The sequence below is a fragment of the Albidovulum marisflavi genome (assembly GCF_025751435.1).
Lineage (GTDB): Bacteria > Pseudomonadota > Alphaproteobacteria > Rhodobacterales > Rhodobacteraceae > Albidovulum > Albidovulum marisflavi.
Window position 1 is genome coordinate 223,060 of the sequence record NZ_JAOWKY010000002.1, and the last position, 115,343, is coordinate 338,402.

The following is a 115,343-nucleotide window of genomic DNA, read 5'->3' on the forward strand; positions in this document are numbered from 1 at the left end:
GAACCACACCCGCGATCCCCGGCAGGGTCAGCGTCGCCCCCATCGTCGACAGGATGGCGAACAGCATCGAGATGTTCAGCCCCAGAGCGACCGTGGCGAAGACGCCGAACAGCCCGTAGGACGCGATCATGAAGAAGACGACCGCGGCCGTGCCGATGATCGCTGCCACGCGGCCGGCGTCGATGCTGTCTTGCCCAAGCTCTGGCCCGACGGTGCGCTCCTCAAGGAATTCCATCTTGGCCGGCAGCGCACCCGCGCGCAGAAGCACGGCAAGATTGTTGGTTTCCTCGGGCGTGAACGTGCCGGTGATGATGCCCGATCCGCCGCCGATATGCGTCCGAATCTGGGGGGCCGAAATCACCTTGCCATCCAGCACGATGGCGAACAGTTCGCCGACATGTGCGGCCGTGTAGTCGCCGAACTTGCGCGCGCCCGAGGTGTTGAAGCGGAAGGCCACGGCAGGGCGTCCGTTCTGATCGAAGTCCGGGCGTGCATCCACCAGTTCCTCGCCGGTGACAACGGGCAACTCGTCGAGGATGTAGTACACGCCCTCTTCCTCGGCAGAGGGATAGTTCACGTTGCCGATGCCCGCGGGTTCGTCCTGGTTCGCGGTGCGGCGGATCACCTGGTTGAAGGTCAGCTGCGCCGTGGTGCCGATCAGCTCCTTCAGTTCCGCCGCCGAACCGATGCCCGGCACCTCGATAAGGATGCGGTCCTGGCCCTGCCGCTGGATCGTTGGTTCGCGCGTGCCTGCCGCGTCGATGCGGCGGCGCACGATTTCCAGCGACTGCTGCATGGTCCGGTCGTCGGTAGCGACGCGTTCGGCCTCGGACAGGGTGATGACGATCTGGTTGCCCTCGGTGCGGATGTCGAGGTCGTTCTGCCCCACTCCGGTCAGGGTCACGACGGGGCTGGCAAAGCCGCGCACGACCTCGACCGCGCTTTCCATCGCATCGGGATTGTCGATTTCGACGCGCAGCTCGTCCTGGGCGCCCTTTATGCGGCGCACGGCGACCTTGGCCTCGCTCACCAGGGCGCGGCGGACCTCGGGCCACATCGCGTCCATGCGCTGTTTGTAGACTTCGGCGACCTGCACCTCCGCCAGAAGATGCGCCCCCCCCCTCAGGTCCAGGCCCAGGTTGACGATGTTCGAAGGCAACCAGGACGGCCATCGGGCCATCGCGGCGGTCTGCTCCTCGGTCTCGACACCCGTTCGCTCGATTGCGGCGACAGCGTCATTGTGCCGCTCGACCCGGTCGTAGAACAGGTTCGGCGCAGCGCCGATCACGCCCAGGGCGCACAGCCCAAGGATGACGATGCGCTTCCAAAGGGGGATCTGAAGCATTTGCGATCAGTTCGTGTTTGCAGCCGGTTCGGTCTTGGACACGACCTGGGCGATGGTGGCGCGCACGACGCGGACCTTCACGCCGTCCGCGATTTCGACCTCGATCTCGCCGTCGCCGTCTTTGACTTTAGAGATCTTGCCGATGATTCCGCCCTGCGTGATCACTTGGTCGCCCCGACGCAGCGCCTCGACCATGGCGCGATGCTCTTTCATCTTCTTCTGCTGCGGACGGATCAGGAAGAAATACATGATCCCGAACAAGAGAAGCAGGAAGGGAAGTTGCGACAGCAGCGCACCTGCACCGGCGTTTTCGCCGGCAGCCTGGGCATAGGCGGGGGAAATGAGCATGAGGCGTCCTCTCGTCAGATCGGGCGCACCCGCCCGTTTGGTCGCGCAGGAACCTATAGTCGCCATCGGGGCTTTGCAAGGCGCACCGGTGCCCTGGCATGGCTCGGACGCCTCAGAGCATGCCGGCCACCGCACATGGCACCGGTCCGGCGTCGGCTTCAGACGGTCCGATCGACCACGACCTCGCCCGAACGCGGGTCGGTTTCACCCAATCCGTCGCCCAGATTCTCCAGGTCGCCGCGGAACGAATCCAGTATCTCGACCATCTGCGGACGAGCGGCGGCAAGGGCGTCCATATCGTCCCATTCGCCCACGATGACATATTCACGCTCGCCGGTCTTGACGACACGGAGCGAGCGCATCCCAGACCATTGCCTGATGTCACGGCTCTTGTGCAGTTCGACGAAGTCGGATTCCCGCCCAGGCTTCACACGCATCCTGACGACGTTCATCGCTGTCATGACCTTTCCTCCCACCGCAATGGGCCGCTGGCGCCACCTGCGCCGCACCCACTGCCAGTCTATCACAACACGGCCACGAGGTGCCTGCAAATGCACGCCAACACGGGCGGCGCCGACGCCGCCCGGACGTCCGACCGCCCCTACCTGGCGCTGCAGCGTCCTTTGATGATGAAGATACCATTCCTTTCGGGGAAATCATCCCACGGGTTCTGACGGACGGCGCGCGTTCTCACCCGAGCCTCACCGTTGGATCGTTTGATCTCCCAGATGATCTTGGCATCGCCCGACACCGGCGCGGGCATGCGATCCTGCATTTCAATCCTGAAGACGTTGCCATCAAAGGTCAGCCCACCTGAAACACCCGTTTCCTTGAGCTGCGCAACAAGGCCGTCCAGGATCAGGGTCGACGTCCGCGGCACGACGGACTCGGCCAGAGCCCTTTTTCCGTCACCACGATAGTCCGCGAACTGACACTCCAGCACCTCTGCCTGGGCAGCCGCACCCGACACACAGAACAACGCAGCCGCGATGACAACCCCACGAATAGATGGCATCATTGGTTTCCTTCTTCAAAAACAATCGTTAACCCCACCTTCCAGATATTTTGCCGCGCAGGGGTGCGCAAGCGGGAACGCGCCGGAACGCCTATGCCCGAACGCGCGCCTCGCAGAATGTTCGCTGGGCCACCGCGTCCTGCTCAGCGAATGCGCGGCATAGGCTGCGTTCCCTTCCACAATGGCCGCTGATATGGCATAGGCAGCCGATATCCAGTCCAGAGGCCCATCATGCACGACATCCGCGCCATCCGCGATAATCCCGCCGCTTTCGACGCCGCGCTTGCGCGCCGGGGGCTTTCGGGGATGTCGTCCGAGATCCTCGCCATCGACGAGGCGCGCCGGGCCAGGATCCTGGCTGCCGAGACGGCGCAGGCTGCGCAGAACGCCGCCTCGAAAGAGGTGGGCGCAGCCAAGGCGAAAGGCGACGAGGCCGAGTTTGAGCGGCTCCGCGCGCTGGTCGCTGAAAAGAAGGCAGAAATTGCCAAGCTGAACGCCGAGGCCGTGGAAGAGGACGCGCGGCTGCGCGACATCCTCATGGGCATTCCCAACCTGCCACATGATGACGTGCCGATGGGGGCGGACGAAAACGACAACGTGGAAATCCGCCGCTGGGGCACGCCCCGTAGCTTCGACTTCAAGCCAGTCGAGCATTACGATATCGCGGGCGTGAAGCCGGGGATGGATTTCGAGACTGCCGCGAAGCTCTCGGGAGCACGCTTCGTCCTGCTGCGCGGCGGGATTGCACGCATCCACCGCGCGCTGGCACAGTTCATGCTGGACCTGCACACGACCGAACACGGCCTGACCGAGACGATGACCCCCGTTCTGGTCAAGGACGACGCGATGTACGGCACGAACCAGCTGCCGAAATTCGCCGAGGACAGCTACCAGACGACGAACGGTTGGTGGCTGATCCCGACGTCCGAGGTCACGCTGACCAACACCGTCGCCGGCGACATCGTCGATGAGGCCGCGCTGCCGATCCGCATGACCGCGCATACCCAGTGCTTCCGTTCCGAAGCCGGCAGCGCGGGCAAGGACACCTCGGGCATGCTGCGTCAGCACCAGTTCGAAAAGGTCGAAATGGTGTCGATCACGACGCCCGAAAGTTCTCTGGCGGAACACGACCGCATGACGTCTTGCGCGCAGGCCGTGCTGGAGCGTCTGGGCCTGCCCTACCGCACGGTCGTCCTGTGCACGGGCGACATGGGCTTTGGCGCGCGCAAGACGCACGACATCGAGGCCTGGCTGCCGGGGCAGAACAAGTATCGCGAAATTTCTTCGGTCTCGGTCTGCGGCGACTTCCAGGCGCGGCGGATGAACGCGCGCTACCGCCCCGCGGGCGGCGGCAAGCCGGACTTCGTCCACACGCTGAACGGGTCGGGCCTGGCCGTCGGCCGCTGCCTGATCGCGGTGCTGGAAAATGGCCAGCAGGCGGACGGGTCGGTCACGATGCCCGACGCTCTCGTGCCCTATCTGGGCGGCAAGACCCGCCTGACCGCGGAAGGCAAACTTGCCTGACGAGAAAGGCCGCGGGGGGGAACCCTCGCGGCCTTCTCGGTATAGTTCAGCAATTCCGCATCAGGCCTTGCGGCCCGTTGCGCCCTTTTCGACGTGCTTCCTGAGCCGCGACGGGATGGACTTCTTCTTGTCCTTGTAGGGGTTCTTGGCCCCCTGGTCGCGGAAGATCAGCCGGATCGGCGTGCCCGGCATGTCGAAGCTGTCACGCAGCCCGTTGATCAGGTAGCGTCCGTAGCTTTCCGGGATCTGGTCGGCATGGGTGCACATGACGACGAATGCCGGCGGTCGGGTCTTGACCTGGGTCATGTAGCGCAGGCGGATGCGGCGTCCGCCCGGCGCGGGTGGCGGGTGCGCCTCGGTCATCGCGCCCAGCCAATGGTTCAGCTTGGCGGTCGTGACGCGGCGATTCCAGACGTCATAGGCCTTCAGGATCGCATTGTGCAGCCGGTCCAGCCCCTTGCCGGTCTTGGCGGACACCGTGACAAGCGGCGCGCCCTTCAGCTGCGGCAGAAGCCGCTCGAACGCCTCGCGCAGTTCCTTGAGCTTTTCCGCCTTGTCCTCCTCAAGGTCCCACTTGTTCGCGGCGACCACCACGGCACGACCCTCGGTTTCGGCAAAATCGGCGATCCGCAGGTCCTGCTGTTCAAAGGGAATGTCGACGTCCAGAAGAACCACGACAACCTCGGCGAACCGGACCGCGCGAAGTCCGTCGGCGACCGACAGTTTTTCAAGCTTGTCAGTGACTTTCGCGCGCTTTCTCATGCCGGCGGTGTCAAAGATCCGCATCGGCGTGCCCATGAATTCCGCACTGACCGAGATCGCGTCGCGGGTGATCCCCGCCTCCGGCCCCGTTAGCAGGCGGTCCTCGCCGATGATCTTGTTGATCAGCGTCGACTTGCCCGCGTTCGGCCGCCCGATCACGGCGATCTGAAGCGGTTTTTCCTTGGTGGGCTTGCGCGGCCCCTCGTCCTCGCCCTCGTCATCGCTGACGTCGACGTCGGTCTCCGGCACCTGCAGCTTGTTGCGTGCGGCGAAGTGATCGGCCAGCGGCTCAAGCACGCGGTAAAGGTCATCCAACCCCTCGCCATGTTCGGCCGAAATGCGAAGCGGCTCGCCCAGCCCCAGGGCGTAGGCCTCAAGCGCACCGGACTCACCCGCGCGGCCCTCGGCCTTGTTGGCGGCAAGGATGACATGGGCGTTTTTGCGGCGCAGGATCTCGGCGAAGATCTGGTCGGTCGGCGTGATGCCCGCGCGGGCATCGACGACGAACAGGCAGACATCGGCCATTTCGACCGCGCGCTCGGTCAGCCGCCGCATGCGGCCCTGGAGGCTGTCGTCCTTCGCGTCCTCGAGACCCGCCGTGTCGATGGCAATGAACCGCAGGGGGCCCAGGCGCGCATCGCCCTCGCGCAGGTCGCGCGTCACGCCTGGCTGATCATCGACCAGCGCCAGCCGCTTGCCGACCAGACGATTGAACAGCGTCGACTTGCCGACATTGGGGCGGCCGACGATGGCAAGGGTGAAACTCATGTGCTTGGTCCTGCGAAAGGGGGCAAGCCGCCCCCTTACACGGGTTTTGCCCTATCGGAAAGCCAGAAGCTTGCCGTTCTTCGAGACGACGTACAGCGTTCCGCCCGCCACAACCGGGGCCGAGGCCGCGCCCGCAGGCAGCGGGACCTGCTGCACGATGGCGCCGGATGCGGGATCGAACGCCTTCAGGCTTTCATCGCTGGACGCGACCCACAGCCGCCCGCCGGCCAGAACCGGACCGTAATGGGCGTAAATGGACTTGCGCCGCTTGTCCTTCGCCTTGGTGAAGTAGGGCATGTCCACGCGCCAGACGGATTCACCCGTGGCGGCATCAAGCCGCACCAGTTGCGCCTCGTCGTTGACAAGGAAGATCGCTCCGCCCGCAACGGTGAAAAGACCGGCGGCGCCATCATCAGCGGTCCAACCCTGCTGGCCGGTTTCCGCGCTGAAGGACGCGAGCCTGCCCGACGCGGAGCCCGCGTAGACGCTGGATCCGTCGATGATCGGATCGCCGGTAAGGTCGGTGATCGAGGCATAGGCCCGGCCCAGCCTGCGGCCCGCAACCTGCCCCGCCCAAAGCCCGGTGCCCGAGGATTTCTCGACCGCGATCAGCTGGCCGCTTGCGAACGGGAATATGACCAGACGCCCGTCGAACGCCGGCGACGACACGCCGACCACGCCCGACTGACTTGCCACGGCGGGAATCTGCCAGGCGATCCGGCCGTTGGTGGCTGAAATCGCCGTCGCGGACCCGTCGCGCGTCGCGACATAGACCAGACCGTCGGAAACCGACGGGCCACCGGACGCGATGCCGTCCAGCCGCTGGCGCCAGATCACAGCGCCGGTTTGGGCGTCCATCGCTATGACTTCTCCGAATCCGGTGGTCGCGTAGACGCGGCCCCCGTCCGCGGCAAGCCCCCCACCAGAGGCGTCGCCACCGCTGTCCGTCGCTGGTGTCAGGTCCGTTTGCCAGAGCGGTGCGCCATTGGTGCCCGTCGCCGCGACAGTGGCCTCGGCGTCAAGCGTGAAGACACGTCCGCCGGCAACGACGGGCGACGCTGTAATACGGTTCTTGCGGCTATCGCCCGCGCCGATCGACGCGCTCCAGACCAGCGAGGGCGCCGCAGAAAATGCGGCGTGGGGCGCCTTGTGGGTGCCGCCACCTCCGCGCTGCGGCCAATCGGCGTTCGCAACCGCTGCCGGAAGCGAGATCGGAACCGCCACGGGCGAAACCGCCGCGGGCCCAGAAGCGTTCGAGGCCGCCGACATGCGCAGGGTCGCCTCGCCCTCGGGCAGGCTTGCGTCGCGCGGCATCACCCGATCGCCCGGCAGAATCAGCTCTCCGTCCGAGCAGCCCACCAGAAGCGCCAGAACCGCCACTGTGCAAAACCCATGGGTAATCTTCACGGTTCCTGCCCTTTCCTGTTTCCCTTCCGCGCCTTGCGGCTTGGTCACTGTCCCGCGGGCTCGCCCCCAAGCACCACGATCATCTGAAGAACGCGCTGCCGAAGCCCAGCGGTCACGCCGGCCTCTTGCGCAAGTTGCTGAAACAGCGCCAGCGCGTCTTCGGTCTTGCCTTCGGCGACAAGCGCGAGCCCTTGCTGTTCCATCGCGAGCGGACGGTAGGGCGCGCCCGGCATCGCCAGCGCCGCCAGCTTCTGGTCGCGTTCGTCAGCGGCCATCGACGGGCCCTTCAGGATCAGCAGCTTCAACTGCGCGAGCTGACGATAGGATTCCGGCGCGCTCGCATCCCCGGCAACGCCTTCCAGCGCGGCTTCCGCCGCAGCCAGGTTGCCCTGGGTCTGCGCCTCTTCCGCGGCAAGGAAGGCCAGAAGCGCGCCCTGCCCCGGCTGGTCGGCGGGGATGGTTGCCAGCGTTTCGGCCCGCGCGGCAGGATCGTCCTGGTCCAGCGCCGCCAGAATCGCATCGCCGAAGGCTTCTGCCTCGGCCTTGGCCTGCGCCTTCTGCCACTCGTTCCAGGCCGCGCCGCCTACGATCAGCACGACGGCCAGGATCCCGATCCAGCCATATTTGCGAAGCAGCGCGAAAAGCCGGTCGCGACGCACCTCTTCGGCGACTTCCTCGATGAAGCTGTCGGTTTCGCTCACGCCCGTCTCCGCCGTTTCGCGCCCTTCCACGGGCGTCGTTCGCCGACCGTCTTACACGCAAGCGCTTGGGCTTGCCAAGTGTTCCCCAAGGGCGGGGCTCTTGCATCGCCAATCGGCCCGGCGTAATTTGAACCGATTGGTTCAGATATGTCCTGACGGCTTTGCCAATTGGCCCGACAGGCTTATGTTAAGCCGAAAATGCGGCGTCCCTGCCGCCAGAGGTCGAAATGCGCATTTTTCCGGTCATCACGGCCGTGCTGGTCAGTGTCACCCTTTATTTCCTGATCTTCGAGAGAGACCAACTGTTCGGCATTGCCGGGCGAGAGGTGGTCGAAACCGACGCGCCCGAGGTGGCCGAGATGCCCGAGGCCGAAACCGCTGCGGGGGCGGTATCCGTCGTCGCGATTCATTCCAAGGCAGAGCCGATCGATACCGGCGTGCTGTTGCGCGGCCAGACAGAAGCCTCGCGCCAGGTCGAGGTCAGGGCAGAAACTTCCGGAACGGTGGTTTCCACCCCCTTGCGCCGCGGGGCCCTGGTCGAGGGGGGCGAACCGCTTTGCGAAATCGACGCGGGCACGCGCCCCGCCGCGCTGTCCGAGGCCGAGGCGCGGCTGGCAGAGGCCGAGATCAGCGCGAACGCGGCCGCCAAGCTGCAGGCCGGCGGCTACGCCTCGGAAACGGCGGCGGCAGGGGCCGCGGCGGGGCTTCAGGCCGCACAGGCCGGGGTTGAAGCCGCGCGCAAGGAGATCGAGCGCACCAAGATGAAGGCGCCCTTCGCAGGCGTTCTGGAGACGGATGCCGCGGAAACCGGTTCGCTGCTGTCGACGGGCGGGCTCTGCGCGACGATCATCGCGCTTGATCCGATCAAGCTGGTCGGATTCGTGCCGGAAACCGAGGTCGACGAGGTAAGCGTGGGCGCGCTGGCGGGCGCGCGCCTCGTGTCTGGTCACGAGGTTCGGGGGCAGGTCACGTTCCTGTCGCGCTCGGCCGATCCCGACACGCGGACATTCCGCGTCGAGATCGAGGTGCCGAACGCGGACCTTGCGATCCGCGACGGACAAACGGTCGAGGTGCTGATCGCCGCTGACGGAACCGAGGCACACCTTGTGCCTGCCTCCGCCCTGACGCTGGACGACACGGGTCGGCTGGGCCTGCGCACCGTGGACGAGGCATCGAAGGCCGCCTTCGTGCCGGTCGAGGTCGTCCGTGACACCGCCCGGGGGGTCTATGTCTCGGGCCTGCCCGATGCCGTCGACGTTATCGTCCTCGGACAGGAATACGTCACCGATGGCGTGGCCGTCGTTCCGACCTTCCGTGAGGTTGCGGGATGACCGGCATCGTCGAATGGGCCGCCGCGCGGGCAAGGATGGTCCTTGCCTTCATCGCCATGTCGATCCTGGCGGGGCTGGTCGCCTATATCGGCTTGCCCAAGGAGGGCGAGCCGGACATCGAGATCCCCGCGCTGTTCATCTCTGTCCCCTTCCCCGGCATTTCTGCGGCGGACAGCGAAAAGCTGCTGGTCAAGGTCATGGAGACCGAGCTGGCCGATATCGACGGGCTGAAGAAGATCACCGGCACCGCCGCCGAAGGCTACGGCGGCGTCGCGCTGGAGTTCGATTTCGGCTGGGACAAGACCAAGACCATCGCCGATGTGCGCGATGCGATGAACACCGCCGAGGCCAAATTCCCCGACGGCGCGGACAAGTACACGCTGAACGAGATCAACTTTTCCCAGTTTCCGATCATCATCGTGAACCTGTCGGGCAAGGTGCCCGAGCGCACGCTGCTGAGGCTGGCCAAGGATCTTCAGGACCGGCTGGAAACGCTGGAGCCCGTGCTTGAGGCGGGGCTTGCCGGCCAGCGCGACGAGATGCTTGAGGTCGTCATCGACCCCCTGCGGCTGGAAGCCTACAACGTCACGGCGGGGGAACTGATCTCGGTCGTGCGCAACAACAACCAGCTGATCGCGGCAGGTGAGGTGGACAGCGCCACCGGCACCTTCGCGGTCAAGATCCCCTCGTCCTTCGAGACGCCGCAGGATGTCTATGACCTGCCGGTCAAGAAGAATGGCGACCGTGTGGTGACGCTGGGCGAGCTGGCGGACATTCGACTGACCTTCGAGGACCGCACCGGCACCGCACGCTTCAACGGGGAACTGACGCTGGCGCTGCAGGTCGTCAAGCGCAAGGGCTACAACGTCATCGACACGGCGAACCTCGTGCGCGAAACCGTCGAAAAGGCGCGCGAAGGCTGGCCACCGGAACTGCGCGCGGCGGTCAACCTGGGCACGTCGCTGGATCAGTCCGTCACCGTGGGCGCGATGGTCAGCCAGCTGGAAGGTTCGGTGCTCACCGCGATCGCGCTGGTGATGATCGTCGTGCTGGCGACGCTCGGGTCACGCTCGGCGCTACTGGTGGGCTTCTCAATCCCAACCTCTTTCCTGCTGACCTTCGCGTTGCTGGCCGTCTTCGGCATTTCCATTTCCAACATCGTGATGTTCGGCCTGATCCTGGCCGTCGGCATGCTGGTCGACGGCGCCATCATCATCGTCGAATATGCCGACAAGCGCATAACCGAAGGCCAGGGACCGATGCGCGCCTATACCGAGGCCGCGCAGCGGATGTTCTGGCCGGTGGTCTCGTCGACCGCGACGACGCTTTGCGCCTTTCTTCCCATGCTGTTCTGGCCCGGCATTCCGGGTGAATTCATGGGGATGCTTCCAGTCACGCTGATCTTCGTCTTGTCGGCCTCGCTGGTGGTGGCGCTGATCTACCTGCCTGTGATGGGCGGCGTCGCGGGCCGCATGACGCGCAAGTTCGAACATGCCGCCGCCCTGCTGAAGCCCTTGCCCTGGGGGGTTCGGGCGCTTCTGGTCATCCCCGCGATGATCACGATCTTCGTCGGCGCGATGATGACGCTCAACCCGGGCTACCTGACCGGTGAGCGGATTGCCGATCCAAGCCCGATGCAGGCAATTCCGGGTGCGCTGGTCTTCGTATTGGGCTCGATCCTGGGCTCGATCACGCTTGAGGCCGCGCGCCGTCCCGCACGGCGAAAACCCATTCGCGCGGGCTACCGCCGATCGCTTTTCGGGCGCGTGATCCATGTCATCGCCGGCAACCCGATCATGCCGGTCGTGACCATCGGGGCGGTCGCGTTTCTGGTGATCTCGGTCTTCAGCTACTACGGCCAACACGCCAAGGGCGTCGATTTCTTCGTGGACAGCGAAACCGAGCAGGCGATCATCTACCTGCGCGCCCGCGGCAACCTTTCGCTTGAGGAAAAGGACGCGATCCTGCGCGAAGCCGAGGCCATCGTGCTTGAGACCCCCGGCATCCATTCGGTCTTCGCCTTCGCGGGATCTGGGGGCATCAACCAGAACAACGGCGGAGCGCAGGCGCCGCTGGACACCGTGGCGCAGATCCAGGTCGAAATGCAACGTTGGGAGACGCGCAAGAACATTGCGGAACTTGACGGCGATCTCGTCCTTGAAAGGCTCGTCGCGCGACTTGAGCAGATACCAGGAATCCGCATCGAGTCCCTCAGCCAGTCGCGGGGCCCGTCGTCGGGCAAGCCCCTGCACCTGCGCCTGACGGGTGACGATTTCACCGCGCTGGAAACCGCGGTCGAAACGGTCGAAGCCAAGTTCGCGAGCCTGGACGGCGTGACCGCGATCGAGGATACGCGCCCCCTGCCCGGCATCGACTGGCAGATCGACGTCGACGTCGAACAGGCAGGCCGCTACGGCGCGGATGTCGCGACGGTCGGCGGGATGGTCCAGCTTGTCACCCGGGGCATCCTTCTGGACACGATGCGCGTCGATACCTCGGACGAAGAGATCGAGATCCGGGTGCGCCTGCCCGAGGAGGACAGGTTCCTGAGCACGCTCGACACGATGAAGGTCCGCACGTCGCAGGGTCTGGTTCCTCTGGCGAACTTCATCACCCGCCATCCCGTGCCCAAGCTGGGTCGCATCGACCGGTTCGGGCAGGAACGTTACTTCGACGTCAAGGCGGACGTGAAGCCGGGGCTGACCAACGACGAGGGCCAGCCCATCAACGCGAACGAGCGCATCGCCCTGGTCACCAGGTGGCTTGAGGAAGAGCGCCCCCTGCCCACCGGCGTCGACTGGCAATGGACCGGCGACCAGGAGGAACAGGCCGAAAGCCAGGCTTTCCTGATGCAGGCCTTCGCCGGTTCGCTCGGGCTCATGTTCGTGATCCTGCTGGCGCAGTTCAACTCGTTCTACAACACCGCACTGGTGCTTATCGCGGTGGTGCTGTCGACCACGGGCGTGCTGATCGGGATGCTGGTCATGGATCAGAGCTTTTCCATCATCATGACCGGAACCGGGATCGTGGCACTGGCCGGGATCGTGGTGAACAACAACATCGTCCTGATCGACACCTATCAGGAGTTCAGCCAGTACATGCCGCGGATCGAGGCGATCACCCGCACCGCCGAGGCGCGCATTCGCCCCGTCCTGCTGACCACGATCACGACGATGGCCGGCCTTGCTCCCATGATGTTCGGCCTGAGCCTGGATTTCTTCGGGGGTGGCTATTCGGTCGACAGCCCCACCGCGCTGTGGTGGAAGCAGCTGGCAACCGCGGTGGTGTTCGGTCTGGGCCTTGCGACCCTGCTGACGCTGGTGCTTACGCCATCTCTTCTGGCGCTCAGGGTCTGGATCGAAACCGGTGCGTTCCGTTCGGCCCGGCGGCTCAAGGCGCTGTCGATGGGTGCCGGCAGCCAGACCGCACGCGACATCGCGCTGGCCAGCGCCGCGCGCAGGGTCGGCAGTCAGGAGATCATCTGGGACGAGGACCCGGCCGGCGAACAGAAGACGCAGGAAGGCGAAGGCACCGAAAGCGCCTCCCCGCTCAAGGCGGCGGAATAGCCGCCCGCGCTTCCGTCAGACCTTGGGCGCGAACCGGTAGTTGCGGTCGGCCGGAAGATCGCCGCCTTCTTCTGCCGCAGTCCCGCCCGAAGCTGCGGCCTCCTCCAGATTGACGAGCCGAGGTCCGCGCGGGGTGTCTTCCTCGGCCGACTGGCGCGCCCACATCGCGGCATAGCGCCCGCCCAGCGCCAGCAGTTGCTCGTGCCGGCCCTCCTCCACGATCTCGCCCTTGTCCAGCACGACGATCCGGTCCGCGTCGGCGATGGTGGAGAGGCGGTGCGCGATGGTCAGGACGGTGCGGCCCTGCCCCATTTCCTTGAGGCTTTCCTGGATGTCGCGCTCGGTCTGGGTGTCCAGCGCCGATGTCGCCTCGTCCAGAAGCAGGATCGGCGGGTTCTTGAGGATCGTGCGCGCGATGCCGACCCTCTGTTTTTCGCCGCCTGACAGCTTCAGCCCGCGTTCGCCCACCTTCGTCTCGTACCCTTCGGGGAGGGTCATGATGAAGTCGTGGATTTTCGCGGCCTTCGCCGCTGCGATCAGCTCTTCCCTCGGGGCGTCGGGGCGACCGTAGGCGATGTTGTAGTGGATCGTGTCGTTGAACAGCACCGTGTCCTGAGGCACGACCCCGATCAGGCTGTGAACGCTGTCCTGCGTCACGTCACGCACGTCCTGACCGTCGATCCGAAGCGCGCCGCCGGTCACGTCGTAGAAGCGAAACAAAAGGCGGCCGATCGTCGACTTGCCCGAGCCGGAGGGGCCGACGATCGCCACCGTTTCCCCCGCGCCGACCTTCAGGCTGATCCCTTTCAGGATCGGCCGGGCCGGATCGTAGGCGAAGGACACGTCGTCCAGCTCGACCTTGCCGCCGTTGACCTTCAGGTCGGGTGCGCCCGGCTTGTCCACGATCTCGGCCGGTTGGCCCAGAAGTTCGAACATCTCGCCCATGTCCACGAGCGCCTGGCGAATCTCGCGGTAAACAGTGCCGAGGAAGTTCAGGGGCATCGTGATCTGGATCATGTAGGCGTTGACCATGACGAAATCGCCGACGGTCAGCACTCCCTGCTGGACGCCGAATGCGGCCATCACCATCACGATCACCAGACCCGTGGTGATGATCAGCGACTGGCCGAAGTTCAGCATCGACAGCGATTGCCCCGTCTTGATCGCTGCCTGTTCGTAGCCTGCCATGGCTGCGTCATAGCGGTTCGCCTCGCGCGTTTCGGCGCCGAAATACTTGACGGTTTCGAAGTTCAAGAGACTGTCTATCGCCTTCTGGTTGGCATCGGTGTCCTGTTCGTTCATCTGGCGCCGGATCCGCACCCGCCATTCCGTGACCTTGAAGGTGTAGGTGACGTAAAGACCGATCGTGACCATCACGACGACCGCATAGCGCCAGTCGAAGACCACCGCGAAGATCACCGTCACAAGCGACAGTTCCAGTATCAGCGGCCCGACCGACAAGAGCATGAAGCGCAGAAGGAAATCCACGCCCTTGACCCCGCGCTCGATGATCCGCGACAGGCCGCCGGTCTTGCGGGTGATGTGGTAGCGCATGGACAGGCGATGGATGTGGCTGAAGGTTTCCAGCGCAAGCTTTCTGAGCGCACGCTGCCCCACGCGGACGAAGATCGCGTCGCGCAATTCGTTGAACCCGACCGCGCTCAGCCGGGCGATTCCGTAGGCGACCGTCAGACCCACAGCGCCGATGGCCAGCAGCCAGGCCTCGCCGCGGGTTTCCCCGCCAAGAACGTCGACTGCCGCCTTGTAGAAGAATGGGGTCGAGACGGAAATGAACCGCGCCACCAGAAGGGCGAACAGCGACAGCACCACCCGGCGCTTAACCCACCCCTCGCCCTTCGGCCAAAGATATGGCGCCACCCGCCGCAGGGTCATCAGGTTGCTGCGCCGTTCCGTCCTGCGTTCGCTCATGGTGGTTCACCGCCAGTTTCGCACGCCGCTTGATCGCAGCGCGCGCTTCGCCTATCAAGGATATATCGCTTTAACAATTCATGAGTAATTGAAGGGTGGAACAAAGTCGAGTCCTTGCCGCACTATCCGCGCTGGCCAATGAAACCCGGCTGGAACTGGTGCGCCGCCTGATCCAGCAGGGGCCCGAAGGCATGGCCGCGGGGGATATCGCGCGCGACTTGGACGTTTCGGCATCGCGCCTGTCGTTCCACCTGTCGCAACTTGAACAGGCGGGGCTGATCACCGGCCGCAAGGCATCGCGCAACGTGTTCTACTCCGTCGATGCCGTCGGCATCGGGCGTGTCATCGGCTACCTTCTGAACGACTGCTGCCGCTCGCACCCGGAAGTCTGCGCCTGTTGCACACCGCGCCACGCCGCAAGTCCCCCTGAACAAGACGGGGAGTGAAGCCGCAGAAGCGGCCCCTCAAAAACATCGGGTGTCAGTTGCCTTCGTCAGGCACGGTGAAGATCTGGCCGGGATAGATCAGGTCCGGGTCGCGGATCTGGTCCTTGTTGGCCTCGTACACGCGGACGTATAGCAGCCCGTTGCCGTAGTTTTCCGTCGCGATGCCCCACAGGGTGAAGCCGGGTTGCACCGTCACGATCCGCGCGCCCGTCACCTTGCCCGGTGCGTCGGGCGTGGCCGCCTGAACCTCGGCAGCTTGCGCTGCCGGGTCGGTTGAACCAGCTGCGGCCTCTACAGTTTCCGACTGAACCGGCTCGGCAGCGGTGCCCACGGATGCGGTGACGTCCACGGCTTCGGTCGGTTCCGCTGCATTTTCCGTGGCGGTCCCGGCTTCGGACGCCGTGCTTTCCGCGCCCGAGCTGGCCAAGGCCGCCGCAACGGTTTCAGGCGCTTCGCGCTGGAACGGCGTTTCGACCCGCGACATGACCTTGCCGCTTGCGTCGATCTGGTCGGCGCGCAGACGATAGAGCGCCGCCGCGATCCCGACCAGCCCCACGCTCCAGGATCCGCCTGGCGCCACCTCTGTGATCGCCACGGGCTTGTTGTCCAGGTAAAGCCGCACGAAGTTCCCCGGCGTTCCGCGCCCGGCGATGACGACGTTGCCCTGGATGTCGTAGCTGATCGTGTCGATCGCGACCCAGACGCTCGGCGCGGGTTCCTCAAGCTTGCGGACACCGTCTTCGCCGACGACGATCACATCGGCTGTGGCCGCCGGCTCTGCGGGTTCCTCGGCCGGCTCGTCGGAAACGGCAACTGTCGCATCGACCTCGGCGGGTTGGGCGCCCGTCGCCGCTTCGGTCGCGGTTTGCGGCGCGGCGATCGGGGCGACGATCACGCTTTCCTTGCTTTCCTGGGTCCCGCCCTCTGGCAGGCTCATGGTCAGCGTCAGCACACGGGGATTGTCGGAAGGGTCAAGCGTGAACAGTTCCGCGAACCTTCCGTTGCTGTCGGCGATCGCCCGCGCGACCTCGGCGGAGTCAGCGCGGATCGTCACCTCGGAGCGCGGCGCAGCCCGCCCCGCAACAAGGGCAAGACCGTCCGCGGCGACGCGCACCGTGTCAAAGGCCGGTGCGGGCGGCTCTGCCGGAAGCTCGCGCGCGGCCTCGGCCTCCGGGGCGGTCTGTTCCGGCTCCGCTTCCACGGATGCGGCCACCTCTTCCGCCGGTTCGACCGTCTCGGCAACCTGCTCGACCGGTTCGGGTTGCTGACGCAACCCAAAGAACCAGATCAGCACCAGGGCCGCCACTACGCCGGCCGCCGCCGCCGCCCAGAGCGCACGGCCACCAGACGAAGCGCCCTTGCTTTCTTCGCTCATGTGTTTCCTATCCCCTTCGCCGACTTCCCTCGCGCGGCGCTTGAGCGACCTTAGCAACGCCGCTATCACCGGTCAAAAGAACCTTGAGGGCCTGCCACCATGACCGCTTCGATGAAATCCGTCTGTGTCTATTGCGGCTCACGCCACGGCGGCAGGACCACCTATGCCGAAGCCGCGCGTAAAACAGGCGAGATGCTGGCCCGCAAAGGCTGGCGTCTGGTGTATGGCGCCGGCGACGTCGGCTTGATGGGGGAAGTCGCGCGCGCCACGCAGGCGGCCGGGGGCCAGACCTTCGGCGTCATTCCGGAACACCTTTTTCAGCGCGAGGTCGGCAAGCGCGACCTGACGGCCTTCGTCGTCACCGAGACGATGCACGAGCGCAAGAAGGTGATGTTCATGAACTCGGACGCGATCGTGGTCCTTCCCGGCGGCGGCGGATCGCTGGACGAGTTCTTCGAGGTGCTGACCTGGCGTCAGCTGGGGCTGCACGCCAAGCCTATTCTTGTCCTCAATACCGAGGGTTACTGGGATCCGCTGATCGCCATGATCGACCGGATCGTGGACGAGGGCTTCGCCGATCCTTCCCTGAGGGATTTCGTCCAGATTGCCCCCGATGTGACTGCGCTTGCCGAAGCACTTTCCGGGGCGCTTGACCAATAGGCCCGGATACGACGTTCAGGTCATGCCCGCGCGGCCCGGCCATTTGAGGCCCGACAGCGAAAAGATCGCGACCGCGGTCCAGATCAGCGCGAACGCGGCAAGATGCCAGCCCGTGAAGGGCTCCTGGAAGACGACCGTCGCGCAAAGGAATTGCAGCGTCGGGTTGAGGTATTGGGTCAGGCCGAACGCGGCCATGGAAACCTGTCTTGAGGCATAGGAAAACAGCATCAGCGGCACCGCCGTTATCACGCCGCTGAAGACAAGCATGACAGAGGTCTGGGCGCTGTCGCCAAAGTGTCCCGTTTGCGTCCAGGTGACGTGCCAAAGCCAGAACAGCGCCAGCGGGGCAAGCATCAGTGTCTCGACCGTGATCGAAACGACCGGACCGGCGCCAAGGCGCTTCTTGATCGCCGCGTAGATGGCAAAGGTGCCGCCAAGGAAAAGCGCGATCCAGGGCGCGGCCCCCAACCCCCAGGTCAGCAGGATCACCGCGGCGGCCGCAAGCGCCACGGCCGCGCCCTTGGCGCGGGCGAAGGGTTCGCCGAAAAGCATCACCCCCAGCAGAACCGCGATCAGCGGAAAGATGTAGTAGCCAAGGCTGGCCTCGACCGTGCGCCCGGCCTGAATGGCCGAAATGTAGCCGAACCAGTTGATGCCGATCATGAAGGCCGCCAGTGCAAGCAGCCAGCGGCCGGGGCCGGCCAGAAGCCCGCGCACCTCGCCCAGACGCCCCTTGAAACCAAGCCATGCCGAGAACAGCGCCAAGGACCACAGCGCGCGATGGGTCAGCACCTCCAGCGGCGGAACATGTGACAGCGCCTTGTAATAAATGGGGGAAAGCCCCCACACCGTGCAGGCTGCGATCAGCGCGGCGATTCCGCGAAACTCGGCCGTCATTGCAGCTCCACCAGCGTGATTTCAGGGACGACGCCAAAGCGAACGGGTAGGATCGAACAGCCGATCCCCCCGGTGACGATCAGGTCGCGGCCATCCTCCTGGACATGGCCGTAAGCATTGCGGTTGCCAAAGCGAGATGGAACAACTGGCGACCAGCCCATAAGCCGGACCTGGCCACCATGCGTATGCCCCGACAATGTCAGGGACACGCGCTTGGGCACCTGCGGAAAGATATCGGGCTCATGCGCCAGCAGGATGATGGGTGCCTTTCCGTTGACCTGTTCAAGCGTGCCCTGCAAATCGTCGACGCCCTTCCAGCCGCCATCCCTTGCAAGGGCCAACTGGTCACCCAAGCCCGCCAGCCAAAACGCCTGCGCGCCTTCGCCGATCCGGATTGCACGGTTTTCAAGCACCGGGATGCTGGCCTGTTCCAGCGCAAGTTGAACACGGGTGGGACCCGCGCCGCGTGACTGTGCGTCCCGGTCGTGCCACCAGTCATTGTTGCCAAGGATCGCGTATACGCCCAGCGGCGCCCGAAGCCTTGCAAGCACGGGCGCGGCATCCTCGGGCAGGATCACCTCTTGCACGAAGCGATGTCCCGCCTCGAGGTCACCAAGAAAGACGGTCAGATCGGCCCCCAACGCGTTGGTTCGCGCCACGACCCTTTCAAGCCGGTCAAGCGTGACCCAGGGGCCGCCGACATGCAGATCACCGATCACCGCTATCTTCAGCGGTCCAGCCGCCCAACCGTGGGGCTTGATGATCCAGCGCTTCACGCGCAGGCGCAGCGCCGGTTCCACGAAGAACGCATAGGCGGACGTGAAAAGACCTGCCAGGATCATCCCCAGCAGGCCCTTCAAGATACCACGGCGGGTGATCACCCGGCCGCCCCGGTCACAGGCGCGAAGCGACGTTTTCCCAGTTCACGAGCTTGTCGAGGAAGTTCGTGAGATAGGCCGGACGCTTGTTGCGGAAGTCGATGTAGTAGGAATGTTCCCACACGTCGCACCCAAGCAGCGCGGTTTGATTGAAGCACAGCGGATTGACGCCGTTTTCGGTCTTGGTGACGGCAAGGCTGCCATCCGCGTTCTTGACCAGCCAGCACCAGCCCGATCCGAACTGGCCCGCGCCGGCGGCAGAGAAGTCGTCCTTGAACTTCTGCACGGAACCGAAGGAGTCCGTGATCGCCTTTTCCAGTTCGCCCGGCATCTTCTTGTTTTCGCCCGGCCCCATCATTTCCCAGAACTGCATGTGGTTCCAGTGCTGGCTGGCGTTGTTGAAGATGCCGTTCTGCGCGACGGCGCCGCCCTGGTACGTGCCGCGGACGATGTCTTCCAGCGACTTGCCTTCCCACTCGGTCCCGGAGACCAGTTTGCTGCCGTTGTCGACATAGGCCTTGTGGTGCAGGTCGTGGTGATATTCTAGCGTCTCCTTCGACATGCCAAGCGACGCAAGCGCGTCGTGCGCATAGGGAAGGTCGGGAAGGGTGAAGGACATGATCGTACTCCTTTCGCGCGGAAACTGTTGCCCACCTTATAAGCGCGCTCGGGGCGCGAAGGTCAAGGTCAGGACTGCGACGGAATTCAGGCGCAGGCGTCTCTGATCGCACGCATTGCGCCCAGCGCATCGGCCGTGAACGCGGGAATCAGGTAGTCCGGCCAAGTCGACAGCTTGACCGCCACGAAATCCGCCTTGCGGTCGACATAGATCATCTGACCGAAGATGCCGCGCGCGCACAGATCGCCGCGATCGACGTCCATGACCCACCACTTCCGCCGGTACGCACCGTTCGGCGCAAGGTCGCGATATTCGCCCGTGAACTTCTCTGGCTCGGCGCGCGCGATGTCGTCGATCCAGGCCTCGGGCACAATCTGCTGCCCATCCCAACGCCCCCCCGAAGCGACCATCAGACCGAAGCGCGCGTAATCGCGCAAGGTGGCGTTGAACCCGCCATCCGCCAGCGCCGTGCCGGACCGGTCGACGGTGAAGGCCGCGTCACGCTCGGCGCCGATCTTGGTCCAGATCCGATCGCTGAGAAGTTCGGCAAGGCGCATGCCCGAGGCGCGCTCCAATACCCACGCCAGCACATCGGTTTCGATCGAGCGATAGTCGAAAAGCGCGCCATGCGGCCTTGCCTGACGCAGGCCAAGGATCTGTTCCCGAACCGTCGTCGGCCCTGAGTAATGGGGTGGGGCGGGTTTCCAGCCGGCCGCCACGTCCAGATGCCCCATGTCCGAAGCGGTGTCGGCATAATCCTCGACGAACCGGACCCCGGACTGCATGTCCAGCACATGACCAAGCGTCGCTCCTTGGTAGCCCGACTGCGCCAGTTCCGGCACATAGTCCGTGACAGGGGCTTCCGTGTCGATCAGCCCCTCGCCCCAAAGGACGCCGGCGAGCGTTCCGGTGATCGACTTCGCAACCGACTGCGACAGATGCAGCGTATTGGGCGTCATGTCGTTGAAATAGTGTTCGGTCACGATTCTGCCGCGCGAAAACGCGATGAAGCCGTCGGTGTATGTTTCGGCCAGCATCTGATCGACCGTCTTGCGGGTGCCGTCCGCGGCGTCGAAGGCCAGGTCGGCCATATCCCGTTCCGCGCGCGGCAAGGGCCTGCTTTTCGCCGGGTTCGCGCGCACCTCGACCGTGGGGACGAAGCTTCGGACGTTCAGAAACGTATAGCGGTTGAAGGGCGCCAGATCCCAGTTCCAGGGCGTGGGGCATTTTTCCGGCGCCGGAGGAAACCCCTGCATTATCCCAAGCTCCCGCGCCGTGCGTGGAACGGGGTTGCTATCTTTGCGGCCGCGACTGGGCATGACACGCTCCACCAGGAACAAGCCGGGGGCGGACCCGCCCCCGGCGTCCGAACGGCATCACTGTTTGATGCGCGTCCAGATCTTGTTGTACATGTCCACGACTTCCTGCGGACAGGGCTGCACGAAGTCGGGCGTCGGAGCATCGGCCGGCATGACGATTTCGGGCGCGTCAAGCATCTCGGCGTCCATGTAGGCCTCGGACCCCATGATCCCATTCGCATAGCGCGCGAAGTTCGAGATCAGGGCCGCGTTTTCCGGCGCCATGATATAGTTCATGAACAGCTTAGCGTTTTCCATGTTCGGCGCATCTGCCAGGACGGCGACGTTATCCATCCAGCCAGTGAAGCCTTCCTTCGGATAGGCGTACTGCAGCGAGGGCCGGTCGGCCCGCGCCCGCATCGCCGCGCCGTTCCAGTTCTGCGACAGGTCCACGTCCCTCGAAGTCAGCTTCTCGATCGTGGCATAGTCCATCGTGCGCCAGTGCTGCTTCGCGTTCAGCAGAAGGTCGGTCACCTCGCGCAGTTCGTCTGGATTGCCGTTGCAGCGCGAATACCCCAGGTAGCGGAGCCCGGCGTTGATGACGTCGTTCATGTCGTTGAGCATGTTGATCCGGCCCTTCAGCTCTTCCGGGGGATCGAACATGAGGGCCAGCGTGTTGATGTCACCCTTGTAGACCTCTGTGTCGACCGTAAACGCGGTCGTACCCCACTGCCACGGCACCGAATAGTTGCGGCCCGGATCCCACCAGACGTCCACCCACTTGGGATCGACGTTCTTGAAGTTCTCCATCTCGTTGGGCTTGACTTCGGCCAGAAGGCCCTGCTCGATCATGATCTTGATCATGTAGTCGCCAGGCACCACGATGTCGTAGCCGGTGTTCCCTTCCTGCACCTTGGCCAGCATGATCTCGTTTGAATCGTAATCGTCCAGCGTGACCTCGACCCCGTATTCTTTCGAGAAATTCTCGATCAGCTCGGGACTGGTGTAGTTGCCCCAGTTGTAGATGTTCAGTTTGCCTTCGGCGAAGGCCGCAAGGGGAAGCATCCCCAGCGCCGTCGCCGCCATCAGGACGCGCTTGCCGTTTTTCACGTTCGTACCTCCTTGTTGCGCCCAAGCGGGCGGTTTTACGCCTTCTTCCGTCCGATCAGGAAGAAGGACGACACAAGCAGCACCGAGACGCCCAGAAGGACGGTGGAAACTGCATTGATCTCGGGTGTGATTCCGCGGCGGATCTGGCCGAAGATGTAGATCGGCAACGTGGTTTCGCCGGGGCCGGAAATCATCAGCGTGATGATGACGTCATCAAGCGAGACGACGAAGGCCAGCATTGCCCCCGCAAGGATGCCGGGCGCCATCAGCGGCAGCGTTACCCTGCGGAATATGCGGAACGGCGTCGCGTAAAGATCGGCCGCCGCCTGTTCCAGCGTCAGGTTCATATCCTCGAGCCGCGCGCGGATGGGCATGTAGGCGAAGGGAATGCAGAAGACCGTGTGCGCCAGGATCAGGTAGCCGATGCCGGTCAGCCCGGTGATCTGCTTGACCAGTGCAAAGAAACTAAGCGTCACCACGGCGGTCACGATCTCGGGAACCATCAGCGGTTGGTTGATGATGCCGAAGGCGACCCCCTGCCCCCTGAATGGCGCCGTGCGCGTGGTTGCGAGGGCGGCCATGGTGGCAAAGGTCGTGGCGACCAGCGTGGCCGATGTCGCCACCTTCAGCGACACGATCGCCGCATTGCGGATGCCTTCGTTCTGGAACGCGGCGACGTACCAGTCGAAGCTGAATTCGGTCCACCGCACGACCGAGCGGTTGGCATTGAACGAAAACGCGATCAGCACGAGGATCGGCGCGTAAAGGAAGACCACGCAGCCCCAAGCGATCTGGGTGAACCCCGGTTGGCTTTTCAGGTCGAAGGGGCGTCCCTTGCGCTTAGCCATGGCTCATCTGCCTTCCACTGCGCCGCATCACCACGAACAGCATCAGGACGACCATGGCCATCAGGATCAGCGCAGCCGCCGAACCGAAGGGCCAGTTACGCGCCGTGCCGAACTGCAAGGCGATCATGTTCCCGATCATCAGCTTCTTGCCCCCGCCCAGAAGCTCTGGCGTGATGTAGGCGCCAAGGCCGGGAATGAAGACCAGGATGCAACCCGCAATGATGCCCGGCCGCGTCGCCGGTATGACGACCCGGCGCAGCACCCGCCAGCGCGTCGCGTAGAGGTCGTAGGCCGCCTCGACCAGCCGAAAGTCGAGCTTTTCGAGCGAGGCGTAGACCGGCAGCACCATGAAAGGCAGGAAGCTGTAGATGAGACCCAGGAACACAGCGAAATCGGTGTAAAGGATGCCGACGGGCTGATTGACGACACCCACGCCCATCAGCAGCGCATTCACCAGTCCTTCGTCCCGGATGATGAGCAGCATCGCATAGGTGCGTATCAGCAGGTTCGTCCAGAATGGCAGCGTGATCAGGAACAGCCAGAGGTTGCGGCTCTCGCGCGGGCGGGTGGCGATGAAATAGGCCGTCGGGTAACCGACGATCAGCGTCCCGACCGTCGCGACCAGCGCAAGGAAAATCGAACGGGCGAAGATGATGACGTAGGATGGGTTGAAGGTCAGGATCGTCTCGTCGAAAAGGTCGCGGTCGAACAGGAACTGTTCATAGGCACCGGTTGAGAACGACCATGTGACGCCGCCATAGGTGCCCGGCTCAAGGAAGGAATAGATCATGGTCAGCGCCAGCGGCAGAAGGCCGACGCAGCCGATCAGACCGACTGCGGGCGCCAGCAGAAGCCAGCGGTTGCGAAAGGCTTCGCGTTCCCTCTGGCGTATGGCCGCGCGAAGGGCCGCGTCGGCTTCGGCGGGCGTGGCGATTTCCTGGCGGACGCTCATCACGCTACTCCGCAAGGACCGAAAGATCGGTCACGTGCAGGTCCAGCCCGACGCGGTCGCCCAAGGCAACCTTGGGCGCGGTCGCCCGCGCGACGATGTCGGCACCCAGCCCCACATCGACATGCACGTTCGTCCCCGAGCCGAAGTAGACCAGGTTCGTGACCGTGCCCGACAGCGGCACGTCATCATCATCGGCGTGACGCAGGCCCACCTTTTCGGGGCGGATCGCAAGCGTCACCGGCCCCTCGACCGGCCGCGACGCACGCGCCGTCAGAACCTGTCCGCCCGGCAGCCGGATCTGAGCCGTCTTTTCGCCAGCCACCACGACCTGACCCTCGATGAAGTTGATGTCGCCGATGAAGTCCGCCACGAAGCGCGCGGCAGGCGCGTTGTAGATCTCGGACGGCGACCCGATCTGCAGGATGTTTCCCTTCGCCATGACCGCGATGCGGTCGGACATGGTCAGCGCCTCTTCCTGGTCGTGCGTGACGAAGATGAAGGTGATGCCGGTTTCATGCTGGATACGCTTCAGTTCGACCTGCATTTCCTTGCGCAGCTTGAGGTCGAGCGCGGAAAGCGGTTCGTCCAGCAGCAGCACCTTGGGCTGCGGAGCCAGGGCGCGCGCCAGCGCGACGCGCTGTTGCTGACCGCCCGAAAGCTGATCGGTGCGCCGGCCGGCCAGTTCGCTCATCTTGACCAGCGCCAGCATCCGCTCGACCGTCGAGGCGATCTCTGCCTTGGGCTTGTTCAGCATTTCCAGGCCGAAGCTGATGTTTTCGGCCACTGTCATGTGCGGAAACAGCGCGTAGTTCTGGAAAACCGTGTTCACGGGACGGCGATAGGGCGGCAGATGGCCGATCTCCTGCCCGTCCAGAAGGATCTCTCCCGACGTCGGAAGTTCGAATCCGGCGATCAGCCGCAGCAGCGTGGTCTTGCCGCAACCCGAAGGTCCGAGAAGGGTAAAGAACTCGCCCTTTCGGATTGTCGCGTTCACGCCGCCTAGCGCAAGAAACCGGCGCTCTCCGGTGCCGAAGGCCTTGGTGACGTTTACGATTTCGATCAGGCCGTCGTCCGAGCTCAAGTCCCGTCCTCCGTTTGTCCGTCTTCGTACAAGCAAGTGTGGTGCGCGGTGGCGCGCGACTTGCCTTGGCACCAGAGTGCGGGGCGAGCGAACGGCTGTAAATATCCCTCTTGGGATATGTGTTGCGGGGGTGGGACCGAAAAACGGGATCGCTCAGGATTTGGTCATTTCAGACAGGAGCAGGTTGAAAAGCTCACCCTGCGAGGAAATGCCAAGCTTGCGGTAGATGTTCTTGCGATGCAGCTTGACGGTGCCCCCCGAGATGGCGATCAGCCGCGCGATCGCCTCGGTCGAGTGCCCCTTCAGGATCAGGGCCGCGATCTGGCTTTCACGGGGCGACAGGCAGGCGCCCGCGCCCTGGGTCAGAACCTCTTCGATGTTGACGGCAAGCGATCCCGCCTCGCCGGGTTCGTAGCGGTCGAAGTGGCGACGACAAAGCGCCGAAAGCACCGGGAGCACGCGTTTGAGCGCACGCACGTCGATCGCCGTGAACTCCCGCTCCGCGCCCATGGGACCGATCGAGAAGAACAGCGTCTTGCCGTTGGCCAGGGCGACGAAGATGCCGATCTCGTCCTTCAGCCGGATATGGCTGTAGTAGCTTTGGTAATAGGTCGAGTTGCGGAAGCGGTCCGGCGCGACATCGCGCATGCGGGCGACCGCGTCCCCACGGCCGCTCAGGAAATATTCCCTGAACGGGTCCAGCAGGTAGGCGCCATCCAGGTAGCGGTCGATCACGATCGCCCGACGCTCGGCGCGGACATTGTCATAGACGTGAACGGGGCGCTTGGCGTTTTCGAAGATCAGCGCAAGGCATCCGTGGAACGGCGCGGTCAGCCGCAGATAGTCGAGCGTCGCCGGCACGAACTCGGCACGACCAACCGCGTCGATCGCCATGGCCAGCGCCTCTTCCGAGGAGACGGCCGGAAAGGATGCTGGTACGTGCACGCGCCGCCGCTCCCGGGATTACATGTCCCGATCATAGCCGCCAGCCGCCCGCAGGCAACAGCCCGCAGGCGGAAATTCCGCACGCCTAGCGCAGCTTGAGCGTGGCGAGCCCGATGAGCGCGAGGATCAGAGAAATGATCCAGAAGCGGATCACGATCTGCGGCTCGGCCCATCCCTTCTTTTCGAAATGGTGGTGAATCGGCGCCATCAGGAACACGCGCTTGCCGGTGCGCTTGAAGTAGACGACCTGGATGATCACGCTAAGCGCCTCGACCACGAACAGACCGCCGACGATGGCCAGCACGATTTCGTGCTTGGTCACGACGGCGATCGCCCCAAGCGCGCCGCCCAGCGCGAGCGAACCGGTATCGCCCATGAAAACCGCCGCGGGCGGCGCATTGTACCAAAGGAAACCAAGCCCGCCCCCGATCAGGGCCGCACAGAAGATCAGGATCTCGCCGGTGCCGGGAACATAGTGAACCTCAAGGTACTGGGTGAAGTCGACCCGGCCCACGGCGTAGGCGATCACGCCCAGCGTGGCTGCGGCGATCATCACCGGCATCACCGCCAGACCGTCCAGACCGTCGGTCAGGTTCACGGCGTTCGCGGCCCCCACGATCACGATCATCGCGAAGGGCACGAAGACGATGCCGAGATTGATCAGCAGGTTCTTGAAGAACGGAACCGCCAGCTGGTTCGTCAGCTCGGCAGGATGCAGCCAGGACGCGGCCGCGCCGGCAAGCGCCGCGATCGCCAGCCCGATCATGAAGCGCACGCGCGATGACACGCCCTTGGTGTTCTGTTTCGTCACCTTGGCGTAGTCGTCGGCAAAGCCGATCAGACCGAAAGCATAGGTCACGAACAGCACGATCCACACATAGGCGTTGTCGAGCCGGGCCCACAGAAGGGTCGCCACCAGGATCGCCGACAGAATCAGCAAGCCCCCCATGGTCGGCGTTCCGGCCTTGGCGAAGTGGGTCTGCGGTCCGTCGTTGCGGATCGGCTGGCCCTTCTTCTGCTTGCGCCTGAGCAGGTTGATCAGCGGCTTGCCGAACAGGAAGCCGAACAGCAGCGCCGTGAAGAAGGCGCCGCCCGCCCGGAACGTGATGTAGCGGAAGAGGTTGAAAACATCCCCGCCATCCGAGAGGCGCTCAAGCCAATAAAGCATCTAGTCGGTTCCCCGCGTTTCGTAGGCGACCGGTTGCCCGAGTTTCCTCAGGCCGTCAACAACCATGCTGACTTTCGACCCTTTCGATCCCTTGACCAGAACCACATCGCCCGCATCCACGATCTGATGCGAACGCTGCGCCAGTTCAGCCGCCGTTTCGTGCCATTCGCCGCGCTTCGTCGCCGGAAGCGCGGTCCAAAGATGGCGCATGCGCGGTCCGACGCAGTGAATCAGGTGAAGGCCCGCGATCATGGGGTGGCGAGCCAGGTCGGCGTGCAGCGCCGCCTCGGTCGGCCCGAGTTCAAGCATGTCGCCCAGTATGGCGATGCGCCGTCCCTCGTATCGCCGGCCCACGCCATCGCGGGGCAGAGACGCGCCCAGCACATCCAGCGCCGCCGCCATGGAGGCGGGATTGGCGTTGAAGGCGTCGTCGATAAGGTCGAAGGACAGCGTTTCGTCCACGATGTCCAGCTGGATGCGTTCGCGCGTCCCGCGCCCCGCGGGCGGAGCCCACAGGCCAAGATCGCAGGCAGCGATCGCCGGATCGGCGCCAAGCGCGGCTGCGGCGGCCAGCACGCCAAGCGCGTTGGCGGCAAAGTGCCGGCCCGCCGTCCGAAGCTTGAACAGCACCACCTGCCCGGTGTGTTCGGCCTTCACGACGGTTGCATCCTGCGACAGCGTAACGGACACAAGGCGCCAATCGTCATCCGCTTCGGCACCGAAACGGATCGTCCGCGCCGCGATCGCGGCGGCATCGGCAAGGATCGGCGTCACGGAAAGCCCCGAGGGGATGACCGCGATGCCACCGCGCTCAAGTCCTTCGAAGATCGCGGCTTTTTCCCGCGCGATCCCCTCGACGCCATCTTCAAAGGCTTCTAGGTGCACGGGCGCGACCGTCGTGATCATCGCTACGTGCGGTCGCGCGATACGCGACAGCGGCGCAATCTCGCCCGGGTGGTTCATGCCGATCTCGATCACGGCGAAATCGGCGTCTCGGGGCAGGCGCGCAAGCGTCAGCGGCACCCCCCAGTGATTGTTGTAGCTCGCTTCCGCGGCGTGGACCTTGCCCTGCGCGGCAAGCACCGCGCGCAGCATTTCCTTGGTCGAGGTCTTTCCGACCGAGCCCGTGACCGCGACGACCCGCGCGGAGGATCTGGCCCGGCCCGCGCGGCCAAGCGCTTCGAGCGCCTCCAGAACGTCGGGCACGATCAGCAGCGGCGCGTCGTCGTCACACCCCTCGGGGATGCGGGATACGAAGGCCGCCGCCGCCCCCTTCTTCAAGGCGTCGGCGACAAAGTCATGCCCGTCGCGAACGTCCTTCAAGGCGACGAAAAGATCGCCCGGCTGCAGGGTACGCGTGTCGATCGAGACGCCCGTCGCGGCGAAATCGCGTGTTGCACGGCCGCCGGTCGCGGCCTCTGCCTCTGACGCTGTCCAGATAGGTTCCATCAGATTTTCCCGTCCAGCGCCGCGACCGCCACGCTTGCCTGTTCGGCGTCATCGAAGGGGTAGATGTCGTTGCCGATGATCTGCCCGGTTTCGTGCCCCTTGCCCGCAATCAGAAGCGCATCGCCCGGATGCAGCGCGTCCACGCCGCGCAGGATCGCCTCGGCCCGGTCCGCGACCTCGGTCGCCTCGGGGCAGCCTGCCATGACCTCGGAGCGGATCGCCGCCGGATCCTCGCTGCGGGGGTTGTCGTCCGTCACGATCACAACGTCGGCGAATTGCGCCGCCGCCTGTCCCATCAGCGGGCGCTTCAGCCGGTCGCGGTCCCCGCCCGCCCCGAAGACGCAGACGATGCGCCCCAAGACATGGGGCCGAAGCGATTGCAGCGCCGAGGCCAGCGCGCCAGGCTTGTGCGAATAGTCGACGAACACCGTCGCCCCGTTTTCGCGCTTGGCGGCCAATTCCATCCGCCCGCGCACCGTCGTCAGGTCATGCAGCGTTTTGAAGACGGCTTCGGGTTCTTCGCCGCCAGCGATGGCAAGCCCCGCGGCGGCCAGCACGTTTTCGGCCTGAAAGCCGCCGATCAGAGCCAGACGCACCAGATGGGGCGCACCCTTCCAAGTGAACCGCAGGTCCTGGCCCGTGGCGTCGAAGCGCTGCGAGGCGATGCAAAGATCCGCGACCGGGGTCCGCCCGACCGTGATCAGGTCAAGCCCGCGACCGCCGGCGATCTTGGCGACCTCGCGCCCGCGGGCATCGTCTATGTTGATCACGGCGGTCGCGTCATCGGGCAGCACCCGGTTGAACAGCCCCGCCTTGGCCGCGAAATACTCCTCGAAGGTCGCGTGATAATCCAGGTGGTCCTGGCTGAAGTTCGTGAAGGCCCCCGCCTTCAGGTTCACCCCGTCAAGCCGCCCCTGATCCAGCCCATGCGAAGACGCCTCCATCGCCGTGTGGGTTATGCCGGCGTCGACCATGTCCGCCAGGACGCGGTGAAGCGTGATCGGCTCGGGCGTGGTGTGTGCCAGGGGCGCCGTGTAGTCGCCCAGAACCCCCATCGTTCCCAGGTTCGCCGCCGACAGCCCAAGCGCCTGCCAGATCTGTCGCGTGAAGGTCGCAACCGAGGTCTTCCCCGAAGTGCCCGTCACCGCCACGACGGTTTCGGGCTGACGCCCAAACCACAGCGCCGCGGCGAAGGCCAGGGCATGGCGCGGGTCCTCGGTCAGGACGACGGCCGCGGTCGACCCTGCAAGTTCCGCCGCCGCGATCTCGGCCCCCTTGCGGTCGGTCAGGATCGCGCCCGCGCCCATTCTCAGAGCATACTGGATGAATTCGCCGCCATGCACCCGGCTTCCGGGCAGGGCCGCGAACAGGTAGCCGGGCTTGACAACCCGGCTGTCGACCGCAAGTCCCGTTACCCGCGCCTCGCGCCCGGCTTGCGCTGTCAGCCCAAGTTCCGCCAGCGATTTCGTCGCGCTCGTCATCGTCGAGGGCCCCCGCACCCGGTTCAGTTGCTGACGAGTGTTACTCCGCTCTCGGGGGAAGGTTCAACCTCGGGTCTGAGCCCCATGAGCGGCGCGACGCGCCGAATGATTTCCGCCGCGACAGGCACTGCGGTCCAGCCGGCGGTGCGCCGGGGCTCGGAGCCCGAGGTTTCAACCGGTTCGTCCAGGGAAACCACCAGCACGTATTGCGGATCATGCGCGGGGAAGACCGAGGCGAAGGTGGCCATCACCTTGTCCTTGTAGTAGCCGCCCCCGTTCGGCAGCGGCTTGTCCGCCGTCCCGGTCTTACCGCCCACGGCGTAGCCCGGCACCTCGGCGAAGGTGGCGGTTCCGCGTACGACCACTGCGCGCAGCATTCCGCGGATCTCGGTCGAGGTTTGTTCGGACACGATGCGCGCACCGGTCTTGGGCGCCTTGGCGCGCAACAGCGTGGGCGTCACCCGCGTCCCGCCATTGACCATGCCGGCATAGGCCGCCGCGAGATGCAGGGGGCTTGCCGATAGGCCGTGACCGTAGGAAACCGTCATCGTCGTGATCTCGGGCCATTTCTTGGGCACGATTGGCCGCGCCGAGGCCGCCTCGGCCAGTTCCACGGCCGTCGGCTCGAAGAAGCCCAGGGACTTCAGGAACTCCTGCTGGCGCTCGGCGCCGATCTGCTGGGCAATATGCGCGGTGCCGATGTTCGAAGACTTGATGATCACGTCGCGGACCGTCAGCGATGGCCCGTAATTGTGGAAATCGCGGATCCGGAACTTGCCCCAGACCATCGGGCTTTGCGTTTCCACCCTGGTTTCCGGATTGACGAGCCCGATATCCAGCGCCTGTCCAACCGCGAATATCTTGAAGGTGGAGCCAAGTTCGTAGACGCCCTGGACCGAACGATTGAACAGCGGGCTGTCGCCTGCGTCACCCTTCGTCAGCGGTGCGGGCCGGTCGTTGGGGTCGAAATCGGGAAGCGAGGCGAGCGAGATGATCTCGCCCGTGTCGACCTTCATCAGGACCGCCGCGGCGCCCTTGGCGTTCATCAGCTTCATGCCGCCGTCCAGAACCTCTTCCACCGTCGACTGCACGGTCAGGTCCAGCGACAGCTCCAGCGGCGCGCCGCCATTGGCCGGGTCGCGCAGCCAACCGTCGAAGGTGCGCTCCACCCCGGCCGTTCCGATGACCTCGGCCGAAGCCACGCCTTCGCGCCCGAAGCTCGCGCCGCCCAGGACATGGGCCGCGATGGAGCCGTTCGGATAAAGTCGCATCTCGCGGGGCCCGAACAGAAGGCCGGGGTCGCCGATCTCATGCACCAACTGCATCTGTTCGGGCGATATCTTCTTCTTGATCCACAGGAACTTGCGCGATCCCGTGAAGTCCTTGACCAGCTTCTGCTCGTCCAGGTCGGGGAAGATCATCGCCAGCCCCTTGGCCGCGCGCGCGGGGTCGACCATCAGCTGAGGCTGGGCATAGAGCGCGTGGGTCACAAGGTTCGTTGCAAGGACCCTGCCGCGCCGGTCCACGATGTCGGCCCGCTGCGCCAGGATCGAGGCGCCAGAGGCGACCGCCTGAGGTTCCTCCGGCTCGGTTGTCGCCAGGACCCCCATGCGGATCCCCACCACGCAGAACACGGCAAAGAACGCGGCACCCAGAAGAAGAAGCCGGCCTTCGGCTCGCGCGCGGGCCTTGTCGCGCATGGCCTCGTGCCGTTCGCGGACGTTCGCGCGCTCGATGTCATCGGGGTTCTCGCCCTTGGCGCGGGCCGAAAGGATGCGGGCAAGCGGGCGAAGCGGCGTCCGGATCATTCGCTGCCCCCCGTGATCGCGATGGCGTCCACTGCCTCGCTCACCGGCAGAAGGCTCAGACCGGGGTAGGAAACCTCGCGCACGTCGCCGAACTGTCGCGGCTCCATCGGCAGAAGGCCCAAGCGCGCAAAGTTGATGTCAGCCAGGACTCTGAGGCGGTCAGGCCTGTTCAGATACGCCCATTCCGCCTTCAGGACGCCAACACGTTCGCGCAGGTCCGCGATCTCGGACTGAAGCTTTCGCGCCTCAGCCAGTTCGGCCTGGGTCCGGTAGTTTTCCCGGTAAGCCCAGAAGGCGAGTCCCATCACGGCGAAGGCGGTCAGAACGTAAAGCAGGCTGCGCATGATCAAAGCCCCATCAGCGCGGGTTTCGGAAGGCCAAGCGCAGAGCGGTCGGCGGGTTCGGCGGGAGCGTCGGTGCGGATGCCGACGCGCAAAAGCGCGGATCGGGCGCGCGGGTTTTCGGCCAGCTCCTGCTCATCCGGCCCGATGGCGCGCCGCGTGAGCAGCGTGAAGGCCGGGGCGCGGGCTTCGCGGGCGGGTGCGTAGCGGCTGCCCTGCCCCTCGCCGCCCGAGCGCTGCTGGAAAAAGCGCTTCACGATGCGGTCCTCAAGCGAGTGAAAGCTGACGACGGCCAGCTTTCCGCCGGGCTTCAGCGCACGCTCTGCCGCTTCCAGCCCCTTGACGAGCTGCCCGAACTCGTCGTTCACGGCGATCCGCAGTGCCTGGAAGCTGCGGGTTGCGGGATGGCTTTGGCCGGGCTTCGGACGCGGAAGGCAACGTTCGATCACGGCCACAAGCTCAAGCGTCCGGGAAAAGGGACGCGCGGCCGCGATCGCCCTTGCGATCCGGCGCGATGCGCGTTCTTCGCCGTAGTGATAAAGGATGTCGGCGATCTCCGCCTCGGTCGCGGTGTTGACCAGGTCCGCGGCGGTCGGTCCGCTGTCAGCCATCCGCATGTCCAGGGGGCCGTCCTTCTGGAACGAGAACCCGCGCTCTGCCTGATCAAGCTGCATCGAGGAGACGCCCAGATCCAGCACGACACCATCGACAGGCACGCCCGCAAGGTCGTCCAGGTCGGAGAACGTACCCTCGACCAGCGTCAGGCGGTCCCCGAACGCGCCCGCCCAAGGCTTGGAAAGTTCGAAAACGCTGGGATCGCGGTCGATGCCGATGACCTTTTCCGCACCGGCCGCCAGCAGGCCCCGCGCATAACCGCCTGCGCCGAAGGTGCCGTCAACCCAAACCCCAAAGACAGGAGCGACCGCCTTTAGCAGCGGCCGCAGCAGAACGGGTTTGTGGGGGGCATCACCTGGAGAAGGAGCATTGGCCATGCGTCACGCCTTCTGCGGCAGGGGCGGGAGAAGACTTCTGGGGTCGAAGTCCTCGGGATACTGGTCGGAAAGCTGCTGGCTGCGGCGCGCGGCTTTTTCCTCGTAGGCGGCGGGGCTCCAGATGCGGAAATAGTCGCCCGCAGAGATGAAGAAGGCTTCCCCCTGCAGGCCCACCTTTTCGCGCAGCTTCTGCGGAATTGTCAGGCGGCCATCGTCGTCGATCTGGGTTTCCAGCGACTGACCGTACATCCGCTCTTCGACCAACAGGCGTTCGGTTGATCCGCGCTGCATCAGCGCGATCTGTTCGTCCATCTCGTGCACGGCTTCCATGGAGAAGACTTCAAGCCAGTTCTGGCTGTCGGGGCCGTAGACGATGACGATGTTGGGGCGCAGGCCCTCTTTCCAATCGGGATCGGATGCCTCGATGACGCGGCGGAAGGGGGCGGGAATGGAAACGCGACCCTTCGCGTCCACCTTGAACGTATCCGACCCTCTGAACCTGCGTGCCACCGGCCCGCGCTCCTGCTACTACCCCTCCCCCAGATATCGTCGCCAGCAAGCGGACCAGTTCCGGTCCCCTGGAACGACAACGGCGGATCGGGCTGCTGCCACTGCCCGATCCGCCGCCCTCGTTCCCACTACTGGGTTGTCCGACTGCCCTGCCACCTGGGGGATGTCTGCTCGCATGAGCGCCGGATCTCGTCGTTCGATGAAGCGGGTGCCTGTATGAAACCTGACTTCTGCCGTTTGGGTCTTTTCGCCCTTAGAGCCCGTCTTCATCCGTAAACAAGGGATGCCATGGGAATTCATGGGAAGCAAGAGAAATCTGGCCCTGAGAACCAAGGAAACACGCGTGGAAAGCGCGGATAAATAGCAGAGGCAGCCGCTTTGAACGCCACCCTCTGGCATAAATTGGGGTAGGAACATTTCACAGCACAACATATGGAACAACGAGAGCATCAGATTACTCCCATTAAATCCCAAAAATTTTCTGGATCAGTTCGACAGGGCCCGAAAATCGGCAGCCGGATATCGATATTCTGCCTAGGATTTCGCCGTCCGTATGTGATTCGCCAACGCATCCGACACAGGACGGGCGTTATTCCCATAAGATCCCATTCGCGCTGCAGCGTTCCCGTGATTTCCCGGATCAGGCCATTCCACCCGCGATCAAGCGGCGCGCAAGCTGGGCGTAGGCGTCGGCAACCGGCCCCTCACCCGCAGCGATGGGCGTGCCCGCGTCGCCCGCAAGGCGAATGTCGAGGTTCAACGGTATTTCTCCCAGGAACGGCACGCCCAGCTTGGCCGCCTCTGCCGCGACGCCGCCGTGACCGAACAGGTGCGCCTCGTGCCCACAGTTGGGGCAGACGTAGGTAGACATGTTCTCGACCAGCCCCAGGATCGGGGTCTTGAGCTTGCCGAACATGTCGATCGCGCGGCGCGCATCCAGAAGCGCCACGTCCTGCGGCGTGGACACGACGATGGCGCCGGTCAGGTGCGTGCGCTGGCACAGTGTAAGCTGCACATCCCCGGTTCCAGGCGGCAGATCGACGATCAGCACGTCAAGTTCGCCCCAGGCCACCTGCCCCAGCATCTGCTGCAGCGCCCCCATGAGCATCGGGCCGCGCCACACGACGGCCTCATCCTCTTTCAGCATCAGCCCGATCGACATCATCGTGACGCCATGCGCCGTCAGCGGGATGATCGTCTTCCCATCGGGCGAGGCGGGCCGCTTGGAAACGCCCATCATCCGAGGCTGCGACGGGCCGTAGATGTCGGCGTCCAGAAGCCCCACCTTGCGCCCCTGCCGCGCAAGCGCGACGGCCAGGTTAGACGAAAGCGTGGACTTGCCGACCCCACCCTTTCCCGAGGCGATCGCGATGATCCGGTTTATGCCCGCCACCGGCTGCGGACCGGCCTGCGGCGTGGGATGGCCGCCGATCTTGAGCGATGGCGCCGGCGCAGCAGCCTTCGGCGCGGGCCCGTGTGCGGTCAGGACAACCGACACCGAGGCCACGCCGGGAAGCGCGCGAACGGCGGCCTCGGCGGCCTGGCGAACGGGCTCCATGCGACGGGCCGCTTCCGGATCGGGCGCCTCCAGCACGAAGCGCACCTTGTCGCCCTCAACCGCCAGCGCCCTGACCAGGTCACGGGTCACGACGTCGCCGCCTTCGGGCAGTGTCACGCGACCAAGGGCTTTGAGAACGGCGTCACGTGTCAGGCTCATCGCAGGCTCCTTCGCTTTCGCGACACAGTTGTGACGGATAATCGGCAAGGGCAAGGGGCGTCGTCCGCGGCATGCTGGAAAATCACTCAGAAACAAGGCAAACGCCCGATAATACGTCAGAATACGTTATGCAATTGCTGCATGGCGGCATTGATGCGAAGCGGTATTGTGCACCTGCAGCATTGAACGCATGTTAGCCCCAACAGCGCCAATGACGGCGCCAGACGACCGGCGCCCAGGACGGCGCCTAAGAAGACGAACAGGTGAACAAATGGCAAATGTATCGGCGCTCAGCGGAATGGAGCTCGGCCTGACGGACCGGATCGGCGCGTTCCTTCGCAACCTGCAAGACGCCCGCGGCCGCCACAAGGTCTACCGCCAGACTGTCAAGGAACTGAGCGCACTGACCGAACGCGAACTTCTCGACCTGGGCATCAGCCCCTCGATGATCACATCGATCGCGATGGAGGCCGCTTACGGCAAGTAAGGAACTCTCCGGACCAATCCTCCTCCCTGGTCCGGGAACAGCGGCGGCATCAACCTCCTCCCTGATGCTGCCGCAAGATACGCGGACCCCCTTCCTCCTCCCTGGGGGTTTCGCGACGAAGCGCGGCGGTGGCAACCTCCTCCCTGCCACCGCCGCGACTTCCACCCGGCACATGGCCGGACAAATTCAGGGCCGATGGGCCCGAAAGAATGCGATCGCTCCCTCCTCCTCCCTGGAGCGACGCTGTGAAGACGGTGGCAGCCCTACCTCCTCCCAGGGTTGCCACCGGACCTTCACCCGATAACGAGGGCCCCCTCCTCCTCCCTGGGGCTCGCGTCATGACGGCGGCCCCTCCTCCTCCCTGGGGCCGCCGTTTTTTTTCGTCCAGATCTTTCAGGCTGCGCCCGGATACCGGCGGCAAGCCGTCATCCGCGGGGCGCTTCGCGCGCGCCGTTCACCGGGGCGTGGCGCCAGGCGTTCCTGCGTGGCGCAACAACTGGCGGGATCAGAAGGGAACGTCGTCAGCAGTTTCGGCGGCGACGACGAAGCTGGACACCACGTGCTTCACGCCCGCCTTGTCGAAGGCGATTTCCAGCTTGTCGCCCTCGGTCGCCTCGACCGTGCCGTAGCCGAACTTCTTGTGAAATACGCGGTCACCCTCGGTGAAGGCGGACACGGCTTCAAGGTCGATGATCTGGTTTCGGGAGTCGCGCGGCTGCGAGATGCTGCGATGCCCGGCGCGATCCTGCATCCGCTTCCAGCCGGGGGAGTTGTAGACATCGGCGCGCGTCGCCCGGTCTTCCATGGCGCTTTCCCCCGCGCGCGGCGCCGCCGCCCCGAATCCGCCTCCGTATAGGCCCGGCGGGGTCAGCACCTCGACGTGACTGGCGGGAAGTTCGTCGATGAAGCGCGAAGGAAGCTGGCTTTGCCATTGACCGTAGACGCGGCGATTGCCCGCGAAGGAAATAGTGCAAAGTTCCTCGGCCCGCGTGATGCCGACGTAGGCCAGGCGGCGTTCTTCCTCCAGCCCCCTCAGGCCGCTTTCGTCCATGCTGCGCTGGCTGGGGAAAAGCCCGTCTTCCCACCCCGGCAGGAAGACGACCGGGAACTCCAGCCCCTTGGCGGCGTGAAGCGTCATGATGGTGATCTTGTCCTCGGCATCCTCGCTGTCATTGTCCATGATCAGCGAGACATGTTCGAGGAAACCTTGCAGGTTCTCGAAACTCTCCAGAGCCTTGACGAGTTCCTTGAGGTTTTCCAGCCGGCCGGGCGCCTCGGGCGTCTTGTCGTTCTGCCACATCTCGGTGTAGCCGGATTCGTCCAGGATCGTTTCGGCCAGCCGAATGTGATCATAGCCCGGCGCCGCCGTCTCCTTGTGCCAGCGGTCGATCTGCTCAACCAGCAGCCGCAGCTGCGCGCCGCCCTTGCCGCCGATCTGGCCCGAGGCCACGACGTAGCGCGCGCCTTCCAGAAGGCTCACGCCGTCTTCACGCGCCTGCCGCTGGATCACCTGCTGGGCCTTGTCGCCCAGGCCGCGTTTGGGGGTGTTCACGATCCGCTCGAACGCAAGATCGTCGGCAGGCGACACGGCAAGCCGGAAATAGGCCATTGCGTCGCGAATCTCGAGCCGTTCATAGAACCGCGGGCCGCCCACGACACGGTAGGGAAGGCCGATGGTCAGGAAGCGGTCCTCGAACGCGCGCATCTGGTGGGAGGCACGCACGAGGATCGCTTGCTGCGTCAGGCGGAACGGGCCCAGCCCGCGGGTGCCGCGCTGCAGCGCCTCGGCCTCTTCGCCGATCCAGCGCGCTTCTTCGTCGCCGTCCCAGTGACCGATCAACCGGACCTTTTCACCGCCCTCTGCCTCGGTCCAAAGCGTCTTGCCAAGCCGTCCGGCGTTGGCTGCGATCAGACCCGAGGCAGCGGCAAGGATGTGTTCGCCCGAGCGGTAGTTCTGTTCCAGCCGAATGACCTTGGCGCCGGGAAAGTCCTTTTCGAACCGCAGGATGTTGCCGACCTCGGCGCCGCGCCAGCCGTAGATCGACTGGTCGTCATCGCCGACGCAGCAGATGTTTTTGTGCTTCGCGGCCAAAAGGCGCAGCCAAAGATACTGGGCGACGTTGGTGTCCTGGTATTCGTCCACCAGGATGTAGCGGAACCAGCGCTGGTATTGTTCCAGCACATCCGGGTGCTTCTGGAAGATCGTCACGACGTGAAGAAGCAGGTCGCCGAAGTCGCAGGCGTTCAGCGTCAGCAGACGCGCCTGGTAGGCTGCATAAAGTTCGGTCCCCATGTGGTTGAAGGCCGAGGCTTCCGCGGACGGCACCTGTTCGGGGCCCCACGCTCGGTTCTTCCAGTGATCGATCAGCCCCGCCAACTGCCGGGCGGGCCAACGTTTTTCGTCGATGTTCGCCGCCGCGATCACCTGCTTGAGCAGACGGATCTGGTCGTCGGTGTCGAGGATGGTGAAGTTCGACTTGAGGCCCACCAGTTCGGCATGGCGGCGCAGGATCTTGACGCTGATCGAATGGAAGGTGCCCATCCAGGGCATCCCCTCGACCGTTCCGCCAGTCAGTCTGCCCACGCGTTCCTTCATTTCCCGCGCGGCCTTGTTGGTGAAGGTGACCGCCAGGATCTCGTTCGGGCGGGCCAGCCCGCGGGCCAAAAGGTGCGCGATCCGCGCCGTCAGCGCCCGCGTCTTTCCCGTCCCTGCCCCCGCCAGCATCAGGACAGGACCGTCCAGCGCCTCGACCGCCTCGCGTTGCGCGGGGTTAAGCCCTTCCAGATAAGGCGCGGGCCGCGCGGCCATGGCGCGTGCGGACAGGGATAGGCCTTCGAAGGCGTCGAATTCGTCGGAACTGCTCATGGGGGCAATCTAACCGGCGCCGTCGGGAAATTAAAGATACGTTCACATTCCGTTCCCCTTTCCGGCACTGGACATTTCGCGGCCTTTGGCGATGGATTGCGCCATGGACCTTCACCAGCGCTATCCTGCGATCTCGGACCTGAAAGCGCGCGCGCAGGCGCGCATCCCGCATTTCGTCTGGGAATATCTTGACAGCGCCACGGGAACCGAGGCGACGCAGCGGCGCAACCGTGCCGAGATGGACAAGATTCTGTTCCGCCCCTCGATCCTTCACGGAGAGTTGTCGCCGGACCTGACGACCAGGCTCTTCGGGCACGATTTCCCCCTGCCCTTCGGCATCGCGCCGGTGGGCATGTCCGGGCTGATCTGGCCCGACGCCGAGCGCCGGCTGGCACGGTCGGCGGCGCAAACCAACCTGCCCTATTGCCTGTCCACCGTGGCGAGCTGCACGCCGGAACATGTTGCGCCCGTCCTGGGCGCTCACGGATGGTTCCAGCTTTACCCACCGCGCGACCCGGAAATCCGCGCCGACATCCTGAAGCGCGCGCGGGCCGCCGGTTTCTCGGCGCTGATCCTGACTGCCGACGTGCCGGTCGCCAGCCGACGCGAGCGCCAGACCCGCTCTGGCCTGACGCAGCCGCCCCGCCTGACGCCACGGCTGTTCGCGCAGGTCGCGATGCGCCCGGCCTGGGCGTTCGGCACGCTTGGAACCGGAATGCCCCGGATGCGGCTGATGGACGGCTACGCGGAAAACCGGGTCAGCCTCTCATCGACCGCCCATATCGGCTACCTGCTGCGCACTTCGCCCGACTGGGACTACCTGCGCGCCCTGCGCGATGCCTGGGACGGGCCGCTGATAGTCAAGGGAGTGCTGAACCCCGACGATGCCGCCCGCCTGCAGGATGAAGGCGTGGATGCGGTCTGGGTGTCGAACCACGCCGGCCGACAGTTCGACGCCGCGCCCTCGACGATCGAGGCCCTGCCAGATATCCGCGCGGCCACCACGCTGCCGGTCATCTTCGACGGCGGCATCGAGGGCGGCCTCGACATCCTGCGGGCGCTGGCCGCGGGCGCGGACTTTGTAATGCTGGGACGCGCCTGGCACTACGCGCTTGGGGCGTTGGGAGACCGGGGACCCGCGCACCTGGCCGACCTTCTGGCAAGGGACATGACGGCGAACATGGGGCAGCTTGGCGCGCGGCGCATTTCGGACCTTCCGGGACGCCTGCTTCGCGGCTGAGGTCGCGTTTCGCACGCTTTGCTTCGCTTGCGCGTCAGAGTGCGCGGCCACGGGGGATATGCAGAACGAAATGTTACCGAATTCTGACGGTTTGACGATTCCGGGTCTTGCGCCGCACTGCGGCAAGCCTAAAGTCCGCGCCGTCGTTTGGGAGGACCGCCTATGACCGAGTTCAAAAAGATCCTTGTCGCCAACCGGGGCGAAATCGCGATCCGCGTGATGCGGGCAGCGACAGAACTGGGCAAGAAGACCGTGGCGGTCTATGCGGAGGAGGACAAGCTGTCGCTTCACCGCTTCAAGGCGGACGAGGCCTACCGCATCGGCGCGGGGCTGGGGCCTGTCGCAGCCTACCTGTCGATCCCGGAAATCATCCGCGTCGCCAAGGAATGCGGCGCCGACGCGATCCACCCGGGCTACGGGCTTCTGTCGGAAAACCCCGACTTCGTGGAAGCCTGCGCGGCGAACGGCATCACCTTCATCGGCCCCAAGGCCGAAACCATGCGCGCCCTTGGCGACAAGGCCAGCGCGCGGCGCGTGGCTGTCGCCGCGGGCGTTCCGGTGATCCCCGCGACCGAAGTGCTGGGCGACGACTTCGACGCGATCAAGAAGGAAGCGGCCGAGATCGGCTATCCCCTGATGCTCAAGGCAAGCTGGGGCGGTGGCGGTCGCGGCATGCGCCCGATCAACGGCCCCGACGAGGTAATCGAAAAGGTCCGCGAGGGCCGGCGCGAGGCCGAGGCCGCCTTTGGCAACGGCGAGGGTTATCTGGAAAAGATGATCACCCGCGCCCGCCACGTCGAGGTGCAGATTCTGGGCGACAGCCACGGCAATATCTTCCATCTCTTCGAACGCGACTGCACCGTTCAGCGCCGCAACCAGAAGGTCGTCGAACGCGCGCCCGCCCCCTACCTGAGCGAGGCGCAGCGCGCCGAGATCTGCGAGCTTGGCCGCCGGATCTGCGCCCATGTGAACTACGAATGCGCGGGCACCGTAGAATTCCTGATGGATATGGAGTCGGGCAAGTTCTACTTCATCGAGGTGAACCCCCGCGTCCAGGTCGAACACACCGTCACCGAAGAGGTGACCGGCATCGACATCGTCCAGGCGCAGATCAAGATCGCCGAGGGCAAGACGCTTGCCGAGGCGACGGGCGTTTCCCGGCAGGAGGATATCGTGCTGAAGGGCCACGCGCTTCAGTGCCGCGTGACGACCGAGGATCCCCAGAACAACTTCATCCCGGATTACGGCCGCATCACCGCCTACCGTTCCGCGACCGGCATGGGCATCCGCCTTGACGGCGGCACGGCCTATGCAGGCGGCGTCATCACGCGCTACTACGACTCCCTTCTGGTGAAGGTCACCGCTTGGGCGCCGACACCGGAACAGGCAATCGCCCGCATGGACCGCGCGCTGCGCGAATTCCGGATCCGCGGCGTCTCCACGAACATCGCCTTCGTCGAGAACCTGCTCAAGCACCCGACCTTCCTCGACAACACCTACACGACGAAGTTCATCGACACGACGCCCGAACTGTTCCAGTTCAAGAAGCGCCGTGACCGCGCGACCAAGATCCTGACCTACATCGCCGACATCACGGTGAACGGGCACCCCGAAACCGCCGGACGCCCGAAGCCCCCGGCCGAAGCGCGCGGACCGAAGGTCCCCGTGCTGAGGGCCGAGCCCGCCAAGGGTACGCGCAACCTGCTTGAGGAAAAGGGCCCGCAGGCCGTGGCCGACTGGATGGCCAGCCAGAAGAAGCTTCTGCTGACCGACACGACCATGCGCGACGGGCACCAGAGCCTTCTGGCAACGCGCATGCGCTCGATCGACATGATCAAGATCGCGCCGACCTATGCCGCGAACCTGCCCGAGCTGTTCAGCGTCGAGTGCTGGGGCGGCGCGACGTTCGACGTCGCCTACCGCTTCCTTCAGGAATGTCCCTGGCAGCGCCTGCGCGACCTGCGCAAGGCCATGCCGAACCTGATGACGCAGATGCTGCTGCGCGCCTCGAACGGCGTGGGCTACACCAACTATCCCGACAACGTGGTGCAGGAATTCGTCCGACAAGCGGCCACGACCGGCATCGACGTGTTCCGCGTCTTCGACAGCCTGAACTGGGTCGAGAACATGCGCGTCGCGATGGATGCGGTGATCGAGAACAACAAGGTTTGCGAAGCCGCCATCTGCTACACAGGCGACATCCTGAACCCGGACCGGGCCAAGTATGACCTGAACTACTATGTCGACATGGGCAAGGCCTTGCGCGACGCGGGCGCACATGTGCTTGGGCTCAAGGACATGGCGGGGCTTCTGAAGCCCGCCGCAGCGCGCGTCCTGTTCAAAGCGCTGAAGGAAGAGGTTGGCCTTCCGATCCACTTCCACACGCACGACACCTCGGGCATCGCGGGCGCCACGATCCTGGCTGCAGCCGACGCGGGCGTAGCCGCCGTCGACGCAGCGATGGACGCCTTCTCGGGCGGGACATCGCAGCCCTGCCTCGGCTCCATCGTCGAGGCGATGGCCCACACCGACCGCGACACCGGGATCGACATTTCCGCGATCCGCGAGATTTCGAACTACTGGGAAGCGGTTCGCCACCAGTACCGCGCCTTCGAATCCGGGCTGGAGGCGCCCGCGTCCGAGGTCTACCTGCACGAAATGCCGGGCGGTCAGTTCACCAACCTCAAGGCGCAGGCACGGTCGCTGGGCCTTGAAGAACGCTGGCACGAGGTCGCACAGGCCTATGCCGACGCGAACCAGATGTTCGGCGATATCGTGAAGGTCACGCCCTCGTCGAAGGTCGTGGGCGACATGGCGCTGATGATGGTCGCGCAGAACCTCACCCGCAAACAGGTCGAGGATCCCGCGGTCGACGTGGCCTTCCCCGACTCGGTCGTCGACATGATGCGCGGCAACCTGGGCCAGCCGCCGGGCGGCTTCCCCGATGGCATTGTCAGGAAGGTGCTCAAGGGCGAGACACCCAACACCGAGCGTCCGGGCAAGCACCTGCCGCCCGTCGACCTTGAGGCGGTCCGCCGCAGCGTGTCGAAAGAGCTGCTGGGCTTCGCCGTCGATGACGAGGATCTGAACGGCTACCTGATGTATCCCAAGGTCTTCCTGGACTACATGGGACGCCATCGCCTCTACGGACCCGTCCGGACGCTGCCGACGCGCACATTCTTCTATGGCATGCAGCCGGGCGAAGAGATCACCGCCGAGATCGACCCCGGCAAGACACTGGAGATCCGGCTTCAGACCGTTGGCGACACCGACGCGCAGGGGGAGGTCAAGGTGTTCTTCGAACTCAACGGCCAGCCCCGCGTGATCCGGGTTCCGAACCGGCTGGTCAAGTCGAAGACCGTCGCGAAGCCCAAGGCACAGGACGGCAACGCCAACCACATCGGTGCGCCGATGCCCGGCTCGGTCGCCTCTGTCGCCGTCACCGCGGGCCAGAAGGTCAACGCAGGCGACCTGCTGCTTACGATCGAGGCGATGAAGATGGAAACCGGTATCCACGCGGAACGCGCCGCGACCGTCAAGGCCGTGCTGGTGCAGGCCGGCAGCCAGATCGAAGCCAAGGACCTGCTTATCGAGCTGGAGTGAGGCCGCCCGCGCACCCGGCGGCGCCCCGTTGGCAGGCGTTTCCAGTAGCACAAGACGAAGGGGCGGACGATGGTCCGCCCCTTCTGCCTTTCCGGGGCCCGCGCGAAAATTTATCGCCCTTCCCTTCGTTTTCCCCCTTGCACGCCCCCCCCGAAGTTTATAAATCGCCCTCCACGGAGTGCGGGCGTAGCTCAGGGGTAGAGCATAACCTTGCCAAGGTTAGGGTCGTGAGTTCGAATCTCATCGCCCGCTCCAAACAAACAAGGCACCTTCGGGTGCCTTTTTGTTTTTCGGGACAAGACCATGAAAAAACGCGCGAATTCGCCTTGCGCTCAGCTGGCGGCGGCGCTATCAGATCGTCACGGAGCGCGGGCGTAGCTCAGGGGTAGAGCATAACCTTGCCAAGGTTAGGGTCGTGAGTTCGAATCTCATCGCCCGCTCCAAATCTTCCCAAATATGAAGATCCGACGATCCGGAAGGACACTGACCCGAGCGGTGTCGTCATTTCTCAATTGTGTCTTTTTAATGTCTTCGCGACAGATTGTTGCCGTATGGATCGGCATTATTCGTCGCTTTCGCCTTATTCTTGACATTGTTGGTGCGTTCAGGCGTCCTCATGTTGGTGCATAGCTGCACAAACTAGCGGCTATGCTGCGGAGTTTGTGAGTATGAGTGCAGTTGTAAGAGCCAAAACCGCTGTCCTTCGGCCACTCCTGGTCGCGATCATGGCGACTTCCATGGTCTCTGGCGCGCAGGCATCGCTTCCGGATCAGACCGTCACCGACCAGGGACTTCAGCTGCTGTGCCAGGGCGCAGCCCTTTCCTCGGCAGAGATCGACGCGCTCAGAAAGTCCGCGATATTTGCGGATGTCATTGAATTCACTTTGGAATACTGCCCCGAGGTTGCCGCCCTCCTGACGGACGGAGCAACCTCGGTCCTACCCGGCAGCGCGCCCGCAGCTGCAGGAAAGTAAGGTGGGCGCGACGCGCCGAGATGCCGGAACGAAGGATAGAGACGAGAGAGGATACCCTAATGGTCACTTTTTGGACACAATTTAGACGTATTCTTGACACGACCCCGCTTGTCCGGGGCAGACTGAACGAAGTTACGGGCCGTGCAACGGGCACAGCCCGATGGTGTGGGGAGTAATGTGATGACTATCAGGACCGGAACCATGCTGTTCACGGCACTGGTTCTTTCGACGGCCACTTCGGCCTCGCTTTACGCGACGAGCAGCTCCGCTGCGATACGCAATATCTCGATGTCCAAAGATTTCTTGTATGAACTTTGCGCGCGGACGGAATTCAGACGCAGCGAACTGACGCAAATCCAGAGAAGCGAGTATTTCGCGGACCTTCTTGAATACACGCTTGAGAACTGCCCGGCGGTGGCGGCTGTCCTGACCAACGGGGCAACAGCGGCGATCACGCCGACGACGACTGACGGCGATGGAACGCCACCATCGCCCGCCCCCGATCCCGATCCGGGCACCGATCCTGATCCGGGAACAGATCCCGATCCGGGCACCGATCCCGATCCGGGAACCGATCCTGATCCCGGAACGGATCCCGACCCGGGAACCGATCCTGAAGATCCGGGCAAGGATAACAACGGCCTTGGCAATGGCGACGAGGGCGGCTGCAAGGGTGGCGGCTGCGAAGATGCCGGCAATCCTGGCCATAACCGCTAACGGCTGATCTGCGGTTCGTCAGCAAGGGGAACCCGGTGCAATTGTTGCCGGGTTTCCTTTGCTGGCATCTCAGGTGCTCTGACGCTCGAACATGCCGCCGGCGAACACTGCCTGCCAGCGCGAGGGCGCGTTGGGATCCTGCATCCGCAGGAAGGTGTATCCGGTGTCCTTCCATCCGCTGATGCGATTGCGCAGGTTGTCCAGGACGAAATCCCCCGCGTCGGTCCGCAAGACCAGCACCGCGTGAAGCTCTTTCTTCCGGTTCAGCGCCGTGGCGATCAGAAGCCGCGCCGGGGACACCCCCGCCTCGATCAGGGCCATCTTCTTGGCCAGCGCGAAATCTTCGCAGTCACCGCCACGTGCCGCGGTCGGCAGCGCCCAGAACTCTTCCGTTCCATACTGACGGCGATCCGTGACCTGGCGATAGCGGCGATTGACCTTGGTGTTGACGTCTTGCGCAAGCGCCAGAAGCGTCTTGGCGCTCATCCGATCGTCGCGGCCAGTGGCGCAAGCCCACTGATAGCGGTCGCAGACATCACCAAATCCCGTGGGTGCTGAAATGGCCTTGCGCGCGCTCAGAACTCCGTTTTCCGCCGCCACCGCCGGCATCGCACCTTGTACGCCGATGGCGCACGCCAAAGCCGCGGCAACGGCCAGCCTTGCAGCCGCGCGACCCGCTGGCGCGCGCGCATGTTCGGTCCCGTTTCTGGAAAGACGCATCCGCATCGGCAGCCTCATCTTTTGTCCCCACGAAAGAGGAAGCCTCTGGTGCGTGGCGAAAATTGGTCCGCAAGGTGTCTTTTCTGCGAATGACGAACAGTTGCGGGCTTGGATTTCCGATTTGGAAACGCTGGTCAGGTATGAAGCGGCCTAACCAACGCTTGGCGCGGAGGGAAGTCCTGCCTATAAGGCGCGCAAGATCACGAGCGGGGGATCGCCATGCGTAAGGCCAAGATCACGCGGAATACTGCCGAAACGGAAATCAGCGTGTCGCTGAACCTCGACGGGACGGGTGAGTATTCGAATGAAACCGGCGTCGGTTTCTTTGACCACATGCTGGACCAGCTTTCGCGCCATTCGCTTATCGACCTTTCAGTGCGCGCCAAGGGCGACCTGCACATCGACGACCACCACACTGTCGAGGACACCGGCATCGCCATCGGGCAGGCTCTGGCGAAGGCGCTTGGCGACAAGCGTGGCATCCGCCGCTACGGCCATTTCGCGCTGGCCATGGACGACGCGAAGGTCGACTGCGCGCTTGACCTGTCGGGACGGCCCTACCTGGTGTGGAACCTCGAGATGCCGACGGCCAAGATCGGCACCTTCGACACCGAACTGGTGCGCGAGTTCTTTCAGGCGCTGTCGACCCATGGCGGCATCACGCTGAACGTAGACAAGATCCACGGCCTTAACAGCCACCACATCGCGGAAGCGGCCTTCAAGGCGGTCGCGCGGGCGTTGCGGATGGCGGTCGAACCCGACCCCCGCATGGGCGGCGCGCTTCCCTCCACCAAAGGTGCGCTGTGAGCCTGACGGTCCTTGTCGACTACGATAGCGGAAACCTTCATTCCGCCGAAAAGGCGTTTCAGCGGATGGCCGCGGAAACCGGCGCCGGCGCTGTGATCGTATCATCGCGCCCCGAGGACGTGGCCCGCGCCGACCGGATCGTTCTGCCTGGCGATGGCGCCTTTCCGTCCTGCCGGGAGGCGCTGACCCGCTTCACCGGCCTGTTTGAAGCGATCGAGGACGCGGTCACCCGTAACGGCCGCCCCTTCCTGGGTATCTGCATCGGCATGCAGATGCTGGCGACCTGGGGGCGGGAATACCGAGATACCCGAGGCTTCGGCTGGATACCGGGCGAGGTCGTCCGGATCACGCCCTCGGACCCAGCCATGAAGGTGCCGCACATGGGTTGGAACGATCTGGTGATAGATCACCCGCACCCGGTGCTTGAAGGGATCGCGACGGGCCAGCACGCTTACTTCGTCCACTCCTACCACTTCAAGGTGGACGACACTGCGCACCGCCTTGCGCATGTCGATTACGGCGGCGACATCACCGCCATCGTCGGGCGCGACAACATGGTCGGCGCGCAATTCCACCCGGAAAAAAGCCAGGCCGTCGGGCTGAAGCTTATCGCCAACTTCCTGAACTGGCGGCCCTAAGCTGCGGCTTGGACTGCGGGCGAGCTGCGGCGGTCAAGCGCCTCTTTCCATCGACCTCCCCCTGTGGCATGAGCCCGCCAAGACCTGACGGAGAAAGCCATGATCCTGTATCCCGCCATCGACCTGAAAGACGGCCAATGCGTGCGGCTTCTGCACGGAGAAATGGACAAGGCCACCGTCTTTGGCGACGATCCCGCCGCGCAGGCCGCGAAGTTCCAGGAGGCCGGCTGCGAGTGGATCCACCTGGTCGACCTGAACGGCGCATTCGCCGGTCAGCCCGTCAACGCCGCGGCGGTCGAGGCTATTCTTTCGCGCGTGACCGTTCCCTGCCAGTTGGGCGGCGGCATCCGGGACATGGCGACGATCTCGACCTGGCTCGAGAAAGGGCTGGCGCGCGTGATCCTTGGAACCGTCGCGGTTGAAAACCCGGACCTAGTGCGCGAAGCGGCGCGTGCCTTCCCGGGCAAGATCGCGGTCGGCATCGACGCGCGCGGCGGCCGCGTGGCGACAAAGGGCTGGGCCGAAGAGACCAACGTTCTGGTCACCGACCTTGCGAGAAGCTTTGAGGACGCGGGCGTGGCCGCGATCATCTACACCGACATCATGCGCGACGGCGCAATGAAGGGTCCCAACATCGCGGCGACCGAGGCGCTGGCCCGCGCCGTCACGATCCCCGTCATCGCCTCGGGCGGCGTGTCGTCTCTGGATGACCTGATTGCGCTGCGCGACACGGGCGTCATCGCTGGGGCGATATCGGGACGAGCGCTTTATGACGGCGCGATCGATCTGGGACAGGCGATCGCGGCGTTGCGCTAACCCAAGGCCCCTGTCTTCCAAAGCCTGACCTTGATCCCGCCGTGCGGGATCTCTGGCCCCGGCGCGACGAAGGGTAGCCCCGTCGCCTTGGCCAGCCCCGCGTCCGATGTGACAAGCCCCACGCGCCAGCCAGCGAACCGCTCTTTAAGGACGCTTCCAAGGGCTGCGTAAAGCCCGAAAAGCAGGTTCCGGTTGCCGCCGATCCGCGCCCCATAGGGCGGGTTGACCATCACGAGGCCGGGTGGGCCATCGGGACGAACCAGATCGCTGACGGGATGGCAGGCGAAGGTGCAGAATTCAGCCACCCCTGCCCTTTCGGCATTGTCCTTCGACATGCGCACCGCGCCCGCGTCGCGGTCCGACCCATGGAAACGCACGGCGGGCCGTTTCGGCCCTGTCGCCGCCTTCATGGTAGCCCAGGCGCCCGCATCGAAGCCCTCGAAACCCTCGAACGCGAAGGCGCGGCTTCGCCCCGGCATCAGGCCCGCCGCGATCTCTGCTGCCTCGATCACGAAGGTGCCCGATCCGCACATCGGATCAAGGACCGGCTCCGCCCCCATATAGCCGCAGTCGCGCAGGAACATCGCCGCCATGGTTTCACGCAGCGGCGCCTTGTTCACGGCCACCTTGTGTCCGCGTCGGTGCAGAGGCTCGCCCGAGGTGTCCAGCGAAAAGGTCACCAGGTCATCCTCGATCCGTGCCATGATCCGGATCGCCGCCTCGCCGTCCTCGGCCTCGCGCGCGCCCACCGACTCAAAGATCGCCCGCACGATCCGCTGGGTCGCAGCCCCTGCGTGGTAGATCTTGGAGCGGCGGCAGGTTGCCTCGACCTTTACCGGCAGATCTGGGCGCAGGAAATTCGCCCACGGAAACCGCCGCGCGCGCTTGTCAAGCTGCGCCAGGTGAAACGCCCGGAACCCGCCGATACGCACCAGCACGCGGCTTGCACCGCGAAGGGTCAGGTTGGCGCGCCAGACCTCGGACCAGCCGCCGCGGCAGGTCACGCCACCGGGGCTTTCCTCGATGCCTGAAAAGCCCGCCTCGCGCGCCTCCGAGGCCAGAAGCGGCTCAAAACCCGGCAGGGCGGCAAGGAAGATCTCGTAAGGGGCGTTCGCAGGTTCCATACGCCGGCCATAGCGTGATTTCCCGGCAGGCGCGAGGGGGCGAAGACTTGGCGCGACCCGCGATCCGGTCTAGACACGGCAGCGAAAGGACCGCCCATGCTGAAAACCCGCATCATCCCCTGCCTTGACGTGGCTGATGGCCGCGTGGTCAAGGGCGTAAACTTCGTCGACCTGATCGACGCGGGCGACCCGGTCGAGGCGGCGAAGGCCTATGACGCGGCGGGCGCGGACGAACTTTGCTTTCTGGACATCCACGCGACGCATGAAAACCGCGGCACGATGTTCGACCTTGTCACCCGCACGGCCGAACAATGCTACATCCCCCTGACCGTGGGTGGCGGCGTGCGCAGCCACGAGGACGTGCGCGCACTGCTTCTGGCCGGGGCAGACAAGGTCAGCTTCAACTCCGCCGCCGTCGCGGACCCCGACGTCGTGGCCGAGGCCGCGGACCGCTTCGGGTCGCAGTGCATCGTCGTGGCGATCGACGCCAAGACCGTCGAACCCGGACGTTGGGAAATCTTCACCCACGGCGGACGCAAATCCACCGGCATCGACGCGGTCGAGTTCGCGCGAACGGTCGCGGCCAAGGGGGCGGGGGAAATCCTGCTGACCTCGATGGATCGCGACGGCACGCGCGCGGGCTTCAACCTGCCCCTGACCCGCGCCATCGCCGATTCGGTCGACCTGCCGGTGATCGCCTCGGGCGGCGTCGGAACGCTTGATCACCTGGTCGAAGGCGTGACCGAGGGCCATGCCTCGGCCGTCCTCGCCGCATCCATCTTCCACTTCGGCACCCACACCATCCGCGAGGCCAAGGAACACATGGCCCGCGCCGGCATCCCGATGAGGCTGGAATGACACCGCTAGATCGCCTTGCTACCACCATCGCCGCCCGAAAGGGCGCCGATCCCGAAAGCTCCTGGACCGCCAAGCTTCTGGCCAAGGGGCCCGAGAAATGCGCCGAGAAATTCGGCGAAGAGGCAGTCGAAGCCATCATCGAGGCGGTCAAGGGCGACCGCGCGCGCCTGACGGCTGAGGCGGCGGATGTCCTTTACCATCTCCTCGTCATGCTCGCCGCACGCGATGTCACGCTTCAGGACGTCGAGGCGGAACTGGCGCGGCGCGAAGGCACATCTGGCATTGCGGAAAAGGCCTCGCGCGGCTGACTGTGCCGCTCACGGGGGCCATGTCTCCTTGGTCAGCGATCCTATCAGAGCTTTGACGAAATCACCCCGGTCGCGAAACCACCCTTGCGGAGTTCCCCGAACAGTCGCTGATATTCGATCTTGGGGCAACGGTTCTGAATTACGCGAATGCCACGCGCCTCGGCCATGGCGGCGGCCTCGGGGTTTTCCACGCCGATCTGCATCCAGATGACCTTCAGGTGCGGCAGGGTGTACAGGGCTTCCTCGACGATCGCGGGCACGGCGTCCGACCGCCGAAAGATGTCGACCATATCGACCCGGGCCACCTTGGGGATCGAGCTCAGGTCGGCGCGAATCGTTTCGCCCAGCACGGTTTCCCCGTCATGGCCGGGATTGACGGGAATCACCCGGTATCCCCGCAACCCAAGATAGCGCGCGACGAAGTACGACGGCCGCACCGGGTTCGGAGAAAAGCCCACGACCGCAACGGTTCGCACCATTTTCAGCGTCTGGGAAAGAAAGGCGTCGGAATAATCTGGCATAACGTACCCCTGCCAGAAAAAGGCGCCCGATCCAAGGGGCCGGGCGCCAGTCGCGGAACGAGGGACAGTGAACTGAAGCTCGGCAGTTCCGGTGCCGTGCCTCTGTAGATCTATATTGGCATGTTGAAGGCTTTATGAAAGCCCCATCGCCATAATGTGATCGTCAGCGTCCGATCACGGCCGGCCAATGGGAATCGGCATGCGCGATATTTGCCTCCAGATCCTCGCGCCACAGCGACAGCGCCTCGAGGCTGCGGTTGAGGTAAAGCTTCCCGTCGAGCACCATGAAAGCCCAAGGCATCGAAGACGCGATTCCACCCTTTGAGACCGCGTAGGCGCAGTAGCCCCCGTACTGGGGCGCGAAGGCTGCCGGGTTCATCTCGAACTCCATCAGCGCTTCGGCGGACGCAAAGCGCCACATGGCGCCATGCCACATGATTTCGAACTCTTCAGATCCCAGAACCGGCCGGCCCTCGGAAAAATAGGCGACAACATCGTAACCGCCCAGGGCAATGCCGTCGGGTGCGAAGATCACCGGTTCCTGCGCCAGGGCGGGCCGCAAGATCGTGCCGGCGACCGGAATGGTGACGGCGGCCGCCAAGAGGGCGCGACGGCTGAAGCGCATCTATCTCTCCGTAGTGATTGGGCCCCGACGGATCAGGGTTGTCGCGTCACAAGATGCCACTGCGCGAACGCCTTGAAAACCACGCTCCCGAAACCGTGAAGGCCGGTGCGCGTTCGTTACCGATTGCGTGCGGCGTAAAGGGATATCGCCGCAGCGTTCGAAACATTGAGCGACCCGAACCCGCCCGCGAAGGGGATCTTGACCAGCGCGTCGCAGGTTTCGCGCGTCTTGTCCCGAAGACCCGGCCCCTCTGCGCCCAGGACCAGGCCGACCGGCTTGCCCTCCAGATCGGATAAGGCCCCGGCCAGCGTGGTCTCTGCCTCACCGTCCAACCCCAGAAGGACATAGCCCATGTCCTTCAAGGCCACCATCGCATCGGCCAGGTTGGCCACGCGCACATAGGGCTGACGCTCAAGCGCGCCGCTTGCCGTCTTGGCAAGGGCCCCGGTCTCCGGCGCGGAATGGCGGTGCGGGGCGATGACCGCACGCGCGCCGAAGACCTCGGCCGAACGAAGAATGGCGCCGACGTTGTGCGGGTCCGTCACACGGTCCAGAAGCACCACCAGCGGTGCGTCACGGCCTGGCGCGCAGATGTCGGCAACCTTGCCCCAATCCAGCGGCCGAACCTCAAGCGCGGCGCCCTGGTGCACGCTTTCCGCGTCGATGGGAACATGGCTGTCGAAGCTGCGGGCATCGACGATCTCTGGCGCCAGGCCCGAAGCCGCCACGGCATCGCCCAGTCGGTCGGCGGCATTCTTGGTCAGCACCAGGCGAAGCTTGTCGCGCATCGGGTTGCCCAGAGCGTCGCGCACCGCGTGCAGGCCGAAAAGCCAGACCGTCTCGGCGGCGGAGGCCCGGCGAGAGCGTTCCTTCTCGATCACCCACTTGGGTTTCTTGGTCTTCTGTCCGGCCATGTCGGTCCCCTTTCGACCCGCTCTGACATGCCCCGCAACGGGTGGCAAGCCTTTGCACGCGCAAGCCCCATTTTGCAGTTGACGCCCAGCGGACGGGGCGGTATCCACCGCCTCGCGTCGGGTCAAGCATCCGGCTGCGGGCGACGAGCTGCAAGGTGCGGCAGCGGACTGTAACTCCGCCGGGGAGACCCACGCCTGGTTCGATTCCAGGGTCGCCCACCATATCTTCCACGATCAGCAACTTTGTACGCGACAGGATCGCCCGACGAACGAGCGTGTGCGCTCGCACACTTGCGGTTGCGGTCTTCGGGCGATGAGCAGCTGCCTAAGCCTCCCGCAACCGCGCGGTCAAAGTCCGAACGCATGAGTCCGCGAATTCCGCGGCCGCGGTCCGCCCGAAGCGGTTCTGGCTGGTCTCGATGTAATCGCTCACCCCCGCCTCCGCTTGCCCCCCCTCTGCCCCGCCCGCCCGGCGGTCGAACGGCCGGAGGATTTGACGGCGGCCTCCACCGCCTCGTCCACGGCGGACTGGCGGGCGAGAGGATCATCGGCGACGGCAAGCTCGACGGCCTCAAGCCGCTTGATCTCGTCACGCAGCCTCGCGGCCTCTTCGAACTCCAGGTTCTCGGCGGCCTTGCGCATCTGCAGGCGCAGCGCGTCCAGATGGGCGGCAAGGTTCGCACCCGCCATCGGCCGCTCCACCTTGGCCGTCACGCGGGACTGGTCGGTGTCGCCCTTGTAGAGCCCCGCCAGGATATCCTCGACGTTCTTCTTCACCGTCGCCGGCGTGATCCCGTGTTCAAGGTTGTAGGCGATCTGCTTTTCCCGCCGCCGATTGGTTTCGGCAAGGGCACGCTCCATGCTGCCTGTGATGCGGTCGGCATACATGATGACGCGGCCATCGGCGTTGCGCGCTGCCCGCCCGATCGTCTGGATCAAAGAGGTCTCCGAACGCAGGAACCCCTCCTTGTCCGCGTCCAGAATTGCGACCAGGCCGCACTCGGGAATATCCAACCCCTCGCGAAGCAGGTTGATGCCCACCAGCACATCGAAGGCGCCAAGGCGCAAATCGCGCAGGATCTCGATCCGTTCGATCGTGTCGATGTCGGAATGCATGTAGCGGACCCGGATGCCCTGCTCGTGCATGTATTCCGTCAGATCCTCGGCCATGCGCTTGGTCAGGGTGGTTACAAGGGTCCGATAGCCCTTGGCGGCGACCTTGCGCACTTCGTCCAGAAGGTCGTCCACCTGGGTTTCGACGGGCCGGATCTCGACCTCAGGGTCCAGCAGGCCGGTGGGTCGGATCACCTGTTCGGTGAAGACGCCGCCCGCCTGCTCAAGTTCCCACGCCGCCGGGGTGGCGGAAACGAAGACCGATTGCGGGCGCATCGCGTCCCATTCCTCGAACTTCAGCGGGCGGTTGTCCATGCAGGACGGCAGCCGGAATCCGTGTTCTGCCAGCGTGTACTTGCGGCGGTAGTCGCCCCGGTACATGCCCCCGATCTGCGGGACGGAAACGTGGCTTTCGTCGGCGAAGACGATCGCGTGATCTGGGATGAATTCGAAGAGCGTGGGCGGCGGCTCGCCCGGTGCGCGGCCAGTCAGGTAGCGCGAATAGTTCTCGATCCCGTTGCAGACACCCGTGGCCTCCAGCATCTCGAGGTCGAAGTTGCAGCGTTGCTCAAGCCGTTGTGCCTCAAGCAGTTTCCCTTCCTCGGTCAGCTGCTTCAGCCGCAGGGTCAGTTCCTTGCGAATGCCGATGATCGCCTGCTGCAGCGTGGGTCGCGGGGTCACGTAGTGGCTGTTCGCATAGATGCGGATCTTGTCGAAGCTGTCGGTCTTCGATCCCGTCAGGGGATCGAATTCGGTGATCGCCTCAAGTTCCTCTCCGAAGAAGGAAAAGCGCCAGGCGCGGTCCTCAAGGTGCGCGGGCCACAGGTCCACGGTATCGCCCTTCACGCGGAAGGCGCCCCGCTGGAAGGCCGCGTCCAGACGGCGGTATTGCTGCGCCACCAATTCGGCCAGGAACTTGCGCTGGTCATAGATGCCGCCCACCGCCAGATCCTGCGTCATCGCGGAATAGGTTTCGACCGAACCGATGCCGTAGATGCAGGACACCGAGGCGACGATGATCACGTCGTCCCGCTCCAGCAGCGCCCGAGTGGCCGAGTGGCGCATCCGGTCGATCTGTTCGTTGATCTGGCTTTCCTTCTCGATATAGGTGTCGGTCCGGGGCACATAGGCTTCGGGCTGATAGTAGTCATAGTAACTGACGAAATATTCGACCGCGTTGTCGGGAAAGAAGCCCTTGAACTCGCCGTAAAGTTGGGCCGCCAGCGTCTTGTTGGGGGCAAGGATGATCGCCGGACGTTGGGTTTCCTCGATCACCTTGGCCATCGTGAAGGTCTTGCCGGTACCGGTCGCGCCCAGCAGCACCTGGTCGCGTTCGCCTGAGGTTACGCCTGCGGAGAGTTCCGCGATCGCCGTCGGCTGGTCGCCCGCGGGGGCGAAGTCGGTCTTCATCACGAACCGCCGCCCACCTTCCAGTTTCGGCCGTGTCAGGACCTCGGGTCGGTGCATCGGCATGTTGGTGTTGTTGTGCGGCATGGTCGATTCCCTTCGCGGTCCGACAAAGTTGATCACTTTTTGTTCCGGTTCAAGATGAAGCCCGCGCCGATATCGGTCTCGCAATCACGAACGAACGCGACACGAGGCAAAAGCGCCGCCTGTCCCCCTTGCCTTCGGCGGCAGGTTTCAGGATAAGGAACCTATACCTCGGAGGTCCAAATGCGCGCGCGTATCTATCAGCCGGCCCGCAATGCCATGCAGTCCGGCACGGCGAAAACCAAGGTCTGGATTCTTGAGTTCCCGCAGTCGGAATCGCGCGAGATCGATCCACTGATGGGCTGGACCGGCTCCTCGGACACGCAGGCGCAGGTTCGGCTCCGCTTCGACAGCCGCGAGGCCGCTGAAGCCTATGCGCGCGACAAGGGGATCGACTACACGGTCATCGCGCCGCACAAGCGCGCGCCGAACATCCGCGTGCGTGGCTACGGTGAAAACTTCGCCACCGACCGCAAGAGCGCCTGGACTCACTGACACCCGGCTGGCCGCCGACTTCCCTTATCTCAGCCTTGCGGCGCACTCGCGAATCCCGCGCCACGCAGACGTGTTCGAAGCTCCTGCATCCGATTGTCGGCCAGAGGCAAGCGCTCCGCGTCCAGGATCGTGATCCACGGTAGCGCCTCATGACACGCATCGGCTGCGGCGCGGGCATGCTCGGTTCGGCCCAGCGCCATGTTGCTGGCCGCAAGCACCAGATAGGCGAAATGCCAGCGTGGCATGCGATGGATCGCGTGAGAGGCCCATTCGATCGCCCGGTCGTGGCAGCCGTCGATGTAGTACGCCAGCGAGAGCCCTGAAAAGCAGAAGAAAATGCTTGGGTCCCGCGGGTTCATCTCCATGGCGGTCATGAGGTGCGAAATGGCATCCTCGACCCGTCCCGTAATCACGAGAGCGGTGCCAAGACCGCAGCAGGCGGCCGAGCAGTTCGGGTTAAGCTCAACAGCAGTTTCCAGCGCCGCGATCCCTTCCCCTGGCCGGCGCAGACCCAGGCAGCTGATCCCCAGCGCCCACTGCGCGTATTCGTTGCAGGGGTCCAGCCTCGTGGCGCAACGCGCAAGGGTGTGGGCGGCCTCCATCGCAGGACCTGGGTTCGCCACGAAGCCAAGCAGCGCTGCATGGTGATGGATCAACGACAGCACCATGTTCGCTTCGGCGCTGTCAGGATCCATCGCAAGCGCCCTTTTCAGCAGGATCCTGGCGGATGCGTAGGACTCGGGTGTGAAGTCGTAGAGCAGACGCCAGGACCGCATGGTCAGCTCCCAAACAGTCAGGTCCGGACGGGATTGGCGTTCGACCGGCTCTTCGATCGTGCGGCGCTGGACGGCGGTCTGGATCGATGCAACCACCTGCCGCGTGATCAGGTCCCGCAACTCGAACAGGTCGCGTGTTTGGCCTTGGTACCGGTCGCACCAGACATAGCCGCCGGTCAAACCGTCAATCAACTCTGCGGTGATCCGCACCCGGTCGTCGGCGCGGCACAAGGTGCCTTGCAGGACGAAACGCACGCCAAGCTCTGCCGAGACGCGACGCACGTCAACGCTCTGGCCCTTGTAGGTGTAGGCCGTGTGACGGGCGATGATGAACAGCCAAGGCGAGCGGGACAACGCGGTCACGATGTCCGCAGCGATCCCGTCCGAAAGTATGTCCTGACTGGGGTCGCCCGTCATGTTCTCAAACGGCAGGACAGCGATCGACGGCTTTCCGGATAGCAAGGGCGTGAGGTTTCCCGAACCGCGCTCCGCTTTTGTTTCGATCAGATTGCGCAGCTCCAGCTTGGTCGACACGCCAAGCTTGCGATAGATCCGTGCAAGGTGGGTTCGCACCGTGGAGGGCGCGATGTTCAGCCTTTCCGAGATCATCTGATAGGTATCGCCCTGCGCATAGGCGCGGGCGACCTCGACCTCTCTGGCGCTGAGCAATTTCTCGGGCGACACGATGGCACCGCCGTTTTGGTCGCTAAGGGTCAATCTTGAGCCAGCCTCGGCGTCCTGGCAACCCCTCGCATACCGCAAATGCTTTAGGCAAATACTGCATCATGGCCCTGCAGATTACAGCATCTGCCCGATATGACCAAAGACGCGCCGGGCGCATCCTGTTTCCGTTCGCAAGGGAGGACAGACAGATGACCATCGAAAAGACAGCGCGCGACTTTTTCGAGGCCTGCGAAACGGGCAAGGGTTGGGATGCATGCAAGTCGTATTGCCACGACGACGCGGGCTTTGACTGTCAGGCGGATGCCCTGGCCGACACCAAGACCTTGGCGGGCTATACCGAATGGACGAAGGGGATTCTGGGACCGATACCCGATGGGCACTATGAGCTTACCGCCTTCGCAACCGATGCAGATCGCGGCACCGTCGTCGCCACGGCGGTGTTTCATGGCAAGCAGACCGGACCGGGTGGCCCAGATGTCCCGACAGGCCGGACTGTCGCATCGGACTACGCCTATGTCATCAACTTCGATGGCGACCGGATCCGGCACATGACCAAGATATGGAACGATGCCCAAGCGCTGCGCCAGCTTGGCTGGGCGTGACCGGCCATACATCGCCGCGCCGCGCATCGGCGCCCCCGAAAACTGAGGCTCCGCACCCGCGACCAGAGAAACCGTCGCGCATTGGCGGGCAGCGGAGGTCGGCCGCCGCGGGCCGTGGCCACAAGATGATTGCAGCAGGATCCTGAACGCATGTATCCACTTGACCACGCGCGGCAAATCCGCACTCGCCCCGCTGGTCGAAGGAGTTGACAATGCCTGCCATCCGCCGCGAGAGTCCGCTTACCCCCGACCTTTCGCTTCTGATGGAACGCCACTCCACGGCAATGCATGCGGAGACTCCGCCAGAAAGCATCCACATGCTTGATGCATCCGCCCTTGCCGTGCCGGGGATCGATTTCTTCGTGATGCGAGAATCCGACGGTCGCGCGGTGGGAATGGGCGCGCTCAAGCGGATCTCGGATGATCACGCCGAAATCAAATCCATGCACATTCTTGCAGAGGAACGCGGACGGGGCTTGGCGCAGGCGATGCTGGACCATCTGCGGACCGAGGCGCGCGCGGCAGGATACGGGCGCCTGAGTCTTGAGACCGGGTCGCAACCGGGTTTTGCACCGGCGCGCTCTCTTTACGCGCGTGCGGGCTTTTCGGAATGCGCCCCGTTCGAGGGGTATCTCGATGACCCAAGCAGCGTCTTCATGACGCTTCGACTTGCGTGACGCCGCGGTCTGGCGCAAAAGGGGGCCACGGTCCCGTAGCTCAGTTGGATAGAGCAGCTGCCTTCTAAGCAGTAGGTCGGGGGTTCGAATCCTCCCGGGATCGCCAATCTGCTTGGCACAAAGGTTCGATAACCGACGGCGCAGCGACCGCGGCGCCCGATTGCGCGGCATGGTTGCGAATCTGGAGCGCTCCACAAGCTATGGTAGCCACGCAAGAAGTGACGGTCATTCCCGTTTCGGCAAAACTTTGCCCAGCTTGCAAGCTCAAAGTTCGCTAAATATTCTGATTGAGCGACATTCCGATCAACTCAAAAGCATTGTCCAGCGAATTGCCGCCAAAGGTCATTTTTCAGACAAAATATTGCCTCGGAAAAGCTCGTCGGTCGGATATTTTGTATCTATCAGATCCGTACCGACACCGCGCGCAGGCAAGGCGCGCCAAACGAGCAAGGAACCGAGTGATGGGAAAGTTTGAAAAGACAAATGGGTCGAGCCTGGCCGCACTGCTGTCGTGCTGCGCGCTGGCCGTGGTCTTGGCGGCGGCTCCGAGCTTCGTGCCGTTCGCGGGCGATGGCTGGGATGGTGCGGCACACGCCAAATCGGACAACGCCGGCGGCAATGGCGGCAACAACGGGAACGGCGGCAACAAGGGCAACTCCGGCAACAAAGGCAACAACGGCAAGTCCGCGTCCTCCAAGGGCAAGGCTGCGGCTGTCGCCTCGGTTGAGACGGAGACGGCCACCCTTCCTGCGTACAAGAAGGGCAAGTGGAACGCGATGAACGCCAACCCGCAGGCTCTGGCAGCTCATGTCGCCAACGGCAACTTCAACGGGACGATCGGCGCGCTGGCTCAGGCCAATCTCGCCGCCAAGGCGGCAAGCGGCGCGGAGCTGACGCCCGAGGAAATGGCGGCGCTCGCCGGCTTCGTGGACACCAGCGACATCATGGCGGATCCCGAAGCCGTAGCCGCTGCTCTGAACGAAGGAACCGATCCGGGTGTGGACCCGCAGTGGGGCGTCGACGAAAATGGTGTAGTGTCCTGTAACGCCAACTGCGACGGGATCGAGCAGTCGACCATCGACGAAAAGCAGGCCGAGGCCGATGGCATTGCCGAGGATCTTGAGGCCGAGGCGATCGAGGCAGCCTACGATCAATTCCTTGAGGACTCGAAGCAGCGCATCATCAACGAGTCGAACAAGGCGCTGTCCGAAGCCGAGCAAGAGCAGCTTTTCGATGAGATGGGCGACAAATGGGGCCTGGACCTGACGCCCGAGGAAGAAGCCGCGGCCGTTGAAGGCGAAGAAGTCCCCGCCGAGGAAGTGCTTCCGGTCGAAGGATAATTCGGCCGATATCGACCGGATCCGGAACGGGCGGCCACTGGCCGCCCGCTTCATTTTGCGATGGGCCGCATCCGTTCGGCGGGCAGGCGGATCGGAAACCGGTCACGAATGCGCGCATCCAGTTCTGGTCCGATCGCGTCTGGAAAGTGATCCGACAGCAGCGAAGCCGCTGCGGCCCTTGCACGTTCCTCCATCGTCGCGGCGCCTTCGCCGGCCCATACCTGGGCCGGCGCGCGGTCCGCCATCTGCGGATAGACAAACTCTGTCTCCATGCTTTTCAGCGTGTCCGCAGCACCAAGGAAGTGCCCCTCCCCCAGCACCGCCGCCCGGATTGTCTCGACCGAAAGCGTCTCTTCATTGACTTCGATCCCGCGTATGACCCGCTGCGCCATGCCCAGCATGTCATTGTCGATGACAAGGGATTCATAGGACACGCCCATCAGGCTTGCCATCATGCCCGCCGACTCCAGCACGCGGTTGGCGCCTGCAAGGCCGGCGACAACGGCAGTGATGCCCTTTTCGTAGCCCATTTGCGCATCGGGCATCTTGGCGTCCGTCATCGACGCGGCAACCGTGGTCGGCAGATCATAGAAGCGTCCGATCTGGGCGATGGCCGCCATCGAAACGGCCACTTCGGCAGCGCCACCGGAAAAGGCGCCGCTGCGCAGGTCAACCGCGAAAGGCCAAGCTGCGAAGGACATGGGACAACCGGGATTGACCATGTTGACGACCGAAAGGCAGGCAAGCGTTTCCGCCACAACCTGCGCCAGCGTACCCGCCAGATAGGCCGGCGCAGTCGCCCCGGCCTGCGGCGCCACGGCGATGTCGTTGACAAGCCCCAGCCGACTGGTCGCCACCAGCACATCCAGATTTTCCGGCGCGAACCTGAGGGGCGAAACGATCGGACAGCCTCCGAAGGACACAAAAGGCCGATCGCGGAACCTCTTCTCTGATCCGGCGACCATCGCATAAAGTTCCATCGCGGCGGGCAAAGACGCGACGGTGTTGAACGTATGCTCAACCGGCTTCGTCGTTCCGGACAGGACGGCATAGACGACGTTGATGTCGTGCTCAAACAGGTCTTCGATCTCGGTCGGCACGACCATCTGACCGTACTGGTGAATGTTGGGCAGGGCGTCGGTCACGCGGGCGGTGTCGTAAACGTCCTGAAGGGTCGAGGGACGATATCGCCGCGCCCCGAAATCCAGGACCGAAACCGCCTCGCCCGAAGTTGCGTAGTGTACGCGACCACCGCCGACATTCAGATCGGCGTGGGCAGGATCGCGACTGTAGATCATGTACTCTCTGGCAGCCTTCGTCAGAAGATCCTCGACCAGCGCGGACGGGAAGACGAGCCGTCCGTGAGCGTTCAGGTGGCAACCCTTCGCTGTCGCGATCTCGATCACCTCGGGTGTTGCCTGCCCGATGCCGACGCTGCCCAGAAGCTCAAGCGCGGCTCGGTGGATCGAAAGCAGGTCCGATGGGGACAGCGGATTGTATTGCCCGCCCTCGATCCCGGCCCAGACGGGCTTGCGATCCGGCTCGGGGGCAGCCGCCCGAAGGGCAAGCCTCGCCGCCCGCCCGCCTGCGCGTGTGCGTGCCCCTCGTCTTTCCCTCTCGCCAGTCGGATTCTCGAACATCGGCATTCTCCGGTCCGCAGATCCGGCAAGGCTAGAAATAACTGAGCGCTGAGTCAATTTTTTTTGAGCATACACTCAAATATATTGACCGCACCAACAATCGGCGGATACTGCGCGCATGATGGACACGGACACACCGCTTTCCCCAACCAGCCGCCGGATGCAGGCGCGCATCATCGAAGCGGTGATCGACACCGTGGCCGAACACGGAATCTCTGCGACCACGCTTGCCCTGGTCGCGCAGACGGCAGGCGTGTCGCAGGGGGTGCTTGTTTTTCATTTCCGCTCGAAGGAAGGGCTTCTGACCGCGACGCTGCGCCGACAGAATGCCGAATACCGGGACCTCTGGCTGCAAGCGCAGACAAAGGCCGATCCCCTGGACCGCGTTCTGGCCTTGCTTCGGGCGGACTACAGCCCAGAAATCTGTACCCGGCGCACGCTCGCGCTTTGGTTTGCGTTCTGGGGCGAAGCTGCCGCCAGGCCGGTCTATCGCGACCTGTGCGAAGCGGCAGAACGCGACCGGGCTCAGGCGATGGAGCAAGCCGCGCACGATCTGGTCGCCATTTACGGCGGGCCGGACGCCGGCCTTCTGGCGCGCGCAGTCGATTCCATGACCGACGGCCTGTGGCTGCAGATGCATCTTCATGGTGCGCGGATGCCCCGCAAGCGGGCGTTGGAACAGGCGCTGGCCCATCTGCGGCTGCTGATGCCGCACCTGGCCGACCGCATTTGACCCCTACCCGGTTCTGCGTGCCTGTTCCCGCGCCAGCATCAGGATGCGTTCGGCCGCAAGCTCGACACCCGACTGCGCCTGCATCCAGGCCGCGTTCGAGGCCAATCGATCCCGCATCGCGGCATCGTTCAACAACTCCTCGATGGCTCCGATCAAGGCATCCTCGGTCCAGTTCGCGCGCTCAAGGCGGCCTCCGGTGCCTGTTTCGACGGCCCGCACCGCGTTGTCATGGCCGTCCCAGCAATAGGGCATGATCAGCGATGGCACGCCGTGAAACAGCGCCTCACAGAAGCTGTTGTTGCCGCCGTGATGGATGAAGAGATCGGCCATCGCAACGACCGAAGGCTGCGGATACCAGCTGTCCAGATGCACATTGTCCGGCACCGCGCGGTATAGGCTGCGAAGCGCGCCGACATTGACCAGGAAACGCGCGGGGACCTTGGCGAAGGCGGCGATCATCCGCTCCATCAGCGCGACATCCATCGCGCCAAGACTGCCGAACGAGACGTAGATCAGCGGCCCCTCTCCTTTGGGGAAATCCGGCATGTCGAACGGCCCCTCTTTCCGCACCGCGCCCTCGAGCATTACGAAACGATCGGGATCAAGCGGACTGACACGTTCATGGCGCAGGATCGCTGGCGCCAACATCAGGTTGAGATACGGCGAAGGCTCAAGAAATTCCCCTTCCGGCAACGGGGCAAGGCCAGCCTCCAGGCGGAACCGGTTGTAGCGGCCCTGAACAGGACCCACGGACTTCATGTAGCGCGCCTTGAAGGCCGCCCAGCCGGCAGTGTCGTCAGAGGCGAGACCGGAACAATAGGGCGGCACCGCCTTGTCCGCGATTTCCGTTTCGGCACAGGATACCACCCGCACCCATGGGCAGCCCGCCCGCGCGACGGCCGGGAACATGACGACATTGTCCAGGACGACGGCGTCGGGGCGCATGCGCGCCAGCAGGGCCGCAAGCGGCGCTTCGGCACGGATCGCGGTGTCGACTATCGCCTCCCAAGTGGGCGCGACATAAGTCTCGATCTGGTCGATCGGGGAGAGATTGAAGTGCGGCAGGTGGCGGCGGATGAACTCTTGCCAGTAGTCCGCCGAGGGCTGCGCCCCGACCGCGGGCAGGTGGTGCTCCTGAAAACCGTAATCAGCGAATATGCCGGTGAACCCCGGATGGCAGATGAACACCGGCCGCGCGCCGCGTGCCCTGAGCGCCCGCGCGATGCCCACGCAGTTCAACGCGGCGCCGAAGCTCGCCTCGGGGAAGAAGGCGATGACGGGGGCGTCAGCCATCCCCACCGCCCCGGAAGGTCAGCCCGAACAGCGGGGGCGCGCCACGGTTCGCGGCCTGCGGCCGCTGGCTGCGCGAGAGACGCAGGTGAACCCGCAAGAGATCGGCCGCCACGTCAAAGCGCCCCGCCTCGAGTTGATCCAATATGCTTAGATGCTCTTGCATCGCCTGCCTGAGCCGCACCACGTTCGCGCGGGCGGTTGCGCCCGGAAGCTCTCGCAGGCGCAGGTGCTGCGTCAGCGCCTCGGCCACGAAACGGTTGGCGGCTCCACGCGCGATCAGCCCGTGAAACTCGGCATCAAGCGCCTGAAAGCCGCGCGGGTCGAGCCGGTCGTCAGGCTCAGCCAGGAACGCGACCATCGCCCGGCGCAGGGCGGCGGCGCGGTCCGGGTCCAGCTTGAAGCCGGGGGCGGAAAGCGCCTCGGGTTCAAGCATCAGGCGGAATTCAAAGCTGTCGGCCTGCGATTCGGGCGCGTCGGGAAGCGGCGCGAAGACCCAAGACTGTCCCGGTGCGCGGCTCAGAAGCCCATCTTCGGCGAGCCGCGCCACGGCCTTGGCCACAGCTGAACGCGCCGCGCCGTAGCGGCGGATCAACCCTCCGACCGTGACCGTTTCGTCCAGCCGGCGCGCCGCGCGGTCACGCAGGATGCGCCCCGCCAGTTCCGTTTCAACCGCATTCGGCAGTTGGCCCGCCAACACCGAGGCGGGCGAGAAATCCGACGCAAGCCGATAGCCGGTTGACGTCTCATGCCGCGCAAGCCCTTGATCCACCAACAGATCCAGCGCCGCGCGCACAGGCGTGCGCGACACGTTGCAGGCGCTGGCCAGCACTTGCTCGGGCAGATGCGCACCGGGCCCCAGCCCACGTGAGCGGACGTGTTCAAGGATCTGTTGCGCAAGCTCAAGATGGCTGGCGCGGGGCTTGGTCTTGCGGTCCGGGCTGGCGGATCTGTCCATTTCGCTCCTGCACCGTCACGGTTGCCGTTGTCGCGCGGCAAGGTTTCTGTTGACGTATTTTTTCGCGCAATAATACTCTTTGGTCAAGAAACGCGCCGCTTCATTTAGAAATGACGGGCGGAATAAAGGAAAAAAGACCAACTCAAAAGTCCAGCCAGAGAGGAACAGCCATGACCCGACCCTTCTTGCCCTTGCGGACATTGATCGCCGGCGCCGCGCTTTCGCTGCCCGCCGCCCCCGCGCTGGCCGATCTCGTGATTTCGAACTGGGACGGGTACATGGCGCCGGACGCAGTCGCGAACTTCAGCGCAGAGACCGGAGAGCCGGCCGAGATGGTCGTGCACGCCACCAACGAAGAGATCATGGGCAAGATCATCGCCTCGGGCGGTGAAGGGTTCGACGTCGCCTTCGTGTCATCTCCGTTCGCGGAAGTGCTGAACAACCTTGGCCTGCTGGAACCGATCGACGCCGACAAGGTGCCGAACCTCGCCAACCTCTACCCCGAGGCCGCGAACCTGTCGCACGATCCCGGCAATGGTTTTTCCGTGCCCTATGCATGGGGCACGACTGGGCTTTGCTATCGCTCGGACCTCGTGTCGCCCGAGCCTGCGTCCTGGAACGACCTCTTGCACCCGGCCGAGGCGCAGGCGGGCAAGGTCACGCTTCTGGGAACCGACCGCTGGCTTCTGGCAGCCGGCTTCCTGGCGCATGGCTATTCGGTGAACGAAACCGACCAGGCGAAACTTGATGAGGTGACGGCCGACCTGATCGCGGCGAAGAAGACCATGCTCGCCTTCGACGACACCACCTTCTATTCGAAACTGGTGTCGGGGGAGGCGACACTGGTTCATGCCTGGGACGGATGGTGCAACTACGGTATCGCCGAAAACCCCGACATCAAGTTCGTCGTACCGTCCGAAGGATCCGATCTGTGGGTCGATACGATGGTGGTGCTGAAGGCGTCCGACAACAAGGATGGCGCGTTCAAGTTCATCAACTACATCCTTGACGCAGCAAATCATCGCTGGGCGGCCGAGAACATCCTTTACAAGGTGCCGAACCAGGCCGCGATGGACGGGCTGTCGCCGGACCTGATCGCGCAATTCCCCAACATGGGAATGACACCGGCCGATCTGCTGAAGCTTGAGCAGCTTCGCGACGTCGGCGACGCCACACGCGCCTATGCCAAGGCGGTTTCCGCCATCAAGGCCGCGAACTGAGCACTGTGGCGGGCCTACTGGCCCGCCCTTTCACCCGGAATCCGCTCGTGAACGCATCCAATGCCCGCTCGACCGCGCTGATGGCTCCGGCTCTGGCCTGGCTGACCGCGCTGATGGTCATTCCCTGCGGGCTGATCCTTGCCTTGGGGTTCTTCCGGCGCGGGATCTACGGAGGGATCGAATACAGCTTCACCCTTGAAAATTTCGCGCTTCTTCTTGACCCGCTCTACGCGGGCATCTTCCTGACCTCGGCCAGGATCGCGGGTACGGCGACACTGATCGCGGTCGTCATCGGATATGCCGCCGCCTACGCCATTGCCGCCGCTCCCCGTCACCGCCAGCCGCTTCTCTTGTTCCTGGCCGTCCTGCCCTTCTGGTCGAACTACCTGATCCGCACCTATGCCTGGATCGTTCTTCTGAACCGCGAAGGACTGATCACCCAGTTTCTGCGAATGATGGGATACGAGGGGGAGCCGCCCTCGCTTCTTTACACCGAGGGCGCGGTGATAGTGGGGCTGGTCTACAACTACCTGCCCTTTGTCATCCTCGCCTGCTATGCGCCCCTTTCCCGGCTGAACCCGGAACTGGCCGAGGCGTCGCGCGATCTGGGCGCCAGCGCCTTTACCACCTTCCGCCGCGTGATCCTGCCGATGACCCTGCACGGGATAGCCGCCGGCGCGGTGTTCGTCTTTGTCCTTTCCATCGGGAACTTCATCACGCCGGCACTCCTGGGAGGCGGACGGTTCCAGATGATCGGCAACCTGATCTACGCCCAGTTCCTCACGGCGAACGACTGGCCCTTTGGCGCGGCGCTGTCGATGGCGCTGATCGCGATCATGCTGGGGCTGCTCACGCTGCAGGCGATGGCCGCGGAAAAGGGCGCGGGTGAAAGGCGGGAGGTTCTGGATGGCTGAACGCCCCCTCGCCACCCGGCGCAGCTTGGCGGCACTTCTGGCCGCCGTCTTCGCCTTCCTCTACATACCGATAGGCGTTCTTGTCGCGCTGTCTTTCAATGAAGGCGGGCTTCCCACCGCCTGGACCGGCTTTTCGGTCAAGTGGTACGGCGCCTTGCTGTCCAATGGCGACATCCTTTCGGCGGCGGGCAACACGCTGATCGTCGGCGCGGTCTCGACCCTGATCGCGACGGTCCTGGGCACGCTGCTGGCGCTTGGCATAGAAACCCGCCGCCGAAAGGGCCGCGCGCTTGAGGCGCTGGTCTTCGCCCCCATGATCATCCCCGACATCGTGCTGGCCATCGCGCTGCTGTCCTTCTTTTCTCTGCTCAAGCTGCCGATGGGGCTGCACACCATCATTGTCAGCCACGTCGTCTTCAACCTTGCCTTCGTCTCGGCCGTGGTGCGCGCACGCCTGAAGACCTTTGACTGGTCGGTGGCCGAGGCATCGCTGGATCTTGGTGCCTCGGCGTTCACGACGTTCCGCCGGGTGACGCTGCCGCTGATCCTGCCCGCCGTCGTCGCGGGCGCCCTGCTGGCCTTCACGCTTTCGATCGACGAATTCATCATCGCCTTCTTCACCGCCGGCGCGGGCCGATCATCGGTCACGCTGCCGATGCAGATCTTCGCCATGATCCGCTTTGGCGTCACACCAGAGATCAATGCGCTGGCGACGCTGGTGATGATCGTGTCGGTCACCGCGCTGACGCTTTCCCAACGGCTCAACAAGGGGGTGATCGCGCCGTGACGACGCTTCTATCCATCGACGGCGTGACCAAGCGGTTTGGCCGCGTGACGGCGGTGGACCGGCTTTCGCTGGACATCCGGGAGAACGAGTTCTTTGCTCTGCTCGGCGCTTCGGGGTCAGGCAAGACCACGCTTCTGCGCATGCTCGCGGGTTTCGAGACGCCCGAGGAAGGCGCGATCTGCCTGGACGGCGCCGACATTGCTCATGTGCCACCGAACCGCCGGCCCGTAAACCTGATGTTCCAGTCCTACGCGCTGTTCCCGCACATGACGGTCGAGGGCAACATCGCCTACGGACTTGAAATGGAGCGCCTACCAAGGGCCGAGATCGCCACCCGCGTCGGCGAGATCATGGAGATCACCGAGCTTTCCCAAATGGCGCGGCGCAAGCCCGACCAGCTGTCAGGCGGACAAAGGCAGCGCGTCGCACTGGCGCGCGCACTGGTCAAACGACCCCGGCTGCTGCTTCTGGACGAACCGCTGGGTGCGCTCGACAAGAAACTGCGGGCCGCGATGCAGCTGGAACTGAAGCGGTTGCAGGACGAGGTGGGCATAACCTTCATCGTCGTCACCCACGATCAGGAAGAGGCGCTGGTCATGGCCGACCGCATCGCAATCCTCAAGGACGGACGGCTGTTGCAGGTGGGAACCCCGCACGAGGTTTATGAAGCTCCTGCAAGCCGTTATGCCGCAGACTTCATCGGAGTTATGAACTTCATCAACAGCGCGGGGCGGACCATTGCGATCCGCCCCGAGCGCATCCGCCTTTTTCCCGATACCGCCGACCGCACCGTCGAGGGCCGGGTCACAGCGCGGGCATATCACGGGTTGGACCTAATGCTGCATGTCGCGACCGGGCTTTCTCCCACGCCTCTTGTCGTGCGCCTGACAGCCGAGGCCGCGGATCGCCGACCGGTGGCCCAGGGCGACACCGTCACGCTCGGCTGGAACGATGCCGACACACGAACCTTCACCGATTAGACCAAGGAGACAAACATGGCCCAGAAGACCTTTGCCTTCTTTCCCGAAGCGGCATTCGGCCCCGCGCTCAACTCCGTCGGCATCGCCCAGGCGGTCGAGGCGTTGGGCCACAAGGCGGTGTTCCTCTCGGATCCCGGCTTTGTCGAAGTGTATCAGGGCTACGGGTTCGAGGCGCATCCGGTGGCGCTGTCAGAACCGATGCCGCCCGAGCAGATGGCCAAGTTCTGGGAGGACTTCATCAACGGCCACATCCCGAACTTCAGAAAGTCCCCGATCGACCAGATCGACAACTATGTGAAAGACTGCTGGGAAGCGATCGTCGACAGCGCAAAATGGGCGCAGAAGGATCTGCCGGGTGTGCTTGCCAAGGTGAAGCCCGACGTCATTGCGGTTGACAACGTCATCCTGTTCCCGGCGATCAAGCAATACGGCGTGCCGTGGGTCCGCGTCATCTCGTGTTCTGAAAACGAGATCGAGGACGAGGGCATCCCGCCCCACCTGTCGGGCTGCGGCGAAAAGGACTTTGCCTGCCACAAGGCCTTCCGCGACCGGTTCAACGAAGTGATCAAGCCGATCCACGACGACTTCAACGCCTTCCTTGGCGAGTGCGGCGAAGACGCCTACCCCATCGGCCAGTTCTTCGAAGCCTCGCCCGATCTGAACCTGCTGCTTTATCCGGAACCGGTGAAGTTCCACCGCAAGGAACCGCTGGACCCCTCCCGCTTTCAGTACCTCGAAGGCTGCGTGCGCAAGGAAGAGCCCTATACTGTGCCGACCTTCGCCAGGAACAATGACGGCCCGCTGATCTATGTCTCCTTCGGATCACTCGGCGCCGGCGACACCGAGCTTCTGAAGCGGATCATTGCGACCATCGGGAGATCGCGCTTCCGGGCTCTGGTAAACATTGGAGATTATGAAAGTGAATACAGTGATCTGCCAGAAAATGTTAAAGTTGCAGGCTGGTTCCCGCAACCCTCGGTCATCCCGCAGGTTGACGCGGTGATCCACCACGGCGGCAACAACTCGTTCACCGAGTGCCTGTACTTCGGCAAGCCCGCGATCATCATGCCCTACGTCTGGGACGGGCATGACAACGCGACGCGCGTGCAGGAAACGGGCCACGGCTTCAAGATGCCGCGCTACGACTGGACCGAGGCGGAGCTTCTGGCAAAGCTGGAAACCTGCATCTCCGACCCGGCGATGGGGGCGAAGCTTGCGGCGACCTCTGCACACATGCAGGCGCAAAGCGGGCCGGCAAAGGCAGCGAAGCTTCTGGAAGGGCTGCTCAAATGACATCCTCCGCCCCCCATCTTTCCGCCGCCTCGACCCGCACCGATCTGATCGACTGGGGCCCGCAACCGGACGCCATCGAGGGCGCATCGCACTCGACCGGGCGGCTGGTTCACAAGGGACCGGACAATCGCCCCGAAATCGGCATCTGGGTCTGTACGCCCGGACGCTGGCGGCTGAAGGTGCCACGGGACGAATTCTGCTACTTCGTCACAGGCCGCGCCACGAGCGTCAGCGACACGGGTGAGGTCGTCGAGGTCGGACCGGGCACCGCCGTGATGTACCCCGGCGGCTGGAGCGGCGAGTGCACGGTGCACGAGACGATCCGAAACAGCTACATGCTGACCGCGGACGAGCCGGTTAAGGCCGCTGAAGGGGCATCGCTTCTTCAGGACCCGCTTGGCCAGACCGATCTGGTGGACTGGGGCGTGATCCCGACCATGCTGGAAGGGGAAAGCCGCACCTCGGGCCGCGTGATCCACAAGGGGACGAATGGCGAGAGCGAGTGCGGCCTTTGGGTCTGCACGCCCGGAAAGTGGGTCTGCCATGTCACGCGCGACGAATTCTGCCACTTCCTCGAGGGGCGCTGCACCTACGTTCACGAAAGCGGGGAAGTGATTGAAATCACGCCGGATACCGCCGCCTTCTTTCCGAGAGACTGGATCGGCGTCTGCACCGTCCACGAGACGATCAAGAAAGTCTACATGATCCGCTGAGGCCCGATGACCTTCGATCCCGCCACGCCCACCTTTTTTCTTGCACCCGGATACCGGCCGCTTTCTGGCATGTCCTCGCCGGTCATCGACCCTGCCACGATGGATGAGGTCGGCCGCATCGCCGAGACGACCGAAGAAGAGGCCGTCACTGTCCTGCGCGCCGTGAACGCCGCGCAGGCTGGATGGAAGCGGCTGGACGCCAAGTCGCGGGCAAGGGCGCTGCATGACCTCGCGAACCGGATCGAGGCGGCGGACCACCGCCCCGCCGCGATCCTGATGAGCCGGGAAATGGGCAAGCCCTACCCCGAGGCGATCGGAGAGATCGCGAACTGTGCCCCGATCTTCCGCTACTACGCCGAAATGGCGCGGGATGAGGCAGGCAAGGTCGCGGGCACGACGCAGGAAGGATCGTTCCAATATGCGCGCTACGAACCCTACGGCGTGTCTGTCCACATCATGCCATTCAATTTCCCGATCCTGCTGATGTGCTGGACGGTCGCCGCGTCTCTGGCGGCAGGGAACGGCTGCGTGGTCAAGCCTGCCCCGGCGACAACTCTTTCGACACTGGAGTTCATGAAGCATTTCAGCGGCCTGCCGGCGGATCTTGTCGCTTGCCTGCCGGGTGGGGCCGACGTGGCGGCAGGGCTGATCGCCTCTCCCATGACCCATGCCGTCGCCTTTACCGGGTCGGTCGCGGCGGGACGCGCGGTGGGGTCCGCGGCGGCTGCGGCCATGAAGCCCGCCGTGATCGAAGCCGGCGGCAGCGATCCCCTGATCGTCTGCGAAAGCGCCCCGCTTGACGTCGCGGCGGCAGGCGCCGTCACCGCGGCGTTCCACCTGTCGGGACAGGTCTGCACCTCGGCCGAGCGCTTCTATGTTGTGGATGCGATCCATGACGCCTTCATCGCCGCGTTCGCGCGCCATACCCGCAAGTTGCGAATCGGAAATGGGCTGGAACGGTCGGAAATCGGTCCGCTGGTCAGCGAGGCCGCCCGCGCCAAGGTCATCCGTCTTGTCGATGACGCCCGCGCGCGGGGCGCGACGGTGGTGACGGGCGGACGCATCCCACCGGACCTGCTCAAGGGATGGTTCTACGAACCAACCATCCTGACCGGGTGTTCCGAGGATATGGAGATCCTGCAGACAGAGTGCTTCGGGCCGGTCGCCTCGGTCGTGCGGGTCAGGGATTTCGACGAGGCGATCGAGCGTGCGAACGCGTCACCCTTCGGATTGGGGGCATCGGTCTTCACCACCCGGCTTGACGAGGCGATGGAAGCGGCGGACCGGCTGGAGGCCGGGATGGTCTGGGTCAACAACCCCCTGATCGACAACGACGCCCTGCCCTTCGGTGGCTGGAAGGCGTCCGGCCTGGGACGTGAGCTGGGTCGACAAGGGCTGGATGCCTTCCGGCGCTCGAAGATGGTGATCATGGATCACAGGCCGCAGGTGCAGGACTGGTGGTATCCCTACCCCGAAGACTGGTTCCTGGACGCAGGCGGCCGCAAGACGGAGTGAACAAATCCTGAAGCTTTGGCCGAGGGTGGTTCACGACCTATGCTGGCCGGGTCGCAAAGGCACTTGCCCGAATCGACCGGCCTTGACCAAATAGTAAAAAATTACCAGCGGGGATGACCATGACCAACAAAAGCAAGGCGGGCGCGATGCTGTCGCGCCGCAAGGTGATTCAATCCACCGGCGCGCTGACCGCGACCGGGCTTATCGGCCTGCCCTCGCGGCTCTTGGCCGCCGAGCCGGTCAGCGTGGCGGGCATCTACACCGTCCCCGTGGAACAGCAGTGGGTCAGCCGCATCCACAAGGCCGCGATGTCCCAGCAGGACGCCGGCGCGGTAACCTACACCTATTCGGAAAACACCGCGAACACCGACTACGCCCGCGTGATGCGGGAATATGCCGAAGGCGGCGCGAAACTGATCGTGGGCGAAATCTTCGGTGTCGAGGACGAGGCGCGCGAGGTCGTGGGCGATTATCCTGAAGTGGCCTTCCTGATGGGGTCCAGCTTCATGCACGACCCGGCCTATCCTAACCTTGCCGTCTTCGACAACTACATCCAGGACGCATCCTACCTGTCCGGCATCATCGCGGGCGCGATGACCCAGAGCGGCAACATCGGCATGGTCGGCGGCTTTCCGATCCCCGAGGTGAACCGTCTGATGAACGCCTTCATGGCGGGCGTCAGGGAAACCCGGGCGGACGCCAAGTTCCAGGTCAGCTTCATCGGCTCATGGTTCGATCCCCCGAAGGCCAAGGAAACCGCGTTCGCGATGATCGACGCGGGCGCGGACGTGATGTACGCCGAACGCTTCGGTGTGTCGGACGCCGCGATGGAGCGTGGCGTGCTTGCCGTCGGCAACGTGATCGACACGCAGGCCGATTACCCCGACACCGTCGTCGCCTCGGCCCTGTGGCACTTCGAACCGTCCTTCAATGCCGCCCTGGCAAAGGTACAGGACGGCAGCTTCACCGCCGACAACTACGGCGTCTATTCCTACATGAAGGAAGGCGGATGTTCGCTCGCGCCCCTGGGTACGTTCGAGGGCAAGGTACCCGAAGCGGCCATGGCTTTGGTCGCGGAACGCGAGGCGGCGATCAAGGACGGCAGCTTCTCGGTCGAGATCGACGACAGCGAACCGACCGCAGGCTGATGGGCGGGCAGGCGCAGGCGCGGGCCGTCCTGCGCCTTTCGGGCATCACGAAGCGGTTCGGATCGCTTGTGGCAAATGACGCGATCACCTTCGACCTGCATGAGGGCGAGGTGATCGCGCTTTTGGGCGAAAACGGCGCGGGCAAGACCACGCTGATGAACATCCTGTTCGGCCACTACTCTGCCGACGAAGGATCGGTTAAATTGTTCGGCGCCCCCTTGCCCCCCGGAAATCCGCGCGCGGCTCTGGCCGCGGGCGTGGGCATGGTGCACCAGCACTTCACCCTTGCCGACAACCTGACGGTGACAGAAAACATCACGCTGGGAACGGAGCCGCTGTGGCGGATGGGCCGAAGCCGCGCGGCGGCACGCAAGCGTGTCGAAGACCTGTCGCGCGATTTCGGGCTGGCCGTTCATCCGGACGCGCGCGTTGGCAACCTGAGCGTGGGCGAACGGCAGCGGGTCGAGATCCTCAAGGCGCTCTACCGCGATGCGCGCATCCTCATCCTGGACGAACCGACCGCCGTTCTGACCCCGCAGGAGGCGGACGACCTGTTCGCGACGCTGAAGAAGGCCGTCGCGCGCGGCATGTCCGTCATCTTCATCAGTCACAAGCTGCACGAGGTGATGGCGATTTCGTCGCGCGTGCTGGTCCTGCGCCACGGCAAGCTGGTGGGCGAGGTTCGGACCGCCGACACGGACAAGCATCAACTGGCGACAATGATGGTCGGCGCCGAGGTGGCCGAGCTTGAGGTCAGGCCACACGCGCCAGGCCCTGTGCTGCTGGCCCTGAAAGGCGTGTCCACACCCGCGCGAGGCAACGTCACGGGTCTGCGGAACGTGACGCTCGACCTGCGCGCGGGCCAGATCACAGGGCTTGCCGGCGTGTCGGGCAACGGCCAGGCGGCGCTGGCCGCCCTGATCGGAGGCCTGGAGTTGCCGGACAAGGGCGAGATGACGCTGGACGGCGCAAGCGTCGAGGGCTGGTCACCCCGCCAGGCGGTCGATGCGGGCGTGGCGCGCATCCCCGAGGACCGGCACACGACCGGCACCGTCGCGGATTTCACGCTGACGGAAAACGCGATCCTGGAAAGCTACGGCGATGCGAAGTTCAGCCGGAAAGGCTGGATGGACTGGCGCGCGGCGGAGGGCTTCGCACAGGATATCATCGCAAGATACGACGTGCGCTGCCCAGGCCCCGCCACCCGCATCCGGCTTCTGTCGGGGGGCAACATGCAAAAGCTGATCCTGGGCCGCGTTCTTGAGCGCGGGCCGAAGATCATCCTGGCGAACCAGCCGGTCCGCGGGCTCGACATCGGGGCTGTGACCTATGTTCACCAGCGCCTTCTGCAAGCGCGCGACGAGAGCGCGGCGGTTCTGCTGATTTCCGAGGACCTGGACGAGGTCATGGCGCTGTCGGACGTGATCCACGTGATCTCCGAGGGCAGGCTGTCCCCCGGCTTTGCGCGGGGCGCGATGACACCCGCGCAGCTGGGCGTGTGGATGGCCGGGCACGGGTTCGAAAGATCTGATCATGCGGCTTGAGCCGATTGCAGACCCCGGCCTCGGCCGGACACTGGGCTTTCCTGCTGCGGCGCTTGCGGCGACGTTGGCCTTTGCGATGGCGCTGGCAATGGCGGCAGGCGCCGATCCGCTGGTGGTGCTGGGGCTGATGATAAAGGGCGCGGCGGGGTCGAAATTCGCGCTTCTGGAAACGCTGAACCGCGCGACGCCGTTGATCTTCACCGGGCTCGCGGTCGCGGTCGCGTTTCGCGCGAAGCTGTGGAACATCGGCGCCGAGGCGCAGCTTTACGCGGGCGCAATAATCGCCGTGCTTCTGGGCACCGGCGCGGTCGCCCTGCCCTGGCCGCTTCTTCTACCCCTGTCCGCACTGGCTGCCGCGGTCGCAGGATCGCTGGTGCTGCTGGGCCCCGCGACGCTGAAACTTCGCTTCGGCGTGGATGAGGTCGTGACCACGCTGCTGTTCAATTTCATCATGCTCCTGTTCGTGTCCTACCTGCTGGAAGGGCCGATGAAGGATCCTGCGGGCATGGGATGGCCCAAGTCGCAAAGACTGATCGCTGACGCGCGGCTGCCCCGGATCGCGGATGGTCTGAGGCTGCACTGGGGCTTCCTCCTGGCGCTGATCGCGGCCGCGGGCGTCTGGATCGTCCAGACCCGCACCACGCTCGGATACGAAATGCGCGCCGTCGGCCTGAACCCAACGGCCGCGCGCTTTGCCGGGCTGCCCGTCGGCCGCATCATGATCAAGACCGCGCTTCTATCGGGCGGGCTGGCCGCGCTTGCGGGCTGGTCCGAGGTCGCGGGCCTGAAAGGAAGCCTGACGCTCGATCTGTCGCCGGGCTTCGGCTACACCGGGATCATCGTCGCGATGCTGGCCTTGCTGAACCCTTTGGGCGTGGTGGTGTCCGCGCTGTTTGTCGCAGGCGTCTTCGTCGGCGCGGATTCCATGAGCCGGGCGATTGGCGTGCCCACCTACATCGCCGATGCGCTGCTGGCTGCGTCGCTTCTGTTCATGGTGCTCGCGCTGCTTCTGGCGCGGGTGAGGGTCAGGAGGGGCTGATGGAGATCCTCGACATCCTTCTGTCGGCAACCTTCTGGGCCGCGGCAATCCGCATCGCGAGCCCGCTGATCTTCGCCACGATGGGCGAGCTGATCTGCGAACGCGCAGGCGTCCTGAATCTGGGCATCGAGGGGATCATGATCGCGGGCGCCTTCACCGGCTGGTTCGCGGTCTACGCGGGCATGCCTCTGCCAGCCGGGGTCTTGATGGCGCTTCTGATCGGGATGGCGTTCGGCGCGCTGCACGGCATGCTGACGGTGCCCTTCGGCCTGTCGCAGCATGTCGTGGGCCTGGGCGTCACGCTGCTTGCGACCTCGATGACCTATTTCACCTACCGCCTCGCCCTGCCCGAGGTAACCTCGCCCCCACGGATCGAGGCCTTTGCGGAATGGCCGGTTCCAGTTCTGTCAGACCTGCCGCTGGTCGGCCCGGCGCTGTTCAGCCAGTCCCCCTTGACCTACCTCGCTTTCGCGACAGTCGCGGCGGTGGCGTTCACCCTTCACCGGACGCCGCTCGGCCTTGCTCTGCGCGCGGTCGGCGAAAACCCGGCCTCGGTCGAGGCGCAGGGATTGTCCGTCACCGGCCTTCGGATCGGCGCGGTCATGGCAGGATCCGGGCTCATGGCGGTCGGGGGGGCGTTCCTGACGATGTCGGCCTTCAATTCCTTCTTCTTCGAGATGGTGAACGGGCGCGGATGGATCTGCATCGCGCTGGTAGTGTTCGGCGCCTGGAAGCCCTGGAAATCGCTGTTGGGCGCGATCCTTTTCGCCGCATTCGACGCGCTGCAGATCAGGCTCCAGCAGACGCCGATCGGCGCGCATGTGCCCTACCAGGTCTTCCTGATGATGCCCTTCGCGCTTTCGATCCTGGCGCTGATCCTGATGTCGCGGCGAGCCGAGGTTCCTGCGGCGCTCATGGTGCCCTACAACAAGGGGGAAAGGTGATGTTCGATCTGATCGTGAAGGGCGGCACCCTGCCCGATGGCCGCGTCACCGACATCGGGATCAAGGGCGACCGGATCGCCGCGGTCGAGCTGCTTGAGGACGCCGAGGCGCGCGAGGTGATCGATGCGACGGGCGATCTTGTCTGCCCACCCTTCGTGGACCCCCATTTCCACATGGACGCGACACTTTCCTACGGGCTGCCGCGCGTAAACGCTTCGGGCACGCTCCTGGAGGGCATCGCGCTTTGGGGAGAGCTGCGGGAAATCGCGACAGTGGAAGAGATGGTGGAACGCGCGCTCGCCTATTGCGACTGGGCGGTTGGAATGGGCCTTCTGGCGATCCGCACCCATGTGGACACGACCCCCGACCACTTGCGGGGCGTCACCGCGATGCTTGAGGTCAAGCGCAGGGTCGCGGACTACATCGACCTGCAGCTCGTGGCCTTTCCCCAGGACGGGCTTTATCGCACCACGACCGGGCGCGAAAACCTGATCCGCGCGCTCGACATGGGTGTCGACGTTGTGGGCGGCATCCCGCATTTCGAACGCACGATGGAGGACGGCCGCGACAGCGTACGGGACCTGGCGCGCATCGCCGCCGACCGCGGGCTGATGCTGGACCTGCACTGTGACGAAACCGACGACCCCATGAGCCGTCACGTTGAAACACTCGCGGCCGAGGTCACGCGCCACGGCCTTGGCGCACGCGCGGCAGGCAGCCACCTGACCTCGATGCACTCGATGGATAACTACTACGTCTCGAAACTGCTGCCGCTGATCGCAGAAAGCGGCATGACGGCGATCCCCAACCCCCTGATCAACATCACGCTGCAGGGTCGTCACGATACTTTCCCCAAGCGCAGGGGACTGACCCGCGTGAAAGAGATGCTGGGCCTCGGCATCACTGTGGGCTGGGGGCAGGATTGCGTCCTCGACCCCTGGTATTCGCTTGGCACCGCCGACATGCTGGACGTTGCCTTCATGGGGTTGCACGTCGCGCAGATGACCCATCCGGCCGAGATGGCGAAATGCTTCGACATGGTGACCGAGGGCAACGCTCGGATCATGAACCTCGACGGCTACGGAATACGCCCCGGAGCGAAGGCATCACTGGTGCTCCTGGACGCAGGCAGCCCGACCGAGGCGCTGCGACTGCGGCCTGCCCGGCTTGCGGTGATTTCCAAGGGCAAGGTCGTGTCCCGGACAGCACGTGGAAATCACGACCTCGCCATCGATGGTCGCCCCCCTATTGCCCGTCGGCGCGCACTGGATATTTCACGAGACACAGCATGACTTTGCCCTTGTTTCGCCCCCCCTACCCCTGATAGAGCGGCAGGCGGAGTGGTGGCCGAGTGGTCGAAGGCACACCCCTGCTAAGGGTGCAGACGGGAAACCGTCTCGAGGGTTCGAATCCCTTCCACTCCGCCACAATCCCTGTTGCGAACACCGACAGGCGCCTATCGCGGCGCGGAAATAGTCGTGTTTTCAAAGGGCTTTGCTACTCCCATGCGAACCTCTGAGGCCGCGCGCCGGGCCTATTCCGGGCTCTGAACGGCGCTCCGTCTCTGTTCGAGCGAACCTCGCCGAAATCGGTTCGGTCGGATTTTCCCTCGTTTTTCCAATGACCTGAGTTTTAACCCCGCCAAAACTTCGCCCCTTGTGTCCATCCCCTTCGTGGGGAACAAAGCCGTAACACCGGAGAGGCGCAGTTGGTCATCAACCAACGTGATGCTGACGGCAGATGCGGGGCGCGAAGTCAGTTTCATATCCCGAGCGCTGGTCCAAACCGCGAGGCCAGTTTGGCGTCCAGTTCTTGCAGCCGGGCGAGGTCAGCTTCGTCGGCGGAGGCGATCGCCTTGATCTGAGTTTCCAGGTCTGCAGTGAGCGCGCCGAGGGCTTTCTGAATCGGAGCAAGCGACCGACTGGCCTGAGCCCCTCGAACGGCCATCTGTGCTGCGAATTTCGCCGTTGCGAGGTAATCCAGAACCCGCGTGTGCTCGCTCTCATCGTCTTCGACCTGAAGGGACTGTAGCGCGCGGATCGTCCCAAAATGCTGGCGCAGCAATCGCCCAATCAGACGCGGCCACTCAGTGCTATCCTTCGTTTCCAATGGAAGCACCTGATGGTCTTTTGCTTGTCCGGCAACGGGCATCGCCCCAGCCAAGACGATTTGCAGGAGGGCGCGCAAGCGAACCAGTTCAGCTGTTGTTATGGGGCTGCACTTGAGCGCCGTTGTTCGCTTCTCAAAGGCCTTCACAGCGTCGACATACTTCTTGGCTGTTGCTGTGACGTGAGCTCGCCGAGCTGGATTGGTTGTATTGTCAGCAGAATTCAGCCCTTCGGCATCTGTATCCTCAGCCTTGGCCGGTTCGGTAGTTCGCAGGTCGGTGGCTGCGTCTTCCAGCATGGCGCGTTCTTCGTCTTCTGACAGATCTTCAGATACAAGGCCGATGAGGCGGTTAAGGCAGGCATTGATCATCCCGGCCGGGTCATCCTCGCGCGTGCGAGACCACGCCGTCTGTGTGTCCTTCTCTGCTCTTGATCGATTGCGTGCAGCCACGAACGCCTCGTAGGGCAGCACTTGATGGGACTGCTCTGTGTCGGTCTGCGTAGTCGGCGTCACGCTGCGGGATGACACGATGCCCGAGTTCCTGCTCTGCTCGGATTCCTCGAGCATCTCCAGTTCGTTGAGAGCTTCTAAAATTGTCAGATCTTCCTGGTCGAGCTCGGCTAGGCTATCGACAAGCGTTCGCTTCCGCCCCCTTCGGACAGGAAGCGTGGAGGACGACAGTATCTCAAGATCAACGATTGAGGCTGGTGCAGACCAGGTTCCGGCGTGGCCAACGAGGCGTGCGACCCTCGGGCGTCGGAGATCAGGATCGATGGCCCACCTGTTGTTTCCGCCGGTTTCGATTTGAAGTACCTGCGTCAGTTCCTGGTAGTCGCGGTCAAACAACCTGATTTCGGAAGCATCCAGCGCACCATCGTTCGGGGGGCGCCAGACCAATTCTCCACCACGGAGTTCGAAATTGCCTGCATCGGCGGGCAATACTTCTACAGATGCGGGTCGCTCCCGCTCTTCGCGTGCAGGCAAATCTGACAGGCTGACGGGGTTTTCTTCGTATCCCTCCAGGTCGAGCGCTGCCAGCGCCGTGCCGATTGGAACGCGTTTGTAAATCCCGGCCTCGGCATTGCCCGGGACATCGGCAGATCCAAGCAATGCAGGGGTCGAGCAATTCATGCTGCCTGAGATCACATGATCCGACTCTTCACCAAGGGCCACAATGAGCTTGGCGTGAGTGAAGCGCGACGAGCGCTCAGACCCAGCATTGAAGATGCGCAGATTCTCATGCCTTCCGAGGTTTTCAACGGGAAACAGGCCTGCAGCGGGTTGAATAAGGATGTCCGTTGGCGGCATCCCCAGGACCGACCGTAGGCGTCTCAATCCTTCCAGTCTTTCGTCCCAATAAGGCGACAGGACAATGAGGCGGCGGATCGGGTCAGTACCGATACTGGCTGCGATCTGATCAAGAATGGTGTCCTCGGGACGGTCGATGATCAGACGGATGTCGTCGCGGTCGGTCATGGTTTCGTCGGCCATGGCTGTTCGCAGCCAAGATGCGTGCCTCAAGGCTCGGTCAAGTGCCGAGGAAAACCACGGATCGTCGTTGGGCACGTGGCGCGCTATGTACCGCATTGCCTGTCCGAAGAGCGGGATGAATTCAGGGTTGTCTGCGGTGTAGGCAAGATCGGCGACCAATTCTCGATTTCCGCCAAGACCCAATCCAGTCAGGTTTGCGGAACCGATCATCAGCCGGCCCTTCGCGGCACCTGCCAAAAGAGTGATCTTGGGGTGGAAGGCGCCAGGCATCGTGGCCTTCACCACATGGTAGAGTGTGCCGGCATAGCGTGGCGGTCCGAACTCATCAAAGCTCATGTTGAGCATTCCGCGGTCCGCCAGAACGGTGATGTTCCGGCATCCGCCACCCCGCAGCCTCGGGAACGGCACATCTTCAAATGCCTGCGCCGAGAAGGCGTAGGTCGTCATGAAAGCGGAGTCGTATCCACTTCCCGAGAAAGCTTCGTAATACTTCATTGACTCTCGATTTCAGCAAGTCCAAGGGGCGTTGGGCCTTTGTCGTCCAACAATTTTGCGTCGTGCAGAAACTGAACTGCCTGATCGATCCGTGGACTGCTGGGAGACACGGAAAACCGGCTGCGGAAGCGCAACTGGCCGTCGTCCGGCTCCATGAGGAATGTATAGGCCTTCTGATTGCGGAACTTGCGCGAAGCCACCCACAGATGGCGCTTGATCACGCGAGAGGAAATCATCTCCTCAAATGCGGATCTTGCCGGTGTCGACATTCGCTGCTCAAGAAAGCGTATCTCGGTAGCATACGACTGAAAGTGATCGGCCGAGCGGAGCCGTCTGAGAACGGAATTCGAATAATCCGAGCTCTTTCTCCAAAGCGCCGAAAGCAGACGAATGGACGCTCTGACCTCACCGTCGACGTCGCAAGTCTTTTCAGCCTCCAGAAGTTCGGAAGCAGCCTGCTTCGCCACGGTTTCCGGTTCTTCGTCTGCCGTCTGATTCCGCAGATATTCTGCGAGCGTTGTGGTATTTTCCAAATCGGTTGGCTCGATCAGATCGGCGACAATCTCGCGAAGTGTTTTCCTGCGGTACGGGGCGGCCTCGAGCGACTGAAGCGCTGCCGACAGAAAGCCTTCATATGCGAGGCGGCAAAGGTCGCTGGCTTGATACAGAGACCAAAGCCCGAGAACATCGATGCGGTCGGTCTCTTTTGAATTTCCCTCATTCAACCATGCCCACTTCGCGTCATCGGCCCGCGGAATTCTTTTTAGCTCGCCGGCTAACCGCAGCAGTTCAATGAGCGTTTGGCGCCTCATGACATCCGGCTCACGCGCGATCTGCTGTCGTCCCATCAAGACGGCAGCCAGCGCCTCTTGCTCGACGCTGTCGGCGGGCACTCTCGACGGTTTCATCAGCGCAAGCCGGTCGAGTGCTTCAATCGTTACCTGGCCCTTCTCAACAGCGCTGAGAAAGACTTCTGCGAGATCGCCAAGCTGATCAGACATGGCGTCTGCCAGGTCCATCGCAGCATTTGTACAATACGGAATGGGTATGTTGGGGTCATCGACGCGCACCAAGCCCATCTCACGAAGCTGGCTGGCGTAGATCCCGCCAAATGCACCCCCCTTGTTCTCAAGGTAGCGGTTCTGGCGGGAATCCGGGTCTGCGGCTGACGAGAAATCAACTATTGCATTCGGATCGGCTTCTTCGGCCATAACCTGCAGTTCCCGACCGGCCCAGAGTATCCCGGCGATGCCGAGCTCATAGTCACCATGGGCACAGAGTAGCGCATAGAGAGCTTCCGCCTTTCGTTGAAAGAACCGAAACTCCTGCATATCGGTGCTTCCATTGCGTCGCGCATACGACTCCAGAAGCCAGGGAAAAAACGAATAGTAGCGAAGTCGAAGCGTGATGGTGCTGATGCCCGGCAAAAGGGATTGATAGACGACCTCGATTGGTCGCTGCATCCCAAGTGGATCAAGACCCGTCTCCTGCCCAAGTTCTGTCCATTCGGGAAAACCGGGCCCCAGTGCACTCTCGTCAAGCAAAACCAACCTCAAAAAAGGTTACTTGCTTTGACGGTAGCCCCGAAATTGATTGCTTGGAATGATTTTCTATTGGGTCAGTCGAACACCCGGCCCGGTGCTGTCAGACGAATGCGAACCAGTCTCAGTTTACCCGAACCCACCCGATATCAGGCAGCGCAGAGGTCGCGCCACTCGGCGAGAGCGGCGGCGCGGTTCAGCTTGAAATTGTCGCGTGAGTAGAGGTGGCGTTCCTGGTTGAAATGGTTGTGAACTGATGAATGGACGGCGACAAATTTCTGCAAACTTCGCATCTGCCGAAAGCGGAGCATCGCCCGTTCCCGTCGTCGAAACGGCAAGTGAGAATTCTCGGCCCTGTTGTTCTGCCAGCGACCCGTTTCTTGCTTGGGCGCATTGCCAATGACCTTCATCGCGGCGCCATAGGAGCGAAGTTTATCCGTCACGATCACTCTTGGATTGCCATGGCGTTTCATTGATTTCCTGAGGAATTTCAATGCAGATTTGCGATCCCGGCGCTTGGTGACGTAGCTTTCCAGCACCTCGCCTTCGTGATCCACAGCCCGCCACAGGTAATGTGCCTCGCCGTTGATTTTCACGAAAACCTCATCCAGATGCCACTGCCAGTTCGAGTGCGAGCGCATCCGGCTTGCCCGATTGCGCCGGATTTCGGCGGCAAACATCGGGCCAAATCTGTTCCACCAGAACCGAACCGTTTCATGGCTGACGTCGATGCCGCGCTCGTGCAGGAGATCTTCAACGTTCCTGAGTGATAGCGGAAACCGGATATACATCATGACGGCCAGGCGAATGATTTCCGGACTTGTCTTGAAGTAGCGAAAGGGACTGCGTTTTGTCATCCGGCAAGGCTACGAAACCGATCAGCCCGCCTCAAGCCGGTTTTGTGTGACAAGACCGGGCCGATGTCTTCCATGAACTCGGTCGCGACGCTCGCCTCGTGTCAGCGCGTGTCGATGTTTTCCACGAACTCGGACGAGACGCGCGGCTGGTCTCCGCCCGTGTCGATATCTTCATCGAGGTAATCCCATGACCCATATCCTCCATCTTGGCCACCAGGTCAGCGACCTCTCCGGCGTGGCAGGTCTCATCAGCACCGACGCGGTCGGGTTCGATCCGGCCTATGACGTGAACTGCATCAAGATCTCCACGACCAACGGGACGCCAATCCCGTTTTCAGCGCGATGGCGCGAGCCCACCGGAGATGTCTGGCTCGGGTTTCGCTATCGGGCACCCTCGACCAACGCAGCGTGGATCGCTCAGGACGGCCTCTTTCTCGAGTTCTCCGACAGCCAGAGCCGCCAGATCGGGATGATCCGCACCGAGCGCGACGACGATCGCTACCGCGCCATGGTGACGGGGGATACCAACGTCGATGGTGCCTCGACCTTCATTGCAGCGACGAACCAGACCTACTGGATTGACGTGAAGATCGCCGTAGGCGCGAACATCACAATCGAGTTCTACGTCGATGGCGTGCTCTACAGCACGGCGACCTCTGCCAACGCCGGCGGAAAGGGCCGTCCCGTGCACTGCCTCTGGCGCAATCTGCATCTCTTCGACAACTTCACCACGGCCACCTGGTATTACGCCCATATCGCGGTGCTCGATGGGGTCTCCACGATCGGTCGACGCTTCGCACGGCGCACGCCCGATCTGGTCGCGACCTACGATGGTTTCTCGGGCGGGATCGAAGCGATCAAGGACGATGATATCGTCACCCGCGTGGCGAGCGATATCGCCGGCCAGCGGCTTTCCTTCTCGCTCGCGGGTCCGACGGGCCCGGTTGCGGCCACGACCATCGCGGGTGTGCACGTCAAGCAGCTGGCCCAGCTCGGCACGGCCGGCCCGACGGGCGTCGCGGGCTTCCTTCGGATGGGAGGAGTGGATTACGACGCGGCGCCGGGAACGCCCTCAGCCGACATGGCTAGCGCCATCTATTCGAGCTGGGATCTGAACCCGGCGGACAGCACCCCCTGGACGGCGGCAACGCTGCCGGCGGAAGCGGGGATCGTTTCGTCATGATCTTGCCCCGCACGGAAAAGGGTGAGCTCAGGATGTCGGAGGCCGAGTTCAGCGCACTCCTGTCCGAAGCTGCTGAGGCGGGGGCGAAGCGTGCGCTCGCCGATGCCGGCATCGACGGCAAGGACGCCGCCCTCGACATCCGCGATCTCCGCTCGCTGCTCGACTGCATCCGCTTCGTCCGCCGCACCGCCGTGCAGACAGCCGTCCATCTCATCACCACCGGCATCATGCTCGCGCTTCTCGCCGGCATCGCGCTGAAGCTGAAGATCTTCGGCGGAAGCCCCTGACCCGACCGAGCAGCGATTTCGTCACCACCAGACCCGCCCGCGAGGCGGGTTCTTTGTTTCTGGAGGATCCCCATGACCACGACCTACTATGACCACTGGCGCGATGTGCCGGAGAAAGCCTGGCGCTGGCCAAATTTCAGCCCGGCAGAGATCGCCTGCCGGGGCACCGGCAAGTTGCTCATCAACGAACCGGCACTCGACAAGCTGCAGGCGCTGCGCGACCGGCTGGGCAAGCCGCTGATCGTCCGCTCCGCCTATCGCAGCCCCGAGCATAATCGCGCTGTCGACGGCGCCACCCGCTCCAAGCACCTCGACGGCGCCGCCTTCGACATTGCCATGGCGAACCACGACCCGGCTGCGTTCGAGGCGGCGGCGCGGGAGGTCGGGTTCCTCGGCTTCGGCTTCTACCCACGCTCCGGGTTCATCCATGTTGACCTCGGGCCCGCGCGGCAGTGGGGCGAGCGATTCCCGGTCCGTGGGACGGCTTTCGCGGCGGAAACGCCTCCAGCGCGCGAGGTTCTAGCTGACAGCCGCACCATGAAGGGGGGTGGCGCAGCCGGAGTGGCGACGCTTGGCGCAGCCGGCGTGGAGGTGGCCCAGCAAGCGCTGGCGGAGACGCAATCCGCAATCCTGCCGCTTGTGCCGTATCTCGACACCCTGCGTTGGGTGTTCATCGCCGTGGCGCTCGGCGGCATCGCGGTCACGATTTACGCGCGTCTCGATGACTGGAAGCGGGGGCGGCGGTGATCGGCGGGCTCCTCGCCGCGCTCGTCGGATCGGCATGGGCGCGCGCGGAGATTCGCTACGGCGTCACCGCGCTCGCGATCTGTCTGTTCCTGCTGGCCCTTCGCCGCTCAGGTGAACGGGCCGGCCGGCTGGTCGAGCGGCTCGAGACGATGGAGAGAACTGATGACTTACAGAGGCGGATGCTCGAAGCTGCGGCGCGGCGGCCTCGTTCTCGCGACGATCTGGCTGAGCGGCTGCGCGACGGTCAGTTCTGACGGTGGCAGCTCTGGTTCATGTCTGCCCGTCGTCTGGTACAGCCGGGAATTCCAGGCGCGCGCGGCCGAGGAACTCACCTTGCTGCCAGAGGGCTCGGCGATCGCGGAGATGATGGTCGACTACGCCGTGATGCGGGAACAGGCGCGGGCTTGTGAGTGAACCCCGACACTCCGGTCAAGAACGACGCGCTTCCTGTGCGAGACGTTCGTGATTCGTATCTCACTGACGACCTGGCGAGCCTCTGGTGTGGGTTTCTTCGGCCCCTTTGGATCCACTGCAAAATGCTAGACAACTCCAAGCCGCCGCACCCACAGTTGCAGCAAGGTGTCGTGGAACAAAGTTGAATGCCCCTGGACTTTGCCGCCTGAATCGTGCACGGTCGCGCTGACTGCCACTCCAAACTGAGCGTTCAAAGACTCATGAAAAACACGTCGCAAATCCCATTCGCCATGGTAGACCTCTTTGCCGGTTGCGGCGGATTATCGCTTGGCATGGAGAACGCCGGCTTCACGCCGGTCTTCGTAAACGAACTCAACCCTGATGCGATGGCAACCTATCTTGCCAATCGACACCACCAAGTCGGTGGCAAACCGTTCGCCGATCAGGCCCACCTTCACTGCAATGATGCCAATGAGCTGCAAGGCCCGCGGCTCGAGAAGATGGTGGCTGATCTCTCGGCGCTAGGGCTAACGCTCCCCGACTTGGCGGAGGCGGAAAGCGCGAGCAACAAGGGCAACCTCGACCTGCTTGCCGGTGGCCCCCCATGCCAAGGCTATTCTGGTATCGGCCATCGCCGATCCTACGCTGTCGACAAGAAGGACCTTCCCTCGAACCAGCTTTTTGGGCGGATGACGAAAATTATCCGCAGGTTGCGCCCACGGATCTTCTTATTTGAGAATGTTCGGGGGATTCTGACCTCGAAATGGACCCGAGACGGCGATGATATGATTTGGCCCGACGTATGGGGTGAATTCCGCAAGATCCCCGGGTACCACGTGCGTTACACGCTCGTAAAGGCATCGGACTACGGCGTTCCGCAAAACCGCCCGCGCGTCCTGCTCGTCGGCATTCGGGAAGATATCGTCAAGGCCAGCTCGCTCGTTGACCTTTCTGCCGATGATGAGGATGCAGTTAAATGTGGCTTCCTGCCGAAAGGTGACCCTTCAGAAGCCCCGGGAATCGAGGAGCTGCTCGGCGACCTCGTCGATCCGGCGATTAAGCGCGCTCTCGAGAAGCAAGATTTCCCGAAAGGCAAATTCGAAACCCGCGAGTACCCGCGCGCTCCGCAGTCCTCAATTCAGGAGAAATTGCGGGCCGCGCCGCCTGCCCACGAGGAACGGAGTGGCCAGTTGACGGACCACGAGTACTCGAAACACGCGAAGCGGATCGTCGACAAGTTCTCTTACATGATCAAGAACGGCGGGGAGATCCCCGAGGGAGCACGGACGAAGAAGTTTGCGCAGAAGGTTCTTCCCAAGACCTGGGGTAACGGGCGCCCGACGATCACTGCGACTTCGATGCCCGACGACTATGTCCATTATTCACAGCCGCGCATCCTCACGGTTCGCGAGTGGGCAAGGTTGCAACTCTTCCCGGACTGGTACAGATTTATGGGTAAGCGAACGACCGGCGGTATCCGCCGTGCTGGCAACCCAAGAGAAGGCATCTTTGACCGTGAAGTGCCCAAGTACACGCAAATTGGTAATGCCGTTCCAGTTGGGTTGGCCGAGCGGGTCGGCGCGCACTTCAAGCTCTTGCTTGAGGATGCGATAGGCGATGCTGGCAAAGGCCGACTTTCCAGCGGCGACGGCGCTGGAGATGCTGACCAGGCACGCTATCGAGGCGGCCTTGTTGGTGCCAACACCGACCGGCCTTGAGAAGTCGATATTCGATGCGACGGACGGCCTGCGGGAATACCTCGCGGAACGTGGCTACCATGATTACGCGACGCAAGCTCAGGGGCAAGATCACAAGGTCCTGAAGCAAGCTTATCTCGTGAGGCCGCATTCGCTGGAGCCATCGCAGGTCTCGCTTTACCGGCCGACCACAAAGAACGGGGATCCCAGGATCTGGCTGGGACATCCCGTGCGTTCTTACGCCAGTGCTTTCAACTTGCTGGCCCTAACCGTGATCGGCGGCACGTTGTACGTCCTGAACATGAGTGATCCGTCCGTGCAGGTGTCGCTGGATGACGCTGGATCGCCGTTCCGGAAGTTGGTCGACCGCGCTGATCAGGGTGATGTGGTGGCGAGCGAATTGCTCGGCCTTCTGCGACAGATATCGTCCAAGGGTTACTTGCGAACGCTCCGTCCCGGAGACACCGGGATCGGCTTCACGCTTGAAACAATGCTCGGAATCTCCGCGAATTCGAATCAAGCCCCCGATTATAAGGGGATCGAGATCAAGGCCAAGCGCAGTCGGATTGGTGCCGACAAGAGTCGCTCCACATTGTTTTCAAAAGTCCCGAACTGGAAGTTGAGCCCGGTCGGGAATGCTCTCGGCCTTCTCAAAGCCCGTGGCTATGTCGATAGTGGCGGACGCCTTTCGCTTTATCACACGCTTTCTGCGCTTGGGCCAAATTCGCTTGGTCTCGCGCTCGACATCGACGCGGAAAAGGATTGGCTTCGCCAGGTCTACCATAGCCCATCAACGCGTACTGTGATCCATGACGTGACCTGGGAAATCCCTGTTCTGAAAAGTGACTTGGCAGCGAAGCATCGCCAGACGTTCTGGGTTCGGGCGATGTGCCGAGGAGCTGGCCAAGACGAGGAGTTCCACTACGTCGAAGTTCAGCGTACGCGTCGACCAATGACTGCAAACTTCGTCGCACTCGTCGAAGCGGGCGTCATCACGGTCGACTATGCGCTCCACAAGAAGTCCGAGACGCGCGCGCGTGACCACGGCTACCTGTTCAAAATTCACCCCGACAAGCTCGGGGCTCTCTTCCCACCACCAGAAGTTCATGCCCTCTCCTGACCATGTTACACCTGGCGAGAAGCGCAAGCTGACTAGGCTAGCAAAGGACCTGAAGCACTGGGCGAAGGTTAATGGCAGGGACTTCCCTTGGCGCTCGAGCGAGGCCAACACATACCAGCAGGTCGTCGTCGAGGTCCTCCTCCAGCGCACGACAGCCGCGGCCGTGGCAGGATTTTTCGAAGCTTTCGTTGCAAAATATCCCAGCTGGGGCCAGCTTGCCTCGGCCAATGTCGAAGACCTGGAGGAATTCCTTAGGCCTCTTGGGTTGTGGCGTCGCCGGGCTCAGTCCCTCCTTGGTATTGCGAAGTATGCTGCTGAGAAAGAAGGACAATTCCCATCTGATCCCCTGGAACATCGCCAGATCCCTGCGGTCGGGCAATATGTTTCCAATGCGATCATGCAATTCCAACACGGACAGCCTGCACCTTTGCTTGACGTGAACATGGCCCGCGTGATCGAGCGGTTCGTTCGCCCACGGAAGCTCGCTGACATCCGACATGACAAATGGCTGCAAGAAGCTGCCCACTGGCTCGTGCGTCAAGATCCGCGAGAGGTGAACTGGGCCGTACTGGATTTCGCAGCACTCATATGCCGTTCACGCAGTCCGCTCTGTACTTCCTGCCCAGTGAGCGCCCGGTGCAGTTATTTCAAACGGGGCGGGAATGCACAGGCCGGATAGCTGGCGGAGGACGTAAGGCGAGCGCGCTGTTAATCAATCCCCACTTGCCCGCATTGATGGGCCGCCAATTAACACATCATTGACCATCATGCGCCATATTCCTGCACGACCGTGCACCGCAGCGTGGCGGCATGTCTTGTCGTCCTTTTTGTAGGTCTGAGCCTAGCCGCAGTCGCGCGACCGTTCGGCTGGGGATCCCTGCCAGCTGCTCTCAGCGGGCACCTGAGCCGTGCCAGATGCCGCTGCGGAGGCTTCTTCCCATCTTGACAGTTTTCGAGGCCTTTTGAACGATGTGGCGATGGACGCTTCCGTAACCACCGCATCGTTGAAAGATGCGAACGAGGCAATTTTCGAAGTAATGCTGTCTGGCAAGTACGCCGGGCGAGCGGTTTATTTCACGTTTGATGTCCAAGAGGCCCAAGAGATCGCGAAGCGGCTCGGGGTCGACGAGGACAGTGTTGAAGAACTATGCGCAAGCCTCGTCGGGGATGCGCTCGATAGGGGGCGAAACCCGTTCTTGACAGTGAGCCGAGAGGCCCGCCGGTGGGCCTCCGAAGGTATGGTTGGCCCGCCTCCATTCCTCGCGCTATTGCACGTGATGTCCCATGCTGCAGAGCTCATGGCTAACGACGGCGAATATGCGGCGAACGCATACTACCCGCGGTTGGCGAGCCTCGTCGGGGGTTCGTCTGGAAATCTTCGCGACCAAGGCAAGCAAACCGAGCTCTTCTGGCGTCTTCTGGAGACTTGGCTGGCCGAGAATGATTACGAGCTTGGTCGCCCGACGGCTTCAGCACGCGGTACCTGGAAGTACGTCGGGCTAGCTATGTCGCAAGCGATCGTGCGGTCCACGGATCGCGCCGCGATGCACGACCTGTTCGATACCTATGGGTTCTCTAACGGGGATCGTCTAACGGTCGCCGATATTTATCCCTATGTCGACGACTGGATCCGGTCGAGCAACTCCACGGCGCGACTTCGCAAGGCCTGGGAACAGAAAGAATTACGTGATCGTGTCTGTGAGATCGCGATCGATGAGTTCCAAGATTGGTCCAACGATATCCTTGGTTCGCCCACAGGCCAAGCCAAGGAACACTCCCGTCGACTGACCCTTGTCGCGCAAGTCCTGCCATCCTTTCCAAAGCAAAGGCTGTCGCTGCACCTTGGTCGCAGTATGGAATTGAGCGAACCCGTTACCGGCTTAGTGGACGCCGCGGGAAACTCTTTTGACATATCCAATTCCACATTTGGAGCTTTCGCCACGATCTCACCAAACCCGATGGGGCGCAATAACTCGGGTCTAGCTTCCAGCATTTCCCTTAATGGTAGTAGCTATCACCTTAGGTGGAGTTCTGGCCTCGTGATCCCGCTAACCAAGTCGAGCGAGGGACCATATTGGACAGAGATCGCTAGGGTCAGCATCGGAACGGAAATTATCGTGCTGGTGCGCAACAAGAAAACCCTCGTAGAAGCGCTGGAGAACTTGCTCGCCGCCACGTCGACAGGTGAGGCGACATACCTTACCTCGCAAGAACTTGACGGTATTCCAGACGGATGGCGGCTATACAAGGACGTACGGATAATTCGGGCAGCAGACTGGGAGGTTGACACGGACTTGGAGCCGTTAATTCCGATGTCCGAGGGCGCGGGTTTCGTCATTTCTGGCGGCTTGCAGCTTGCTCGCGGAGTTTGGCATTCAAAAGCACCGCCAGCAGTCGACCTTGTAACCGATAGCGGCCCGACCCGGCTGGAAGCACAGAGGCCAAGTATTGGTGGCCTGCAGTTGGCCCGAGAGTCCCGATCTGACTCGCGTATCTGCAGCCTTCCAATGCAAGATCTCGGCGATGCGAGTTACACCGTGCGTGGGTACACCGGTACCAAGCAGGTGGCCGAAACCCTCGTTGTATTGCGTTCTGCTGAACGGGCGCGTCCCCTTGACCGCCAAATGGTCGGCCGCCTCGCGCATGGGGAGGTATTCTCAGCGAAAGAGCCTCCCGCGGAGGGCTTTCCTTGCATGATCCGTGGCTTCATCGTTTCCCCGAAACCGCCAGCAGTAGAGCACCACGCGAAAGTAGACGCGGATGGTATGGAGAAGGTTCCGATTGCCGACGGTGTGTTGGATGACGAAGAAAACGGCTTTGCAGACGAAGACGTTGTCGCCATTCAATCACAGTCCTGTGCCGCCCGCGGGCACCATATTTGGAGGTGCGAATCTGCCCCCGTCGAAGCGATAGCATCCGGACTGAGGAAAGTAATGAGCACGCCGCTTAAGATGGAATGCGTCGACTGCCATCTCGCGGTCATCGCAAGAAATCGTGGGCGGAAAAAGAAGAAACCGGAGGAGGTGCGTTCTCCCATCGCCCACAAAAGCACGCGTGGGAAATGGGATAGACCACCAAAAGCGGTCGACCTTGATTTCGACCTGCTCTTCGACGCGCTTTGCTTCTTGGGCTCGGGGTCCTGGGGTCGCATGGACAGGCTTCTTGTCGGTCAAGACATCCCACCTTGGACACTGGGTGAGATGGCGGGCGCGTGGGCATCTCTGGGTTTGATCGATGTATCTTACGCGCCAGGGACACATCGCCCAAAGAAATGGAGCGTGCCCCCACCAGCAGTATGTGCGACTGAGGACGGCCAAGGCTTTTTCTCCGGATTTCGGTGTGATCCACTTATCGACTTGGCACTAGAAGAGCTTGTTGGTTTGGGTGGGACCGCCTCGGTCATTGAACAAGAAGGCGCGCCACGTCACATCGGTTTTCGAAACGTCGATCTTGGCGACCTCGCCGAACGTATAGGGGCCCTGGAAGACCCCCTCGGAAGGTCGTTCTCGATCGTCGAGCAACCGGCACTTGACTTGGTGAGAGCGATAACCTCGCTCCCGGGGCTCGAGGCTTCATTAGTACCCATTTCAACGGGCGCATCTCCCCGCCACCTGCAGTTTTTCGACATCGAAGGCGCTCGTTGGCGCCGCGCGGAGGCGATATCTGGCGAAGGCGCCTACCGGTTTGATCACGCTGGGCGAGTCTATGTTTACCGGGGCGCCGATGGCCGTGAGTTCATGGGACCACAGCAGGTCATCAAGCTGCTAGCTGCAAGGCAGCGTGGTAGCCGCCTTCATCGCTACAATGAACAGTCCCGCGAGTTTACTTCGACGCGGGGAGCGGAGCCAGTCGGCTTGCTCGCCCGTGCGTTGGTGGCCTGCAGTGGTCGTCTTCCGCGCAAGGATGACAGTGGGTTGACCATTTATGAAAACGTCCGGCCGGAAATCGGCCAAGCAGTGCTGTTTAATCTCTATTCAAGGAAGCTGATCGAATGAGGCAAGCCACCCCGACGCGAGTTCAAGACTACATTCGAGAAGCCTACCTGAAATACTACGATTCTGCTTTCTGGATGCGGGATGATGGCATCATGGCCGAACGCCGCGAGCTCCTACAAGCGTCTGGCGTGATGGCACAGGAACCGCTCTTGGAAGCCGTTCCGCAGTACCCATCAGTTGAAGCCATAGAAGAGGCCTGCAAACGCGCCGGGCTCTCGAGTGAAACTGCATCGCGATTAGGTCCACTGGTATTCGGCTCTGATCAATCGATTAAGCTGAGGCAGCACCAAGCGGAAGCGCTCGTCGCTGCTATGTCCGGGAACGGACTGGGACAACGAAACGTTGTGGTTACGTCCGGTACCGGCTCGGGAAAGACTGAGAGCTTCCTCCTCCCCGTCTTGGCAGGGATATTGGAAGAGCGGACCAAGAAGGGCACTCGGGGCCCCATGAAACCTTGGTGGGAAAAAGACCTCGAGCGACACGACAAGGCTTGGAGCCACAGCCGAGCGCTAGCCAGGGATCCGTCGGATGCAGCCATTCGCGCCCTAGTGCTGTATCCGACCAATGCCTTGGTCGAAGACCAAATTTCGCGCCTTAGGCGTTCGGCCATGCGAGCGATCGAGGAGACCGGTGATCCAGTCTTCTTTTTCGGTAGGTATACCGGCGCGACGCTTGGTGAGACCTACGTTCCGCCAGCGTCCCTGAAGTCAAACGATCGGGGAAAGATCAACAAGGTCGCGAAAGAGATCCGTGAAATTGCAAAAGAGGCAAGGGAACTCAGGGAGTCGCTCAAAGTATCCGGCAAGTCGTCGACGGAGATCCTTGATGCGGCCAGCCAGTTCCAAGACCCGTACTGCGGGGAGATGCTGACGCGTTGGGACATGATCTCGGCGCCGCCTGACATCCTGATCACGAACACGAGCATGCTGAACATCATGCTTCTTCGTGACGTCGAAGATCCCATTTTCGAGAAGACGCGCGAGTGGCTCGAGGCCGACGAAGCCAATCACTTCAGCTTGGTCGTCGACGAATTGCACAGCTATCGTGGCACGCAGGGAACTGAGGTTGCGTTGGTCGTGCGCAACCTCCTCGATCGGCTTGGACTTGGCCCTGACTCGTGCCAGTTGCGCTGCATCGGCACAAGCGCATCCTTGGACCCCGATAGCGGTATCGAGTACTTGGAGCAGTTCTTCGGGGTCGACCGAAAAACCTTCGCGATCCTACCGGGCAAACCCGACGAATTCTCCATGAACCTTCCGGTAAAAACGGATGTCCTCGAAGAAAACCTGATCGATCTGAACTCGGGAGAATTAGAGAAGGTAAAGGCCGCTTCAAAAAATGTATGCCAGAATTTTTCACCACGGACTGCTCTTGCAGCCGCTTGCAAAGCTGCTGGTTTAACCGTCGCGCCGGCGGGGGGCGAAGCAGAAGCTGTCTCTATAGTCCGGCCCGCGAAGCTTTCTCGGATAGGGAGTACATTATTCGGCCCGAGCAGCTCGGCTGAGCTTCTTGATGCAATCATGATAGCGGCAACTCATGAGGACCGCGGGAGCTGGGAGAACCCAAAGCCGACCTTCCGATCGCACATGTTCATGCGTCAAGTGCAGGGGGTTTGGGCTTGTTCGAACCCGGATTGCTCGGAGGTCGAGGAGAAATACCGGTCGAAGGAGCGGAGGATCGGTCGGCTCTTCAAGTCACCCGCATTGAAGTGCGAGTGTGGCGGCCAAGTTCTGGAACTCTTGTACTGTTACGATTGTGGAGAAGCCTTCCTAGCGGGGTTCGTGGTCCCGTCCAGCAGCCCGACCTTGAAAGACCAGATCTTTCTCGAGGCAACCAAGTCGGTCGAGGGTGGCGGCTATCCTGGAATGGTTTATGAGCGACCACATGATGAGTTCAGGTGGTATTGGCCGGGTGGCCGAATACCTGCAGGGTCGTCCAGTTGGACACATGGGTTTCCAAGCGGGAATGGTTCCGGAAAATTCCAGTTCCAAACAGCCCGGTTGGACTACAATCTAGGGTTACTTGTGCCTGGCGACCCCGATCCGACTGGAGTCGTTTTAGCTGCGCCGTCGAACCTACCCGAGGGTCTCACCGTCGCTGGTCTCCCTGAGACGTGCCCTCACTGCTTGAGCTCTTATAGCTCACGCAATCAACGGGACCTGAAGGCATTCTACAGGGGCACGGTTCAAACCCCGATTCGCGGCCTCCGTACCGGCTTGAACGTTACGACCCAGCTGATCGCCGATCGCGCGATGCTGTCGACCGGTGACGGCGTGGCTGCCGAGAAGATGATTGCGTTCACGGATAGCCGAGACGATGCCGCCGACTTGGCGGCCGGCCTCGAACTGCATCACTTCCGCGACCTGGTGCGGCAGCTCGTCTTCAAGCAGTTCTCTGAGGAGAACGTACCCACTTCGGCCGAACTCCGGAAGATCATCCAAGCCGTCAAGAGCGGTGATCCGGATGCCATCGCGCAACGCGAAGCCGCGAACAAGAAGACACCCGGTATCTATGACGCCTCGGTGAAGATCGAGTTCGGAGTCGACGAGGAGGCCGACAGGGAGTTGATCGCCAAGCACGACGCGGCTGTTGGGTCCGGAGCCATAGCTTGGCCTGCCTTGATGGTCGCGCTTCGTGATTCCCTAGTGGCTCTCGGCCAAAACCCCGCTGGCACGGATGCCAGTCGCGCTACCGACCGCCCCGATGGCGATGGCACCCCGTGGTGGAAGTTCTTCGATCCGCCAGAGGGCGCAACATGGGCGACGCTTGATGCAACGGCGGCGAGCGACGGCCGCCGCGAGTTCATGGCGCACTTGTCGAGGACAGTTGCTTCCTCGCTGTTTGACCAAGCTGGACGCGATCTCGAGTCGATGGGTACGGCAACGATCGACCTCGACTCTGACTGCGGCAAAGAGCTTGGCATGGACGACGCGTTGGCTAGGGGCATCGTTGGCAACGTCATCAGGATCCTCGGGCAGGCACGTCTCCTCGAGGGCGAAAGAACGCGTTCCTCGACGAACCCGCCCACCCAAGTCAAAGAATACCTTGAGAAACTCGCGCCCTTGGCGAACAGGCAACCCGCGGAGCTCGCTGAAGCGATCAAGGAGCTCCTGCGCAAGAAGAACGCGCTGACCGACCAATGGCTCTTGGCGATTGGACGACATGCGTCGTTCCCATTGAAGCTTGTTCCAAGGGGCGAACGCGCTCTGAAAAGATGTGCGACCTGTGCCAAGTCGACGATGGTGGTTCCCCTGAATATTTGCACGACCCCGCATTGTGCGTCGCGGGATTTCGTAGAGGTCCCGAATCCAGGCGAAGACTACTACGCCTGGGTGTCGAGGGAACCTGTCCATCGCCTGTCGGTGGAGGAGTTGACCGGACAGACTAAGCCAATGTCGAAGCAGCGAAAGAGACAGCGCCTGTTCAAGGGTGAAGCGTTCGTCGGTGAGGAGCACGAAATTACGCATGGTCTCGACGCCTTGTCGGTCACGACCACCATGGAAGTCGGCGTCGACATCGGCTCCCTGAAACTCGTCATGATGGCCAACATGCCGCCTCAGAGGTTCAACTATCAGCAACGTGTTGGTCGAGCTGGTCGAGCCGGGCAGGCATTCTCATATGCCGTGACGATTTCGCGAGGCGCAGCTCATGATGATTACTACTTCAACAACCCGGAACGCATGACAGGGGATATTCCTCCCCAGCCCGAGTTAGATCTATCGCGTCCAGAGATCATCAAGCGGGTGGCAGCCGCAGAAGCGTTGAGGCGCGCTTTCAATAGCCTTGCTCAACCGCCTGGAAGGACCCCGGAGAGCGCGCACGGCGCATTTGGAAGGGTCGACGAGTGGTTCCCGGTTTACCACGCGGACGTTGCGAACTGGTTGGCCACGTCGCCGGAGGTCAAGGAAATCGTCGAGAGGATTTGCGCCTACACACCACTTGAACGCCCGGCCCAAGTTGACGCAATCGAGCAGTATCTTCGAAATCAACTAATCACCAAGATCGGCGAGTGTGTTCAGAGCAGCCAATTCATCCAAGATGAACTGAGCCACCGACTGGCAGTTGCTGGCTTGCTTCCGATGTTTGGCTTCCCGACGCAGGTTCGAAGCCTTTTCTGGGACAAGAAGGCAAACCGGGCCGAAGACACCGTAATCAGCGATCGACCGCTTGACCATGCTATCTGGGCCTTTGCACCGGGCGCCGAGATTCCAAAGGACAAGAGGCTCTACACGGCCTGCGGGTTTGTCTTCCGTAGAGACGGCCACCAGGGCGTTGTGAACGAAGCCGCCCCGCTTGGCGCATCCTTACCTTACTGGAGATGCACGGAAAAAGCGTGCGGAACCATTGCACAAGGCAATGCCGAGACCTGCCATGTGTGCGGAAATCCTGCGCAGACATTCCCACTGTACCAGCCGAAAGGATTCATGGCGCACTGGAAAGCCCGGGACTACGATGGCCAACGTCAGCGCGGCCCCGCGCTCCCGCCACCTGTGCGCGCGTTCGACCAGCCCTACGACCCATTAACCAGTTGTGGACCTATGCTTCTCGCGCTCGGCCAGGGGCAAGTTGCCTTGATCAACGACAATGGCGGCGATCTCTACGAGTTCACGCAGGAACCTTATGACAAGGTGACCGTCCGTGATAGCTCGCTCTACCGGGACGACTACATGTTCACCGGCGACGGAGGGGAGGTAATCGATCGAGGAGCAATCGGGGCCGTTTTCACGACCGACGTGCTAAGCTTCTATTTTGACGGCGCTCAGGACATCGGAAACGGGGGTGTACTTGACGTTGTCGAACAACGATCCGCTCGGCCGGCGATTGCCTCTTTCGCGGAGTTCGTGAAGCTTGCCGTTTCCACCGAGCTGGACATCGACCCGGAGGAGTTTCGTTCTGGTCGCCAACGATTGAAGCTTGATGGACGTGCTTGTGAAACCGAGCAGGTTTTCATCGCGGACAAGCTAGAGAACGGTGCCGGGTATTCACGCTGGGCGGCGAAGCCCGAAAACATGAGGCGCTCACTCGAGCGCTTCTTGGACGGCGATGATGGGGTTGGACGAACTTGGCAGGACGACGCGCATTCGCGGGACTGCGACTGCTCATGCCCAGATTGCCTGAGAAGCTATGCCAACCGCTTCATACACGGATTGTTGGACTGGCGCCTCGCCCTTGACCTCGCGGACCTAGCGCTTGGTCGCGGCTTGGACACGAGCAGGTGGATTGGTGGTCCAGAGGACCGGGCCGCACAATCGTTCAAGAAGTTTTGCGATAGCACGGGCCTCCCCGTCGAGATTGACTACGCAGAAGGTCTCACTGCGATCGTTTCCGGCACCAAGGCTCTTATCCTCGGGCATCCGCTGTGGCACACGCGTGAGGGCTTGTGGCAGCCGCAGCAGACCGATGCACGGAATGAACTGCGTGCTAGGGGCATCGAGGCCACGTGCGTCGACGTCCGCGACTTCACTGCCCGGCCGGCAGTCTACTACATGGAGCTCCGCGCGTGATCGAAGTCATCGGACATGGCGGAAGCCCCGAATACGAAGCTGCGCTGAAGATAAGGTCCGCCTTAGCTTCTTATTGGCCAGGCATTGAAGATTCGCCCGCCGAGCAAGATCACGTGAAAATCGCTGCCAATACCAAGTTAGCCGGCTACAAGGTAAGTGACATCGACGTCGTTATCGCCGCCAAATTCGCCCGGGGACGATACTTCGTACCGAAATCTACCCTCAAGGACAAGGATGGGCGCAGAGTCGCCGGCGCAAAGATCCGTGTTCTGTCCTTGGTGGCCGCCATAGAGGTCAAGGGACATGACGCCAGTGGACTCAGCATAAGCAACGGGGGCGTTAGCGTATCCTACAAGGAGGGCTCGAAGAGTGCGACTGATCAAAACGATGCCCAGGCGCAGGCGCTAAAACGCTACTTCAGCGATCTGACACGTCAGAATCCGTGGGTTTATCGCTCCGTACTCCTCACGGGCATCAATGAACTTCCGAGAGATCGAGGGCGCCAAGTGCCGGATGCCGGCGCTGTCGCGGCGAACTTTGATTTCGGCGGCTTGCTTTGCTCGATGGTAGGCATCCATGGCATCGGAGAAATTGGAAACGAGTACACCATCTCGTCCGCCAAGCCCGAGGCGATGGAGTCTATTCTTTCGGCCTCGATCTTTAGGCAGGTTGTACCTTCCAACCTCGACCGCAAGAAGATGGATCGAATTGCCGCTAGGCCGCCCGAGGCAATTGAGATAGCTGGCCTAATAGGCGATGAGCGCGTTCATCTACGCGGCGAGGGCGGGACCGGAAAGACCGTTCTTTTGGCACAGGCGGCGCACGAGGCCTTCAGGTCCCATGCGAAGCGTTCACTCTTTCTCACATACAACCACGCCTTAACAGCCGACATTCAGAGGGTTTTGGCGCTGCTGGGAGTTCCCAGCAGCGGTGATTGTGGGGGTGTCGATGCCCGGACCGTCATGTCATTCGTATACTCTTGGTTGCGTAGGCTTGGCGCCATTGGCGAGGATAAAGACTTTGAATTCGATCGTTACGGCGAGCAGTGTGAGAAAGCTCTAGAATTATTCGAAAACGGGCTTTTGAGTGACGAAGACATTGCACTGGCAAAGTCAACGAACTTCGAAGAGTTCGACTATGATGCAATCCTCATCGACGAAGCGCAGGATTGGCCACAAGCCGAAGCCGATCTTCTTGTCCGATTGTACGGCGGAAATACGATTTCTTTGGCTGATGGAATGTCACAGCTCGTGAGGGGCAAAGCAACAGATTGGCGGTCCTCTGTTCGCGACCGCAAGGGAACGAAGAAGCTCCCACTTCAAGAATGCCTACGGATGAAGGGAAACCTAGGGCAATTTGCAAATATTGTCGCGGAGCGAGCCGGGCTCAACTGGAAAATTATCCCTAATTCGGAGGCAGCCGGTGGTAGAGTGATCATCCGAGATGGTGCCTTCAAAGAGATGCCGGACCTGCACGAAGAACTCTTGGCAAAGGCGCGCAGCGATGGCTGCGAGCCGATCGATTGCCTTTACTGCGTCCCGTCTGCAGGCGTAGTAACGCGTGGCAACCGGCGGGTCAGCGTTCTTGGCGCGGCGATGGGAGAACGAGGCCTGTCTGTTTGGGATGGCGTGGATCCAGTTGCTCGGCGTGATTTTCCTAGGTCAACAAAAGAAAACCGTATCGTTCAATACGAATCTTGCCGAGGTCTAGAGGGCTGGGTGGTAGTTCTCGACGCCCTGGACGATCTGTGGGCGGCCAAGTACCGAGACGCACTCGCGGAGCCATCTTCGCTAGGAGGCGCGATAGAGCCGGAGGTGAGAGCGCGGCGTGCGGCATGGACCTGGTGCCTAATGGCCATGACGCGGCCCATCGACACTTTGGTAATCACTCTCAGCGATCGCGGTAGCGAGGTCTCGCAAGTACTGAACCGTATCGCCCAGGCCTACCCGGATATTGTTGAAGTTGCGTAGCGTCATAGATCGGCGAGCCGAGGAGGATCGCGGTCGGAGTGTCTTCTTTCCGACCGCGGGGAATTTGACAATTGAACCTCAGCTTGGTGGTGGTGTTAGTGAGCCGAGGTACGCTGCTCAACCGTGGATTGAATAGCCTCTTGCTCGAACGCCTCGATGTCGCAGACGCGGTACACGACGCGTCCGCCCAACTTCATGTACGCAGGGCCCTCTCCCGCCCACCGCCACCGTTCCAGGGTACGGTGCGAGATGGTCCAGCGGTCGGCGAGTTCTTTCTGCGTCAGGCAATTGCTTTTCATGTCTTACTCCATCTAAGCAACTCGGTGTGGTTGCGTCCGAACGAAGGCGTGAAAGAAAATGCGAGGCAAGTCAGTTAGTTGCGCAAGTCCGCGCATTGCGTCTGGTTTGGCGACGGCGGGGAATCCAAGCGGCGATCAGCGCCCCGGTTTTGGGAAGTTCCGAACGGACGCAACCGAGAGAAAATGATTAATAATCGCTTGAAGACGAGCGATCTCGTGCAGTTCTGCCAGCGCATGACTGCGGGACTCTGAGCCGAGATTTTCGATGACTCATTCCCTCCGCCACTGAAGATCAATCAAGTAATATTTATCATGAACTTGGACCGATGTTACTCGGCTCCATCCCCCATTTTGCCCCCCACACTGTCAACACATGCCGCTCCGATTCTGAGGCTGGCTTGCTGTCCGATTGACGTTAAGCTGGGCGTCGATGCCGAGATGCACCTTCCGCCATTCTCGCGGCTTGGAGGGCCCATGTTTCTTGGCCAACCACTCACCGTCACCCCCAGCCTTGATACCGGTGCTGTCGATCAGCAGGTGCAAAGAACCCGCGCTCGGACGATAGGGGATCAGGACGACCAGATGCTTCTGGCGGCGGCTCAGCGTGCTGAAATCCGGCACCGGCCAATCGAGCCCGGCCAGGTCCGGCAAGCTCCCCTCCATCCCGGTCGCTTGCCGCAGCGGCCGCCCGAAGAGCGCCTTCAGCGTCAGGCAGGTCTGGATCGCCGCGTCCGGGAAGACGGGCTGCCGCCCGCGCTTGCCGGTCGGTTTGGCAAACCACTGCGTCTCAGGATCGAACCAGATCGACAGCGATCCGCGACTTGCCGGCGCGGCGTCATGGTCATGCCAGTTCGTGGTTCGGTAGACTGGAGGCTTCGGCCTGCTCATCCCGCCCGGCTAACAGACTGAATTCACAAGGTGAATCCTCCACCCGATTTACGCAACAAAGCCGCCGTTTCGACGTTGTATCAGTAAAGGACGGCACCTATTATCTGACGGAAATCAAATGGCGTGAGAACGAGGACAAAAGGAAATCACTTGTCCGCAAAGCTGGCAGGGCGTTGGATCCTTTCCGAAAGGCGCCATCTGGGAAGAAGGTGCTCGAAGCCGGTACAGCCCTTGCGCAACTGTATTTCGACGCAACACTCAAATCTGATATCGATCTGGAGGGCAGAGAGCTTCCACAAGGAGGATTGGAAGGTCTTTCCGAGATGGAGGGGGAAGTGGTAATCCGCTGGGAGCTCTGGGGGGACAAGAATGATGAAAAGATCATCAACCTCTCCGTTATCAAAAGGATCGCTGACCCGGAAGAGCGCAATCGCGTGAAAGAGAACGTCGTGAACGACCTGATGGAGCAAATGTCAGTTCAATGACCGACTCTGTCCCTCTTAGTCGCTTTGTGAAAGATCGCCCGCTGAAATGGAAAAGGGCGAGCCTCCGATACCGTTATCGCGATGCGTTTCTTTCGCTTGAGCGGGCTAACCGGTCGGAATCTCTCGGGGCGTATTATGTGCTGGTGCGCTTGCAATCTGAACGTTTCGAAAGGTTTCTGAGTGCAGTAAAGCAGTCTTCCGAATTTGTAGAAAAACTACCAAAAGTCAGGCATACTCTAAAAAGTCCGGGGCCCGCGACACTGGGGCAGGCCAGTTTTGGAATTCATCTTCCGGGGTATGTGCTTGACAAGAGCATGATTTTGATTTCGGAACCATATTCGGAAAGAGAGTCATTGGTTCCTATTGGATTCGACACTTTATCAGAGAAACGATTCTGCTCCTTTCTCGCTCATGTCGACGATCTACTAAATTCTTCAGATGGACTTTACCGTGCACATGAGCGAAACGGGTTCATTAATTGTGATTTGGGGCATTTTGATATTTTCTGGAGCTACATTTTTGCGGCTGCCCTTGCCAGGCTACCTGTCGAAGAATGTGCACGGCGTATTTTTAGTGATGTTGGTGCGCACTATGCACGTCCTATCAACGCGCCAGACGCAAGCTTTGTAGATTCTCTATACCGGATAGCTCTCTCAACATAGCTTCATGGTTGTCTCCAAATCGCGGCAAGATGACTGAAGCTAGCGCGGCCCTCAGGGCGAGACGGCCTATGTCAACCAGTTCTTCACGATGCGGAACTGCGAGGTGGGGACGAAACACGTCTTCGCGGGCACAACGCGGCTGGTCTCGAAGCTGGTCAAGCAGCCGAAGGACATCGACGGGGACGGGGTGCCCGACCCGATCGCCAACTGCGCGGCGGAGCCCTGGGGCTGGACCAATGGCAACGGGCTGGGCCTTGGTCATGCCAATGGCAATAACGGTCAGGGCAATGGCTGGTGCAACGGCGGCGGCAACGGCAACAACCCGCCGGGCGCCGAGCTTTACGAGTTCCAGCAATACTACTTCCACCCCGACCACCTCGGCTCGTCGAGCTATGTGACCGACGCCGACGGCGAGATCTTCCAGCACCTGGAATACTTCCCCTTCGGCGAAACCTGGGTAGAGGAACACTCCAACACCCAGCGCACGCCGTATCTGTTCACCGGCAAGGAGCTGGATGAAAAGACGCAGCTCTACTACTTCGGCGCGCGGTATTACGACCCGAGGACGAGCGTGTGGCAGAGCCCCGATCCGATCTTGGCGAGCTATTTGGGGGGAAGCGGCTCGGGTTCTGGTGTCTACTCTCCTATGAATCTGAGCTTGTATGGCTACTCTCATCAACGGCCAGTGGTCCTATTTGATCCGGACGGACGGGAAGTTGGCAAATTCGATTGGGATCGCCTGACCGCCCTCACACTTGGGGGCGCGGCATTGGGATCAACCACCCTCGCCACTGCGGGTACTGTTTGTACCGTTGGTGCCCCGGCCTGCTCTGGTGCGGGCTACGTTGGCGGCGGCGTGATTGGCGGTGTGGGTGGTGCGATTGTCGGCTTGGGAACTGAGATTGTTGAAGAGTCGTCCCCATATGTTGTTGCCGGTGCCCAATGGGTCGGAAATCAGTCCGCCGGATTGTGGAACTGGATGACGGGGAACGGTGCGACTTCGCAAGCGCTCCCGCATCCCGACATCCGTGCCAAGGATCTTCCGGCTCCTCCGCCCGGTCGAGTTCCGTTGTTCCGCGCCGTTGGAGCTGGGGAGGCGGCCGCACTTCTCGCCAATGCAGGGAGGTTTACACCTAGCCCTTACGGCAGCGAAGGGAAATATTTTGCCCTTGATCCTTTGGGAGCAGCCATTGAAGGTAGAGCGCTACACCCAGAAGGTTTTGTGGTAGTTGCAACAACTGCTCCATCTATGGTAGTGAATAACGGTTCGTATTTTGAGGACGCAACTAGGGAAGGCAAAGTTCCTAGTGTTGTTGTTTGGAATCCAGAGTTGCCACTATTGACCCCAGCAATACCAGTTTTGGTGGACTAGAATGAAATATAAAGCAGAGATAAAACTAAAAAAGGAAGGAGGTAGAAAGGAGGCTATACGGCATTCACCGTTCCTCGGACATATTAAATTTAATGAAGCCGATGCTGAAGGCTTTAGTGTTAAGGTTTTCTTTGACGATACCGTACATTGGGAGGTCGGAGAATCGATGGAGTGTCGCGTGGAGTTTTTGCACTATGACATATTTCCTGTAGACTTAAGAGGTGATGTCTTTACGTTGTTTGATGGACGAGTTATAGGTAATGGTAGGTTTGCATCTTCGTGACCGCATTGCACAATTAGGGATTTTTGTTATTATGCAATGCGTATTAATGTGTAATGTAAGAGGTTGGTTTGTTAATATTTTAATATCAGAGTGAGACGACCTGTATCCCGAGTTCTTCACCATGCGGAACCGCGAGGTGGGGACGAAGCATGTCTTCGCCGGGTCCACGCGGCTGGTCTCGAAGCTGGTCAAGCAGCCGAAGGATATCGACGGCGACGGCACGCCCGACCCGATCGCCAACTGCGCGGCGGAGCCCTGGGGCTGGACCAACGGCAACGGGCTGGGCCTTGGTCATGCCAATGGCAATAACGGTCAGGGCAATGGCTGGTGCAACGGCAATGGCGGAGGCAATGGGAACAACCCGCTTCGGGCCGCGGGGCAGGTCAGAGCGAAGTCCTGCAAGAAATGGTCGACTACGTTGCCCAACGGGGTGTAGTTCTAACGATATTCGACTACTAGTAGAGTACCGGATGTTAGCGTGGCTGAAAGGTTTAGTCTCTGGAGCCGGGTATCATCCCGATGCTTCAGTTCGACTGGTGGAGGCATTTGAATACAAAGACAAAATTGTACTAGTGCCAGGCGTGAATACCGGGAAGGCGCGAATTCCTGATCCCGACAAAGCCGTCGTCACTAGTCTTGAGGCATCGGATGACGCGCTCGGAAGTGCGCTTCTCAAGGCGCTGGAGAGGCACAGACAGGACAGCAAATTCAAGGCACCCGAATATGAAAAGGGTGATGTTATCGACGTCAAGACCCATGAGTTGATCGGCTTTTCGCGCGCAAGGGGCTTCTTCTCAAAGGTGAAGTACGCCCAAGCAGCGGAACGGGACGGGGATGTGACCCTGTCGCCTTCGATAAAGGGGGCGATCACAGCCAAGCTTCCCGGTATCACGCTGTCGTCGGGTGATCAGGAAGCGCTCGGCGCAGCACTTCGCAAAACCATCGAGGCCTGTCGTTTGTCATAAGTCGATGGAATCGGTCCGGGAGACCGGGACCTGGGAATACCAGCCGAACAAGACCGAGAGCTTCACGCTGAACATGGCCTCCGACACGATCCGCAACATCGTGGCGAAGGATCAGCAGCATGTGCGCACCCAGCCAAGCGGCACGCAGATCACGCAGAATAAGACCTCCTACGACTGGACCTATAGGGGATCAGGACGACCAGATGCTTCTGGCGGCGGCTCAGCGTGCTGGAATCCGGCACCGGCCAATCGAGCCCGGCCAGGTCCAGCAAGCTCCCCACCATCCCGGTCGCTTGCCGCAGCGGCCGCCCGAAGAGCGCCTTCAGCATCAGGCAGGTCTGGATCGCCGCGTCCGGGAAGACGGGCTGCCGCCCGCGCTTGCCGGTCGATTTGGCAAACCACTGCGTCTCGGGATCGAACCAGATCGACAGCGATCCGCGCCTTTCCGGCGCGGCGTTACTCGAAGCTGACCGGCAGGCACCGCCTGATCCCAGGAAAAGTTCTGAGTGACAAAGTCCAGCGCGCCGCGCTTGGGACGACGACGTGCCAGAAACCCTCTCTTGTCAAATCTCCCTGAACTGTCCCATCGGCGCTGACGTCAGACACCCTTTGCGGAGACAGGTTCGAATTGGTCTGACACCACCTGCCAAACGGGTGGCACGGTTTCTTCGCCGCCTGGAGGAACTCGCGGGCAAGGCGAACTGAGACGCGTTCGAATTCGTCTGGCGGCACCCTCAGATAGCACTGCTCGATATTGCGCAATTTTGTCCAAAGCAATACGTTCGCCTTAGACTGACCGGTAGTGTGGGAGGGGGCTTACAATCGTGCCGGAAACGACAGGCGGGTCCAGCCCAATTCCTTTCTCGCGGACTTATATCTACGGAAATGAGATTGATTTCATTCAAAAAACCATAGAAACAGGGCGGCTTTCCGGCCCCGGTCCGCAAAGCGAGGCCTGTGAGAGGCAGATCCGGGAGACGGTCTCTGCCCCTTGGGCGGCGGTCGTGCCGTCCTGTACGGCAGCTCTCGAAATGGCGGCGCTCCTGATCGGCCTCGCTCCGGGGGACGAGGTGATCATGCCCTCGTTCACCTTCGTCTCGACGGCGACCTCCGTGGTCTTGCGTGGCGCGATTCCTGTTTTTGCTGATATCGATCCCGTGACACTGAACCTCTGCCCCGATGCGGCGGCGGCTGCGATCACGCCACGGACGAAAGCAATTTTCGTCGTCCATTATGCGGGCGTCGTCGCGGATATGGACCGTCTGGGAAAGCTGGCGACGGAACACGGGCTAGCCATCGTAGAGGATGCCGCCCAGGCCTATGGTGCGAAACGCGGGGGACGCCCGGCCGGTAGCTACGGGGCGGCGGCTGGCTTCAGTTTCCACGGGACGAAAAACATCGGCGCTGGCGAAGGCGGCGCGCTGGTTGTCAACGACCCCGCGCTGGTCGAACGAGCGGCGATCCTGCGCGACAAGGGCACTGATCGTGGCAAGTTCCTGCGCGGTGAGGTCGATGCCTATAGCTGGCAGGATGTCGGCTCGTCGCAGATCGTCAGCGAGCTCACCGCCGCCTTCCTGCACGCTCAACTGCTGCAGGCCGACGCGATCCGGTCCGAACGACTCGCCCTTTGGCAAGGCTACCAGGATGCCCTGCGCGAGGCCGAGGGCGCCGGTCATTTCACACTGCCCCACCCGCCGGCAGACGCCGAACACAACGGTCATATCTTCTTCCTGATGCTACCCGATGCCTCCGCCCGTCGCGACCTGTCGGCCCATCTTGCCCGGAACGGGATCACGGCCTCACCGCACTATGTGCCGCTGCATACGGCGCCTGCCGGACGGCGGTTCGGGCGGACTTCGGGGTCGCTGACAATGACCGATCGAGCCGGCGAGTGCCTTTTGCGGCTGCCGTTGTGGAACGGGCTTGGCGACGACCTTCACCGCGTGACCGGGGCCGTCCTGAGCTGGTGCGCGGACAGAAGGGCGGCCGCTTGACGGGCTCCCGAACCATGAAGAAGGGCTTCCTGTTGAATGTGGCCTTCACAGGCGCGGTGTCTGACAAGGCAAGGAATCCCGCGGTCCCATACACGACCGCCGAAATCGTGGCCGACTCGCGGGCGGCGGTGGCGGCGGGCGCTTCCGTCGGACATTTTCACGTGCGTGACAATGCGGGCCGCGCATGCAACGATCCTGCGCGCTACGCCGATCTCTTTGCCGCATTGCGGGACTGCCCCGACACTGCCGAGATGGTCATCGTTGCGTCGACCAGCGGCCGGCACGGCCAGACCCTAGAGGAACGCGCCGCCGTTTTGTCGCTGCCGCCGGAGGTGCGGCCCGACATGGCCTCGCTGACGCTCTCGTCGCTGAATTTTGCCGGCGGCCCCTCGATCAACGGCCCGGACACGATCCGCGCGCTGGCACGGTCGATGCTGAAGGCGGGCGTTCGGCCGGAGCTGGAGGTCTTCGACCTTGGCATGGTGGCATTTCTTCACCGGCTGATCGACGAGGGTCTGGTCGAGCCACCCTATTATGTAAACGTGATCCTTGGAAATGTCGCCGGCCTTCAGGCGGACCCGCTGTCGGTCGGAGCCGTGCTTGCCAATCTTCCGCAGGACGCGATCGTCAGCCTTGGTGGCATCGGTTCGGCCCAGGGAAAGGCGCATCTTCTGGCGCTGGCCGCAACTGACGGTCTGCGGACCGGCGTGGAGGACAATTTCCGCCTGCCCGGCCAGAACGCGCTGGCTTCAAATCCCGACATGGCGAACTTCGCTGCGACGCTTGCGCGCCTGGCCGGACGGACCCTCGCGACGCCCGCAGAGGCACGCCGTCGTCTTGGCCTTGCAAACGGCAACTGAATGCCAAGCGTGACAGTCAGCATCGTCAGCAGCAACGTCCGGCCAGAGGTCGGCGAGGCCGTGGCAAACGGACTTGAAGCGCGCGGGTTGCAGGCGCGCTTTCTGGAGGATGCAACTCCCGAGGCGATGCGCTCGGACTTGATCCTCCTGCTTGGCGGCCCCTCGTCGCAGCGTACCACGATCGGTCGGATCGAACGGGCGCGGTCCGGCAGGCCCGGCGTCGCGGCCTGGCTGTTTGAACCTTTACCGCCGCCCGAATTGCCTTGCGACACCGTCCGGCGCGCGACACGGTTCAGCGCCATCCGAACAGGTCGTCGCTGGACCCGCCCCCTGATGCGTTTCCTGTCCTGGCCGACCGACGCGATGCTCGCCCGCCGCGCAGGACGCGGCCTTTCGGCGTCGAACATGCGGTTCTTCATTGACAGCGCCAGTTTTGCCTTTCGTGGCACCGAGCGGGGCTGGCTGGACGCGGTCTTTGTCAGTACCGAGCAGAAGCGCGCGCAATTGGCGGACTGGGGCGTGCCTTCGACCTTCCTGCCCGTGGGGCAACAGCCGGCTTTCGGCCGGGATCTGGGCCTCGACAGGGACATCGACCTTCTGTTCATCGGCTCGATGAAATCCCGTCGGCGGCAGGCGGCGCTCAAGTCCCTGTTCGCCACGGCGCGCGGGCAGGGTCTGACCGTCCATGTCCCGGAAGGCGCCGTCTGGGGGGAAGACAGGACACGGTTGATCAACCGCGCGCGCGTGCTGCTGCATGTCCACCAGTTCGACTGGGACACGCCGTGGATGCGCTGGTGTCTGGCCGCCGCCAATGGGGCCGTCGTCATCAGCGAACCCCTGAGCCTTCCCGATCCGCTGCGCCCCGGCGTCGATTATGTCGAGGCCCCTTTGAGCGGGATGGCCGCGCTTCTGGCCGAACTCGCGCGAAACGAGGACAGGCGCCTTGCCATGCTGGCAGCCAGCCGCGCCCGGATCGAAGCAACCATGACCCAGGGCGCGTCTTTGGATCGCCTCGCCGAACGTCTTCTGGCCCTCGCCCGTGAAAGGAGAGACCGATGAAACCGATCCTTGTTCTGGGCACGACGCCCTATGCCGCCGTCTTCGTCGACAGTTTCGAAGCCTGCCAGGGCGTTCGCTTCGACGGTTGCGTCGAGAATCTCGACCGCGCGCGCTGTGCTGAGCGAATTCTACACCTGCCCATTCACTGGTTCGAAGACATCGACCCGATGAAGGACAGCCATCTCTTGGCCTGTGCTCTAGGCACCACGCGGCGCGCCGACTGGATCGCGCAGATGGAAGAACGCGGCTTCGGCTTCGCGACGCTGGTCCACCCCTCGTCGGTTGTGTCGGCACGCACTGAGATGGCCGCCGGCGTGTCCGTGGACATGGGCGCCGTAATTGCGGGCTTCAGCACGATCGACGCCCATGTCCGCATCGGCCGCCGGACCTCGATCGGACATCACACGATGATCGGGGCCTGTTCGACCATTCATCCGGGCAGCATCATCTCGGGCAATTGCAGGATCGGACGCCAGGTGACCATCGGCACGGGAGCGGTCGTCATCGACGGGATCGAGATCGGAGACGGTGCCGTGATCGCGGCGGGCGCGGTCGTGAACCGCCCGGTGGCGCCGCGCTCTATGGTCGCCGGCAATCCCGCGGGCGAAAAGCAGGTGGATTACGGACCCAGATAGCGCGCTGTCCGTCTTCTGGAATTTGCCGTAGAGGTCTTCTCTGAGGTACTTGGCTAGTTGCGGCAACTGAGGAACGTCATGCCCTTGCCGACGTGGCCCCAAACATTTGCTGCGACCAGGACACTGTGCACATCAAAGGTATGTGCCTCGGTTTCAACGAGGGACAGGTCAGGACGCAAAATCTCAAGCGGACTCAACGCCCAAACAGCGTGACCTTCGCCCGCTCGATACCCAGCGTCCCGGTCTCGTAGCGAAACACGACGACGTCGATGTTTCGGTCATTCCCGCGCAAGTCGATTGCCCTTGTGCATTCACCATTGCGGAGTGTGCGCTGAATGACCACGTTCTGGCTGCCGCCATTTTCAAAGCGCACGTCCACGTCGTAGAACGTTACGCGGGCGTCACTCACGCAGATCCTGATTTCGTCGTAGCGTCGTCCGCCGACAGGGATTCTGTCGCGCTCCCTATGATCCATGACGTTGCGCGAGCCGAGTTTTTTCCAGCTCTCCGCTACCGCGGGAACGGCTGACAGGCTGATGATGGTTGCCGCAAGGACAAGGCACGCGAAGGCGTCAAAGTGGATATTTCGGAACTTCAGCATCATTGTCCTGCCACCCACCATCCGGACGAAGCTCGCCGGAGGTTAAAGGGCCGCAGCCATCGTGTTTGTCCTGAACTGGACGTTTGCTTTGCCCACCCCCGTTCCTGCGCCCTCGAAACGCTCGCCCTGCCCTTTGTCGTTTTTGGACCCGTGCTTTTGCCTCCATGACATGTACAGCTGTCGACCCGCTTCGCTCTTGTCCCGGAAGGGCTGCCCCAGCGGAAACGGGTTCGAATTGGTTGCCAGCAATTGACGTCAGGCAATGGCAGCCTTCGCGCCGACCTTGGCGCGCGGTTCTGCACATCATTCCTAGGGCTCGATATCCCGGGCGCGGGTGGCGTGGCGCTGCAAGAAGTCTTCAAGGTCCCGGTCAGCGATCCTCCATCCCTTGCCGATATCGATCGCGCGCAGGGTTCCGTCCTTGATCCAGCCGCGCACTGTCGCTTCGCTGACTTCCAAGCGGTCGCTGACTTCCTTGACGGTCTGGTACTGGTCGCGTGGCATCAGAAGCATCCATTTTCCATCAGTCATCCGTAGATATTTGCGTTTAATGCTCTATGTATGCGTATAGTTAAACTACATGCCATTTTGGCACGTTTGGTTCCGCCCGCGGAAGGCCAAACCTGCGGATCGGAAACAGGAGCAGCGAGGATGAGCATCCATTCCATTCTGATTGCCCATGACCTTTCAAAGCGGCCGGGTCACGCGGTGCAAGGGCATTGTGGCGTTGCCCGAACCCATGAGGCCCCCGCGCGGACAATCAGGCATGCAGTCGTGGGACAGGCCGCTCGCCGGTCTCGGGGGCCGGGTTCGAAGCGTCCGCAGGCCGTGCCAACCGGTGGTTTCAGCTCTCACGCCCGACGTGATCGCGGCCGGCGTGACCGCGCCCGTCATGTTCCCGAAAGGTATCGCTTCGGTCACGGCCGATCTCGGGCGCGACCATCTGGCGGATACCCAGATGAAGGGAAGGGCCAAGTCCGCGTGATATCAGCTTCCCTTGCCACCTGAAAAGGCCGACCATCCGGAAATCGATCTAGTACCGGATTGCGCTGCGGGGCTCGTTGCGCAATTCACCTGAAAAGACAACTGCGAACCGACAGGAAGCGCTTGTGGCCGTAAACGACTATTCGCTCATCATCATCGCGCTGCTACCGTTCATAGGCGCGTTGATTCCCGGAGTCATGATCCGCGCGGGTCGCAATGCCTGCGCGTTCTTCACTGCGGCGCCGACAGCGCTTTCCCTGACAATGCTGCTGCTGCTCGCTCCATCGGTCATGGACGGGCAGGTGATCACGGCCGAGCTTCCGTGGCTGCCCCAGATCGGGCTTTCAGCGGCATTCTTTCTTGACGGCCTTGGCCTCATGTTCGCGACGATGATCCTGGGCGTGGGCCTGCTGATCACGCTCTATGCGCGATTTTATCTGTCGGGCGACAATCCGATGGGGCAGTTCTATACGTTCCTGCTGCTGTTTCAGGGCGCGATGCTTGGTATCGTGCTGTCGGACAACATCCTGCTTCTCTTGATCTTCTGGGAACTGACAAGCCTGTCGTCCTTCCTTCTGATCGGCTATTGGAAGCACCTGCCCGAAGGGCGTCAAGGCGCGCGGATGGCCCTGGCGGTGACGGGCTCAGGCGGGCTCGCCATGATCGCCGGGATGCTGATCCTTGGCGACATCGTGGGAAGCTACAATCTGACCGACATCCTTGCAGCCGGTGAAACGATCCAGGCTTCGGACTGGTACCTTCCGGCTTTGATCCTGATCCTGATCGGCGCATTCACCAAATCGGCCCAGTTCCCGTTCCACTTCTGGCTGCCGCATGCGATGGCCGCGCCGACGCCGGTATCCGCCTATCTTCATTCCGCGACCATGGTGAAGGCGGGCGTCTTCCTGATGGCGCGGATGTGGCCCGCGCTGGCCGGGACGGAGGCGTGGTTCTACATCGTCACGACCACCGGCTTCGTGACAATGGTGCTTGGGGCGTTGATCGCGCTTTTCAAGGACGACCTGAAGGCGCTGCTGGCCTATTCGACCGTAAGCCATCTTGGACTGCTGACGATGCTGCTGGGCTTTGGAACACCCATGGCGGCGGTCGCGGCGGTGTTCCACACCATCAACCACCTCACGTTCAAGGCCGCGCTCTTCATGACCGCAGGCATCGTCGACCACGAGGCGCATACGCGCGACATCAAGCGGCTTGGCGGATTGAGGACACTGATGCCGGTGACCTTCGCCATAGGCATGCTCGCGGCGCTTTCGATGGCCGGCATCCCCCTGTTGAATGGCTTCTTGTCCAAGGAAATGATGCTGGAAGAGGCCTCGCACACAAGCTGGGCGGGCAGTCATCTGGCAGTGCCGGTCCTTGCGACGCTGGGCGCGCTGTTGTCCGTCGCCTATTCTTTCCGCTTCATTGCGCACGTCTTTCTCGGGCCGGTGCGCGATGACTATGCCCACGAACCCCACGATCCGTCACCCGGCCTGTGGAGTGCGCCCGCCCTGCTGGTCGTCCTTGTCGTCGTGATCGGAATCATGCCGAGCGTCGCCGAGCCCGTAGTGCGCGTCGCCGCAGGCGCCGTGACAGGGGGCATCCTTCCTGAATTCCATCTGAAGCTCTGGCACGGGATCACGCCGGCGCTGTTCATGTCGGTCATTGCGGTTCTGGGCGGCGCGGCGCTTCTGGCGGCCCATCGCCCCCTGGATCGGGCCTGGATCGCCCTGCCCCGCCCTGAGGCCAAGGCGATGTTCGATCGCATGATCGGCGGGGCGGCGGGGGTCGCGGCGCGCATCACGCAATTGACCCATGACGGGGCGATGTCGCGTTACCTTGCGATCTTCGTCGCCTCGGCGACCGTGCTGGGCTACATCGCCTGGAGCGGCGGCGGACTGCCAGCCCCCACACGTGCGCCTTTGCCCGTGCCGCCTGTGGTCGCGGTGGGCTGGGTGCTACTGCTGGTGGCGACCGGGTCGGTCGTGCTGATGCACCGCGACCGGTTCCGGGCGTTGATCGTGATCGGGGTTATCGGACTGACGATCTCGGTCGGATTCGTCTATCTCTCGGCCCCGGACCTGGCGCTGACGCAGATTTCGGTGGAAACCGTGACCATCATGCTGCTGCTGCTGGCGCTTCATTACATGCCCAAGGTTTCGCCCATCGAAAGCTCGGTCGGCCGTCGCATCAGGGATGGTGCGATCGCCCTCGCGGCGGGGGGCGGGGTGGGCGCGCTCGCCTACATGTTCCTGCTGCGCGACATCCCCACCATCTCGGACTATCACATCGCGAACTCGTACGAGGGCGGCGGGGGAACGAACGTGGTCAACGTGATCCTCGTCGATTTCCGCGGTTATGACACCTACGGTGAAATCATCGTGCTGGGGATCGCCGGTCTGATCATCTATGCCGTGATGGAGGCTTTGCTGAGCGGTCCGGCGGCGCGCAAGCTGCGCAACACCGATTACTCGCGCGACCGGTCTCGTGACAGGCATCCGCTGATGATGGTGATTGCCACTCGGGTCATGATGCCGATCGCGGTTCTGGTGGGCGTGTACATCTTCCTGCGCGGGCACAATGAGCCCGGTGGAGGGTTCGTCGCGGGTCTCGTCGTGTCGATCGCGCTGCTCATGCAATACATGGCGTCGGGCTTTGCGTGGACCCAAAGCCGCCAGCAGATCGAATATCACTCGATGATCGGCTGGGGCGTGGTCATCGCCAGCCTGACCGGCGCCGGCGCCTGGCTGGCCGGAAAACCCTTCCTGACCAGTGGGTACGACTATTTTCACTTCCCGCCGATCGAGGAGTTCGAGCTCGCCACAGCGATGCTGTTCGACCTCGGAGTGTTTCTGACGGTTCTGGGTGCGGTGATGCTGATGCTTTACAGCCTGTCGCGCATCGCGCGCTACGCAGGCGAAACGGTCAATCGCGAACCCATGGATTACGACCCATCGGCGCTGGTGCGGTTCGCAAGGGAGGAAGACTAGCGTGGAATTCATCGTGGCGAGTTCCGTGGGCACGCTGACTGCCGCAGGGATCTACCTGATCCTCCGGCTGAGAGCGTTTTCCACGATCCTGGGGCTTGCGCTCCTGTCCTATGCCGTGAACGTCTTTCTGTTCGCATCGGGCCGGCTTGCGATCGACCTGCCGCCGATCCTGTCGCCCTATGGCGACGCAAGCTACACGGACCCATTGCCCCAGGCTCTCGTTCTGACCGCGATCGTGATCTCTTTCGGCATGACCGCTGTGCTGGTGATGGTCGCGCTTGGCGCATACCTGGAATCGGACGACGACCGGATCGACCTGCCACAGGCGCCCGACGAAGACGACAAGACCGACGGAGAAGCGGCCCAATGAACCACTGGATCATCGCACCTGTCATCCTGCCCGCGCTGCTTGCACCCATCATCGGTTTCGTTATGCGCCACGACATTCCGCTGGCGCGCACGGCTTCGATCGCGGGAACCGTCGTTCTTCTGGGCATGGCCATCGGGCTTTTCGCGGCCGCTGGCGGCGACCCGCAGGTCTATTATCTGGGCGACTGGCCGGCTCCGTTCGGCATCGTCCTGGTGCTTGACCGTCTTTCGGCGCTGATGGTTCTGGTCACCACAGTGCTGGCGCTCCTGGTGCTGATCCATGCCGTCGCGACCGGGTGGGACACGCGGGGACGGCACTTCCACGCGCTTTTCCAGTTCCAGCTGATGGGGATCGTGGGGGCTTTCCTGACCGGCGACATCTTCAACCTGTTCGTGTTCTTCGAGATCCTCCTGATCGCGTCTTACGGCCTGATGGTCCATTCCGGCGGGCGCGAAAGGATGAGGGCCGGGCTGCATTACGTGGTCATCAACCTGGCGGGGTCCACGCTGTTCCTGTTCGCGCTCGGGGTGCTTTATTCGAGCACCGGCACACTGAACATCGCGGATCTGGCGCAGCGCCTTCGGGAAGTGCCGGTCGAAGAAGCCGCGCTGACCCGCGTGGCCGCCATGCTGCTGATGATCGTCTTCGCGCTGAAGGCCGCGCTGTTTCCCGCGCAGTTCTGGCTTCCGGAAACCTATGCAAACGCCCCGGGACCGGTCGCCGCGCTTTTTGCGATCATGACCAAAGTTGGGGCATACGCGATAATAAGGATCCACACCTTGATCTTTGGCCCCGACATCGACGCGACTGCGGGAGTGGCCGAAACCTGGCTGTTTCCAGCGGCGCTTGTCACGATCGCCATCGGCGCGATCGGTGTTCTGGGTGCGCGGCATCTTTCGCGGTTGATCGCCTTCTCGGTGCTGGGTTCCATGGGCACGCTGATGATCGCCATCTCCGACTTCTCGCCCTTGGCGACGACGGCGGCGCTCTATTACCTCGTACACTCGACCTTCGCGGCGGCATCGCTGTTTCTTGTCGCGGACCTGGTCGTTGCGCGCCGCACGGGCGACCAGCTCGTCCTGAGACCAGCAGTCGTGCAGA

Annotated in this window: 99 protein-coding genes, 5 tRNA genes and 2 pseudogenes (2 of these 106 only partly in view); 61 read left to right on the forward strand and 45 right to left on the reverse strand. The window is 62.9% G+C overall.

All coding sequences use genetic code 11. The features are described from left to right. From secD to OEW28_RS09975, 4 genes are all read right to left on the reverse strand, one after another. A protein-coding gene (gene secD, locus OEW28_RS09960) for a protein translocase subunit SecD (RefSeq protein WP_263734612.1) crosses the window boundary here: on the reverse strand, nt 1–1,345 show its 5' portion. 314 nt of this gene lie to the left of the window's left edge; only the first 1,345 of its 1,659 coding nucleotides appear in the window; it begins with the start codon at nt 1,343–1,345; the stop codon falls past the left edge of the window. A 6-nt stretch (nt 1,346–1,351) separates the two neighbouring features. After that, a complete protein-coding gene (gene yajC / locus OEW28_RS09965) occupies nt 1,352–1,693 on the reverse strand; it encodes a preprotein translocase subunit YajC (protein ID WP_263734613.1) in 342 nt (113 codons plus the stop codon). A gap of 158 nt (nt 1,694–1,851) precedes the next feature. After that, the gene (locus tag OEW28_RS09970; RefSeq protein ID WP_263734614.1) at nt 1,852–2,154 is read right to left on the reverse strand and encodes an antibiotic biosynthesis monooxygenase; all 303 of its coding nucleotides are present in this window, start codon (nt 2,152–2,154) and stop codon (nt 1,852–1,854) included. A gap of 140 nt (nt 2,155–2,294) precedes the next feature. Beyond that, entirely contained in the window at nt 2,295–2,708 is a 414-nt protein-coding gene (locus tag OEW28_RS09975; RefSeq protein WP_263734615.1) for a hypothetical protein, read from the reverse strand. A gap of 231 nt (nt 2,709–2,939) precedes the next feature. Here OEW28_RS09975 and serS point away from each other — a divergent pair, with 231 nt between their 5' ends. After that, nucleotides 2,940–4,232, forward strand: coding sequence for a serine--tRNA ligase (gene serS, locus OEW28_RS09980; protein ID WP_263734616.1), 1,293 nt, complete (start codon nt 2,940–2,942; stop codon nt 4,230–4,232). Between the two features lie 60 nt (nt 4,233–4,292). Here the strand turns inward: serS and der are convergent, their stop codons facing one another. From der to OEW28_RS09995, 3 genes are read right to left on the reverse strand one after another with little or no spacing between them, the layout of a single operon-like run. Continuing rightward, nucleotides 4,293–5,762, reverse strand: a complete 1,470-nt coding sequence (gene der, locus OEW28_RS09985; protein ID WP_263734617.1) for a ribosome biogenesis GTPase Der — start codon at nt 5,760–5,762, stop codon at nt 4,293–4,295. 51 nt (nt 5,763–5,813) lie between these two features. Then, nucleotides 5,814–7,169: an outer membrane protein assembly factor BamB family protein gene (locus tag OEW28_RS09990; protein WP_263734618.1), complete on the reverse strand. Its 1,356-nt coding sequence runs from the start codon at nt 7,167–7,169 to the stop codon at nt 5,814–5,816. 44 nt (nt 7,170–7,213) lie between these two features. After that, nucleotides 7,214–7,870 carry a tetratricopeptide repeat protein gene (locus OEW28_RS09995; RefSeq protein WP_263734619.1) on the reverse strand — a complete coding sequence of 219 codons (657 nt, stop codon included), beginning with the start codon at nt 7,868–7,870 and terminating at the stop codon, nt 7,214–7,216. A gap of 227 nt (nt 7,871–8,097) precedes the next feature. Between OEW28_RS09995 and OEW28_RS10000 the strand changes: the two genes are divergently transcribed. Together OEW28_RS10000 and OEW28_RS10005 are read left to right on the forward strand one after the other, a co-directional pair. After that, nucleotides 8,098–9,201: an efflux RND transporter periplasmic adaptor subunit gene (locus OEW28_RS10000; protein ID WP_263734620.1), complete on the forward strand. Its 1,104-nt coding sequence runs from the start codon at nt 8,098–8,100 to the stop codon at nt 9,199–9,201. Beyond that, complete coding sequence (locus tag OEW28_RS10005; RefSeq protein WP_263734621.1) at nt 9,198–12,767, forward strand: efflux RND transporter permease subunit; 3,570 nt, start codon at nt 9,198–9,200, stop codon at nt 12,765–12,767. The genes OEW28_RS10000 and OEW28_RS10005 overlap by 4 nt, the downstream gene beginning before the upstream one ends. Before the next feature lie 15 nt (nt 12,768–12,782). Here the strand turns inward: OEW28_RS10005 and OEW28_RS10010 are convergent, their stop codons facing one another. Continuing rightward, a complete protein-coding gene (locus OEW28_RS10010; protein ID WP_263734622.1) occupies nt 12,783–14,696 on the reverse strand; it encodes an ABCB family ABC transporter ATP-binding protein/permease in 1,914 nt (637 codons plus the stop codon). Between the two features lie 95 nt (nt 14,697–14,791). Between OEW28_RS10010 and OEW28_RS10015 the strand changes: the two genes are divergently transcribed. After that, nucleotides 14,792–15,142, forward strand: coding sequence for an ArsR/SmtB family transcription factor (locus OEW28_RS10015; RefSeq protein ID WP_263734623.1), 351 nt, complete (start codon nt 14,792–14,794; stop codon nt 15,140–15,142). 34 nt (nt 15,143–15,176) lie between these two features. On the opposite strand, the gene OEW28_RS10020 is transcribed toward OEW28_RS10015, so the two are convergent. Continuing rightward, complete coding sequence (locus tag OEW28_RS10020; RefSeq protein ID WP_263734624.1) at nt 15,177–16,517, reverse strand: LysM peptidoglycan-binding domain-containing protein; 1,341 nt, start codon at nt 16,515–16,517, stop codon at nt 15,177–15,179. A 111-nt stretch (nt 16,518–16,628) separates the two neighbouring features. Here OEW28_RS10020 and OEW28_RS10025 point away from each other — a divergent pair, with 111 nt between their 5' ends. Next, on the forward strand, nt 16,629–17,177 hold the full coding sequence (locus OEW28_RS10025) for an LOG family protein (RefSeq protein WP_263734625.1): 549 nt from the start codon (nt 16,629–16,631) through the stop codon (nt 17,175–17,177). 15 nt (nt 17,178–17,192) lie between these two features. Here the strand turns inward: OEW28_RS10025 and rarD are convergent, their stop codons facing one another. From rarD to OEW28_RS10110, 17 genes are all read right to left on the reverse strand, one after another. Beyond that, entirely contained in the window at nt 17,193–18,074 is an 882-nt protein-coding gene (rarD, locus tag OEW28_RS10030; RefSeq protein WP_263734626.1) for an EamA family transporter RarD, read from the reverse strand. Continuing rightward, the gene (locus OEW28_RS10035; RefSeq protein ID WP_263734627.1) at nt 18,071–18,955 is read right to left on the reverse strand and encodes a metallophosphoesterase; all 885 of its coding nucleotides are present in this window, start codon (nt 18,953–18,955) and stop codon (nt 18,071–18,073) included. Before OEW28_RS10035 ends, rarD begins: the two co-directional genes overlap by 4 nt. Nucleotides 18,956–18,968: 13 nt before the next feature. After that, nucleotides 18,969–19,571, reverse strand: a complete 603-nt coding sequence (locus OEW28_RS10040; RefSeq protein ID WP_263734628.1) for a superoxide dismutase — start codon at nt 19,569–19,571, stop codon at nt 18,969–18,971. Nucleotides 19,572–19,657: 86 nt separating this feature from the next. Beyond that, nucleotides 19,658–20,827 (reverse strand): serine hydrolase domain-containing protein, encoded by a 1,170-nt coding sequence (locus tag OEW28_RS10045; RefSeq protein ID WP_263734629.1) that lies wholly within the window; start codon nt 20,825–20,827, stop codon nt 19,658–19,660. 120 nt (nt 20,828–20,947) lie between these two features. Continuing rightward, nucleotides 20,948–21,979 carry an ABC transporter substrate-binding protein gene (locus OEW28_RS10050; protein ID WP_263734630.1) on the reverse strand — a complete coding sequence of 344 codons (1,032 nt, stop codon included), beginning with the start codon at nt 21,977–21,979 and terminating at the stop codon, nt 20,948–20,950. A 35-nt stretch (nt 21,980–22,014) separates the two neighbouring features. Beyond that, entirely contained in the window at nt 22,015–22,827 is an 813-nt protein-coding gene (locus OEW28_RS10055; protein WP_263734631.1) for an ABC transporter permease, read from the reverse strand. Continuing rightward, nucleotides 22,820–23,779: an ABC transporter permease gene (locus tag OEW28_RS10060; RefSeq protein ID WP_263734632.1), complete on the reverse strand. Its 960-nt coding sequence runs from the start codon at nt 23,777–23,779 to the stop codon at nt 22,820–22,822. Before OEW28_RS10060 ends, OEW28_RS10055 begins: the two co-directional genes overlap by 8 nt. Nucleotides 23,780–23,783: 4 nt before the next feature. Continuing rightward, nucleotides 23,784–24,860 carry an ABC transporter ATP-binding protein gene (locus tag OEW28_RS10065; RefSeq protein ID WP_318527523.1) on the reverse strand — a complete coding sequence of 359 codons (1,077 nt, stop codon included), beginning with the start codon at nt 24,858–24,860 and terminating at the stop codon, nt 23,784–23,786. Between the two features lie 153 nt (nt 24,861–25,013). Next, nucleotides 25,014–25,805, reverse strand: a complete 792-nt coding sequence (locus OEW28_RS10070; RefSeq protein ID WP_263734633.1) for a helix-turn-helix transcriptional regulator — start codon at nt 25,803–25,805, stop codon at nt 25,014–25,016. Nucleotides 25,806–25,890: 85 nt separating this feature from the next. Continuing rightward, nucleotides 25,891–26,973, reverse strand: a complete 1,083-nt coding sequence (gene mraY, locus OEW28_RS10075) for a phospho-N-acetylmuramoyl-pentapeptide-transferase (protein ID WP_263734634.1) — start codon at nt 26,971–26,973, stop codon at nt 25,891–25,893. Further along, complete coding sequence (locus tag OEW28_RS10080) at nt 26,974–28,422, reverse strand: UDP-N-acetylmuramoyl-tripeptide--D-alanyl-D-alanine ligase (protein ID WP_263734635.1); 1,449 nt, start codon at nt 28,420–28,422, stop codon at nt 26,974–26,976. Next, nucleotides 28,422–29,903, reverse strand: coding sequence for a UDP-N-acetylmuramoyl-L-alanyl-D-glutamate--2,6-diaminopimelate ligase (locus OEW28_RS10085; RefSeq protein ID WP_263734636.1), 1,482 nt, complete (start codon nt 29,901–29,903; stop codon nt 28,422–28,424). The genes OEW28_RS10080 and OEW28_RS10085 overlap by 1 nt, the downstream gene beginning before the upstream one ends. A 23-nt stretch (nt 29,904–29,926) precedes the next feature. Continuing rightward, nucleotides 29,927–31,711: a peptidoglycan D,D-transpeptidase FtsI family protein gene (locus OEW28_RS10090; RefSeq protein ID WP_263734637.1), complete on the reverse strand. Its 1,785-nt coding sequence runs from the start codon at nt 31,709–31,711 to the stop codon at nt 29,927–29,929. Further along, on the reverse strand, nt 31,708–32,055 hold the full coding sequence (ftsL, locus tag OEW28_RS10095; RefSeq protein ID WP_263734638.1) for a cell division protein FtsL: 348 nt from the start codon (nt 32,053–32,055) through the stop codon (nt 31,708–31,710). Before ftsL ends, OEW28_RS10090 begins: the two co-directional genes overlap by 4 nt. A gap of 2 nt (nt 32,056–32,057) precedes the next feature. Further along, nucleotides 32,058–33,044: a 16S rRNA (cytosine(1402)-N(4))-methyltransferase RsmH gene (gene rsmH / locus OEW28_RS10100; protein WP_263734639.1), complete on the reverse strand. Its 987-nt coding sequence runs from the start codon at nt 33,042–33,044 to the stop codon at nt 32,058–32,060. Between the two features lie 3 nt (nt 33,045–33,047). Next, nucleotides 33,048–33,554: a division/cell wall cluster transcriptional repressor MraZ gene (mraZ, locus tag OEW28_RS10105; protein ID WP_263734640.1), complete on the reverse strand. Its 507-nt coding sequence runs from the start codon at nt 33,552–33,554 to the stop codon at nt 33,048–33,050. Nucleotides 33,555–34,194: 640 nt separating this feature from the next. Further along, nucleotides 34,195–35,271, reverse strand: coding sequence for an Mrp/NBP35 family ATP-binding protein (locus OEW28_RS10110; protein WP_263734641.1), 1,077 nt, complete (start codon nt 35,269–35,271; stop codon nt 34,195–34,197). 271 nt (nt 35,272–35,542) lie between these two features. Here OEW28_RS10110 and OEW28_RS10115 point away from each other — a divergent pair, with 271 nt between their 5' ends. Next, nucleotides 35,543–35,758, forward strand: coding sequence for a DUF1127 domain-containing protein (locus tag OEW28_RS10115; RefSeq protein ID WP_263734642.1), 216 nt, complete (start codon nt 35,543–35,545; stop codon nt 35,756–35,758). Between the two features lie 505 nt (nt 35,759–36,263). Here the strand turns inward: OEW28_RS10115 and OEW28_RS10120 are convergent. Further along, complete coding sequence (locus OEW28_RS10120) at nt 36,264–38,624, reverse strand: ATP-dependent helicase (protein ID WP_263734643.1); 2,361 nt, start codon at nt 38,622–38,624, stop codon at nt 36,264–36,266. 103 nt (nt 38,625–38,727) lie between these two features. Between OEW28_RS10120 and OEW28_RS10125 the strand changes: the two genes are divergently transcribed. The 6 genes from OEW28_RS10125 to OEW28_RS10150 all read left to right on the forward strand — a co-directional run bounded on the left by OEW28_RS10125 (nt 38,728) and on the right by OEW28_RS10150 (nt 45,158). Next, nucleotides 38,728–39,864 (forward strand): alpha-hydroxy acid oxidase, encoded by a 1,137-nt coding sequence (locus tag OEW28_RS10125; protein ID WP_263734644.1) that lies wholly within the window; start codon nt 38,728–38,730, stop codon nt 39,862–39,864. Nucleotides 39,865–40,026: 162 nt separating this feature from the next. Beyond that, nucleotides 40,027–43,467, forward strand: a complete 3,441-nt coding sequence (locus tag OEW28_RS10130; RefSeq protein ID WP_263734645.1) for a pyruvate carboxylase — start codon at nt 40,027–40,029, stop codon at nt 43,465–43,467. Nucleotides 43,468–43,647: 180 nt separating this feature from the next. Beyond that, a tRNA-Gly gene (locus OEW28_RS10135) sits at nt 43,648–43,722 on the forward strand. Between the two features lie 113 nt (nt 43,723–43,835). After that, nucleotides 43,836–43,910, forward strand: a tRNA-Gly gene (locus OEW28_RS10140). A gap of 282 nt (nt 43,911–44,192) precedes the next feature. Continuing rightward, nucleotides 44,193–44,441 carry a hypothetical protein gene (locus OEW28_RS10145; RefSeq protein ID WP_263734646.1) on the forward strand — a complete coding sequence of 83 codons (249 nt, stop codon included), beginning with the start codon at nt 44,193–44,195 and terminating at the stop codon, nt 44,439–44,441. 180 nt (nt 44,442–44,621) lie between these two features. Further along, nucleotides 44,622–45,158 (forward strand): hypothetical protein, encoded by a 537-nt coding sequence (locus OEW28_RS10150; protein ID WP_263734647.1) that lies wholly within the window; start codon nt 44,622–44,624, stop codon nt 45,156–45,158. Between the two features lie 69 nt (nt 45,159–45,227). Here the strand turns inward: OEW28_RS10150 and OEW28_RS10155 are convergent, their stop codons facing one another. Beyond that, a complete protein-coding gene (locus OEW28_RS10155; protein WP_263734648.1) occupies nt 45,228–45,878 on the reverse strand; it encodes a transglutaminase-like cysteine peptidase in 651 nt (216 codons plus the stop codon). Between the two features lie 219 nt (nt 45,879–46,097). Between OEW28_RS10155 and hisB the strand changes: the two genes are divergently transcribed. From hisB to hisA, 3 genes are all read left to right on the forward strand, one after another. Further along, nucleotides 46,098–46,685: an imidazoleglycerol-phosphate dehydratase HisB gene (hisB, locus tag OEW28_RS10160; protein WP_263734649.1), complete on the forward strand. Its 588-nt coding sequence runs from the start codon at nt 46,098–46,100 to the stop codon at nt 46,683–46,685. Then, nucleotides 46,682–47,323, forward strand: a complete 642-nt coding sequence (hisH, locus tag OEW28_RS10165; RefSeq protein WP_263734650.1) for an imidazole glycerol phosphate synthase subunit HisH — start codon at nt 46,682–46,684, stop codon at nt 47,321–47,323. Before hisB ends, hisH begins: the two co-directional genes overlap by 4 nt. A gap of 99 nt (nt 47,324–47,422) precedes the next feature. Further along, nucleotides 47,423–48,139: a 1-(5-phosphoribosyl)-5-[(5-phosphoribosylamino)methylideneamino]imidazole-4-carboxamide isomerase gene (gene hisA, locus OEW28_RS10170; protein ID WP_263734651.1), complete on the forward strand. Its 717-nt coding sequence runs from the start codon at nt 47,423–47,425 to the stop codon at nt 48,137–48,139. Here hisA and OEW28_RS10175 read toward each other — a convergent pair. Next, a complete protein-coding gene (locus OEW28_RS10175; RefSeq protein ID WP_263734652.1) occupies nt 48,136–49,263 on the reverse strand; it encodes a THUMP domain-containing class I SAM-dependent RNA methyltransferase in 1,128 nt (375 codons plus the stop codon). The two genes, hisA and OEW28_RS10175, sit on opposite strands and share 4 nt — an antisense overlap. A gap of 96 nt (nt 49,264–49,359) precedes the next feature. On the opposite strand from OEW28_RS10175, the gene hisF reads away from it, so the two are divergent. Both hisF and OEW28_RS10185 read left to right on the forward strand, forming a co-directional pair. Beyond that, nucleotides 49,360–50,121, forward strand: coding sequence for an imidazole glycerol phosphate synthase subunit HisF (gene hisF, locus OEW28_RS10180; RefSeq protein ID WP_263734653.1), 762 nt, complete (start codon nt 49,360–49,362; stop codon nt 50,119–50,121). Then, entirely contained in the window at nt 50,118–50,429 is a 312-nt protein-coding gene (locus tag OEW28_RS10185) for a phosphoribosyl-ATP diphosphatase (RefSeq protein ID WP_263734654.1), read from the forward strand. The genes hisF and OEW28_RS10185 overlap by 4 nt, the downstream gene beginning before the upstream one ends. 44 nt (nt 50,430–50,473) lie before the next feature. On the opposite strand, the gene OEW28_RS10190 is transcribed toward OEW28_RS10185, so the two are convergent. The 3 genes from OEW28_RS10190 to rlmB all read right to left on the reverse strand — a co-directional run bounded on the left by OEW28_RS10190 (nt 50,474) and on the right by rlmB (nt 52,489). After that, complete coding sequence (locus OEW28_RS10190) at nt 50,474–50,950, reverse strand: CoA-binding protein (RefSeq protein WP_263734655.1); 477 nt, start codon at nt 50,948–50,950, stop codon at nt 50,474–50,476. A 163-nt stretch (nt 50,951–51,113) separates the two neighbouring features. Beyond that, nucleotides 51,114–51,575: a YHS domain-containing (seleno)protein gene (locus tag OEW28_RS10195; protein WP_263734656.1), complete on the reverse strand. Its 462-nt coding sequence runs from the start codon at nt 51,573–51,575 to the stop codon at nt 51,114–51,116. Between the two features lie 116 nt (nt 51,576–51,691). Next, nucleotides 51,692–52,489, reverse strand: coding sequence for a 23S rRNA (guanosine(2251)-2'-O)-methyltransferase RlmB (gene rlmB, locus OEW28_RS10200; protein WP_263734657.1), 798 nt, complete (start codon nt 52,487–52,489; stop codon nt 51,692–51,694). A gap of 138 nt (nt 52,490–52,627) precedes the next feature. On the opposite strand from rlmB, the gene OEW28_RS10205 reads away from it, so the two are divergent. After that, nucleotides 52,628–52,711, forward strand: a tRNA-Tyr gene (locus OEW28_RS10205). A 207-nt stretch (nt 52,712–52,918) separates the two neighbouring features. On the opposite strand, the gene uvrB is transcribed toward OEW28_RS10205, so the two are convergent. Further along, nucleotides 52,919–55,096 carry an excinuclease ABC subunit UvrB gene (gene uvrB / locus OEW28_RS10210; protein WP_318527524.1) on the reverse strand — a complete coding sequence of 726 codons (2,178 nt, stop codon included), beginning with the start codon at nt 55,094–55,096 and terminating at the stop codon, nt 52,919–52,921. A gap of 180 nt (nt 55,097–55,276) precedes the next feature. Here uvrB and OEW28_RS10215 point away from each other — a divergent pair, with 180 nt between their 5' ends. Beyond that, on the forward strand, nt 55,277–55,588 hold the full coding sequence (locus OEW28_RS10215) for an ETC complex I subunit (RefSeq protein ID WP_263734658.1): 312 nt from the start codon (nt 55,277–55,279) through the stop codon (nt 55,586–55,588). 29 nt (nt 55,589–55,617) lie between these two features. Here the strand turns inward: OEW28_RS10215 and OEW28_RS10220 are convergent, their stop codons facing one another. Continuing rightward, nucleotides 55,618–57,081, reverse strand: coding sequence for a LuxR C-terminal-related transcriptional regulator (locus OEW28_RS10220; protein ID WP_263734659.1), 1,464 nt, complete (start codon nt 57,079–57,081; stop codon nt 55,618–55,620). Nucleotides 57,082–57,236: 155 nt separating this feature from the next. Here OEW28_RS10220 and OEW28_RS10225 point away from each other — a divergent pair, with 155 nt between their 5' ends. The 4 genes from OEW28_RS10225 to OEW28_RS10240 all read left to right on the forward strand — a co-directional run bounded on the left by OEW28_RS10225 (nt 57,237) and on the right by OEW28_RS10240 (nt 59,667). Further along, complete coding sequence (locus OEW28_RS10225; RefSeq protein WP_263734660.1) at nt 57,237–57,650, forward strand: ester cyclase; 414 nt, start codon at nt 57,237–57,239, stop codon at nt 57,648–57,650. A 212-nt stretch (nt 57,651–57,862) separates the two neighbouring features. After that, nucleotides 57,863–58,327 carry a GNAT family N-acetyltransferase gene (locus tag OEW28_RS10230; protein ID WP_412174795.1) on the forward strand — a complete coding sequence of 155 codons (465 nt, stop codon included), beginning with the start codon at nt 57,863–57,865 and terminating at the stop codon, nt 58,325–58,327. Between the two features lie 29 nt (nt 58,328–58,356). Further along, nucleotides 58,357–58,433 (forward strand) — tRNA-Arg (locus tag OEW28_RS10235). Between the two features lie 181 nt (nt 58,434–58,614). Continuing rightward, nucleotides 58,615–59,667, forward strand: coding sequence for a hypothetical protein (locus OEW28_RS10240; protein ID WP_263734661.1), 1,053 nt, complete (start codon nt 58,615–58,617; stop codon nt 59,665–59,667). Between the two features lie 50 nt (nt 59,668–59,717). Here OEW28_RS10240 and OEW28_RS10245 read toward each other — a convergent pair whose 3' ends face one another. Further along, a complete protein-coding gene (locus OEW28_RS10245) occupies nt 59,718–61,307 on the reverse strand; it encodes a trimethylamine methyltransferase family protein (protein WP_263734663.1) in 1,590 nt (529 codons plus the stop codon). A 121-nt stretch (nt 61,308–61,428) separates the two neighbouring features. On the opposite strand from OEW28_RS10245, the gene OEW28_RS10250 reads away from it, so the two are divergent. Further along, a complete protein-coding gene (locus OEW28_RS10250) occupies nt 61,429–62,040 on the forward strand; it encodes a TetR/AcrR family transcriptional regulator (protein WP_263734664.1) in 612 nt (203 codons plus the stop codon). Between the two features lie 3 nt (nt 62,041–62,043). Here the strand turns inward: OEW28_RS10250 and OEW28_RS10255 are convergent, their stop codons facing one another. Both OEW28_RS10255 and OEW28_RS10260 read right to left on the reverse strand, forming a co-directional pair. Then, entirely contained in the window at nt 62,044–63,333 is a 1,290-nt protein-coding gene (locus OEW28_RS10255; protein ID WP_263734665.1) for a glycosyltransferase, read from the reverse strand. Then, nucleotides 63,326–64,288 carry a GntR family transcriptional regulator gene (locus OEW28_RS10260; protein ID WP_263734666.1) on the reverse strand — a complete coding sequence of 321 codons (963 nt, stop codon included), beginning with the start codon at nt 64,286–64,288 and terminating at the stop codon, nt 63,326–63,328. The genes OEW28_RS10255 and OEW28_RS10260 overlap by 8 nt, the downstream gene beginning before the upstream one ends. 170 nt (nt 64,289–64,458) lie before the next feature. Between OEW28_RS10260 and OEW28_RS10265 the strand changes: the two genes are divergently transcribed. From OEW28_RS10265 to OEW28_RS10325, 13 genes are all read left to right on the forward strand, one after another. Then, entirely contained in the window at nt 64,459–65,508 is a 1,050-nt protein-coding gene (locus OEW28_RS10265) for a polyamine ABC transporter substrate-binding protein (RefSeq protein ID WP_263734667.1), read from the forward strand. A 47-nt stretch (nt 65,509–65,555) separates the two neighbouring features. Then, a complete protein-coding gene (locus OEW28_RS10270) occupies nt 65,556–66,422 on the forward strand; it encodes an ABC transporter permease (RefSeq protein WP_263734668.1) in 867 nt (288 codons plus the stop codon). Next, on the forward strand, nt 66,415–67,209 hold the full coding sequence (locus OEW28_RS10275) for an ABC transporter permease (protein WP_263734669.1): 795 nt from the start codon (nt 66,415–66,417) through the stop codon (nt 67,207–67,209). The genes OEW28_RS10270 and OEW28_RS10275 overlap by 8 nt, the downstream gene beginning before the upstream one ends. Then, the gene (locus OEW28_RS10280; protein WP_263734670.1) at nt 67,206–68,189 is read left to right on the forward strand and encodes an ABC transporter ATP-binding protein; all 984 of its coding nucleotides are present in this window, start codon (nt 67,206–67,208) and stop codon (nt 68,187–68,189) included. The genes OEW28_RS10275 and OEW28_RS10280 overlap by 4 nt, the downstream gene beginning before the upstream one ends. Nucleotides 68,190–68,204: 15 nt before the next feature. Continuing rightward, complete coding sequence (locus OEW28_RS10285) at nt 68,205–69,482, forward strand: glycosyltransferase (RefSeq protein WP_263734671.1); 1,278 nt, start codon at nt 68,205–68,207, stop codon at nt 69,480–69,482. Then, nucleotides 69,479–70,195, forward strand: coding sequence for a cupin domain-containing protein (locus OEW28_RS18905; RefSeq protein ID WP_263734672.1), 717 nt, complete (start codon nt 69,479–69,481; stop codon nt 70,193–70,195). The genes OEW28_RS10285 and OEW28_RS18905 overlap by 4 nt, the downstream gene beginning before the upstream one ends. Nucleotides 70,196–70,201: 6 nt before the next feature. Next, nucleotides 70,202–71,710 carry an aldehyde dehydrogenase family protein gene (locus OEW28_RS10295; RefSeq protein WP_263734673.1) on the forward strand — a complete coding sequence of 503 codons (1,509 nt, stop codon included), beginning with the start codon at nt 70,202–70,204 and terminating at the stop codon, nt 71,708–71,710. Nucleotides 71,711–71,829: 119 nt separating this feature from the next. Beyond that, nucleotides 71,830–72,858: a BMP family protein gene (locus tag OEW28_RS10300; protein ID WP_263734674.1), complete on the forward strand. Its 1,029-nt coding sequence runs from the start codon at nt 71,830–71,832 to the stop codon at nt 72,856–72,858. Further along, nucleotides 72,858–74,402, forward strand: coding sequence for an ABC transporter ATP-binding protein (locus OEW28_RS10305; RefSeq protein WP_263734675.1), 1,545 nt, complete (start codon nt 72,858–72,860; stop codon nt 74,400–74,402). The genes OEW28_RS10300 and OEW28_RS10305 overlap by 1 nt, the downstream gene beginning before the upstream one ends. After that, the gene (locus OEW28_RS10310; RefSeq protein WP_263734676.1) at nt 74,392–75,441 is read left to right on the forward strand and encodes an ABC transporter permease; all 1,050 of its coding nucleotides are present in this window, start codon (nt 74,392–74,394) and stop codon (nt 75,439–75,441) included. Before OEW28_RS10305 ends, OEW28_RS10310 begins: the two co-directional genes overlap by 11 nt. Further along, nucleotides 75,441–76,385: an ABC transporter permease gene (locus OEW28_RS10315; protein WP_263734677.1), complete on the forward strand. Its 945-nt coding sequence runs from the start codon at nt 75,441–75,443 to the stop codon at nt 76,383–76,385. The genes OEW28_RS10310 and OEW28_RS10315 overlap by 1 nt, the downstream gene beginning before the upstream one ends. Continuing rightward, nucleotides 76,385–77,677 (forward strand): amidohydrolase family protein, encoded by a 1,293-nt coding sequence (locus OEW28_RS10320; RefSeq protein ID WP_263734678.1) that lies wholly within the window; start codon nt 76,385–76,387, stop codon nt 77,675–77,677. Before OEW28_RS10315 ends, OEW28_RS10320 begins: the two co-directional genes overlap by 1 nt. Nucleotides 77,678–77,722: 45 nt before the next feature. Next, a tRNA-Ser gene (locus OEW28_RS10325) sits at nt 77,723–77,812 on the forward strand. A 334-nt stretch (nt 77,813–78,146) separates the two neighbouring features. On the opposite strand, the gene OEW28_RS10330 is transcribed toward OEW28_RS10325, so the two are convergent. The 3 genes from OEW28_RS10330 to OEW28_RS10340 form a co-directional block, all read right to left on the reverse strand. Further along, a complete protein-coding gene (locus OEW28_RS10330) occupies nt 78,147–80,432 on the reverse strand; it encodes a phospholipase D-like domain-containing protein (protein WP_263734679.1) in 2,286 nt (761 codons plus the stop codon). 44 nt (nt 80,433–80,476) lie between these two features. Beyond that, a complete protein-coding gene (locus OEW28_RS10335; protein ID WP_263734680.1) occupies nt 80,477–81,943 on the reverse strand; it encodes a hypothetical protein in 1,467 nt (488 codons plus the stop codon). A 227-nt stretch (nt 81,944–82,170) separates the two neighbouring features. Next, entirely contained in the window at nt 82,171–82,878 is a 708-nt protein-coding gene (locus OEW28_RS10340; protein ID WP_263734681.1) for an IS6 family transposase, read from the reverse strand. A gap of 187 nt (nt 82,879–83,065) precedes the next feature. On the opposite strand from OEW28_RS10340, the gene OEW28_RS10345 reads away from it, so the two are divergent. From OEW28_RS10345 to OEW28_RS10395, 10 genes are all read left to right on the forward strand, one after another. Then, nucleotides 83,066–84,061, forward strand: a complete 996-nt coding sequence (locus OEW28_RS10345) for an FscB (protein ID WP_263734682.1) — start codon at nt 83,066–83,068, stop codon at nt 84,059–84,061. A 32-nt stretch (nt 84,062–84,093) separates the two neighbouring features. Beyond that, nucleotides 84,094–84,348: a DUF6127 family protein gene (locus OEW28_RS10350; protein ID WP_263734683.1), complete on the forward strand. Its 255-nt coding sequence runs from the start codon at nt 84,094–84,096 to the stop codon at nt 84,346–84,348. Nucleotides 84,349–84,420: 72 nt separating this feature from the next. Then, nucleotides 84,421–85,095 (forward strand): YcbK family protein, encoded by a 675-nt coding sequence (locus tag OEW28_RS10355; protein WP_263734684.1) that lies wholly within the window; start codon nt 84,421–84,423, stop codon nt 85,093–85,095. Between the two features lie 162 nt (nt 85,096–85,257). After that, entirely contained in the window at nt 85,258–85,509 is a 252-nt protein-coding gene (locus OEW28_RS10365) for a hypothetical protein (RefSeq protein WP_263734686.1), read from the forward strand. A gap of 260 nt (nt 85,510–85,769) precedes the next feature. After that, a complete protein-coding gene (locus OEW28_RS10370; RefSeq protein WP_263734687.1) occupies nt 85,770–87,227 on the forward strand; it encodes a DNA cytosine methyltransferase in 1,458 nt (485 codons plus the stop codon). Then, a complete protein-coding gene (locus tag OEW28_RS10375) occupies nt 87,127–88,326 on the forward strand; it encodes an MvaI/BcnI family restriction endonuclease (protein ID WP_263734688.1) in 1,200 nt (399 codons plus the stop codon). The genes OEW28_RS10370 and OEW28_RS10375 overlap by 101 nt, the downstream gene beginning before the upstream one ends. Then, entirely contained in the window at nt 88,313–89,005 is a 693-nt protein-coding gene (locus tag OEW28_RS10380) for an HhH-GPD family protein (protein ID WP_263734689.1), read from the forward strand. The genes OEW28_RS10375 and OEW28_RS10380 overlap by 14 nt, the downstream gene beginning before the upstream one ends. Before the next feature lie 229 nt (nt 89,006–89,234). Further along, nucleotides 89,235–92,321, forward strand: a complete 3,087-nt coding sequence (locus OEW28_RS10385; RefSeq protein WP_263734690.1) for a hypothetical protein — start codon at nt 89,235–89,237, stop codon at nt 92,319–92,321. Beyond that, a complete protein-coding gene (locus tag OEW28_RS10390) occupies nt 92,318–97,825 on the forward strand; it encodes a DEAD/DEAH box helicase (RefSeq protein WP_263734691.1) in 5,508 nt (1,835 codons plus the stop codon). Before OEW28_RS10385 ends, OEW28_RS10390 begins: the two co-directional genes overlap by 4 nt. Then, entirely contained in the window at nt 97,822–99,795 is a 1,974-nt protein-coding gene (locus OEW28_RS10395) for a DEAD/DEAH box helicase (protein ID WP_263734692.1), read from the forward strand. The genes OEW28_RS10390 and OEW28_RS10395 overlap by 4 nt, the downstream gene beginning before the upstream one ends. A gap of 95 nt (nt 99,796–99,890) precedes the next feature. On the opposite strand, the gene OEW28_RS10400 is transcribed toward OEW28_RS10395, so the two are convergent. Together OEW28_RS10400 and OEW28_RS10405 are read right to left on the reverse strand one after the other, a co-directional pair. Then, complete coding sequence (locus tag OEW28_RS10400; RefSeq protein ID WP_263734693.1) at nt 99,891–100,094, reverse strand: helix-turn-helix transcriptional regulator; 204 nt, start codon at nt 100,092–100,094, stop codon at nt 99,891–99,893. 420 nt (nt 100,095–100,514) lie between these two features. Continuing rightward, nucleotides 100,515–100,982 (reverse strand): annotated as a pseudogene (locus OEW28_RS10405) (IS5 family transposase); the annotation flags it as partial. 209 nt (nt 100,983–101,191) lie between these two features. Between OEW28_RS10405 and OEW28_RS10410 the strand changes: the two are divergent. The 6 genes from OEW28_RS10410 (at nt 101,192) to OEW28_RS10435 (ending at nt 104,749) form a co-directional block, all read left to right on the forward strand. Next, a complete protein-coding gene (locus OEW28_RS10410) occupies nt 101,192–101,467 on the forward strand; it encodes a hypothetical protein (RefSeq protein ID WP_263734694.1) in 276 nt (91 codons plus the stop codon). Next, nucleotides 101,464–102,129: a hypothetical protein gene (locus tag OEW28_RS10415; protein ID WP_263734695.1), complete on the forward strand. Its 666-nt coding sequence runs from the start codon at nt 101,464–101,466 to the stop codon at nt 102,127–102,129. Before OEW28_RS10410 ends, OEW28_RS10415 begins: the two co-directional genes overlap by 4 nt. Before the next feature lie 103 nt (nt 102,130–102,232). Then, nucleotides 102,233–103,501, forward strand: coding sequence for an RHS repeat domain-containing protein (locus tag OEW28_RS10420; RefSeq protein WP_263734696.1), 1,269 nt, complete (start codon nt 102,233–102,235; stop codon nt 103,499–103,501). Nucleotide 103,502: 1 nt separating this feature from the next. Further along, nucleotides 103,503–103,784 carry a hypothetical protein gene (locus OEW28_RS10425; RefSeq protein ID WP_263734697.1) on the forward strand — a complete coding sequence of 94 codons (282 nt, stop codon included), beginning with the start codon at nt 103,503–103,505 and terminating at the stop codon, nt 103,782–103,784. A 121-nt stretch (nt 103,785–103,905) separates the two neighbouring features. Further along, nucleotides 103,906–104,220 carry a hypothetical protein gene (locus OEW28_RS10430; RefSeq protein ID WP_263734698.1) on the forward strand — a complete coding sequence of 105 codons (315 nt, stop codon included), beginning with the start codon at nt 103,906–103,908 and terminating at the stop codon, nt 104,218–104,220. A gap of 34 nt (nt 104,221–104,254) precedes the next feature. Further along, entirely contained in the window at nt 104,255–104,749 is a 495-nt protein-coding gene (locus OEW28_RS10435; RefSeq protein ID WP_263734699.1) for a hypothetical protein, read from the forward strand. A gap of 170 nt (nt 104,750–104,919) precedes the next feature. Here OEW28_RS10435 and OEW28_RS10440 read toward each other — a convergent pair. Further along, nucleotides 104,920–105,243: pseudogene (locus OEW28_RS10440) on the reverse strand (transposase); the annotation flags it as partial. Nucleotides 105,244–105,573: 330 nt separating this feature from the next. On the opposite strand from OEW28_RS10440, the gene rffA reads away from it, so the two are divergent. From rffA to OEW28_RS10460, 4 genes are read left to right on the forward strand one after another with little or no spacing between them, the layout of a single operon-like run. Further along, nucleotides 105,574–106,743 carry a dTDP-4-amino-4,6-dideoxygalactose transaminase gene (gene rffA, locus OEW28_RS10445; protein ID WP_263734700.1) on the forward strand — a complete coding sequence of 390 codons (1,170 nt, stop codon included), beginning with the start codon at nt 105,574–105,576 and terminating at the stop codon, nt 106,741–106,743. Nucleotides 106,744–106,757: 14 nt separating this feature from the next. After that, nucleotides 106,758–107,603 (forward strand): beta-keto acid cleavage family enzyme, encoded by an 846-nt coding sequence (locus OEW28_RS10450; protein ID WP_263734701.1) that lies wholly within the window; start codon nt 106,758–106,760, stop codon nt 107,601–107,603. Next, on the forward strand, nt 107,604–108,662 hold the full coding sequence (locus tag OEW28_RS10455) for a glycosyltransferase family protein (protein ID WP_263734702.1): 1,059 nt from the start codon (nt 107,604–107,606) through the stop codon (nt 108,660–108,662). Beyond that, on the forward strand, nt 108,659–109,297 hold the full coding sequence (locus OEW28_RS10460) for an acetyltransferase (RefSeq protein WP_263734703.1): 639 nt from the start codon (nt 108,659–108,661) through the stop codon (nt 109,295–109,297). The genes OEW28_RS10455 and OEW28_RS10460 overlap by 4 nt, the downstream gene beginning before the upstream one ends. Before the next feature lie 193 nt (nt 109,298–109,490). Here the strand turns inward: OEW28_RS10460 and OEW28_RS10465 are convergent, their stop codons facing one another. After that, nucleotides 109,491–109,901 carry a DUF2541 family protein gene (locus OEW28_RS10465; protein WP_263734704.1) on the reverse strand — a complete coding sequence of 137 codons (411 nt, stop codon included), beginning with the start codon at nt 109,899–109,901 and terminating at the stop codon, nt 109,491–109,493. Between the two features lie 306 nt (nt 109,902–110,207). Next, complete coding sequence (locus OEW28_RS10470) at nt 110,208–110,429, reverse strand: helix-turn-helix domain-containing protein (protein WP_263734705.1); 222 nt, start codon at nt 110,427–110,429, stop codon at nt 110,208–110,210. A gap of 307 nt (nt 110,430–110,736) precedes the next feature. Between OEW28_RS10470 and OEW28_RS10475 the strand changes: the two genes are divergently transcribed. The 4 genes from OEW28_RS10475 to OEW28_RS10490 form a co-directional block, all read left to right on the forward strand. Further along, nucleotides 110,737–110,883: a hypothetical protein gene (locus OEW28_RS10475; RefSeq protein WP_263734706.1), complete on the forward strand. Its 147-nt coding sequence runs from the start codon at nt 110,737–110,739 to the stop codon at nt 110,881–110,883. 124 nt (nt 110,884–111,007) lie between these two features. Next, entirely contained in the window at nt 111,008–113,872 is a 2,865-nt protein-coding gene (locus OEW28_RS10480; protein ID WP_263734707.1) for a monovalent cation/H+ antiporter subunit A, read from the forward strand. A gap of 1 nt (nt 113,873) precedes the next feature. Continuing rightward, a complete protein-coding gene (locus OEW28_RS10485; protein WP_263734708.1) occupies nt 113,874–114,242 on the forward strand; it encodes a Na+/H+ antiporter subunit C in 369 nt (122 codons plus the stop codon). Further along, nucleotides 114,239–115,343, forward strand: partial view of a monovalent cation/H+ antiporter subunit D gene (locus OEW28_RS10490; protein ID WP_263734709.1) — the 5' portion only. 440 nt of this gene lie beyond the right edge of the window; the window shows 1,105 of its 1,545 coding nt (coding positions 1–1,105); the start codon lies at nt 114,239–114,241; the stop codon falls past the right edge of the window. The genes OEW28_RS10485 and OEW28_RS10490 overlap by 4 nt, the downstream gene beginning before the upstream one ends.

What these genes read in the sequence shown, in the direction of transcription:
- yajC (WP_263734613.1), bottom strand. Translation starts at nt 1,693, where the DNA reads ATGCTCATTTCCCCCGCCTATGCCCAGGCTGCCGGCGAAAACGCCGGT.
- OEW28_RS09970 (WP_263734614.1), bottom strand. Translation starts at nt 2,154, where the DNA reads ATGACAGCGATGAACGTCGTCAGGATGCGTGTGAAGCCTGGGCGGGAA.
- OEW28_RS09975 (WP_263734615.1), bottom strand. Translation starts at nt 2,708, where the DNA reads ATGCCATCTATTCGTGGGGTTGTCATCGCGGCTGCGTTGTTCTGTGTG.
- serS (WP_263734616.1), top strand. Translation starts at nt 2,940, where the DNA reads ATGCACGACATCCGCGCCATCCGCGATAATCCCGCCGCTTTCGACGCC.
- der (WP_263734617.1), bottom strand. Translation starts at nt 5,762, where the DNA reads ATGAGTTTCACCCTTGCCATCGTCGGCCGCCCCAATGTCGGCAAGTCG.
- OEW28_RS10000 (WP_263734620.1), top strand. Translation starts at nt 8,098, where the DNA reads ATGCGCATTTTTCCGGTCATCACGGCCGTGCTGGTCAGTGTCACCCTT.
- OEW28_RS10005 (WP_263734621.1), top strand. Translation starts at nt 9,198, where the DNA reads ATGACCGGCATCGTCGAATGGGCCGCCGCGCGGGCAAGGATGGTCCTT.
- OEW28_RS10010 (WP_263734622.1), bottom strand. Translation starts at nt 14,696, where the DNA reads ATGAGCGAACGCAGGACGGAACGGCGCAGCAACCTGATGACCCTGCGG.
- OEW28_RS10020 (WP_263734624.1), bottom strand. Translation starts at nt 16,517, where the DNA reads ATGAGCGAAGAAAGCAAGGGCGCTTCGTCTGGTGGCCGTGCGCTCTGG.
- OEW28_RS10025 (WP_263734625.1), top strand. Translation starts at nt 16,629, where the DNA reads ATGAAATCCGTCTGTGTCTATTGCGGCTCACGCCACGGCGGCAGGACC.
- rarD (WP_263734626.1), bottom strand. Translation starts at nt 18,074, where the DNA reads ATGACGGCCGAGTTTCGCGGAATCGCCGCGCTGATCGCAGCCTGCACG.
- OEW28_RS10040 (WP_263734628.1), bottom strand. Translation starts at nt 19,571, where the DNA reads ATGTCCTTCACCCTTCCCGACCTTCCCTATGCGCACGACGCGCTTGCG.
- OEW28_RS10045 (WP_263734629.1), bottom strand. Translation starts at nt 20,827, where the DNA reads ATGCAGGGGTTTCCTCCGGCGCCGGAAAAATGCCCCACGCCCTGGAAC.
- OEW28_RS10055 (WP_263734631.1), bottom strand. Translation starts at nt 22,827, where the DNA reads ATGGCTAAGCGCAAGGGACGCCCCTTCGACCTGAAAAGCCAACCGGGG.
- OEW28_RS10060 (WP_263734632.1), bottom strand. Translation starts at nt 23,779, where the DNA reads ATGAGCGTCCGCCAGGAAATCGCCACGCCCGCCGAAGCCGACGCGGCC.
- mraY (WP_263734634.1), bottom strand. Translation starts at nt 26,973, where the DNA reads ATGCTTTATTGGCTTGAGCGCCTCTCGGATGGCGGGGATGTTTTCAAC.
- OEW28_RS10080 (WP_263734635.1), bottom strand. Translation starts at nt 28,422, where the DNA reads ATGGAACCTATCTGGACAGCGTCAGAGGCAGAGGCCGCGACCGGCGGC.
- OEW28_RS10085 (WP_263734636.1), bottom strand. Translation starts at nt 29,903, where the DNA reads ATGACGAGCGCGACGAAATCGCTGGCGGAACTTGGGCTGACAGCGCAA.
- OEW28_RS10090 (WP_263734637.1), bottom strand. Translation starts at nt 31,711, where the DNA reads ATGATCCGGACGCCGCTTCGCCCGCTTGCCCGCATCCTTTCGGCCCGC.
- ftsL (WP_263734638.1), bottom strand. Translation starts at nt 32,055, where the DNA reads ATGCGCAGCCTGCTTTACGTTCTGACCGCCTTCGCCGTGATGGGACTC.
- rsmH (WP_263734639.1), bottom strand. Translation starts at nt 33,044, where the DNA reads ATGGCCAATGCTCCTTCTCCAGGTGATGCCCCCCACAAACCCGTTCTG.
- OEW28_RS10110 (WP_263734641.1), bottom strand. Translation starts at nt 35,271, where the DNA reads ATGAGCCTGACACGTGACGCCGTTCTCAAAGCCCTTGGTCGCGTGACA.
- OEW28_RS10115 (WP_263734642.1), top strand. Translation starts at nt 35,543, where the DNA reads ATGGCAAATGTATCGGCGCTCAGCGGAATGGAGCTCGGCCTGACGGAC.
- OEW28_RS10120 (WP_263734643.1), bottom strand. Translation starts at nt 38,624, where the DNA reads ATGAGCAGTTCCGACGAATTCGACGCCTTCGAAGGCCTATCCCTGTCC.
- OEW28_RS10125 (WP_263734644.1), top strand. Translation starts at nt 38,728, where the DNA reads ATGGACCTTCACCAGCGCTATCCTGCGATCTCGGACCTGAAAGCGCGC.
- OEW28_RS10130 (WP_263734645.1), top strand. Translation starts at nt 40,027, where the DNA reads ATGACCGAGTTCAAAAAGATCCTTGTCGCCAACCGGGGCGAAATCGCG.
- OEW28_RS10145 (WP_263734646.1), top strand. Translation starts at nt 44,193, where the DNA reads ATGGCGACTTCCATGGTCTCTGGCGCGCAGGCATCGCTTCCGGATCAG.
- OEW28_RS10150 (WP_263734647.1), top strand. Translation starts at nt 44,622, where the DNA reads ATGACTATCAGGACCGGAACCATGCTGTTCACGGCACTGGTTCTTTCG.
- OEW28_RS10155 (WP_263734648.1), bottom strand. Translation starts at nt 45,878, where the DNA reads ATGCGTCTTTCCAGAAACGGGACCGAACATGCGCGCGCGCCAGCGGGT.
- hisB (WP_263734649.1), top strand. Translation starts at nt 46,098, where the DNA reads ATGCGTAAGGCCAAGATCACGCGGAATACTGCCGAAACGGAAATCAGC.
- hisA (WP_263734651.1), top strand. Translation starts at nt 47,423, where the DNA reads ATGATCCTGTATCCCGCCATCGACCTGAAAGACGGCCAATGCGTGCGG.
- OEW28_RS10175 (WP_263734652.1), bottom strand. Translation starts at nt 49,263, where the DNA reads ATGGAACCTGCGAACGCCCCTTACGAGATCTTCCTTGCCGCCCTGCCG.
- hisF (WP_263734653.1), top strand. Translation starts at nt 49,360, where the DNA reads ATGCTGAAAACCCGCATCATCCCCTGCCTTGACGTGGCTGATGGCCGC.
- OEW28_RS10185 (WP_263734654.1), top strand. Translation starts at nt 50,118, where the DNA reads ATGACACCGCTAGATCGCCTTGCTACCACCATCGCCGCCCGAAAGGGC.
- OEW28_RS10190 (WP_263734655.1), bottom strand. Translation starts at nt 50,950, where the DNA reads ATGCCAGATTATTCCGACGCCTTTCTTTCCCAGACGCTGAAAATGGTG.
- OEW28_RS10195 (WP_263734656.1), bottom strand. Translation starts at nt 51,575, where the DNA reads ATGCGCTTCAGCCGTCGCGCCCTCTTGGCGGCCGCCGTCACCATTCCG.
- rlmB (WP_263734657.1), bottom strand. Translation starts at nt 52,489, where the DNA reads ATGGCCGGACAGAAGACCAAGAAACCCAAGTGGGTGATCGAGAAGGAA.
- uvrB (WP_318527524.1), bottom strand. Translation starts at nt 55,096, where the DNA reads ATGCCGCACAACAACACCAACATGCCGATGCACCGACCCGAGGTCCTG.
- OEW28_RS10215 (WP_263734658.1), top strand. Translation starts at nt 55,277, where the DNA reads ATGCGCGCGCGTATCTATCAGCCGGCCCGCAATGCCATGCAGTCCGGC.
- OEW28_RS10225 (WP_263734660.1), top strand. Translation starts at nt 57,237, where the DNA reads ATGACCATCGAAAAGACAGCGCGCGACTTTTTCGAGGCCTGCGAAACG.
- OEW28_RS10230 (WP_412174795.1), top strand. Translation starts at nt 57,863, where the DNA reads ATGCCTGCCATCCGCCGCGAGAGTCCGCTTACCCCCGACCTTTCGCTT.
- OEW28_RS10245 (WP_263734663.1), bottom strand. Translation starts at nt 61,307, where the DNA reads ATGTTCGAGAATCCGACTGGCGAGAGGGAAAGACGAGGGGCACGCACA.
- OEW28_RS10250 (WP_263734664.1), top strand. Translation starts at nt 61,429, where the DNA reads ATGGACACGGACACACCGCTTTCCCCAACCAGCCGCCGGATGCAGGCG.
- OEW28_RS10255 (WP_263734665.1), bottom strand. Translation starts at nt 63,333, where the DNA reads ATGGCTGACGCCCCCGTCATCGCCTTCTTCCCCGAGGCGAGCTTCGGC.
- OEW28_RS10260 (WP_263734666.1), bottom strand. Translation starts at nt 64,288, where the DNA reads ATGGACAGATCCGCCAGCCCGGACCGCAAGACCAAGCCCCGCGCCAGC.
- OEW28_RS10265 (WP_263734667.1), top strand. Translation starts at nt 64,459, where the DNA reads ATGACCCGACCCTTCTTGCCCTTGCGGACATTGATCGCCGGCGCCGCG.
- OEW28_RS10275 (WP_263734669.1), top strand. Translation starts at nt 66,415, where the DNA reads ATGGCTGAACGCCCCCTCGCCACCCGGCGCAGCTTGGCGGCACTTCTG.
- OEW28_RS10285 (WP_263734671.1), top strand. Translation starts at nt 68,205, where the DNA reads ATGGCCCAGAAGACCTTTGCCTTCTTTCCCGAAGCGGCATTCGGCCCC.
- OEW28_RS18905 (WP_263734672.1), top strand. Translation starts at nt 69,479, where the DNA reads ATGACATCCTCCGCCCCCCATCTTTCCGCCGCCTCGACCCGCACCGAT.
- OEW28_RS10295 (WP_263734673.1), top strand. Translation starts at nt 70,202, where the DNA reads ATGACCTTCGATCCCGCCACGCCCACCTTTTTTCTTGCACCCGGATAC.
- OEW28_RS10300 (WP_263734674.1), top strand. Translation starts at nt 71,830, where the DNA reads ATGACCAACAAAAGCAAGGCGGGCGCGATGCTGTCGCGCCGCAAGGTG.
- OEW28_RS10305 (WP_263734675.1), top strand. Translation starts at nt 72,858, where the DNA reads ATGGGCGGGCAGGCGCAGGCGCGGGCCGTCCTGCGCCTTTCGGGCATC.
- OEW28_RS10310 (WP_263734676.1), top strand. Translation starts at nt 74,392, where the DNA reads ATGCGGCTTGAGCCGATTGCAGACCCCGGCCTCGGCCGGACACTGGGC.
- OEW28_RS10315 (WP_263734677.1), top strand. Translation starts at nt 75,441, where the DNA reads ATGGAGATCCTCGACATCCTTCTGTCGGCAACCTTCTGGGCCGCGGCA.
- OEW28_RS10320 (WP_263734678.1), top strand. Translation starts at nt 76,385, where the DNA reads ATGTTCGATCTGATCGTGAAGGGCGGCACCCTGCCCGATGGCCGCGTC.
- OEW28_RS10330 (WP_263734679.1), bottom strand. Translation starts at nt 80,432, where the DNA reads ATGACGACCTACGCCTTCTCGGCGCAGGCATTTGAAGATGTGCCGTTC.
- OEW28_RS10335 (WP_263734680.1), bottom strand. Translation starts at nt 81,943, where the DNA reads ATGCAGCGACCAATCGAGGTCGTCTATCAATCCCTTTTGCCGGGCATC.
- OEW28_RS10340 (WP_263734681.1), bottom strand. Translation starts at nt 82,878, where the DNA reads ATGACAAAACGCAGTCCCTTTCGCTACTTCAAGACAAGTCCGGAAATC.
- OEW28_RS10345 (WP_263734682.1), top strand. Translation starts at nt 83,066, where the DNA reads ATGACCCATATCCTCCATCTTGGCCACCAGGTCAGCGACCTCTCCGGC.
- OEW28_RS10350 (WP_263734683.1), top strand. Translation starts at nt 84,094, where the DNA reads ATGTCGGAGGCCGAGTTCAGCGCACTCCTGTCCGAAGCTGCTGAGGCG.
- OEW28_RS10355 (WP_263734684.1), top strand. Translation starts at nt 84,421, where the DNA reads ATGACCACGACCTACTATGACCACTGGCGCGATGTGCCGGAGAAAGCC.
- OEW28_RS10365 (WP_263734686.1), top strand. Translation starts at nt 85,258, where the DNA reads ATGACTTACAGAGGCGGATGCTCGAAGCTGCGGCGCGGCGGCCTCGTT.
- OEW28_RS10370 (WP_263734687.1), top strand. Translation starts at nt 85,770, where the DNA reads ATGAAAAACACGTCGCAAATCCCATTCGCCATGGTAGACCTCTTTGCC.
- OEW28_RS10375 (WP_263734688.1), top strand. Translation starts at nt 87,127, where the DNA reads ATGCTGGCAAAGGCCGACTTTCCAGCGGCGACGGCGCTGGAGATGCTG.
- OEW28_RS10380 (WP_263734689.1), top strand. Translation starts at nt 88,313, where the DNA reads ATGCCCTCTCCTGACCATGTTACACCTGGCGAGAAGCGCAAGCTGACT.
- OEW28_RS10390 (WP_263734691.1), top strand. Translation starts at nt 92,318, where the DNA reads ATGAGGCAAGCCACCCCGACGCGAGTTCAAGACTACATTCGAGAAGCC.
- OEW28_RS10400 (WP_263734693.1), bottom strand. Translation starts at nt 100,094, where the DNA reads ATGAAAAGCAATTGCCTGACGCAGAAAGAACTCGCCGACCGCTGGACC.
- OEW28_RS10415 (WP_263734695.1), top strand. Translation starts at nt 101,464, where the DNA reads ATGACCGACTCTGTCCCTCTTAGTCGCTTTGTGAAAGATCGCCCGCTG.
- OEW28_RS10425 (WP_263734697.1), top strand. Translation starts at nt 103,503, where the DNA reads ATGAAATATAAAGCAGAGATAAAACTAAAAAAGGAAGGAGGTAGAAAG.
- OEW28_RS10430 (WP_263734698.1), top strand. Translation starts at nt 103,906, where the DNA reads ATGCGGAACCGCGAGGTGGGGACGAAGCATGTCTTCGCCGGGTCCACG.
- OEW28_RS10435 (WP_263734699.1), top strand. Translation starts at nt 104,255, where the DNA reads ATGTTAGCGTGGCTGAAAGGTTTAGTCTCTGGAGCCGGGTATCATCCC.
- OEW28_RS10450 (WP_263734701.1), top strand. Translation starts at nt 106,758, where the DNA reads ATGAAGAAGGGCTTCCTGTTGAATGTGGCCTTCACAGGCGCGGTGTCT.
- OEW28_RS10455 (WP_263734702.1), top strand. Translation starts at nt 107,604, where the DNA reads ATGCCAAGCGTGACAGTCAGCATCGTCAGCAGCAACGTCCGGCCAGAG.
- OEW28_RS10460 (WP_263734703.1), top strand. Translation starts at nt 108,659, where the DNA reads ATGAAACCGATCCTTGTTCTGGGCACGACGCCCTATGCCGCCGTCTTC.
- OEW28_RS10465 (WP_263734704.1), bottom strand. Translation starts at nt 109,901, where the DNA reads ATGATGCTGAAGTTCCGAAATATCCACTTTGACGCCTTCGCGTGCCTT.
- OEW28_RS10470 (WP_263734705.1), bottom strand. Translation starts at nt 110,429, where the DNA reads ATGACTGATGGAAAATGGATGCTTCTGATGCCACGCGACCAGTACCAG.